General features: G+C 65.6%; 102 protein-coding genes, 5 tRNA genes and 2 pseudogenes (2 of these 109 running past the window's edge). 56 read left to right on the forward strand and 53 right to left on the reverse strand.

The window, feature by feature from the left end:
- On the reverse strand, positions 1-31 hold the 5' portion of the coding sequence (gene kdsB / locus SRAA_RS04765) for a 3-deoxy-manno-octulosonate cytidylyltransferase (protein ID WP_034111657.1). 761 nt of this gene lie to the left of the window's left edge; the window shows 31 of its 792 coding nt (coding positions 1-31); it begins with the start codon at positions 29-31; the stop codon falls past the left edge of the window.
- A gap of 16 nt (positions 32-47) precedes the next feature.
- A complete protein-coding gene (locus SRAA_RS04770) occupies positions 48-266 on the reverse strand; it encodes a Trm112 family protein (protein WP_045531242.1) in 219 nt (72 codons plus the stop codon).
- A 174-nt stretch (positions 267-440) separates the two neighbouring features.
- Between SRAA_RS04770 and dnaX the strand changes: the two genes are divergently transcribed.
- From dnaX to recR, 3 genes are read left to right on the forward strand one after another with little or no spacing between them, the layout of a single operon-like run.
- Positions 441-2204: a DNA polymerase III subunit gamma/tau gene (gene dnaX, locus SRAA_RS04775; protein WP_045531243.1), complete on the forward strand. Its 1764-nt coding sequence runs from the start codon at positions 441-443 to the stop codon at positions 2202-2204.
- Between the two features lie 43 nt (positions 2205-2247).
- Positions 2248-2580: a YbaB/EbfC family nucleoid-associated protein gene (locus SRAA_RS04780; RefSeq protein ID WP_034111652.1), complete on the forward strand. Its 333-nt coding sequence runs from the start codon at positions 2248-2250 to the stop codon at positions 2578-2580.
- A gap of 33 nt (positions 2581-2613) precedes the next feature.
- Complete coding sequence (gene recR, locus SRAA_RS04785) at positions 2614-3207, forward strand: recombination mediator RecR (protein WP_045531244.1); 594 nt, start codon at positions 2614-2616, stop codon at positions 3205-3207.
- A gap of 28 nt (positions 3208-3235) precedes the next feature.
- Here the strand turns inward: recR and pstB are convergent, their stop codons facing one another.
- The 4 genes from pstB to SRAA_RS04805 are packed head-to-tail and all read right to left on the reverse strand — an operon-like array spanning position 3236 to position 6962.
- Positions 3236-4060: a phosphate ABC transporter ATP-binding protein PstB gene (gene pstB / locus SRAA_RS04790; RefSeq protein WP_082039913.1), complete on the reverse strand. Its 825-nt coding sequence runs from the start codon at positions 4058-4060 to the stop codon at positions 3236-3238.
- Between the two features lie 12 nt (positions 4061-4072).
- Entirely contained in the window at positions 4073-5002 is a 930-nt protein-coding gene (gene pstA / locus SRAA_RS04795) for a phosphate ABC transporter permease PstA (protein WP_045531245.1), read from the reverse strand.
- Between the two features lie 2 nt (positions 5003-5004).
- On the reverse strand, positions 5005-5916 hold the full coding sequence (gene pstC / locus SRAA_RS04800) for a phosphate ABC transporter permease subunit PstC (RefSeq protein WP_045531246.1): 912 nt from the start codon (positions 5914-5916) through the stop codon (positions 5005-5007).
- Positions 5917-5951: 35 nt separating this feature from the next.
- Positions 5952-6962, reverse strand: a complete 1011-nt coding sequence (locus SRAA_RS04805) for a PstS family phosphate ABC transporter substrate-binding protein (RefSeq protein WP_045531247.1) — start codon at positions 6960-6962, stop codon at positions 5952-5954.
- 184 nt (positions 6963-7146) lie between these two features.
- Here SRAA_RS04805 and ligA point away from each other — a divergent pair, with 184 nt between their 5' ends.
- Entirely contained in the window at positions 7147-9291 is a 2145-nt protein-coding gene (gene ligA, locus SRAA_RS04810; RefSeq protein ID WP_045531248.1) for an NAD-dependent DNA ligase LigA, read from the forward strand.
- Positions 9292-9474: 183 nt separating this feature from the next.
- On the opposite strand, the gene SRAA_RS04815 is transcribed toward ligA, so the two are convergent.
- The 3 genes from SRAA_RS04815 to SRAA_RS12555 form a co-directional block, all read right to left on the reverse strand.
- Positions 9475-12186: a [protein-PII] uridylyltransferase gene (locus SRAA_RS04815; RefSeq protein ID WP_045531249.1), complete on the reverse strand. Its 2712-nt coding sequence runs from the start codon at positions 12184-12186 to the stop codon at positions 9475-9477.
- Between the two features lie 50 nt (positions 12187-12236).
- Positions 12237-13049 carry a type I methionyl aminopeptidase gene (map, locus tag SRAA_RS04820; RefSeq protein ID WP_045531250.1) on the reverse strand — a complete coding sequence of 271 codons (813 nt, stop codon included), beginning with the start codon at positions 13047-13049 and terminating at the stop codon, positions 12237-12239.
- Positions 13050-13072: 23 nt separating this feature from the next.
- Positions 13073-13150: transfer RNA gene (locus SRAA_RS12555), tRNA-Ser, on the reverse strand.
- A 258-nt stretch (positions 13151-13408) separates the two neighbouring features.
- Between SRAA_RS12555 and SRAA_RS12560 the strand changes: the two genes are divergently transcribed.
- Positions 13409-13753 (forward strand): hypothetical protein, encoded by a 345-nt coding sequence (locus SRAA_RS12560; RefSeq protein ID WP_045531251.1) that lies wholly within the window; start codon positions 13409-13411, stop codon positions 13751-13753.
- A gap of 38 nt (positions 13754-13791) precedes the next feature.
- On the opposite strand, the pseudogene SRAA_RS04830 reads toward SRAA_RS12560, so the two are convergent.
- From SRAA_RS04830 to SRAA_RS04845, 4 genes and pseudogenes are all read right to left on the reverse strand, one after another.
- Positions 13792-14001, reverse strand: a pseudogene (locus SRAA_RS04830) (helix-turn-helix domain-containing protein); the annotation flags it as partial.
- Between the two features lie 70 nt (positions 14002-14071).
- Positions 14072-14148: transfer RNA gene (locus SRAA_RS04835), tRNA-Arg, on the reverse strand.
- Between the two features lie 54 nt (positions 14149-14202).
- Positions 14203-16317 (reverse strand): putative bifunctional diguanylate cyclase/phosphodiesterase, encoded by a 2115-nt coding sequence (locus tag SRAA_RS04840; protein ID WP_052467490.1) that lies wholly within the window; start codon positions 16315-16317, stop codon positions 14203-14205.
- Between the two features lie 65 nt (positions 16318-16382).
- Positions 16383-17114, reverse strand: coding sequence for a GntR family transcriptional regulator (locus tag SRAA_RS04845; protein ID WP_045531252.1), 732 nt, complete (start codon positions 17112-17114; stop codon positions 16383-16385).
- A 143-nt stretch (positions 17115-17257) separates the two neighbouring features.
- Here SRAA_RS04845 and scpA point away from each other — a divergent pair, with 143 nt between their 5' ends.
- The 5 genes from scpA to SRAA_RS04870 all read left to right on the forward strand — a co-directional run bounded on the left by scpA (position 17258) and on the right by SRAA_RS04870 (position 22670).
- The gene (gene scpA / locus SRAA_RS04850) at positions 17258-19405 is read left to right on the forward strand and encodes a methylmalonyl-CoA mutase (protein ID WP_045531253.1); all 2148 of its coding nucleotides are present in this window, start codon (positions 17258-17260) and stop codon (positions 19403-19405) included.
- Between the two features lie 62 nt (positions 19406-19467).
- The gene (locus tag SRAA_RS04855; RefSeq protein ID WP_045533299.1) at positions 19468-19728 is read left to right on the forward strand and encodes an antitoxin; all 261 of its coding nucleotides are present in this window, start codon (positions 19468-19470) and stop codon (positions 19726-19728) included.
- Positions 19728-20135 (forward strand): type II toxin-antitoxin system VapC family toxin, encoded by a 408-nt coding sequence (locus SRAA_RS04860; protein WP_045531255.1) that lies wholly within the window; start codon positions 19728-19730, stop codon positions 20133-20135. Before SRAA_RS04855 ends, SRAA_RS04860 begins: the two co-directional genes overlap by 1 nt.
- Positions 20132-21130 (forward strand): methylmalonyl Co-A mutase-associated GTPase MeaB, encoded by a 999-nt coding sequence (meaB, locus tag SRAA_RS04865; RefSeq protein WP_045531257.1) that lies wholly within the window; start codon positions 20132-20134, stop codon positions 21128-21130. The genes SRAA_RS04860 and meaB overlap by 4 nt, the downstream gene beginning before the upstream one ends.
- Before the next feature lie 7 nt (positions 21131-21137).
- The gene (locus SRAA_RS04870) at positions 21138-22670 is read left to right on the forward strand and encodes an acyl-CoA carboxylase subunit beta (RefSeq protein ID WP_045531260.1); all 1533 of its coding nucleotides are present in this window, start codon (positions 21138-21140) and stop codon (positions 22668-22670) included.
- A gap of 24 nt (positions 22671-22694) precedes the next feature.
- Here the strand turns inward: SRAA_RS04870 and SRAA_RS04875 are convergent, their stop codons facing one another.
- Positions 22695-23039 carry a type II toxin-antitoxin system PemK/MazF family toxin gene (locus SRAA_RS04875; protein WP_045531262.1) on the reverse strand — a complete coding sequence of 115 codons (345 nt, stop codon included), beginning with the start codon at positions 23037-23039 and terminating at the stop codon, positions 22695-22697.
- Positions 23036-23395 (reverse strand): hypothetical protein, encoded by a 360-nt coding sequence (locus SRAA_RS04880; RefSeq protein ID WP_045531264.1) that lies wholly within the window; start codon positions 23393-23395, stop codon positions 23036-23038. Before SRAA_RS04880 ends, SRAA_RS04875 begins: the two co-directional genes overlap by 4 nt.
- 47 nt (positions 23396-23442) lie before the next feature.
- Here SRAA_RS04880 and SRAA_RS04885 point away from each other — a divergent pair, with 47 nt between their 5' ends.
- The 20 genes and pseudogenes from SRAA_RS04885 (at position 23443) to mnhG (ending at position 44082) form a co-directional block, all read left to right on the forward strand.
- On the forward strand, positions 23443-25536 hold the full coding sequence (locus tag SRAA_RS04885; RefSeq protein ID WP_045531266.1) for an acetyl-CoA carboxylase biotin carboxylase subunit: 2094 nt from the start codon (positions 23443-23445) through the stop codon (positions 25534-25536).
- Positions 25537-25778: 242 nt separating this feature from the next.
- Positions 25779-26249: a VOC family protein gene (locus SRAA_RS04890; protein WP_045533301.1), complete on the forward strand. Its 471-nt coding sequence runs from the start codon at positions 25779-25781 to the stop codon at positions 26247-26249.
- A 72-nt stretch (positions 26250-26321) separates the two neighbouring features.
- Positions 26322-26588, forward strand: a complete 267-nt coding sequence (locus tag SRAA_RS12595; protein WP_029461766.1) for a hypothetical protein — start codon at positions 26322-26324, stop codon at positions 26586-26588.
- A gap of 246 nt (positions 26589-26834) precedes the next feature.
- Positions 26835-29714, forward strand: coding sequence for a 2-oxoglutarate dehydrogenase E1 component (locus SRAA_RS04900; protein WP_045531268.1), 2880 nt, complete (start codon positions 26835-26837; stop codon positions 29712-29714).
- A gap of 57 nt (positions 29715-29771) precedes the next feature.
- Positions 29772-31034, forward strand: a complete 1263-nt coding sequence (odhB, locus tag SRAA_RS04905; protein ID WP_045531270.1) for a 2-oxoglutarate dehydrogenase complex dihydrolipoyllysine-residue succinyltransferase — start codon at positions 29772-29774, stop codon at positions 31032-31034.
- A gap of 17 nt (positions 31035-31051) precedes the next feature.
- Positions 31052-32491 carry a dihydrolipoyl dehydrogenase gene (gene lpdA / locus SRAA_RS04910; RefSeq protein ID WP_045531272.1) on the forward strand — a complete coding sequence of 480 codons (1440 nt, stop codon included), beginning with the start codon at positions 31052-31054 and terminating at the stop codon, positions 32489-32491.
- 29 nt (positions 32492-32520) lie between these two features.
- A complete protein-coding gene (zapE, locus tag SRAA_RS04915) occupies positions 32521-33654 on the forward strand; it encodes a cell division protein ZapE (RefSeq protein WP_045531274.1) in 1134 nt (377 codons plus the stop codon).
- Between the two features lie 76 nt (positions 33655-33730).
- Positions 33731-34051 (forward strand): type II toxin-antitoxin system PrlF family antitoxin, encoded by a 321-nt coding sequence (locus SRAA_RS04920; RefSeq protein WP_045531275.1) that lies wholly within the window; start codon positions 33731-33733, stop codon positions 34049-34051.
- A pseudogene (locus SRAA_RS12225) lies at positions 34051-34456 on the forward strand (type II toxin-antitoxin system YhaV family toxin). The gene SRAA_RS04920 and the pseudogene SRAA_RS12225 overlap by 1 nt, the downstream one beginning before the upstream one ends.
- 133 nt (positions 34457-34589) lie before the next feature.
- The gene (gene dnaB / locus SRAA_RS04925; protein ID WP_045531277.1) at positions 34590-36002 is read left to right on the forward strand and encodes a replicative DNA helicase; all 1413 of its coding nucleotides are present in this window, start codon (positions 34590-34592) and stop codon (positions 36000-36002) included.
- On the forward strand, positions 35995-36444 hold the full coding sequence (locus SRAA_RS04930) for an acyl-CoA thioesterase (RefSeq protein ID WP_045531279.1): 450 nt from the start codon (positions 35995-35997) through the stop codon (positions 36442-36444). Before dnaB ends, SRAA_RS04930 begins: the two co-directional genes overlap by 8 nt.
- An 87-nt stretch (positions 36445-36531) precedes the next feature.
- Positions 36532-37275 carry a nitroreductase gene (locus SRAA_RS04935; RefSeq protein WP_082039916.1) on the forward strand — a complete coding sequence of 248 codons (744 nt, stop codon included), beginning with the start codon at positions 36532-36534 and terminating at the stop codon, positions 37273-37275.
- Positions 37272-38261 carry a 2-hydroxyacid dehydrogenase gene (locus SRAA_RS04940; protein ID WP_045531281.1) on the forward strand — a complete coding sequence of 330 codons (990 nt, stop codon included), beginning with the start codon at positions 37272-37274 and terminating at the stop codon, positions 38259-38261. Before SRAA_RS04935 ends, SRAA_RS04940 begins: the two co-directional genes overlap by 4 nt.
- Before the next feature lie 175 nt (positions 38262-38436).
- Positions 38437-40722 carry a hydrogen gas-evolving membrane-bound hydrogenase subunit E gene (mbhE, locus tag SRAA_RS04945; RefSeq protein WP_052467491.1) on the forward strand — a complete coding sequence of 762 codons (2286 nt, stop codon included), beginning with the start codon at positions 38437-38439 and terminating at the stop codon, positions 40720-40722.
- Entirely contained in the window at positions 40719-41195 is a 477-nt protein-coding gene (locus tag SRAA_RS04950; protein ID WP_045475866.1) for an MnhB domain-containing protein, read from the forward strand. Before mbhE ends, SRAA_RS04950 begins: the two co-directional genes overlap by 4 nt.
- Entirely contained in the window at positions 41192-41641 is a 450-nt protein-coding gene (locus tag SRAA_RS04955) for an NADH-quinone oxidoreductase subunit K (protein ID WP_076606964.1), read from the forward strand. Before SRAA_RS04950 ends, SRAA_RS04955 begins: the two co-directional genes overlap by 4 nt.
- Positions 41638-43092, forward strand: coding sequence for a proton-conducting transporter transmembrane domain-containing protein (locus tag SRAA_RS04960; protein ID WP_045475868.1), 1455 nt, complete (start codon positions 41638-41640; stop codon positions 43090-43092). Before SRAA_RS04955 ends, SRAA_RS04960 begins: the two co-directional genes overlap by 4 nt.
- A 2-nt stretch (positions 43093-43094) precedes the next feature.
- Positions 43095-43448 (forward strand): Na+/H+ antiporter subunit E, encoded by a 354-nt coding sequence (locus tag SRAA_RS12025; protein ID WP_029461782.1) that lies wholly within the window; start codon positions 43095-43097, stop codon positions 43446-43448.
- Entirely contained in the window at positions 43445-43729 is a 285-nt protein-coding gene (locus SRAA_RS04970; RefSeq protein WP_045531284.1) for an MrpF/PhaF family protein, read from the forward strand. Before SRAA_RS12025 ends, SRAA_RS04970 begins: the two co-directional genes overlap by 4 nt.
- Complete coding sequence (gene mnhG / locus SRAA_RS04975; RefSeq protein ID WP_045531286.1) at positions 43726-44082, forward strand: monovalent cation/H(+) antiporter subunit G; 357 nt, start codon at positions 43726-43728, stop codon at positions 44080-44082. Before SRAA_RS04970 ends, mnhG begins: the two co-directional genes overlap by 4 nt.
- Before the next feature lie 28 nt (positions 44083-44110).
- Here the strand turns inward: mnhG and SRAA_RS04980 are convergent, their stop codons facing one another.
- The 4 genes from SRAA_RS04980 to SRAA_RS04995 all read right to left on the reverse strand — a co-directional run bounded on the left by SRAA_RS04980 (position 44111) and on the right by SRAA_RS04995 (position 47900).
- Positions 44111-45001: an LOG family protein gene (locus SRAA_RS04980; RefSeq protein WP_045531287.1), complete on the reverse strand. Its 891-nt coding sequence runs from the start codon at positions 44999-45001 to the stop codon at positions 44111-44113.
- 32 nt (positions 45002-45033) lie between these two features.
- Entirely contained in the window at positions 45034-45588 is a 555-nt protein-coding gene (gene efp / locus SRAA_RS04985; protein WP_045531289.1) for an elongation factor P, read from the reverse strand.
- A gap of 135 nt (positions 45589-45723) precedes the next feature.
- Positions 45724-46851, reverse strand: coding sequence for an elongation factor P maturation arginine rhamnosyltransferase EarP (gene earP / locus SRAA_RS04990; protein WP_045531291.1), 1128 nt, complete (start codon positions 46849-46851; stop codon positions 45724-45726).
- Positions 46848-47900 (reverse strand): virulence RhuM family protein, encoded by a 1053-nt coding sequence (locus tag SRAA_RS04995; RefSeq protein ID WP_045531293.1) that lies wholly within the window; start codon positions 47898-47900, stop codon positions 46848-46850. Before SRAA_RS04995 ends, earP begins: the two co-directional genes overlap by 4 nt.
- Positions 47901-48059: 159 nt before the next feature.
- On the opposite strand from SRAA_RS04995, the gene SRAA_RS05000 reads away from it, so the two are divergent.
- From SRAA_RS05000 to SRAA_RS05045, 10 genes are all read left to right on the forward strand, one after another.
- Positions 48060-50075: an excinuclease ABC subunit UvrC gene (locus tag SRAA_RS05000; RefSeq protein WP_045531295.1), complete on the forward strand. Its 2016-nt coding sequence runs from the start codon at positions 48060-48062 to the stop codon at positions 50073-50075.
- Positions 50076-50127: 52 nt separating this feature from the next.
- On the forward strand, positions 50128-50697 hold the full coding sequence (pgsA, locus tag SRAA_RS05005; RefSeq protein ID WP_045531297.1) for a CDP-diacylglycerol--glycerol-3-phosphate 3-phosphatidyltransferase: 570 nt from the start codon (positions 50128-50130) through the stop codon (positions 50695-50697).
- Between the two features lie 21 nt (positions 50698-50718).
- Positions 50719-51666 (forward strand): DMT family transporter, encoded by a 948-nt coding sequence (locus tag SRAA_RS05010; protein ID WP_045531298.1) that lies wholly within the window; start codon positions 50719-50721, stop codon positions 51664-51666.
- Between the two features lie 141 nt (positions 51667-51807).
- The gene (locus SRAA_RS05015) at positions 51808-52419 is read left to right on the forward strand and encodes a hypothetical protein (RefSeq protein ID WP_045531300.1); all 612 of its coding nucleotides are present in this window, start codon (positions 51808-51810) and stop codon (positions 52417-52419) included.
- Positions 52412-53356: a nucleotidyl transferase AbiEii/AbiGii toxin family protein gene (locus SRAA_RS05020; protein ID WP_045531302.1), complete on the forward strand. Its 945-nt coding sequence runs from the start codon at positions 52412-52414 to the stop codon at positions 53354-53356. Before SRAA_RS05015 ends, SRAA_RS05020 begins: the two co-directional genes overlap by 8 nt.
- A gap of 107 nt (positions 53357-53463) precedes the next feature.
- A complete protein-coding gene (locus SRAA_RS05025; RefSeq protein WP_045531304.1) occupies positions 53464-54549 on the forward strand; it encodes a tartrate dehydrogenase in 1086 nt (361 codons plus the stop codon).
- Between the two features lies 1 nt (position 54550).
- Positions 54551-56398, forward strand: a complete 1848-nt coding sequence (locus tag SRAA_RS05030) for a bifunctional anthranilate synthase component I family protein/class IV aminotransferase (protein ID WP_045531306.1) — start codon at positions 54551-54553, stop codon at positions 56396-56398.
- A gap of 105 nt (positions 56399-56503) precedes the next feature.
- Positions 56504-56579: transfer RNA gene (locus SRAA_RS05035), tRNA-Val, on the forward strand.
- Positions 56580-56639: 60 nt separating this feature from the next.
- Positions 56640-58586, forward strand: a complete 1947-nt coding sequence (locus SRAA_RS05040) for a SurA N-terminal domain-containing protein (protein ID WP_045531307.1) — start codon at positions 56640-56642, stop codon at positions 58584-58586.
- A gap of 53 nt (positions 58587-58639) precedes the next feature.
- Positions 58640-58715: transfer RNA gene (locus SRAA_RS05045), tRNA-His, on the forward strand.
- Between the two features lie 71 nt (positions 58716-58786).
- On the opposite strand, the gene SRAA_RS05050 is transcribed toward SRAA_RS05045, so the two are convergent.
- Positions 58787-59452, reverse strand: coding sequence for an NAD(P)H-binding protein (locus SRAA_RS05050; protein WP_045531308.1), 666 nt, complete (start codon positions 59450-59452; stop codon positions 58787-58789).
- A 100-nt stretch (positions 59453-59552) separates the two neighbouring features.
- On the opposite strand from SRAA_RS05050, the gene SRAA_RS05055 reads away from it, so the two are divergent.
- Positions 59553-61706: a cyclic nucleotide-binding domain-containing protein gene (locus tag SRAA_RS05055; RefSeq protein ID WP_045533304.1), complete on the forward strand. Its 2154-nt coding sequence runs from the start codon at positions 59553-59555 to the stop codon at positions 61704-61706.
- Positions 61707-61738: 32 nt separating this feature from the next.
- Here the strand turns inward: SRAA_RS05055 and SRAA_RS05060 are convergent, their stop codons facing one another.
- The 16 genes from SRAA_RS05060 to mltG all read right to left on the reverse strand — a co-directional run bounded on the left by SRAA_RS05060 (position 61739) and on the right by mltG (position 75538).
- Positions 61739-62527: an SAM-dependent methyltransferase gene (locus SRAA_RS05060; RefSeq protein WP_045531309.1), complete on the reverse strand. Its 789-nt coding sequence runs from the start codon at positions 62525-62527 to the stop codon at positions 61739-61741.
- Positions 62524-63105: a Maf family protein gene (locus SRAA_RS05065; protein ID WP_045531310.1), complete on the reverse strand. Its 582-nt coding sequence runs from the start codon at positions 63103-63105 to the stop codon at positions 62524-62526. Before SRAA_RS05065 ends, SRAA_RS05060 begins: the two co-directional genes overlap by 4 nt.
- A gap of 2 nt (positions 63106-63107) precedes the next feature.
- On the reverse strand, positions 63108-64565 hold the full coding sequence (locus tag SRAA_RS05070; protein WP_045531312.1) for a GntP family permease: 1458 nt from the start codon (positions 64563-64565) through the stop codon (positions 63108-63110).
- A gap of 186 nt (positions 64566-64751) precedes the next feature.
- Positions 64752-65531, reverse strand: a complete 780-nt coding sequence (locus SRAA_RS05075) for an ABC transporter ATP-binding protein (RefSeq protein WP_045531313.1) — start codon at positions 65529-65531, stop codon at positions 64752-64754.
- A 20-nt stretch (positions 65532-65551) separates the two neighbouring features.
- Complete coding sequence (locus tag SRAA_RS05080) at positions 65552-66265, reverse strand: ABC transporter permease (RefSeq protein WP_045531314.1); 714 nt, start codon at positions 66263-66265, stop codon at positions 65552-65554.
- Complete coding sequence (locus tag SRAA_RS05085; protein ID WP_045531315.1) at positions 66262-66948, reverse strand: ABC transporter permease; 687 nt, start codon at positions 66946-66948, stop codon at positions 66262-66264. The genes SRAA_RS05080 and SRAA_RS05085 overlap by 4 nt, the downstream gene beginning before the upstream one ends.
- 13 nt (positions 66949-66961) lie before the next feature.
- Complete coding sequence (locus tag SRAA_RS05090) at positions 66962-67789, reverse strand: transporter substrate-binding domain-containing protein (RefSeq protein WP_082039919.1); 828 nt, start codon at positions 67787-67789, stop codon at positions 66962-66964.
- Positions 67790-67845: 56 nt separating this feature from the next.
- Positions 67846-68511: an exopolysaccharide biosynthesis protein gene (locus SRAA_RS05095; RefSeq protein ID WP_052467493.1), complete on the reverse strand. Its 666-nt coding sequence runs from the start codon at positions 68509-68511 to the stop codon at positions 67846-67848.
- 142 nt (positions 68512-68653) lie between these two features.
- Positions 68654-70174 carry a tripartite tricarboxylate transporter permease gene (locus tag SRAA_RS05100; protein ID WP_045531316.1) on the reverse strand — a complete coding sequence of 507 codons (1521 nt, stop codon included), beginning with the start codon at positions 70172-70174 and terminating at the stop codon, positions 68654-68656.
- A gap of 26 nt (positions 70175-70200) precedes the next feature.
- Positions 70201-70659 carry a tripartite tricarboxylate transporter TctB family protein gene (locus SRAA_RS05105; RefSeq protein WP_045531318.1) on the reverse strand — a complete coding sequence of 153 codons (459 nt, stop codon included), beginning with the start codon at positions 70657-70659 and terminating at the stop codon, positions 70201-70203.
- Positions 70660-70792: 133 nt separating this feature from the next.
- The gene (locus tag SRAA_RS05110) at positions 70793-71374 is read right to left on the reverse strand and encodes an ankyrin repeat domain-containing protein (RefSeq protein ID WP_231849338.1); all 582 of its coding nucleotides are present in this window, start codon (positions 71372-71374) and stop codon (positions 70793-70795) included.
- Positions 71375-71520: 146 nt separating this feature from the next.
- A complete protein-coding gene (locus SRAA_RS05115) occupies positions 71521-72360 on the reverse strand; it encodes a TatD family hydrolase (protein ID WP_045531322.1) in 840 nt (279 codons plus the stop codon).
- A 16-nt stretch (positions 72361-72376) separates the two neighbouring features.
- On the reverse strand, positions 72377-72742 hold the full coding sequence (locus SRAA_RS05120; RefSeq protein ID WP_045531323.1) for a PilZ domain-containing protein: 366 nt from the start codon (positions 72740-72742) through the stop codon (positions 72377-72379).
- A complete protein-coding gene (locus SRAA_RS05125; RefSeq protein ID WP_082039920.1) occupies positions 72739-73851 on the reverse strand; it encodes a DNA polymerase III subunit delta' in 1113 nt (370 codons plus the stop codon). Before SRAA_RS05125 ends, SRAA_RS05120 begins: the two co-directional genes overlap by 4 nt.
- Entirely contained in the window at positions 73848-74534 is a 687-nt protein-coding gene (gene tmk, locus SRAA_RS05130; protein ID WP_045531326.1) for a dTMP kinase, read from the reverse strand. The genes SRAA_RS05125 and tmk overlap by 4 nt, the downstream gene beginning before the upstream one ends.
- Positions 74531-75538, reverse strand: a complete 1008-nt coding sequence (gene mltG / locus SRAA_RS05135) for an endolytic transglycosylase MltG (RefSeq protein ID WP_082039921.1) — start codon at positions 75536-75538, stop codon at positions 74531-74533. Before mltG ends, tmk begins: the two co-directional genes overlap by 4 nt.
- A 56-nt stretch (positions 75539-75594) precedes the next feature.
- Between mltG and ygfZ the strand changes: the two genes are divergently transcribed.
- Positions 75595-76623 carry a CAF17-like 4Fe-4S cluster assembly/insertion protein YgfZ gene (gene ygfZ, locus SRAA_RS05140; RefSeq protein WP_231849339.1) on the forward strand — a complete coding sequence of 343 codons (1029 nt, stop codon included), beginning with the start codon at positions 75595-75597 and terminating at the stop codon, positions 76621-76623.
- Positions 76624-76645: 22 nt separating this feature from the next.
- Entirely contained in the window at positions 76646-77572 is a 927-nt protein-coding gene (locus SRAA_RS12030; protein WP_052467494.1) for an NRDE family protein, read from the forward strand.
- On the opposite strand, the gene SRAA_RS05150 is transcribed toward SRAA_RS12030, so the two are convergent.
- The 8 genes from SRAA_RS05150 to SRAA_RS05185 form a co-directional block, all read right to left on the reverse strand.
- Positions 77524-78381 carry a YbgC/FadM family acyl-CoA thioesterase gene (locus tag SRAA_RS05150; RefSeq protein WP_045531328.1) on the reverse strand — a complete coding sequence of 286 codons (858 nt, stop codon included), beginning with the start codon at positions 78379-78381 and terminating at the stop codon, positions 77524-77526. The genes SRAA_RS12030 and SRAA_RS05150 overlap by 49 nt on opposite strands.
- Before the next feature lie 99 nt (positions 78382-78480).
- Complete coding sequence (locus tag SRAA_RS05155; RefSeq protein ID WP_045531329.1) at positions 78481-79038, reverse strand: hemerythrin domain-containing protein; 558 nt, start codon at positions 79036-79038, stop codon at positions 78481-78483.
- 68 nt (positions 79039-79106) lie between these two features.
- Positions 79107-81602, reverse strand: coding sequence for a putative bifunctional diguanylate cyclase/phosphodiesterase (locus SRAA_RS05160; protein WP_045531330.1), 2496 nt, complete (start codon positions 81600-81602; stop codon positions 79107-79109).
- 8 nt (positions 81603-81610) lie between these two features.
- Entirely contained in the window at positions 81611-82048 is a 438-nt protein-coding gene (locus SRAA_RS05165) for a response regulator (protein WP_144318709.1), read from the reverse strand.
- A complete protein-coding gene (locus tag SRAA_RS05170) occupies positions 82045-83364 on the reverse strand; it encodes an ATP-binding protein (protein WP_045531331.1) in 1320 nt (439 codons plus the stop codon). Before SRAA_RS05170 ends, SRAA_RS05165 begins: the two co-directional genes overlap by 4 nt.
- On the reverse strand, positions 83361-85544 hold the full coding sequence (locus SRAA_RS05175; RefSeq protein WP_045533317.1) for a PhnD/SsuA/transferrin family substrate-binding protein: 2184 nt from the start codon (positions 85542-85544) through the stop codon (positions 83361-83363). The genes SRAA_RS05170 and SRAA_RS05175 overlap by 4 nt, the downstream gene beginning before the upstream one ends.
- Positions 85545-85585: 41 nt before the next feature.
- Entirely contained in the window at positions 85586-89722 is a 4137-nt protein-coding gene (gene purL, locus SRAA_RS05180) for a phosphoribosylformylglycinamidine synthase (RefSeq protein ID WP_045533319.1), read from the reverse strand.
- 65 nt (positions 89723-89787) lie between these two features.
- A complete protein-coding gene (locus SRAA_RS05185; RefSeq protein WP_045531332.1) occupies positions 89788-90402 on the reverse strand; it encodes an isochorismatase family protein in 615 nt (204 codons plus the stop codon).
- Positions 90403-90486: 84 nt separating this feature from the next.
- Here SRAA_RS05185 and SRAA_RS05190 point away from each other — a divergent pair, with 84 nt between their 5' ends.
- Complete coding sequence (locus SRAA_RS05190) at positions 90487-91182, forward strand: C40 family peptidase (RefSeq protein ID WP_082039923.1); 696 nt, start codon at positions 90487-90489, stop codon at positions 91180-91182.
- A 135-nt stretch (positions 91183-91317) separates the two neighbouring features.
- On the opposite strand, the gene SRAA_RS05195 is transcribed toward SRAA_RS05190, so the two are convergent.
- Both SRAA_RS05195 and SRAA_RS05200 read right to left on the reverse strand, forming a co-directional pair.
- On the reverse strand, positions 91318-91545 hold the full coding sequence (locus SRAA_RS05195; RefSeq protein ID WP_045531333.1) for an HP1242/YdcH family protein: 228 nt from the start codon (positions 91543-91545) through the stop codon (positions 91318-91320).
- 74 nt (positions 91546-91619) lie between these two features.
- Positions 91620-93914: an arginine/lysine/ornithine decarboxylase gene (locus tag SRAA_RS05200; RefSeq protein ID WP_045531334.1), complete on the reverse strand. Its 2295-nt coding sequence runs from the start codon at positions 93912-93914 to the stop codon at positions 91620-91622.
- Positions 93915-94054: 140 nt separating this feature from the next.
- Here SRAA_RS05200 and SRAA_RS05205 point away from each other — a divergent pair, with 140 nt between their 5' ends.
- From SRAA_RS05205 to SRAA_RS05215, 3 genes are all read left to right on the forward strand, one after another.
- A complete protein-coding gene (locus tag SRAA_RS05205) occupies positions 94055-94510 on the forward strand; it encodes an NfeD family protein (protein WP_045531335.1) in 456 nt (151 codons plus the stop codon).
- Between the two features lie 82 nt (positions 94511-94592).
- Positions 94593-95513 (forward strand): SPFH domain-containing protein, encoded by a 921-nt coding sequence (locus tag SRAA_RS05210; RefSeq protein ID WP_045531336.1) that lies wholly within the window; start codon positions 94593-94595, stop codon positions 95511-95513.
- Positions 95514-95592: 79 nt separating this feature from the next.
- Positions 95593-95682, forward strand: a tRNA-Ser gene (locus tag SRAA_RS05215).
- Between the two features lie 80 nt (positions 95683-95762).
- Here SRAA_RS05215 and SRAA_RS05220 read toward each other — a convergent pair.
- Positions 95763-96119, reverse strand: a complete 357-nt coding sequence (locus SRAA_RS05220) for a helix-turn-helix domain-containing protein (protein WP_231849340.1) — start codon at positions 96117-96119, stop codon at positions 95763-95765.
- Positions 96109-96444 (reverse strand): type II toxin-antitoxin system RelE/ParE family toxin, encoded by a 336-nt coding sequence (locus SRAA_RS05225; RefSeq protein ID WP_045533322.1) that lies wholly within the window; start codon positions 96442-96444, stop codon positions 96109-96111. The genes SRAA_RS05220 and SRAA_RS05225 overlap by 11 nt, the downstream gene beginning before the upstream one ends.
- A gap of 194 nt (positions 96445-96638) precedes the next feature.
- On the opposite strand from SRAA_RS05225, the gene SRAA_RS05230 reads away from it, so the two are divergent.
- The 6 genes from SRAA_RS05230 (at position 96639) to SRAA_RS05255 (ending at position 100938) form a co-directional block, all read left to right on the forward strand.
- Positions 96639-96890 (forward strand): AbrB/MazE/SpoVT family DNA-binding domain-containing protein, encoded by a 252-nt coding sequence (locus SRAA_RS05230; protein WP_045531338.1) that lies wholly within the window; start codon positions 96639-96641, stop codon positions 96888-96890.
- Positions 96887-97282 (forward strand): type II toxin-antitoxin system VapC family toxin, encoded by a 396-nt coding sequence (locus SRAA_RS05235; protein WP_045531339.1) that lies wholly within the window; start codon positions 96887-96889, stop codon positions 97280-97282. The genes SRAA_RS05230 and SRAA_RS05235 overlap by 4 nt, the downstream gene beginning before the upstream one ends.
- A 154-nt stretch (positions 97283-97436) precedes the next feature.
- Positions 97437-98066, forward strand: coding sequence for a hypothetical protein (locus SRAA_RS05240; RefSeq protein WP_231849341.1), 630 nt, complete (start codon positions 97437-97439; stop codon positions 98064-98066).
- Between the two features lie 6 nt (positions 98067-98072).
- Positions 98073-99677, forward strand: a complete 1605-nt coding sequence (locus tag SRAA_RS05245; RefSeq protein WP_045531341.1) for a sensor histidine kinase — start codon at positions 98073-98075, stop codon at positions 99675-99677.
- Between the two features lie 97 nt (positions 99678-99774).
- Positions 99775-100476, forward strand: coding sequence for a response regulator transcription factor (locus SRAA_RS05250; RefSeq protein ID WP_045531343.1), 702 nt, complete (start codon positions 99775-99777; stop codon positions 100474-100476).
- 66 nt (positions 100477-100542) lie between these two features.
- Positions 100543-100938 carry a hypothetical protein gene (locus SRAA_RS05255; RefSeq protein WP_045531344.1) on the forward strand — a complete coding sequence of 132 codons (396 nt, stop codon included), beginning with the start codon at positions 100543-100545 and terminating at the stop codon, positions 100936-100938.
- 24 nt (positions 100939-100962) lie between these two features.
- Here SRAA_RS05255 and SRAA_RS05260 read toward each other — a convergent pair whose 3' ends face one another.
- The 4 genes from SRAA_RS05260 to SRAA_RS12465 form a co-directional block, all read right to left on the reverse strand.
- Positions 100963-101880: a diguanylate cyclase gene (locus tag SRAA_RS05260; RefSeq protein ID WP_231849342.1), complete on the reverse strand. Its 918-nt coding sequence runs from the start codon at positions 101878-101880 to the stop codon at positions 100963-100965.
- A gap of 35 nt (positions 101881-101915) precedes the next feature.
- Complete coding sequence (locus SRAA_RS12035) at positions 101916-106241, reverse strand: PAS domain-containing hybrid sensor histidine kinase/response regulator (RefSeq protein WP_171820221.1); 4326 nt, start codon at positions 106239-106241, stop codon at positions 101916-101918.
- A gap of 125 nt (positions 106242-106366) precedes the next feature.
- Positions 106367-106993, reverse strand: a complete 627-nt coding sequence (locus SRAA_RS05270) for a YitT family protein (protein WP_171820222.1) — start codon at positions 106991-106993, stop codon at positions 106367-106369.
- Positions 106990-108141, reverse strand: a complete 1152-nt coding sequence (locus tag SRAA_RS12465; protein ID WP_045531347.1) for a sensor domain-containing diguanylate cyclase — start codon at positions 108139-108141, stop codon at positions 106990-106992. Before SRAA_RS12465 ends, SRAA_RS05270 begins: the two co-directional genes overlap by 4 nt.
- A 126-nt stretch (positions 108142-108267) precedes the next feature.
- Between SRAA_RS12465 and hemH the strand changes: the two genes are divergently transcribed.
- On the forward strand, positions 108268-109359 hold the full coding sequence (hemH, locus tag SRAA_RS05280) for a ferrochelatase (protein ID WP_045531348.1): 1092 nt from the start codon (positions 108268-108270) through the stop codon (positions 109357-109359).
- Positions 109360-109554: 195 nt separating this feature from the next.
- Positions 109555-110109 (forward strand): phasin family protein, encoded by a 555-nt coding sequence (locus SRAA_RS05285; protein ID WP_029461933.1) that lies wholly within the window; start codon positions 109555-109557, stop codon positions 110107-110109.
- A gap of 20 nt (positions 110110-110129) precedes the next feature.
- Here SRAA_RS05285 and SRAA_RS05290 read toward each other — a convergent pair whose 3' ends face one another.
- Positions 110130-111077 (reverse strand): patatin-like phospholipase family protein, encoded by a 948-nt coding sequence (locus tag SRAA_RS05290; protein WP_082039925.1) that lies wholly within the window; start codon positions 111075-111077, stop codon positions 110130-110132.
- A 116-nt stretch (positions 111078-111193) separates the two neighbouring features.
- On the opposite strand from SRAA_RS05290, the gene SRAA_RS05295 reads away from it, so the two are divergent.
- A protein-coding gene (locus SRAA_RS05295; RefSeq protein WP_045533327.1) for a Fe(3+) ABC transporter substrate-binding protein crosses the window boundary here: on the forward strand, positions 111194-112029 show its 5' portion. It continues 217 nt past the right edge of the window; 836 of the gene's 1053 nt are visible here — the first part of the coding sequence; its start codon is at positions 111194-111196; its stop codon lies beyond the right edge, outside the window.

A 112029-nucleotide genomic window follows, 5' to 3' on the forward strand; every position in this document is an offset into this window, starting at 1 on the left:
GTATCAGGATGTGAAAGGCGGCAGGGCTCAAGGCGCTCGAGGGGGCTTCAAAGTGCGTTGCCCAGCGCGTTGACCGGGGGGTCAGGCCGCGCCGCTTCTTCGGCGCTGATGGGGCGCGCCTCGTTTTCCAGCATGATCGGAATGCCGTCACGGATCGGGTAGGCCAGCCGGGCGCTGCGCGAAATCAGCTCTTGCTGCTCGCGCTTGTAGACCAGCGGCCCTTTGGTGACGGGGCAGACCAACAGGGAGAGGAGTTTGGCATCCATGGCCGGGATGATACCCGCTTGCTGCGCTCAATGCCTGCTTGGCGGCGCAGTCCTGCGCTGTGCGGCGCCATGCAAAAGGCGCATTGGCCGGGGGTGCTGCTTTTTTCATGTGCCGTTCACGGTGAGGGCGCACACACGGTGCGGGTTCAACATGAGGGCCGATAGAATGGCCGCATGTCCTACCTCGTTTTGGCCCGCAAGTACCGGCCGCAGAACTTTGCCCAGATGGTCGGCCAGGAGCACGTGGTGCAGGCCTTGGGCAACGCCTTGCGCAGCCAGCGGCTGCACCACGCCTACCTGTTCACCGGCACGCGCGGGGTGGGCAAGACCACGGTGTCGCGCATTCTGGCCAAGTCGCTCAACTGCACCGGGCCCGATGGGGCGGGTGGCATCACGGCCGAGCCTTGTGGCGTCTGCGCGGCCTGCCGCGAGATCGACGCCGGGCGCTTCGTCGATTACACCGAGCTCGACGCCGCCTCCAACCGCGGGGTGGATGAGGTGCAGGCGCTGCTGGAGCAGGCGGTCTACAAGCCGGTGCAGGGGCGCTTCAAGGTGTTCATGATCGACGAGGTGCACATGCTCACCGGGCACGCCTTCAACGCCATGCTCAAAACGCTGGAGGAGCCGCCCGCCTATCTCAAGTTTGTGCTCGCCACCACCGACCCGCAAAAAGTGCCGGTGACGGTGCTCAGCCGCTGCCTGCAGTTCAACCTGCGCCCCATGCCGCCGCAGACGGTGCAGCAGCACTTGGAGCAGGTGTTGCAGGCCGAGCAGGTGCCGTTCGAGGCCGGGGCGCTGCGGCTGCTGGCGCGTGGCGCGCGCGGCTCCATGCGCGATGCGCTCAGCCTGACCGACCAAGCCATTGCTTTTGGGGCCGGCCAGGTGTTTGAGGCCCCCGTGCGCCAGATGCTGGGCGCAGTCGAGCGCGGCCACGTGCTGCACCTGCTGGAGGCGCTGGCGGCAGGCGACGGCGCGGGCGTGGTGCAGACGGTGCAGCAATTGCGCCTGCAAGGCTACGCTGCCGCATCGGCGCTGGAAGAGATGGTGGGCCTGCTGCAGCGCATGGCGGTGCTGCAGGCGGTGCCGGCGCAGTTGCAGCCGCACGACCCAGAAGACGCCGACTGCGCCCGCTTGGCGGGCTTGCTGCCACCGGACCTGATGCAACTGCTTTACAGCCTGTGCCTGCACGGGCGTGCCGAACTCGGGTTGGCCCCGGATGAGTATGCGGCGCTCAATATGGTGCTGCTGCGGCTGCTGGCTTTTTGGCCCGAAGGGGTGGAAAAAAAAAGCCTGAAAACGGCTGAGTCGGTGCGGCTTGGGGTGGCGGTGGCGGTGGCGGAGTCTGCACCGGCACCTGCACCCAGGCCGCTGCCAATGGCAGTGGCCGAGCCGTCACCGCCGTTTCAGGCATCCAATCGCGTGCCTGCGCCCAGCAAGGCCGTGAGCGACGAGCCGATTTTTCAGCCTACCCCTGAGCACGCGGCCCCTGAGCCCGCATCCTCAGAGCCCGCTCCCGAACCTATTCCCAAGCCAGCGCCGCAAGCCAGCACCGATCAGACGCTGCCCGATTTCTGGCAAACCGTGGTAAATGACTTGCTGCAACGCGAGGCCGTGACGGCACTCACGCGCGAGCTGGCCTTGCAGTCGGTGCTGGTGCGGCGCGAGGCCGATTGCTGGACGCTGCGCGTGGGCCAGTCCGCCCTGGCCCAAGGCAGCGCGCGCGAGCGCTTGCAAGCTGCGCTGGCACAGGCTGGTTACGCGGTGCGGCTGGAGCTGGAAATCGCCGCCGCCCAAGACACCCCAGCCCAGCGCGCCGCCGCCGCCGCGCAGGCGCGTTTGCAAGCTGCGCACGCGTACTTGCAGCAAGACCCCTTCGTGCAAGCCATGCAGCGCGATTTTGGCGGCAAAATCCTGCCCGGCAGCGTGCAGGCGCTGTGAGCCACAATCCACCCCATTACACACAACCCCCACAAGGAAACCCATGTTCAACAAAGGACAACTGGCCGGCCTGATGAAGCAGGCGCAGGCAATGCAGGACAACATGAAAAAGGCGCAGGACGAACTGGCCACGCTCGAAGTCACGGGCGAATCCGGTGCCGGGCTGGTCAAGGTGGTGATGAATGGCAAGCACGCGGTGCGCCGCGTCAGCATCGACCCCAGCCTGCTGGCCGAAGACAAAGACATGCTGGAAGACCTAGTCGCCGCCGCCTTCAACGCCGCCGTGCGCCGGGTGGAGGAAAACTCGCAGGAAAAGCTGGGCAAACTCAGCGCCGGAATGCCGAGCTTGCCCGGCGGCCTCAAGCTGCCCTTCTAAACCCACCCATCCGCCCAGCAGGAGCAGCAGAGCATGGCGAAACCGCTGGAAGCGCTGCTGCGTGCGCTGCAAAGCCTGCCCGGGGTGGGGGCCAAATCGGCCTCGCGCATGGCTTTTCATTTGCTGCAGCACGACCGCGCCGGCGCGCTGGAACTGGCGCGCGCACTCACGCGCGGGCTGGCCGAGCTGCGCCATTGCTCGCGCTGTTTCACTTTTACCGACGCTGAGTTGTGCGCCACTTGCGCCGACCCGCAGCGCGACGACAGCCTGCTGTGCGTGCTCGAAACCCCGGCCGACCAGGCCGCGCTGGAGCGCACCGGCGTGTACCGGGGGCGCTACTTCGTGCTGATGGGCAAGCTCGGTCCCCTGGCCGCGCCGGGGCCACAAGACAATGGCCTGCAGCGCCTGATGGAGCGGCTGCACAGCCCCGAAGCCTCTGCTGTGCGCGAGCTGGTGCTGGCCACCAGCTTCACCGCCGAGGGCGAAGCCACCGCGCACCTGATTGCCCAGGCGCTCAAGGGCCGCGAGATCAAAGTGACCCGGCTGGCGCGTGGTGTGCCGCTGGGCAGCGAGCTGGAATACGTGGATTTGGGCACCATCGCCCATGCCTTGGCAGACCGGCGCTGATGCCTTGAGCCCAAGCCGCGCCCGGCGCTCAGCCGTAGCGCCCGGTGATGTAATCCTCGGTGCGCTTCACCTTGGGGTTGGTGAAGATCATATCGGTGGGGCCGAACTCGACCAGCTCGCCCATGTGCATGAAGGCGGTGTGGTTCGACACCCGCGCCGCCTGGTGCATGTTGTGGGTCACGATCAGGATCGTTACCTTGTTTTTGAGTTGGCCGATCAAGTCCTCGATCGAGTCGGTAGCGATCGGGTCCAGCGCCGAGGTGGGCTCATCGAAAAGCAGGATTTCGGGGTCGGTGGCCAAGGCGCGTGCGATGCACAGCCGCTGCTGCTGGCCGCCCGAGAGGTTAAAAGCCAACTGCTGCAGCCGGTCTTTCACTTCCTCCCACAGCGCCGCACCGCGCAGAGCTTCTTCAACCTTTTCATCGATCAGCGCGCGCTGGCGCACCCCGCGCACGCGCAGGCCGTAGGCCACATTTTCGTAAATGGTTTTGGGGAAGGGGTTGGGCTTTTGGAACACCATCGAGATGCGCATGCGCACCTCGATCGGGTCGATGTCGGCACCCAAGATGTTGATGCCGCCTGGGTTGACGACGATCTCGCCCTCGTAGCGGTTACCCGGGTAGAGGTCGTGCATGCGGTTGAAGCAGCGCAAAAACGTGCTCTTGCCGCAACCCGAGGGGCCGATCAAGGCCGTGACGCTGTTGGCCGCTAAGCCGAGGTTGATCGACTTCAGGGCCTGCACCCCGCCCGCATAAAAGAAGTTCAGGTTGCGCGCTTGGGCTTTGATTTCGGTGTGTTCGAGGATTTCCGAGCCATGGGCCGCGTTCGGGGCAGTAGAAGCAGGATAGAGCATGATTGAGTGGTTTTACCAACGAATGCGTTTGCGGTAGCGGTAGCGCAGCCAGATCGCCAGCGCATTCATGGCCAGCGTGATGCACATCAGCACCACACCGGCGGCGGCGGCCAGTTCGTGAAACGCCGGTTGCGGGCGCGAAACCCAGTTGAACATCTGGATCGGCATCACGGTGAAGGGGTCGAACAGCCACGCGAACGAGACGAAGGGGAAAACGTCGGTGATGGGCGCGGGCGGCAAAAAGGCGATGAAGGTCAAAGCGCCGATGACGATCAGGGGCGCGGTCTCGCCCACGGCGGTGGCGGTGCCGATGATCACGCCGGTGAGGATGCCGCCCTTGGAGTAGGGCAGCAGGTGGTCGCGCGTGGCTTGGCCCTTAGTGGCGCCGAGCGCGTAGGCGGCTTCGTGGATGGATTGCGGAATCGAGCGGATGGCCTCGCGTGTGTTCATGATCACCACCGGCAGGATCATCAGCGCCATGGTCAGTCCGGCGGTGAGCACGCTCTCCCCCAGGCCCCAGGTGTGCACGAACAGGCTCAGCGCCAGCAGCCCGTAGATGATGGGCGGCACACCGGCCAGGTTGGTGATGTTGATTTCGATCAAATCCATCAGCCAGTTGCGCTTGGCATAGATTTCCAAGTAGATGCCGGCCGCCACGCCCACCGGAACTGCTGCCAAGATGGTGACCGAAATCACCAACAGCGAGCCCACCCATGCCGACAAGATGCCCGAGCGCTCCGCCATGCGCGAGGGAAAAGAGGTGAAAAAATCTGGGGTGATGCGGTGGTAGCCGTCCACCACCATGGAAAGAATCAAAGCCAGCAGCACCAGCACGCAAAACAGCATGGCCGCGAGCGCGGTTAAGGCAAAGATGTGATCCCAGCGCTTGTGCGCCACGATCATGGCGCGCACGGCTTGGATTTGTGGATCGGGTCGGCTCATGATCAATAGCTCTCGCGGTAGCGGCGCCGCATGAAGTGGCCCAGTATATTGAGCACCAGCGTCATGAGCAGCAGCACCAGCCCGACGGCAAAAATGCTTTGGTAGGCAATGGTGCCATGCGCCACGTCACCGATCGCGACCTGGGCGATGTAGGCGGTGAGGGTGGCGGCGGGCTGGGTCGGGTCCAGCGTCAGGTTGGCTTGTTGGCCCGCGGCAATGGCCACGATCATGGTTTGCCCAAGCGCCACCGACATGGCCAGAATATAGGCCGCCACGATGCCCGAGAGCGCCGCCGGAAACACCACGTACCGAGCGGTTTGCAGCCGCGTGGCCCCCATGGCGTAAGAGCCCTCGCGGATGTCCATGGGCACGGCGCGCATGGCGTCTTCGCTCATTGAGCTCACAAAGGGGACGATGCTGACGCCGATCACCAGACCGGCCGACAACATATTGAAACCGGGCAGACCGGGGATGATCTGTTGCAGCAGTGGCGTAACCAGCAGCAGCGCAAAGTAGCCATAGACCACCGAGGGCACGCTGCTGAGCATTTCGAGTGTCGGTTTAAAAAACTCGCGCACCCGACTCGGGGCAAATTCACCCAAGTAGAGGGCGGCCAAGGTGCCCAAAGGCACCGCCACCAACAAGCCGATCGAGGTCACCACCAAGGTGGCACCCACCAAGGGCATGACGCCGTAGCGCGGGTCGGCAAACAGCGGCGTCCACTGCGTGTCGGTGAGGAATTCGCGCAGCGAAACCTCGCGAAAAAAGCTCATGGATTCGAGCACCAGTATCGAGACCACCGCCAGCGTAATTGCGATGGCCGACATGGCAGACAAAAAAAGCAGGGAATGAACCACGCGCTCCTTGACGTGGCGGGCCGGTTGCGGGCTAAATCGGGAGCGCGTGGGATTCATCGACTATTAAAGTGTGTCAGTGGGATCAAGCCGACTCAAAGCCGGGGCTCACGCCGCATCACGTCTTGGATGCGCACGCCCACCACGGGCTCGCCGGTGGCAAAACGGGTGCCCAAGCGGTTGTCGCGCAGGTGCCCGGCCGCCACGGTGTAGGCCTCGGCAGGCAGCGGCACGAAGCCGACTTCGCGTGACAAACGCGCCCCTTGGGTGAGGAAGAACTCGGCGAACTGGCGCACTTCGGGGCGCTGAAGCGAGCGCTCGGATACGTAGATGAACAGCGGGCGCGCCAGCGGCTGGTAGATGCCGGCGATCACGTTCTCCATGGTCGGGGCCACGGCGGCACCGCCGGTTGCCGGGACGATGCTGACCGAGCGCAGCCGCTCCCGGTTGGCTTCGTAGTAGGCCATGCCGAAGTAGCCCAGCGCACCGCGGTCGCGCGCAATGCCCATGACGGTCACGTTGTCGTCTTCGGTCGCCATGTAGTCGGTGCGGCTCTGGCCGCTGCGGCCCATGATGGCTTCGGTGAAGTAGTCGAAGGTGCCGGAAGCCGAGCCGGGGCCGAACAGCGTCAGGGCCTGGTCGGGGAAGGCGGGGTCAACCTGGCGCCAGTTGGTGATGCGGCCAGTGGCGGTCGGCTCCCAGATGGTGCGCAGTTGCGCCACCGTGAGCTGGCGCGCCCAGGTGTTGTCGCGGTGCACGGCCACGGTGAGGGCGTCAAAGGCCACGGGCAGTTCGATGAAGCGGATGCCGGCGGCGCGGCAGGCCTCGATTTCGGCGGCGCGGGCCGGGCGCGAAGCGCCGGTCACGTCGATTTCGCCACGGCAAAAGCGGGCGAAGCCGCCGCCGGTGCCCGACACGCCGACCGTGACGCGCACGTTGCGGTTGGCTTGTTGAAACTCTTCGGCTACGGCCTCGGAGATCGGGAACACGGTGCTGGAGCCATCGACCCGCACCGTGGCGGTTTGGGCCCAAGCGGGTGTCAGGGCTGTGACGCCGCCCAACAGAGCTGCCGTGGACAGCGCCAAAAAGGCACGTTTGCTTTGCATGTGAATCTCCAAAATGAAAAAATCGATTGAGCCGCATTCAGCCCGCCGACGGCTTGCAAGGGACTGACCCGCGTATCATGGCTGGGGATTGTGAAAATTCGGTGACATTTCCGAGTGTGGCAAGCAATCGCTAGGGGGTATCTGGCTTGCTGTTGGGGTGGTCTGTGGTGGGACAATCCAGCCCATGTCCGATACGCCCGATCCAATCGATGCGCCCCGCGCGCGCCTGCAAACCCTGCGCGCTTTGTTGCAGCGGCACGCGCACCTCTACCATGTGCTGGATGCGCCCGAGGTGCCCGATGCCCAGTACGACGCCTGGTGGCAAGAGCTGTTGCAACTCGAGGCCTTGCACCCCGAATGGGTGGCGCCCGATTCGCCCAGCCAGCGCGTGGGGGCGCCGCTGCGTGAGGGTTTTGCGCCGGTTGCGCACCGGGTGCCGATGCTCAGCATCCGCACCGAAACCGATACCCAGCCCAGCGGGGCCTTGGCTTTTGATGCGCGCCTGCGCAAAGAACTCGGCCTGTCGCCCACCGACCCCGAGCTGGCCTACCTGGCCGAGCCCAAGTTTGACGGGCTGGCCATCAACCTGCGCTACGCGGCGGGCCTGTTGGTGCAGGCCGCCACCCGCGGCGATGGCGCTACGGGCGAGGACGTGACGCACAGCGTGCGCACCATCGGCGCGATTCCCTTGCGGCTCGATGAGCGCGTGCGCCCAGCCCCGGCGCTGCTGGAGGTGCGCGGCGAGGTGTTCATGCGCCGCGACGACTTTGAGGCGCTTAACGAGCGCCAGCGCCAGCGCATCGCCGCCGGAGCCAAGGGCGAAAAAACCTTTGTCAACCCGCGCAATGCGGCGGCCGGGGCGGTGCGCCAGCTCGATCCCGCCATCACGGCCGAGCGGCGCCTGAGTTTTTTTGCCTACGGTTGGGGTGAAATTCGCATGCTTGCCGATGCCGCTGCGCCCAGCGCTGCAACGGCGGACGGCGTGCCCATGGCGCCCCCTTTTGCCAGCCAGCACGAGGGCTTGCTGGCCCTGCGCGACTGGGGGGTGCCGGTTTGCGATCTGGTGCAGCGCTGCTATGGGGCGCTCGAACTGGTGCAGTACCACCAACGCATCGGGGCCTTGCGCGACAGCCTGCCGTTTGACATCGACGGCGTGGTCTACAAGCTCGATCGCCTTGAGTGGCAGCAGCGGCTGGGCTTTGTGACGCGCGAGCCGCGCTGGGCCTTGGCGCACAAATACCCGGCGCAAGAGCAGAGCACGCAGGTGCTGGCGATCGAGGTGCAGGTGGGGCGCACCGGCAAGCTCACGCCAGTGGCCCGGCTGGCGCCGGTGTTCGTGGGCGGCGTGACCGTCACCAACGCCACCTTGCACAATGCCGAGGAGGTGCTGCGCAAAGACGTGCGCGTGGGCGACACTGTGGTCGTGCGCCGCGCCGGCGACGTGATTCCCGAAGTGGTGGGGGTGGTGCCAGATTTGGGTTCGAGCGGCGCCGCGCGCGGCCCGGCGTGGCAGATGCCGCTGGCCTGCCCGGTGTGCGGCTCCGCCTTGCTGCGCGAGCCCGACTCGCCTGAGCAGCGCTGCGGCGCCGGCTTGAGTTGCCCGGCCCAGCGCAAGCAGGCGCTGTGGCACGCCGTCAGCCGGCGCGCGCTGAACATCGAAGGCTTGGGCGACAGGCTGATCGAGCAACTGGTGGATTCGGGCAAGGTGCGCAGCCTGCCCGATCTGTACCGCCTAAACGCGCACGAGCTGGCCGGGCTCGAGCGCATGGCCGACAAATCGGCGCTCAATTTGATGCAGGCCATCGAGGCCTCCAAGCGCACCACCTTGGCCCGCTTGCTGTATGCGCTGGGCATGCGCCACGTAGGCGAGCGCACCGCCAAAGACCTGGCGCAGCACTTTGGCAGCTTGCAGCGCTTGCAGCAGGCCAGCGAGGAAGAGTTGCTGCAAGTGCCCGATGTGGGGCCGGTGGTGGCGCAAAGCGTGCACGATTTTTTTCGCCAACCCGCGCACCTCGAGCTGCTGGCGCAACTGCGCCAAGGCGGCGTGCACTGGAGCGAAGGCGAAGGCGAAGGCGAGGGCGCGCCTGCGCTACCCCTAGCCGGCAAAACGCTGGTGCTCACCGGCACCCTGCCCACGCTCTCGCGCGAGGCGGCGCAGGCGCTGATCGAGGCCGCCGGCGGCAAGGTGAGCGGCTCGGTGAGCAAGAAAACGGCCTACGTGGTGGCGGGCAGCGAGGCCGGCTCCAAGCTGGAGCGGGCGCGCGAACTCGGGCTGCCGGTGCTAGACGAAGCGGGACTGCGCGCGCTGCTTAAAGCGGAGGCGGATTAAAGCTGGGCCACCGAGCCAGCGCCGGGCCGCCCCAAGCTGGCGAGAGCCCCCTCGGGGGGCAGCGCAGGCGCGCAGCGCCAAGCGTGGGGGCCACCGAGCCAGCGCCGGGCCGCCCCAAGCTGGCGAGAGCCCCCTCGGGGGGCAGCGCAGGCGCGCAAGCGCCAAGCGTGGGGGGCATCCGCTCTAGTCTGACTCGAGAGCATGCAGCAGGTCGTGGTTTAGCTGCGCCTGCGCCCGCACCAGATGCAGGTGTGGGCCGCGAATCAGAAAGGTGTCCTCGACGCGCTCGCCCAGCGTGCTGATCTTGGCCAGTTGCACATCCACCTGGTGCTGCGCCAGCACGCGCGCCATGGCGTACAGCAGCCCGATGCGGTCGCTGGCCGACACGGTGAGCAGCCAGCGCTGGCCCTTTTCGTCGGGTTGCAGGCCCACGCGCGGCAGAATCGGAAAGCTTTTCACGCGGCGCGACAAGCGTCCCTTGCTGGGCGCGGGCAAAGGGCCGCCTTGTTGCAGCGTCAGCGGCAGGTCGTTCTCCACCTGCGCGATCCACTCGCGATGCTGCTCCGGCATGCTGGCCGGCAACACCTGAAAGGTATCGAGCGCAAAACCATCGAGGGTGGTGTGGATTTTGGCGTCTTGGATGCTAAAACCACCGCGATCAAAATACGCGCAGGCGCGCACGAACAATTCGGCGTGGTCGGCGGTGTGGATCAAGACCTGCAACCCTTCCCCCACGGGCGATTGGCGGGCGCGCACCAAGGGGCTGGGCGGTGCCTCGCGCAGAAACGCAGCCCCCGGGGCCGATTCGCGCTCATGCAGCGCTTTGCTGATCTGGCGCGTGTGCCAGGCGATTTCGTCGGCCGAGTGGCGCATGAAGTAGCCCACGTCGAGCTGCTGCCACAGGCGCTGGTGCGCCTGCTGCGGCAGCGCGTGCAGCGCCAGCCGGGCCAGCGCCTCGCGTTTGCGGGCTTCGATCTCGGCCGCCGGGTCGGGGGCGGCGCCACCGAGCACGCGCACGGTGGCGTGGTACAGGTCTTCGAGCAGCTTGCCCTTCCAGGCGTTCCAGACCTTGGGGCTGGTGCCGCGGATGTCGGCCACCGTGAGCAGGTACAGGCCGGTCAGGCGGCGTTCGTTGCCGACCCGGCGCGCAAAGGCGGCGATCACGTCGGGGTCGGACAAGTCCTCTTTTTGCGCCACCCGGCTCATGCTCAGGTGCTCGGTCACCAAGAAGTGGATCAGATCGGCGTCGGCGCGCTCGATGCCGTGCTGGCGCGCAAAGCTGGCCACCTCGCGCGCACCGACCTCGGAGTGGTCGCCCCCCCGGCCCTTGCCGATGTCATGAAACAGCGCCGCCACATAAAGCAGCCACGGTTTGTCCCAGCCTGCGGCCAGGCGCGCGCAAAAGGGGTATTCGTGCGCATGCTCGGGGATGAAAAACCGGCGCATATTGCGCAGCACCATCAGAATGTGCTGATCGACCGTGTAGACGTGGAACAAGTCGTGCTGCATCTGCCCGACGGTGCTGCGAAAGGCCCACAGGTAGCGCCCCAGCACCGAGGTCTGGTTCATGAGCCTGAAGGCGTGCGTGATGCCGCTGGGCTGCTGCAAAATGCGCATGAAGGTGGCGCGGTTGCGCGGGTCGCGTCGGAAGGCGGCGTTCATCAGCCCGCGCGCGTTGTAGAGCGCACGCAGGGTGCGCGCCGACAGCCCGGTGATGCCGGGCGCGGTCTGGTGCAGCAAGAAGGTTTCCAGTATGGCTTGCGGGTGCTGCCAGTACAGGTCGTCGCTGGCGATTTCGAGCATGCCGTCTTTGTCGAAAAAATGCTCGGTGAGGGCGCGCAGGGGCGGCGCGTTGCCGCGCTGGTCGGTGTCGATGCGCTCTTGGATGTTGAGCAACAGCACCTCGTTGAGCTGCGTCACGGCCTTGGCGGCCCAGTAGTAGCGCCGCATCAGGGCTTCGCTGGCGCGGCGTGCGCCACGGGCGTGCAGGGCTTTGGGGCTTTGTGCCTCATCGCCCTCGAGCTGGGCGCGGTAGCCAAAGGCCTGCGCCAGCGCCGATTGCAAATCGAACACCAGCCGGTCTTCGCGCCGCCCGGCCAGCACGTGCAGCCGGGCCCGAATCAGGCTCAGCAGCGCCTCGTTGGCCTTGAGCTGGCGCCCCTCCAGCGCCGTGGCCAAGCCGCGTTGCACCAGTTCGTCCCACGAGTGGCCCAAACCGGCGGCCTTGGCCAGCCAAAGGATGGTGTGCAGGTCGCGCAAGCCCCCGGGCGACTCCTTGCAGTTGGGCTCCAGCGCGTAGGGCGTGTTTTCGTATTTCTGATGGCGCTGGCGCTGCTCCAGCAGCTTGGCCTGCATGAAGGCGCGCGCATCGAGTGCGTCGAGCAGCGCGCAGACCAGCGACTCGAAGGGCTTGCGGGCCCCGGCCAGCCAGCGGCTTTCCAGCAAGGCGGTCTGCACCGTGACGTCGGCCGCGGCCTCGTGCAGGCACTGCGCCTGCGTGCGCACGCTCGAGCCAATGGTGAGCCCCACGTCCCAGCAGGCGCCGATAAAGCCCTCCAGCGCCACCTTGACGGCCGGTTGGGCCTCCAGATCCAGCGCCTCGGGCAGCAGCAGCAGCACGTCGATATCGGAATGCGGAAACAGCTCGACCCGTCCGTAGCCCCCCACCGCCACCAGCGTGCAGCCCGGCGGCAGCGCGGCCTGGCGCCAGAGCTGGCGCAACACCTCGTCGGCCAAACGCGCCAGCCGCCGCAGGGGGGCGTGGATGCCGCGCGCCGTGCCTTCCCAGTGGCCGATGCTCGCCAATAGGGCTGCCCGGTCGTCTTGGTAGCGCTGGCGCAGAGCGGAAAGCGGGGCTGCTGGGGCGGGTATGGCCTGCATGGAGGGGGTGTGCATGCAAAAAAGGGGCTGCAGCAGCTTGTGGGCGCCAGCCGCTCGGCCCGGGATCAGGCCTGCCGGCCTGCGTTGGCGCTTGGCGGTGGCGGCGAACCGGCCGAGAGCGTCAGAATTTCGAAACCGCTTTCGGTGCACAGCACGGTGTGCTCCCATTGCGCCGAGAGCGAGCGATCTTTGGTGGCGATGGTCCAGCCGTCGCCCATTTCGCGGATCTCGCGCCGCCCTTGGTTGATCATGGGCTCGATGGTGAAGGTCATGCCGGCTTGCAGCGCCATGCCGGTGCCGGGGCGGCCATAGTGCAGCACCTGCGGCTCCTCGTGAAACTGCTGCCCGATGCCGTGGCCGCAGAACTCGCGCACCACCGAATAGCCGGCGGCCTCGGCGTGCTGCTGGATGGCGTGCCCGATGTCGCCCAAGCGCGCCCCCGGGCGCACGCGCTCGATGCCTTTGTACATCGCTTCGTAGGTGATGGTGCACAGGCGCAGCGCCGCCGGGGCTGTGGCGCCGACCACGAACATGCGGCTGGTGTCGCCGTGCCAGCCGTCTTTGATCACGGTGACGTCGATGTTGACGATATCGCCGCGCTTGAGCGGCTTGTCGTTGGGGATGCCGTGGCAGATCACCTGGTTGACCGAGGTGCAGATGCTCTTGGGGTAGGGCGCATAACCGCCGGGCGCGTAGTTGAGCGGGGCCGGAATGGCCTGCTGCACCCCGACGATGTAGTCGTGCGCCAGCCGGTCGAGCTCGTTGGTGCTGACGCCGGCCTGCACGAACGGGCCCAGATAGTCCAGCACTTCGCTGGCTAGGCGCCCGGCGCGGCGCATGCCTTCGATGCCTGCTGCGTCCTTGATGGTGACGGTCATGTGAAAAATGAAATCCGCAAAGATGGCCTGCCCGACAGGGGGTCGAACCTGTGACCTACGGCTTAGAAGGCCGCTTCGGGCATGTACAGAAAAAAGGGCAGTGGAAAAACGCGATGATACATGGTGGGTGCGGGTGCGCCGCCGGGGGGCACGCCGATGTGTCGGCGACCTTCGATCGCAAAAGCGACGCCGAGGCCTACGAGCGCCGAAGGCCTCGCCGCGCTGTGGGCATAAAACGCTGCGCTGGACGCGCAAGCGGCGCGGCTGGCGGGGCAAATGTCCGATGCGGCCACACCGATGCGGCGATAGAGCGATGCAGGTACACTGGCAACTTCTTCTCTACGCACGAGCCCTTCCTGATGCCTAAGACCACACTGGTATTCGCCGTCCTGCTGATCGCCCTTGGGGTGGTTGCCTTCGGGATCTCCTCGAACCGCACCGCCCTGCTGCCAGCCTACCTAGGCGCTGCGCTTGCAGTGTTGGGTGGTCTCTCGCTGGCCTTCGCAGGCGCCCGCAAGCACCTGATGCACGTGGCCACGGTGGTGGCGTTGCTCGGGGCACTCGCACCGGCAGCGGTGCTGCTGATCCGCGCCGCGCAGATGAGCCCGCTCGCGCTGTGGGTCAACATCGGCATGCTGGCACTGTCTGGGGGGCTGCTCGTGCTGATGCTGCGCTCCTTCATCGCCGCCCGTCGAAGGGCATAGGAAATTCAACCGGTTCCCTACGTGCTGGCTTGGCCTGATCAGGCTGCTGCGCGTCCCCGCATCTCGATATGAAATCCCGCTGCCGCTGCCCTATTCACCAGCGCATCTAGGCCGAACAAGTTGATCTTGCCGCGCATCAGGTCGGGGATGCGCGGCTGAGTTACGCCGAAGAGCTGGGCGGCTTGCATTTGGCTCATTTGGGTGTGGATGAGGTGGTTGTTCAGCTCCATCATCAGGGCGGATCGCAGAAGGGGCTAATAATTGCCCCAAAATTGCCGATCAGCGACATTGGAAAAATGCGCTAACCTGTTAATTTTATGGCCTGCCCGACAGGGGTCGAACCTGTGACCTACGGCTTAGAAGGCCGTTGCTCTATCCAGCTGAGCTACGGGCAGAGAAGGGTACCGCAATGGTAAAGAGAATGCCGCAAGCCGTGAGGCCGCAGGATCTCAGGACGAATTGGGCCTGATTTTAGCAGTGCGCTGCAAGAAATCGGTGAACGCAGCCGCTGGCATGGGGCGCGCGTAGTGATAGCCTTGGGCTTCGTCGCAGCCCAAAGCGGCAATGCGCTCGGCCACCGCCGCCGTTTCCACCCCTTCGGCGACCGTGCGCAGCCCCAGACTGGCGGCCATTTGAATGATGGCACGCACGATGGCGGCGTCGTCTGGGTCGGTGAGCAGGTCGCGCACAAAAGTCTGATCGATCTTGAGTTTATCCACCTCGAAGCGCTTCAGGTACGAGAGGCTCGAGTAGCCGGTGCCAAAATCGTCGATCGCCAGCTTGACCCCCATGCGTTTGAGCCGGCGCACCAGGTCGAGCATGGCATGGGTGTTGTGCAGCAGCAGCGATTCGGTGAGTTCCAGCTCCAGCTGGTGCGCGGGCAAGCCGCTGTGTTGCAGCGCCCGGCGCAGCGTGTCCTCGAGGTCGCCGCGCTTGAACTGCACCGCCGACAAATTGACGGCCAGCAGCAGCGGCGGGTGGCCGGCGTCGAGCCAGGTGCGGCCCTGGCGGCAGACTTCTTCGATCACCCACGCGCCGATGGGAACGATCAGCCCGCTTTCTTCGGCCACCGGGATGAAGCGCGCTGGCGCGATCAGCCCTTGCTCAGGGTGCTGCCAGCGCAGCAGCGCCTCGGCCCCGACCAAGGCGCCGCTGCGCAGATCGAACTGGGGCTGGTAGTGCAGTTGCAATTCGCCTTGTTCGAGCGCCCGGCGCAGGCCGCTGCGCAACCGCAAGTGCTCGCCCGCCTGCTGGCCCATGTCTTCGTTGAAGAAGTGGTGGCTGTTGCGGCCCGACTCTTTGGCCCGGTACATGGCCATATCGGCCTTGCGCAGCAGGGTGTCGAAGTCGCGCCCGTCGTTGGGAAAGAGCGCCACCCCGATCGAAAAACTCAGCACCAATTCGTGCGGGTCGAGCACAAAGGGGGCTTGCATGCAGGCCGTGATTTTGCCCAGCACTGCCAAGGTGGCGTGCTGATCGCCTAGGTGGGTCAAAAGGACGATGAACTCGTCGCCCCCTTGGCGGCTCAGGGTGTCGGTGTCGCGCAGGCAGCCGAGCAAGCGCTGGGTGACTTGCTGCAGCAGCACATCGCCCGTGGCGTGGCCGAGGGTGTCGTTGATGTGCTTGAAATTGTCTAGGTCGAGGCAGAGCAGGGCGAGGTGCTGGTGTTCACGCTCGGCATGCGCCAGCGCCAGTTGCAGCCGGTCTTGCAGCAGCAAGCGGTTGGGCAGCCCGGTGAGGGCGTCGTGGTAGGCCAAAAAGTGGGCGCGCCGCTCCAGTTCGGCGTGGGCGTTGGCCAACTCGTGCTCCACCGCCTTGCGCTGGCTGATGTCGTCGCTGATCCAGATCGTGATTTTTTCTTCACCGGCCTGCGGCAGCGCGCGCGCCAGGTGCCGAAACCACACCAAGGAGCCATCGCGGCGGCGGTTGCGCCATTCGATGTCGATGCGCTCGCCGGCGGCCAAGCGGGATCCGATGGCCAGCCCGAAATGCTGGTAGTCGTCGGGGGAGCTGAAAAAAACCTCGGCGCTGTTGCCGAGCAATTCACCCGGGGCATAGCCCAGCAGGTCCTCGAAGCGCGGGTTGCAGTGCTGGATCAGGCCGTCGCAGGTAAACAAAATGCCGACGCTGGCGTTTTCCAGTATGGCTTGTTGCTGCAGCAGCAGGCGGCGCAACTGCGATTCAGAGCGCTTGCGCTCCCCGATGTCCTCAAGGATCCAGATCGTGCCGTCGGCGCTGTTGGCTGGGTTGATGGGTTTGGCGCGCAGGTGGCAATGCACGGCGCTGCCATCGCGCTTGCGCATCAGGCGCTCTTGCTCGAACAATTGCCCAGCGCCCAGCAGATGCGAGGCCTGCTGCCCCATGTCGGCGTAATCGGATTCGGAAAAATACAGCACCGAGGCCGGTTGGCCGATCAGTTCACCCTGCGGCCAGCCAAAAAGCTCGGCCGCGCGCGGGTTGCAATGCTCCACCACGCGCCGGCGTGTGAGCAGGATGCCGACCCAGGCATTTTGTAAGATGGCTTGGTATTCAAGCTCGAGTTGGCTGGGGGCAGAGGCGTTCAAGATAGAGTTCGCTGCGTAGACATCGCTGTCTTTGTTTGGATAACGAACCGATTTTATTATAGAAATCAAATGGCTGCACGAAGGCCACGGGCAAAGTGGTCTGCCATGCGTTGCCGCGCTTGCTCGGCGTCGCGCGCCAGCAACGCTGCCATGAGCGCGCGGTGCTCGTGCAGCGATTGCTGCAAGCGCCCCTGGCGCAGCAGCGAACCGTGGCGGTTGAGCTTCATGACCTTGCGCAAGTCGGCCACCACCTGCATGCGCCAGCGGTTGCCCGCCAGTTGCAGCAATTGCAGGTGGAAGGCTTCGTTGGCGGCCAGAAAGCGCTCTGGGCGGGCATCGGAGCTGGCCTCGGTGGTGGGAACGGCGCTGGGGTTGGCAGCTGGGCCGGTGCTGGCCGGGGTGGCGGATTCGGGTTCGGCCGCTCCCTGGGCCGCTGCTTCGAGCTGCTGGTGCAGGTGTTGCAACTGCTGCATCTGCTCGGGGCTGGCGTGGCGGCAGGCGGCGGCAGCGGCGTCGGACTCCAGCAGCGCCAGCAGCTCATAGACTTCGCGCAAGTCTTGCTCCGAGACTTCGGTCACGTAGGCGCCACGGCGCAGCTTCATGGTCACCAGCCCCTCTGCCGCCAGCACCTTGAGCGCTTCGCGCAGGGGGGTGCGGCTGATGCCGAGTTCGGCGGCGATTTTGAGTTCGTCGATCCAACTGCCCGGCACCAGCTCGCGCTTGAAAATGCGTTGGCGCAGGCGCTCGGCAACCTCCTGGTAGAGGGCGCGCGGGCTCAAGGGGGTGGTAGGTGGCATGGGTAAATTGTAGCCCCGCACGCAAAATTTTGAATCAATAATTACGAATGCGGTAAAATCCGGCCACATGTTGCACGCCCTCCTGGGCGTTGAGAGAGGTTCCCATGTCGAGTCCCGAGCCCAGTTCCGCGTCTGGTACGCAGATGCAACCCGAATTCAAAACCGCCACGCTGGCCGACTGGCGCGCGGCGGCCACCCAGTCGCTCAAAGGCGCGGCGCCCGAGTCGCTCAATTGGCGCACGCCCGAGGGCATCGTGATCAAGCCGCTCTACACCGCGGCCGATTTGCAGGGCCTGCCCCACACCGACACGCTGCCCGGCTTCGAGCCCTTCATCCGCGGCCCGCAGGCGACCATGTACGCGGTGCGGCCCTGGACCATCCGCCAGTACGCCGGTTTTTCGACCGCCGAAGAATCCAACGCCTTTTACCGCCAGGCGCTGGCGGCGGGCGGGCAGGGCGTCTCGGTGGCTTTCGATCTGGCCACGCACCGCGGCTACGACTCCGACCATCCGCGCGTGTTTGGCGACGTCGGCAAGGCCGGGGTGGCGATCGACAGCGTGGAGGACATGAAAATCCTTTTCGACGGCATCGACCTCGGGCGCGTGAGCGTGAGCATGACCATGAACGGTGCCGTGCTGCCGGTGCTGGCCGGCTACGTGGTGGCGGCCGAGGAGCAGGGGGTGGCGCAGGCGGCCTTGAGCGGCACCATCCAGAACGACATCCTCAAAGAATTCATGGTGCGCAACACCTACATCTACCCGCCCGAGCCCTCGATGCGCATCATCGGCGACATCATCGAGTACACGGCGCAGCAGATGCCCAAGTTCAACTCGATCAGCATCAGCGGCTACCACTTGCAAGAGGCCGGTGCCAACCAGGCGCTGGAATTGGCCTTCACCTTGGCCGATGGCCGCGAGTACGTGAAAACCGCCCTGGCCAAGGGCATGGATGTGGACGAGTTTGCGGGCCGCCTGAGCTTTTTTTGGGCGGTGGGGATGAATTTTTATCTCGAAATCGCCAAAATGCGCGCCGCGCGCCTGCTCTGGTGCCGCATCATGAAGGGCTTTGGGGCCAAGAAAGACAAGAGCCTGATGCTGCGCACGCACAGCCAGACCAGCGGCTGGAGCCTGACCGAGCAAGACCCCTACAACAACGTGGTGCGCACCACAATCGAGGCCATGGCGGCGGTGTTTGGCGGCACGCAGAGTTTGCACACCAACTCGTTCGACGAAGCGATTGCGCTGCCGACCGAGTTTTCCTCGCGCATTGCGCGCAACACCCAGCTCATCATCCAGGAAGAAACCCACATCACCAATGTGGTGGACCCGTGGGCCGGCAGCTACCTGATGGAGCGCCTGACGCAGGACATGGCGGACCAGGCCTGGGCCCTGATCGAGGAAGTCGATGCCCTGGGGGGCATGACGCGCGCCGTCGATTCGGGCTGGGCCAAGCTCAAGATCGAAGCCAGCGCAGCCGAAAAGCAGGCGCGCATCGACAGCGGGCGCGATGTGATCGTGGGCGTGAACAAATACAAGCTGGCGCAAGAAGACGCGATCGACACGCTGGAGGTGGACAACCACAAGGTGCGCGAGCAGCAGGTGGCGCGCTTGCGCTCGCTGCGCGCCAACCGCGACAGCGCAGCGGTGCAGGCCGCGCTGGCCGACCTCACGGCGGCGGCACAATCCGGGCAGGGCAATTTGCTGGCGCTCTCGATTCGCGCCATGCGCCTGCGCGCCACGGTGGGCGAGGTGTCGGACGCGCTGGAGCAGGTTTTTGGGCGCCATCGCGCCGACACACAAAAGGTGACCGGGGTGTATGCCGCCGCTTACGACAGTGCCCAGGGCTGGGCCGCCTTGCAGCAGGAAATCGCCGACTTTGCCCAGGCGCAGGGGCGCCAGCCGCGCGTGCTGATCGCCAAGCTCGGCCAAGACGGGCACGACCGCGGCGCCAAGGTGGTGGCCACGGCCTTTGCCGACCTCGGCTTCGACGTCGATATCGGGCCGCTGTTCCAGACCCCCGAAGAATGCGCCCGCCAGGCGATCGAAAACGATGTGCACGCGGTGGGCATCAGCACGCTGGCGGCCGGCCACAAGACGCTGGTGCCGGCCATCATCGAAGCATTGAAGCGCCAGGGGGCGGATGACATCATCGTCTTCGTCGGCGGCGTGATCCCGCGCCAGGATTACGAATTTCTCTACCAGGCCGGCGTCAAAGGCATCTACGGCCCCGGCACCCCAATCCCGGCCAGCGCCAAAGATGTGCTGGAGCAGATCAAGAAGGCGCTGGGGTGAAGCTGGGCTTGCAGGAAGCTAAAATGGTAGCTATCATCGATAGATACCCAGAAGGAGCCGCCATGAACACGCCCGCACACACCGCCAAGGTTTTCACCACGGGGCGCAGCCAAGCGGTGCGTCTGCCCAAGGCGTTCCGCTTTGACACCGACGAGGTGACGATCGAGAAAGTGGGCTCTGCCGTGATCCTTCGCCCCAAGCACGAGGACGACGCCGTGTGGGCGGCGCGGGTGCAGTCGCTCCTAGCGGGGTTCGAGGGCATGCCTGACGAGATCGAGCGCGACCGCCAGCCCGCTGTCGATGACATCGAGAGCCTGGATTGATGGACGCCTTGTACCTGCTCGACACCAACATGGTGATCTACTTGCAGCGCGGTGTGCCCGGTGTGCAGGAGCGGCTGGCGGCGGCCGGCCGACAGCGGGTGGCCTTGCCCGCGCTGGTGGTGGCCGAGCTGGCCTATGGTGTAGAAAAAAGCACACAGCAGGCCCGCAACCGCGCCCGGCTGGAGCAACTGCTGCTGGAAATGACCGTGTTGCCTTGGACGCACAGCGCCATGTGGCACTACGCAAGGCATTTTCATGCCCTGCGCCAGAGTGGTCAGCCCATAGGGCATATGGATTTGCTGATTGCCGCCCAAGCGCTGGCCGAAAACGCCACGCTGGTCACCCACAACACGCGCGAGTTCGAGCGCATCGAGGGCTTGAAACTGGAGAACTGGGTCAGCGCATGATTGACGCCCTCTTGCACGGAACCGCCATGGCCCAGCGCCGCGCCCTGGCCAAGGCCATCACCTTGCTGGAATCGACCCGCCCCGATCACCGCGCCCAGGCCGATGAGTTGCTCACGGCCCTGCTGCCGCACACGGGCAAGGCGTTCAGGCTGGGCATCAGCGGCGTGCCGGGCGTGGGCAAGAGCACCTTCATCGAGGCGCTGGGGCTGCACCTGATTGGCCTAGGGCAGCGCGTGGCGGTGCTGGCGGTGGACCCGTCGAGCAGCGTCTCTGGCGGCTCGATCCTGGGCGACAAGACCCGCATGGAGCGCCTGAGCAACCACGAGCGCGCCTACATCCGCCCCAGCCCCAGCAGCGGCAGCTTGGGTGGGGTGGCCGAGAAAACGCGCGAGACCATTTTGCTGTGCGAAGCGGCGGGCTTTGACGTGGTGATCGTCGAAACCGTGGGCGTGGGCCAGAGCGAGATCGCCGTGGCCAATATGACCGACCTGTTTTGCCTGCTGCAACTGCCCAATGCCGGCGACGAGCTGCAAGCCATCAAGCGCGGCGTGATGGAGCGCGCCGACCTGGTGCTGATCAACAAAGCCGACCTCGACCCCGCCGCCGCAACCCGTGCCCGGGCGCAAATCTCGGCTGCGCTGCGGCTGCTGGGCTGGAATGAGCGCGCGGGGGCGCAGGAAGCCCCGCACTGGCACCCGCAGGTGCTGGAGCTGAGCGCCCTGCGCGCCCAAGGGCTGGAGGCGTTCTGGGCCGCCGTGAGCGAATTTCGGCGCCTGCAAAGCGCCGACGGGCGCTTGGCGGCGCGGCGCCAGCAGCAAGCGCTGGCCTGGATGTGGGAGCGGGTGCAGGCCGGCTTGCAACAGGCCTTGCGCCACAATCCCGCGGTGCAGCGCATCCTCGAACCCACCACCCGCGCCGTGGCCGACGGCAGCTTGGCCGCCTCGGTGGCGGCGCGTCGGCTGTTGGCGGCGCATCTGGGCAACCTTAGCAACTGAGAGACCTATGCAAGACATCCTCGATCAATTGGAACAAAAGCGCGCCGCCGCCCGGCTGGGTGGGGGGCAAAAGCGCATCGACGCGCAACACGCCAAAGGCAAGTTGACGGCGCGCGAACGCCTCGAGATCCTGCTCGACGAAGGCACTTTCGAAGAGTGGGACCTGTTCGTCGAACACCGCTGCACCGACTTTGGCATGGCCGAACAGCGCGTACCGGGCGACGGCGTGGTCACCGGCTACGGCATGATCAATGGCCGCTTGGTGTTCGTTTTCAGCCAGGATTTCACCGTTTTTGGCGGGGCCTTGAGCGAGGCGCACGCCGAGAAAATCTGCAAGGTGATGGACCAAGCCATGAAGGTGGGGGCGCCGGTGATCGGCCTCAACGATTCGGGCGGGGCGCGCATACAAGAGGGTGTGGCCTCATTGGGAGGCTACGCCGAGGTGTTTCAGCGCAACGTGCTGGCCAGCGGCGTGATTCCGCAGATCAGCCTGATCATGGGGCCTTGCGCGGGTGGCGCGGTCTATTCCCCGGCCATGACCGACTTCATTGTGATGGTCAAGGATTCGAGCTATATGTTCGTCACCGGCCCCGAGGTGGTGAAAACCGTGACGCACGAGGAAGTGACGGCCGAAGAATTGGGCGGCGCCGTGACCCACACCTCGCGCAGCGGGGTGGCCGATCTGGCTTGCAACGACGACGTGCAGGCGCTGCTGCTGCTGCGCCGCCTCTACAACTACCTGCCGCTCAACAACCGCGAAAAAGCGCCCCGGCGCCCCAGCGGCGACCCGATCGGGCGCGTCGAGCGCAGCCTCGACACGCTGGTGCCCGACAACCCGAACAAAGCCTACGACATGAAGGAGCTGATCGTCAAAACGGTGGATGACGGCGACTTTTTCGAGCTGCAGCCCGACTACGCCAAAAACATTCTGGTGGGCTTTGCCCGCCTCGATGGCCAGACGGTGGGCATCGTGGCCAACCAGCCGCTGGTGCTGGCGGGCTGCCTGGACATCAAGAGCAGCATCAAGGCGGCGCGCTTCGTGCGCTTTTGCGACGCCTTCAACATCCCAGTCATCACCTTCGTCGATGTGCCCGGCTTCATGCCCGGCACCAGCCAAGAATACGGCGGCATCATCAAGCACGGGGCCAAGCTGCTCTACGCCTACGCCGAGGCCACGGTGCCCAAGATCACCGTGATCACGCGCAAGGCCTACGGCGGCGCCTACGACGTGATGGCCTCCAAGCACCTGCGCGGCGACGTGAACCTGGCCTGGCCCAACGCCGAGATCGCCGTCATGGGCGCCAAGGGCGCGGTGGAGATCATCTTTCGCGAAGAGAAGAAAGACCCCGCCAAGCTGGCCGAGCGCGAGGCCGAATACAAACGCCGCTTCGCCAACCCCTTCGTGGCGGCCGAGCGCGGCTACATCGACGACGTGATCTTGCCGCACGAAACGCGCCAGCGCCTGTGCCGCTCGCTGGTCATGCTCAAAGACAAAAAAATCGAAAACCCGTGGCGCAAGCACGGCAATATTCCGCTCTGAGGCGCGGCGGCGATGTTTTTTGAGCTAGCCCATTCCCAGCACGCGCAGCAGCGCGCGCCCGATGGCGTCCAGATCGTTGGGGCTCAAGCGCCCGATGCGGCGCTGCAGGCGGGTTTTGTCCACACAGCGGATGTGTTCGATGCGCGCCTTGGAGCTGCTGCCCGCCGAGGGCACGGCAACCAGCAGGGGAAAGCGCGGCGCCTCGGGGGTGGAAGTCAGGGGTACGACGGCGACGGTGCGGCGGCTGCGGTTGATGACGCTGGCCGAGAGCAGCACGCAGGGCCGGGTTTTGGCGATTTCGCTGCCGCGCACCGGATCGAGCTCGACCCAGCACACCGCGCCGCGTTCGAGCGCGTCGTCGCTCGTCACCGGCGGCCTTCGGGCTGGACCGCTGGGGTGTCGAGTTCGGCCTGGGCGGCGCCAAACTCGCGCTCGAAGCTGGCCCGATCAAAGTCGGGGTCTGCCAGTTCGACCGCTGGCGTGAGCCCACTGCGCACCCATTCCTCGCCCTCACGCGCCAAAACGGGGTGCGTGGCTTCGATGCGATTCATGTATTCGCAGGCCGCCAGCAGTTGCGCCTCCTCACGGTCCAGCGCCTGGCGCACCAGATCGACCAAAAACTGGTTGCGCTGCCGTGGCGCAACCGCCTGCGCCAGCCGGGCGGCGAGTTCATCGGGCAGGCGCAGCAGCACCTGCTTGGGGTGGTGGCTTGGAGTGCTTAGCATAAGCCAATGTTATCAAGATAACAATTTGTACGCAAGAGGTGTCAACCGTGTTTAAAAAAATCCTGATCGCCAATCGAGGCGAGATCGCCTGCCGCGTCATTGCGACTGCGCGCAAAATGGGCATCGCCACGGTGGCGGTGTATTCCGAGGCCGACCGCGAGGCGCGCCACGTCAAGCTGGCCGACGAGGCCGTGCTGCTGGGCCCGGCGCCGAGCCGCGAGTCGTATCTGGTGGCCGACAAGCTCATCGCCGCGGCCAAGGCCACGGGGGCGCAGGCGATACACCCCGGCTATGGCTTTTTGAGCGAAAACGAAAACTTTGCGCGCCGCTGCGAGGCCGAGGGCATCGTTTTCATCGGCCCCAAGGCGCACAGCATCGCCGCCATGGGCGACAAGATCGCCTCCAAAAAGCTGGCGCAGGCGGCCGGCGTGAGCACCATCCCCGGTTACAACGACGTCATCGAGAGCGCGGCGCAGGCGGTGCAGATCGCGCGCGGCATTGGCTATCCGGTCATGATCAAGGCCAGCGCCGGCGGCGGCGGCAAGGGGCTGCGCGTGGCCTACTCCGACCAGGAGGCGCAAGAAGGCTTTGTGGCCTGCCAGAACGAGGCGCGCAACAGCTTTGGCGACGACCGCGTCTTCATCGAAAAATTCGTGCAAGAGCCGCGCCACATCGAAATCCAGGTGCTGGGCGACGCGCACGGCCACGTGATCTACCTCGGCGAGCGCGAATGTTCGATCCAGCGCCGGCACCAGAAAGTGATCGAGGAGGCGCCTTCGCCCTTCATCAGCGAGGCCACGCGCCGCGCCATGGGCGAGCAGGCGGTGGCGCTGGCGCAGGCGGTGCAGTACCAGAGCGCGGGCACGGTGGAGTTCGTGGTGGGCAAGGAGCAGGATTTTTATTTCCTCGAAATGAACACCCGCTTGCAGGTGGAGCACCCGGTGACGGAGTGCATCACCGGGCTCGATCTGGTGGAGCTGATGATCCGCGTCGCCGCCGGCGAGCCGCTGCCCCTGACGCAAGCGCAGGTGCAGCGCCAGGGCTGGGCGATCGAGTGCCGCATCAACGCCGAAGACCCGTTTCGCAACTTCTTGCCCTCGACCGGGCGGCTGGTGCGCTTCACCCCGCCCGAGCAGACGCTGTTTGCGGCGGGGCCCGCACAAACCGCTGGCTCCGAGCCCACAGCCGGGCAAGAGCCAGCGGCCTTTGGCGGCGTGCGCGTCGATACCGGGGTGTTCGAGGGCGGCGAAATCCCCATGCACTACGACTCGATGATCGCCAAGCTGATCGTGCACGGCCGCGACCGCGCCGACGCGATTGCGCGCATGCGCGAGGCGCTCAACGGCTTCGTGATACGCGGCATCAGCAGCAACATCCCGTTTCAGTCGGCCTTGCTGGCGCACCCGGATTTCGTCTCGGGGCAGTTCAACACCGGCTTCATCGCGCAGCATTACGCGCACGGCTTTCGCGCCGAAGACGTGCCGCACCCGGACCCGGATTTTCTGGTGGCGCTGGCCGCCTTCGTGCGCCGCAAGAGCCGCGAGCGCGCGACCGGGATTTCGGGCCAGTTGCCCGGCTATGGCGTAAAGGTGGGGCAAGATTACGTGGTCATCAGCCTGGCGGCCGATGGCGCGCACCGCTACACCCCAGTGCACGTGGACGAGTGCGTGGGCGAAACCGGCTACGCCTCGGTGCATGTGGGGCCGCAGCACTACCAGATCCACTCGCCCTCGCGCCTGAACGACATCGTCGTCAGTGGCCAGTGCAACCGCCAGCCCTTCACGGCGCAGATCGAGCGCGGCGCCCCGAACAACCCGCTGGCGCTGGTGCTGCAGCACAACGGCACGCGCTTGCAGGCGATGGTGGTGTCGCCGCGCATGGCCGAGCTGCACCGGCTCATGCCCTTCAAGCAGCCGCCCGACATGAGCCGCTTCGTGCTCTCGCCCATGCCGGGGCTGCTGGTGGACGTGGCGGTGCAGCCGGGCCAGAAGGTGCAGGCGGGCGAGCGGGTGGCAGTGATCGAGGCCATGAAAATGGAAAACGTACTGTTTGCCGCCGCCGACGGCGTGGTGGCCAAGGTGCTGGCGGCCAAGGGCGAGAGCCTGGTGGTGGATCAGCCGATCGTGGAGTTCGAGAAATGAGCCCCCACGCTACACCGCTGCGCGGTTCGCTGCCCCCCGAGGGGGCTGATCCGGCTTGGGGCGGCCCGGCGCCGGAGTCGAGCCCCCACGCTTCACCGCTGCGCGGCTCGCTGCCCCCCGAGGGGGCTGTTCCGGCTTGGGGCGGCCCGGCGCCGGAACTGAGCCCCCACGCTACGCTGCCCCCCGAGGGGGCTGTTCCGGCTTGGGGCGGCCCGGCGCCGGAACCGAGCCCCCACGCTTCGCTGCCCACCGAGGGCCGCCCCTTCAAGGTGCTGGGCGTGCAGCAGATCGCCATCGGCGCGCCCGACAAGCAGCGCCTGCACACCCTGTGGGTGCAACTGCTGGGCCTGCCGGTTACGGGCCACTTTCGCAGCGAGCGCGAGAACGTAGAGGAAGACATCTGCACCATCGGCCACGGGGCGCACGCGGTGGAAGTCGATCTGATGCAGCCCATCGACGCGCAGGCCAAACCGGCGGTGCACAGCACGCCGCTGAACCACATCGGGCTGTGGGTGGACGATTTGCCGCGCGCCGTCGAGTGGCTCACGGCGCAGGGCGTGCGTTTTGCCCCCGGTGGCATACGCAAAGGCGCGGCCGGCTTCGACATCTGCTTTATGCACCCCAAGGCCAGTGCCGAGTTCCCATTTTCCGGCGAAGGCGTGCTGATCGAGCTGGTGCAGGCGCCGCCGGAGGTGATTGCGGCGCTGGCTTGAGGTAAAACCCGGCCTAGTCAAAAACCGCTGCGGCTGCCAAACTATGCCCATTTCGCATTCCACGGGATTTACATGAACGGCTTTACGGTTTCGCGCTTTCCCGCTGCGCTGCGGGCCTTGACCTTGCTTGTGAGCGCGCTGCTGTTGACGGCTTGCGCCAGCGTCAACCTCGGGGTGTCGGTGCCCCTGGGGCGCGGCGCCTCGGTGGGGGTGGGTGTGGGCAGCGACGGGCGGGTGGGCGTCGGAGTAGGGGTTTCCGTGGGGGTGGGCAGTGTCAACGTGGGCACCAGCGGTCAGCTTCCTGTCAAGCAATCGTCCGACACTGCACCCCAAAATTAGGTTGACTGGCTGTTATTGCGCTCATTCAGGGTGACACCAAGCCCCCTGAGGGACGGTGTCCGGCAGCACCCCAAGATCCAGGAGACAAGCACAAATTTTTCCCTAAAGCCCGCTAACGGTGGCACAATAGTAGGCTGCACAGGTCAAATTTGGCCTGTGTCGCATCCGCCAACCGGTGCAGCCGTGTCGCGGAAGGTTTTCAACCCACTTGTGTTTCCTGCAGGGAAACCGAAGGCGAGCGATCTCATGAATCAGACCTCTGGCGTCTACCAAGCCTACCAAGGCAATTCGTACCTGTTCGGCGGCAACGCGCCCTATGTCGAGGAGATGTACGAAAACTACCTCGCCGACCCGACCTCGGTGCCCGACTCGTGGCGCGGCTACTTCGACGCCCTCCAGCACGTCCCCGCCCTTGATGGCACCGATGCACGCGACGTGCCGCACCTGCCGGTCATCAACGCCTTTGCCGAGCGTGCCAAGCAGGGTGTGACGCAGGTGGTGGTGGCCTCGGCGGCCAACCCCGAGCTGGCGCGCAAGCAGGTGTTTTCGCAGCAGCTCATCGCCGCCTACCGCAACGTCGGGCAGCGCTGGGCCGACCTCGATCCGCTCAAGCGCGCCGAGCGCGAAGCCATCCCCGACCTCGACCCGGCCTTTTACGGCTTCACCGACGCCGACCAGGAAACGGTTTTTAGCACCAACAACACCTTTTTCCGGCGCGAGACCATGCCGCTGCGCGAGCTGCTCAACGCGCTGCGCGAAACCTACTGCGGCTCCATCGGGGCCGAGTTCATGTACCTCACCGACCAGACGCAAAAGCGCTGGTGGCAAGAGCGGCTCGAAGGCATCCGCAGCAAGCCCAATTTCAGCGTGGCCGAGAAAAAACACATCCTAGATCGGCTCACCGCCGCCGAAGGCCTTGAGCGCTTTCTGCACACCAAATACGTGGGCCAAAAGCGCTTCTCGCTCGAAGGCGGCGAGAGCTTCATCGTGGCCATCGACCGGGTGATCCAGCAGGCCGGCGCCAAGGGCGTACAAGAGATCGTGATCGGCATGGCGCACCGCGGCCGCCTGAATGTGCTGGTCAACACCCTGGGCAAAATGCCCAAGGATTTGTTTGCCGAATTCGACCACACCGCCCCCGAAGACCTGCCCGCGGGCGACGTGAAGTACCACCAGGGCTTCAGCTCCGACGTCTCCACCCCCGGCGGCCCGGTGCACCTGAGCCTGGCTTTCAATCCCTCGCACCTAGAAATCGTCAACCCAGTGGTGGAGGGTTCGGTGCGCGCGCGCATGGACCGCCGCGGCGACACCAAGGGCCAGCAAGTGTTGCCCATCCTGGTGCATGGCGACGCCGCCATCGCCGGCCAGGGCGTGGTGCAAGAGACGCTGGCGCTGGCGCAAACGCGCGGCTACTCCACCGGCGGCACGGTGCACATCGTCATCAACAACCAGATCGGCTTTACCACCTCCGACCCGCGCGACGCCCGCTCGACCCTGTACTGCACCGACATCGTCAAAATGATCGAAGCGCCGGTGCTGCACGTCAACGGCGACGACCCGGAAGCGGTGGCGCTGGCGGCGCAACTAGCGATCGAATACCGCATGACCTTCTCCAAGGATGTGGTGATCGACATCGTTTGCTTTCGCAAGCTTGGCCACAACGAGCAAGACACCCCGTCGCTCACGCAGCCGCTGATGTACAAAAAGATTGCGCAGCACCCCGGCACGCGCAAGCTCTACGCCGACAAGCTTGCGACGCAAGGGCTGGGCGAGACGCTGGGCGACGACATGTTCAAAGCCTATCGGGCCGCGCTCGACGAAGGCCGGCACACGGTGGACCCGGTGCTGACCAACTTCAAGAGCAAGTTCGCGGTGGATTGGGCCCCCTTCTTGGGCAAAAAGTGGAGCGATGCAGCCGACACCGCCATTCCGCTGTCCGAGTGGAAGCGCTTGGCCGAGCGCATCACCACCCTGCCCGCCAGCGTGACGCCACACCAGCTGGTGAAAAAAGTCTATGCCGACCGCGCCGACATGGGGCGCGGCGAGCTCAACGTCGATTGGGGCATGGGCGAGCACATGGCTTTTGCGTCGCTGGTGGCCAGCGGCTACGCCGTGCGCCTGTCGGGCGAAGACTGCGGCCGCGGCACCTTCACGCACCGCCATGCCGTGATCCACGACCAGAACCGCGAAAAGTGGGATGTGGGCACCTACATTCCGCTCCAAAACGTGGCCGACAACCAGGCTCCGTTCGTGGTCATCGACTCCATCTTGTCCGAAGAGGCGGTGCTGGGCTTCGAGTACGGCTACGCCTCCAACGACCCCAACACGCTGGTGATCTGGGAGGCGCAGTTTGGCGATTTCGTCAACGGCGCCCAAGTGGTGATCGACCAGTTCATTGCCTCGGGCGAAGTGAAGTGGGGTCGCGTCAACGGCATCACCCTGATGCTGCCGCACGGCTACGAAGGCCAGGGGCCCGAGCACAGCTCGGCGCGCGTGGAGCGCTTTTTGCAACTGGCGGCCGACACCAATATGCAACTGGTGCAGCCCACCACGGCGAGCCAGATTTTCCACGTGCTGCGGCGCCAAATGGTGCGCCCGCTGCGCAAGCCGCTGGTGATCTTCACCCCCAAGAGCCTGCTGCGCAACAAAGACGCCACCTCGCCCCTGAGCGAGTTCACCAAGGGCGGCTTCCAGACCGTGATTCCGGAGCACAGCACCGAGGTGCACAAGCATGCCAGCGCCGTCAAGCGCGTGGTGGCCTGCTCGGGCAAGGTCTATTACGACCTAGTAAAAAAGCGCGAAGAAAAGGGCGCGCACGACGTGGCCATCATCCGCGTCGAGCAGCTCTACCCCTTCCCGCACAAGGCGTTTGCAACCGAACTCAAGCGCTATCCGAACGCAACCGAGATCGTTTGGTGCCAAGATGAACCGCAAAACCAAGGGGCTTGGTTCTTCGTGCAGCACAACATCCACGACAACATGCTCGAAGGCCAGCGCCTGGGCTATGCCGGCCGCGCCGCTTCCGCCTCGCCGGCGGTGGGTTATGCGCACCTGCACCAAGATCAGCAAAAAACCCTGATCGAAGCCGCTTTTGGCAAGCTCAAAGGTTTCATCCTAAGCAAATAAACCCTGAAATTACGCAATTCAGGTCCAGCCCTTACGCATTCAAGGATAGCAATCATCATGGCACTCGTAGAAGTCAAAGTCCCGCAGTTGTCGGAATCCGTGGCCGAAGCCACCCTGTTGCAGTGGAAGAAGAAGGTGGGCGAGGCGGTGACCGCCGACCAGATCCTGATCGAAGTCGAGACCGACAAGGTGGTGCTCGAAGTCCCGGCACCGGTTTCCGGGGTGTTGGCCGAGATCGTCGTCGCCGATGGCGCCACGGTGCTGGCCGAGCAGCTCATCGCGCGCATCGACACCGATGGCAAAGTGGGCACTGCCGTGGCCCCCATCACCGCCACCAGCCTGGCCAGCGTCGCAGCCGCAGCGGCCCCTGCAGCCACCAGTGCCTCCAAGGCCCAAGTGGCCATGCCCGCCGCCGCCAAGCTGCTGGCCGAGCACCAGCTGACCGCCGCCAGCGTGAGCGGCAGCGGCAAAGACGGCCGCGTGCTCAAGGGCGATGTGCTGGCGGCCGTGGCCGCTGCTGCCGCCGCACCCAAGGCAGCCGTCCCGGCCGCAACCATCCCCACCGGCGTGCCCACCCAGGCCCTGCCGCAGGTGGCCGCGCCCAGCCTTGATCTGGGCCAGCGCCCCGAGCAGCGCGTGCCCATGAGCCGGCTGCGCGCCCGTGTGGCCGAGCGGCTGCTGCAATCGCAAGCCAGCAACGCCATCCTGACCACCTTCAACGAGGTCAATATGGCGCCGGTGATGGAAATGCGCAAGCGCTTCCAGGAGCGTTTCGAGAAAGAGCACGGCGTCAAGCTCGGTTTCATGAGCTTCTTCGTCAAGGCGGCGGTGCATGCGCTGAAAAAATTCCCGGTCGTCAACGCCTCGGTCGATGGCAATGACATCGTCTATCACGGCTATTTCGACATCGGCATCGCAGTCGGCTCGCCGCGCGGGCTGGTGGTGCCCATCATCCGCAACGCCGACCAGCTCGGCTTTGCCGAGATCGAGAAAAAGATCGCCGAATTTGGCCAAAAAGCCCAGGCCGGCAAGCTCGGCATCGAGGAAATGAGCGGCGGCACCTTCTCCATCTCCAACGGTGGCACCTTCGGCTCCATGCTCTCGACCCCGATCATCAACCCACCGCAGTCGGCCATTCTGGGCGTGCACGCCACCAAAGACCGCGCCGTGGTGGAAAACGGCCAGATCGTGATCCGCCCGATCAACTACCTCGCGCTGAGCTACGACCACCGCATCATCGACGGCCGCGAAGCCGTGTTGAGCCTGGTGGCGATGAAAGAGGCGCTCGAAGACCCGTCGCGCCTGCTGTTCAACCTCTGAGACCAAAGCGCCCTACCATGACACAGCAAACATTTGACGTGATCGTCATCGGTGCCGGCCCCGGCGGCTATGTGGCGGCCATCCGCGCCGCCCAGCTCGGCTTCAAGGTGGCCTGCATCGACGAATGGCGCAACGCCGAGGGCGGCCCGGCCCCGGGCGGCACCTGCACCAACATCGGCTGCATCCCCTCCAAGGCGCTGCTGCAATCGTCCGAGCATTTCGAGCACGCGCGGCTGCACTTTGGCGAGCACGGCATCAGCACCGGCGCGGTCAAGATCGACGTGGGCCAGATGCTGGGCCGCAAAAACACGGTGGTCAAGCAAAACAACGACGGCATTTTGTACCTGTTCAAAAAGAACAAGGTGGCGTTTTTCCACGGCCGTGGCAGTTTCGTGCGCGCCTTTGAGGGCGGCTACGAGATCGCGGTGGCGGCAGGAGTGGGCGCTGACCCACAGACCTTGGCCGCCAAGCAAGTGATCGTGGCCACGGGCTCCAGCGCGCGCGCCCTGCCTGGGGTGCCTTTCGATGAAGTCAACGTGCTCTCCAACGACGGCGGCTTGCGTCTGGGCGCAGTGCCCAAGCGCTTGGCAGTGATCGGCTCGGGCGTGATCGGGCTCGAACTCGGCTCGGTTTGGCGCCGCCTCGGGGCCGATGTCACCGTGCTCGAAGGGCTGCCGGTGTTCCTGGGTGCGGTCGATGAGCAGATTGCGCGCGAAGCCAAAAAAGCTTTCGACAAGCAGGGCCTGAAAATCGAGCTCGGGGTGCAAGTGGGCGAGATCAAGGCGCTCAAAAAAGGCGTCTCGATTGCCTACAGCAACGCCAAAGGCGAGCCGCAGACGCTGGAAGCCGACAAGCTCATCGTCTCGATTGGCCGGGTGCCCAATACCACCGGGCTGAACGCGCAGGCGGTCGGGCTGCAGCTCGATGAGCGCGGCGCCATCGTGGTCGATGCCGACTGCCGCAGCAACCTGCCCGGCGTGTGGGCCGTGGGCGACGTGGTGCGCGGCCCCATGCTGGCGCACAAGGCCGAGGAAGAGGGCGTGGCGGTGGCCGAGCGCATTGCCGGCCAGCACGGGCACGTGAATTTCGACACCATCCCTTGGGTGATCTACACCAGCCCCGAAATCGCCTGGGTCGGGCGCACCGAGCAGCAGCTCAAAGCCGAGGGCGTGGCCTACCGCGTGGGCACCTTCCCTTTCTTGGCCAACGGCCGGGCGCGCGCGCTGGGCGACACCACCGGCATGGTCAAAATGCTGGCCGACGCCGCCACCGATCAAATCCTGGGCGTGCACATCGTCGGGCCCATGGCCAGCGAGCTGATCGCCGAGGCCGTGCTGGCAATGGAATTCAAGGCCAGCGCCGAAGACATCGCGCGCATCTGCCACGCCCACCCCAGCCTGAGCGAAGCCACCAAAGAAGCGGCGCTGGCGGTCGATAAGCGCGCGCTCAACTTCTAAGCCCGGCGCAGCGGCCCTCTATTCCCGCCATGCCCGATTCGCCCCCTTTGCCCGAGCTGGGCTACGGGCCGGTGCGCGCCCTCTACGAAGCCGAGCTGCGCGCACGCGGCTACCAGAGCGACCCGGCGCAACTGCGCGCCGTCGAAGCGCTGGAGCGCTGCGCCGCCGAGTGGACGCACTTCAAGCAGCGCCGCTCCAACGCCCTCAAAAAGTTCATCAACCGGCTGCCGATCCCGCGCGGGGTGTATCTGTACGGCGGCGTGGGGCGCGGCAAGAGCTTTTTGATGGACTGCTTCTACAACGCGGTGCCCTTGCGGCGCAAGACGCGGCTGCACTTTCACGAATTCATGCGCGAGGTGCACCGCCAGTTGGCCGAGCTGCAAGGCACCGTGAATCCGCTCGATGAAATGGGTCGGCGCATGGCCGTGCGCTACCGGCTGGTGTGTTTCGACGAGTTTCATGTGGCCGACGTGACCGACGCCATGATCCTGCACCGCGTGCTCGACGCCATGCGCAAATACGGCATTGGCATCGTCACCACCAGCAACTTCCACCCCGACGGCCTCTACCCCGACGGCCTGCACCGCGACCGCATCCTGCCCGCCATCGAGGGGCTCAAGCAAAGCATGGACGTGCTCAACGTCGATCACGGCATTGACTACCGGCAACTCACCCTAGAGCAGTTGCCGCTCTACCTGTGCCCGCTCGGGCCCGAGGCCGAGGCGCAGATGGAGGCCGCCTTCGAGCGCCTGGCCGAAGCGCGCGACGAAGCCCCGCTGCTGCAGATCGAGGCCCGCGAAATCCGCGCCATCCGCCGCGCCGGTGGCGTGGTGTGGTTTGATTTTCGCACCCTATGCGGCGGCCCGCGCTCGCAAAACGACTACCTCGAACTGGCCAACCAGTTCCACACCGTGCTGCTGAGCCACGTGCCGCACCTGCCGGTGAACATGGCCGCGCAGGCGCGCCGCTTCACCTGGCTGGTCGATGTGTTGTACGACCGGCGCGTCAAGCTCATCGTCTCGGCCGCCGTGCCGCCCGAGCAGCTCTACACCGAAGGCCCGCTGGCGCACGAGTTCCCGCGCACCGTCTCGCGCCTGAACGAAATGCAGAGCAAAGCCTACCTAGCGCTGGCGCGGCGCGAGGTGGATACGGGCTTGACTTAAGGGGTCTGGATGCACCTTGACAGAGTAAGGATTATTCCTTACCATCACAGCCAGTTCAGATTCACAGGAGGCCGCCATGCCCGCCATTCACGAAGTCGCCACCCTCACATCGAAGGGGCAGATCACCCTGCCCAAGCCCATCCGCCAGGCGCTGGGCGTGGATGCGGGTGGCAAGGTGGCCTTTGATTTGAAGGGTGGCCGCGTCATCGTCACCCGCGTGACCGACGAACCCCACCAAGACCCGGCCATCGGCAGCTTTCTCGCCTTGCTGGAAAAAGACATTCAGTCCGGGCGGCACATCACAGCGATGCCCGACGAGCTGGCGCGCTCCATGCTCGCCAGGCTAGGCAAGCAGGTCGATCTGAACGAAGACATCCAAGGCGACGTGGCGCTGTGATTGAGCGCCATGGATGGAATCTGCTCTTTCACGATTGCCTGATCGAGCAGCTACAGAAACTGGATGCAGCCGCATCGCGTGCCAAGGCGCAAGACCCAGAGGGTTTCGAGTCCAACGCCAACGTCAAACTGTTTGACGCTTTGGCGACTTTGATCTTGGAGGCCGTCCCAAGCGATCCGAGCCGAGACGAGTACCGGCAAGGCAACACCATAGGGCCTGCGTTTCGCCACTGGCGACGAGCCAAGATCGGCCGCCGCTTTCGTTTGTTCTTCCGCTTTGACTCCAAGGCCCGGATTATCATCTTCGCTGCCTTACGTGGTGTTCCAGAAAATGCTCAAGTCTGGCCATCCTCCCGATGACTGGGGTGCATTGCTCGCCGCCAGCAAGACCGACTGGAATCGATAGTGCTTCGACGGGTTGCACGCGGGCGACGCAAGCGACGCCATGCGGGCGCATGGCCGCGGGCCCACCGAGGCGGCACATCCAGAGCGCATCCAAGCGGCGCAATGGTTAAGATCGCCGGCCTGAAAGGAAATCCATGTCAGCCGTGTTTGCTCTTGATGATCTGCCGCCGGGGGCTTTCCCGGACCACCAAGTGGCGCAACTTCGCGTGCCGCCGCACTCGATCGAGGCCGAGTCCAGCGTGCTCGGGAGCTTGTTGCTGGACAACGGCGCCTGGGACCGGGTGTCCGGCCTAGTCAGTGAATCCGACTGCTACCGGCGCGAGCACCAGCTCATCTATGCGGCCATCTCCACCTTGGTCAACGCCGGCAAGCCGGCCGATGTGATCACGGTGTTCGAGCACCTGAGCAGCCAAGGGCGCGCCGATGAGGTGGGGGGCTTGGCCTATCTCAACTCGCTGGCGCAGTACGTGCCCAGTGCCGGCAACATCCGCCGCTACGCCGAGATCGTGCGCGAGCGCGCGATTTTGCGCAAACTCATCGGCGCCAGCGACGAAATCGCCGGCAGCGCCTTCAACCCCAGAGGGCGGCCGGTGGCCACCATTCTGGATGAGGCCGAGCAAAAGATCTTTCATATCGGGGAAGAGGGTTCGCGCCTCAAGCAGGGTTTCCAATCACTCGATACGCTGGTGGTCAACCTGCTGGACCGGGTGCAGGAGATGGCCGACAACCCGAACGACATCACCGGCGTGCCGACCGGTTTCATCGACCTCGACCGCATGACCTCGGGCTTGCAGGCGGGCGATCTGGTGGTGCTGGCGGCGCGGCCCTCGATGGGTAAAACCGCCTTGGCCATCAACATCGCCGAACACGTGGCGCTGCACGAGGGGCTGCCGGTGGCGGTGTTTTCGATGGAGATGGGGGCGGCGCAGTTGGCGGTGCGCATCGTGGGCTCGATCGGGCGCATCCACCAGGGGCGGCTGCGCACCGGCAAGCTCACCGACGAGGAGTGGCCGCGCCTGACCGAAGCGATCGAGAAGCTGCGCCAGGTGTCCTTGCACATCGATGAGAGCGCGGGTCTGACGCCCTCCGAACTGCGCGCCAACGCACGCCGGCTGGCGCGCCAGTGTGGCAAACTGGGGCTGATCGTGGTGGATTACTTGCAACTCATGAGCGGCAGCTCCTCGAGCGACGAAAACCGCGCCACCGAGCTGGGCGAAATCTCGCGCGGCCTCAAAATGCTGGCCAAAGAGCTGCAATGCCCGGTGATTGCGCTCTCGCAGCTTAACCGCTCGGTCGAGACGCGCACCGACAAGCGCCCCATGATGAGCGACTTGCGCGAGTCCGGCGCCATCGAGCAAGACGCCGACATCATCATGTTCATCTACCGCGACGAGTACTACACCAAGGACGCCTGCAAGGAGCCGGGCGTGGCCGAAATCATCATCGGCAAACAGCGCAACGGCCCCACCGGCACCGTCAAGCTCACCTTCCTGAATGTGCTGACGCGCTTTGAGAGCATGGCGCAAGAGGGCGGCTACCATGGCTGACGCCGCCACCCCAGCCCGGCCCAGCCCCTTGGCGCGCTCCGAATTCCGGCACTTCGTGCCGATCCAGACGCGCTGGATGGACAACGATGTCTATGGCCATGCCAACAACGTGGTTTATTACAGTTGGTTCGACACGGCCGTCAACGGCTACCTGATCGAGCGCGGGGTGCTCGACATCCACGCCGGGGCCGTGATCGGGCTGGTGATCGAAACCCAGTGCAACTACTTTGCCCCGCTGGCCTTTCCCGAGCCGGTCGAAGCTGGCCTTCGTGTGGCGCACCTGGGGCGCTCCAGCGTGCGCTACCAGGTCGGCCTGTTTGCGCGCGGGGCGGATCGGTGCGCAGCGGCGGGGCACTTCGTGCACGTTTATGTGGACCGGGTCACGCGCCGGCCGGTGCCGCTGCCGGCCGATTTGCAGGCGGTGCTGACCGGGCTGCTATGAGGGGTTGCTTTTGAGGGCGGCCCAAGGAACCGCCATAATTGACGCACCCGTCAATTCAACCCAGCAGCCCAACGGAGAGCCCACCGCATGACCCAAATGCCCGCATCCACCACCGCCACCGTGCGCCCCATCGTGAACGACCCCGCCAGCGTCGAGGCAGCGATCGAGGGCCGCCAGTCGGTGCGCGCCTTTTTGCCCACGCCGGTGCCGCGCCCGCTGCTCGAGCGCCTGCTGGCGCTGGCCAGCCGCGCCCCCTCGGGCACCAACACCCAGCCGTGGAAGGTCTATGTGTTGCAAGGGGCCAGCCGCGACGCGCTGGTGCAAAAAGTCTGCGCCGCCCACGACGCCGTGCGCGCCAACCCGGCGCTGGCCGAGCAGTACCGCGAGGTCTATGATTACTACCCCAAGCAGTGGATCAGCCCTTACATCGAACGGCGGCGCGAAAACGGCCTCAGCCTGTACAGCCTGCTGGGCATCGGCAAGGCCGACAAAGACCGCATGCACGCCCAGTGGCAGCGCAACTACCGCTTCTTTGATGCGCCCGTGGGCCTGTTCGTCACCATCGACAAGGCGATGGGCGGCGGCTCCTTGCTCGACACCGGCATGTTCCTGCAAAACCTCACGCTGGCGGCGCGTGCGCACGGGCTCGACGCCTGCGCACAAGCGGCTTGGAACGGCTACGCCAGCATCGTGCTGCCGCATGTGGGAGCGGGCGAGAACGAGATGCTGGTGTGCGGCGTGGCGCTCGGCTACGCCGACCCGGCCGACATCATCAACACCTTCCGCACCCCGCGCGTGCCGGTGTCCGAATTCAGCACCTGGCTCGAATGAACGCGCTCCGGCCTGGCGTGCTGATCACGCGCCGCCTGTTCCCCGAGGTGTTGCAGCGCCTAGGCGAGCACTTCGAGCTGCGCGACAACCCGCAGGATGCGGTTTGGAGCCCCGCCGAGCTGATCGAGCGCCTGCAAGGCCAGTGGGGCGTGCTGGCCACCCAGGGCGATCGCATCGACGCCAGCGTGCTGGCCGCTTGCCCGCAATTGCGCGTGGTCGCCAACATGGCGGTCGGCTACAACAACCTCGACCTCGGGGCGCTGACGCGCCACGGCGTGCAAGCCAGCAACACCCCCGACGTGCTGACCGAGAGCACCGCCGACTTCGGCCTCGCGCTGCTGCTGGCCACGGCGCGGCGCATCACCGAGGGCGAACGCTACCTGCGTGCCGGGCGCTGGAACAAATGGGCCGCCGACATGCTGCTGGGGGCCGAGGTGCACCACAGCACGCTGGGTATTTTGGGCATGGGGCGCATCGGGCAAGCCATTGCGCGCCGCGCCGCGCACGGTTTTTCCATGCAGGTGATCTACCACAACCGCAGCCCGCTCGACGCCGCCACCGAGCGCGCCTGCGCCGCCCGCTGCGTCAGCAAAGCCGAGCTGCTGCGCCAGGCCGACCACCTGCTGCTGGTGCTGCCCTACACCCCGGCCAACCACCACGCCATCGGCGCGGCCGAGCTGGCTCAGATGAAACCCAGCGCCACCCTGGTCAACCTCGCGCGTGGCGGCATCGTCGATGAGCTGGCGCTGGCGCAGGCGCTGCAAAGCGGCCAGCTCGCCGCCGCTGGGCTGGATGTGTTCGAGGGCGAGCCGCAGGTGCGGCCCGAGCTGCTGGCGCTCAGCAACGTGGTGCTGACACCGCACATCGCCAGCGCCACCCGGGGCACCCGCCTAGGGATGGCGCTGCTGGCGGCGGATAACCTGGTCGCTTGCCACCAGCGGGGACAACTCTTGACGCCGATCAACGCACCTTTGCCGCGCAAATGACCCGACCCCGGACAGGCGCGGCTAGGACAGATTGAGTTGGCAATGACCGGATAGCAACGGCATTGCCTGATATTCATGGCGGATGTGGGGCAACCGTCAGGAAATCTGAGACAAAAAATTATTACACTCAGCCCCCATGGCGCAACTTTCCTCTCACGACCCCTCGGCCTCTGCCATGAGCCTGGGCGCACGCGCGGCCTACGTGCTGATCCCGCTGCTGGCTTTCGCCTGTGTGCTGTGGATTGCAGTCACGCAGCCGCTGCCGCTGGACATCACCCTGCCCTGGATTCCGGCGCTGGGGGTGGAGCTCGACTTCCACATCGACGGCCTGACGCTGCTGATGCTGCTGCTGATCACCGGCATCGGCACCGCGGTGTTCATCTATGCCGGCGGCTACCTGGCCGGGCACCCGCAGCAAAACCGGCTCTTCATCCTGCTGACGCTGTTCATGTTCGCCATGATCGGCACCGTCATGGCCGACAACCTGATCGTGCTGTTCCTATTCTGGGAGGCGACCAGCCTGCTCTCGTTCCTGCTGGTGGGCTTCAATCACGAAGACCCCAAGAGCCGCAAATCGGCGCAGCAGGCGCTGGTGGTGACGGGCGGCGGCGGTCTGGCGCTGCTGGCCGGGGCGATTTTGCTCGGCCAGATCATGGGCACCTACTCGATCCAAGAGATCATCACCGCGCTGCCCAACACCGAGATCACCCCGGCCCTGACGACCGCGCTGGTGCTGATTTTGTTGGGTGCCTTCACCAAGAGCGCGCAGTTTCCATTTCACTTCTGGCTGCCCAACGCCATGTCGGCCCCGACGCCGGTGTCGGCCTACCTGCACTCGGCCACCATGGTCAAGCTCGGTGTGTACCTGCTGGCGCGGCTCGACCCGGGTTTTGGCGACTGGATGATGTGGCAGTGGACGCTGCAACTCGTCGGTTCGCTCACCGCCGCCTGGGGCATGCTGCTGGCGCTGCGCGAGCGCGATTTGAAACGCATCCTGGCCTGGTCCACCGTGGCTACGCTGGGCACGCTGGTGATGCTGGTGGGCAAGACCGGACACGGGGCCACGGTGGCGGTCAGTGCGCTGCTGCTGGCGCACGCGCTCTACAAGGCGCCGCTGTTTTTCGTCGCTGGCAACGTGGACCACGGCACCGGCACCCGCATCATCGACCGCCTAGGCAACCTGCGCCACGCCATGCCCTGGACGGCGGCTGCGGCCTTGCTGGCCGGTTTGTCGATGGCCGGCATTCCGCTCTCCTTTGGCTACGTGGTCAAAGACGTGGTGGGGCAGGCCGGGGCGCTGGGCGCCATATCGGAATTGGTCAAGTTTGCCAACACCATTTTCGCCGCGGTGGCGGTGGCGGTGGCGGCGGTGGCGGCGGTGCGGGTGTTCTGGCGCCACCCGGGCCACAACCTGACCCCGCCCGACGCCCACGAGGGTGGTCTGGCGCTGTACGGGCCGCCGCTGGTGCTGGCGGGCATCGGCATCGTGCTCGGGGTCTTTCCCTTCTTGGCCGACGGGCTGATGAGCCTGGCCGCGCACGCCATGACACCGCGCGCCGAGGCGATGGCGGTGCATTTTGCGCTCGAATTCGGCCCGGCGGCTTTGCTCTCGCTGGCCACCACCTTGGCCATCGGGGCGTTGGTGTTCATTTACTGGGACCCGCTGCACCGGCGCTTCGACCGCATCTTGGCCAAGTTCGATCGCTCCGGTTCGCTGGCGCAGTACGAGCGCTTCATCAACGGCATTCCGGTGTTGGCGGCGCATTCCACCCGCTGGTTGCAGGGCGGCGATCTGAGCCAGTACAGCTTGGTGTTGGTGTCCTTTGTGGGTGTTTTCATGGGGGCTGCCTTGGTGGCGGGCTGGAGCCAGTGGTTGTGGCCGGCTTGGGTCATGCCTTCAGCCGGCTTCATCGGCGCCTGTGTGCTGATTGCATCTGGGGCACTGCTGGCGCTGTTTCAGCGCGATCGGCTGGTGCTGTTGCTGTCCACTGGGCTGGTGGGTTTTGGCAGCGGCGTGTTCTACCTCTACGCGGGCGCGCCGGATGTGGCTTACACCCAGTTCGCGGTCGAGTCGGTGTTTGTGATCGTGGTGGCTTCGGTGCTGCTCAAGCTGCGCCAGCGCGGCCGTGGCCAAGGGCTGGAGCAGACGCACTCGATGCGCGGGGCGCTGCCGGTGGCGCTGGTGTTTGGCGGCGTGATCGCGGTGTGGCTGCTGGTGGTTTCGGGGGTGGAGTTCAATCCGCAACTGCACCAATTCTTTGGCCAGGTGAGCGTGCCCGAAGCGCATGGGCGCAACGTGGTGAACGTGGTGCTGGTCGATTTCCGCGCCCTCGACACCCTAGGTGAAATCGTGGTGGTCACGCTCTCGTTCTTGGCCGCCATCGCGCTGCTGCAGGCGGTGCGTGGGCACGCTAAGCGCCAACGCGCACTAGACAAAACCAAAGCCGGAGGTGCCGCATGAACCGGCGCGTGGTGATTCTGGAGTCGATTGCCGGCCCCTTGTATGTGACGATCCTGCTGGCCTCGCTCTGGGTGCTGCTGCGCGGGCACAACGAGCCCGGCGGCGGCTTCATCGGCGGCTTGCTGGCCGTGACCGCATCGGTGCTGTGGGCGGTGGCGCACGGGCGTGTGGCGGCCACTGCGCGCCTGCCCTACGGCAGTGCGATGCGCCTGACCGTGATCGGCATTGGCATCGGCGTGCTCTCGGGCATTCCGGCGCTGCTGCTGGGCTTGCCCTACCTAACGCACCTGTGGGGCCATATCCCACTCGGTTTTACCGAGCTCAAGGTTTCGACCGTGATCATTTTCGACCTCGGCGTCTATCTGGCGGTCTGGGGCGGTTTGGCCGGTTACGCCATCGAGCTGCTCGGCATGGACGAGCCCGACGCCCACGACGACACAGCGGCCGATGCGGCCCAGGAGCTGCGCGCATGATCTGGTTGCTGGCCCTCACCATCTGGATCACCGTCACCGCAGGTATTTATTTGGCGCTGTCGCGTGATGTGTTTCGCTGCGTGTTTGGCTTGGGCATATTGGGTAGCGCAGCCATTTTGGTTTTGTTTGCCTCCGGTCGTTTGGGCAGTGTGCAACCGGCCGTGATCCCCTTGGGCGAAACCGTGCTGCGCGACGCCGCCAACCCGTTGAGCCAAGCGTTGGCTCTGACCGCGATCGTGATCGGCTTTGCCCTGATCTGTTTTTCTGTCGTTGTGGCGCTGCGCCTGATTCAGCGTGCCGACACCGACGACACACTGGCCCTGCGCATGTCTGAACCCATCCCGACCGATCCCATCAAGCCGCCCTACAACGGGGCCGAGCACGAGCCTGCACAGCCTGCTGCAACCCCTGCCGCCAGCGCGACCAAGCTGGAGGGGGTGGCATGACTTGGCTTGCTGCGACGCCGGTGCTGGTGCCCATGGTCACCATGGTGGCCACGGCGCTGGCGTACAAAAACCCGCGCCTGCAAGCCGCAATTAGCTTGCTGGGTGCTCTGGCTTTTCTGGTTTGCGCGCTCGCCTTGGTGGCGGTGGCGCATCAAGACCAGGCAGCGCAGACCGTGTTTGGCGACTGGGGAGCGCCCTACGGCATCGAGTTTGCCATCGACCGGCTCAGTGCCGCCATGGTCTTGATGGCGGCCTTCATGGGCACGGTTTGCCTGATCTTTATGCTCAGCGACGCCGACACCGGTTCGCGCCACCCCATGGTGTTGCCGCTCCTGCATGGGGTGCTGTGCGGTGCGGGTGGGGCTTTCGCCACGGCCGACTTGTTCAACCTGTACGTCTGGTTCGAGGTCATGCTGGTGGCGGCCATGGGCCTGTTTGCACTGGGGGGCCGAGTTGACCAGCTCGACGCCACTTTCAAGTACTACGTGCTAAACATTTTTGGCACCCTGTTTTTCCTGATCGCCGTCGCCATGGTTTATGCCGCGACCGGGCATCTAAACTATACGGCGGTGGCCCAAGCCATCCCCTACCTGTCAACGGGCATGATGACCTTGCTGGCAGTGGGTTTGCTGCTGTCTTTTCTCATCAAATCGGCGGCTTTCCCGGTCTTTGCTTGGTTGCCGGCCTCCTACCATACCTTGCCGGCCCCGGTGCTGGCGCTGTTTGCTGCCGTCTTGACCAAGGTGGGCGTCTATGCGGTGCTGCGCACCTTGGGCGACATTTTTGTGGGCGCACCCGATTTCATCTACGTGGTGCTGGGCTGGATCGCCGTGGGCTCGATGGTGTTTGGCGTGATTGGTGCCGCTTACCACTGGGACATGCGGCGCATTCTGGCTTTTCACAGCGTGAGCCAGATAGGCTACATTTTGCTGGCCGTGGCGCTTGCCAGCCAAGCGGGCCATGCAGCAGCATTGTTCTACATTTTGCACCACAGCATCGTCAAAGCCAATCTGTTCTTGATCGCTGCCATCATCTGGCGCTTGAGCGGCGACTACGATCTGCGCCGCATCGGTGGTTTGTACAAAACCCAGCCCTTGCTGGCTGTGCTGTTCTTCATCATGGCCATGTCGCTGGTTGGGATTCCGCCCTTTACCGGTTTTTGGGCCAAGGTGATGGTGGTGCAAGAAACCATTGCCCAAGGTCAGATTGCTTGGACTTTCTTTGCGCTGTTGGTCGGCATGTTGACGCTTTACTCAATGGCCAAGATCTGGATGGAGGCTTTTTGGAAGCCGCACCCGAATCCGGCGTGGCGCCCACCGAAAGTCACCCAACTTGGGCCAGCTTGGATTGCCAGCTTGGGTTTGGCTGTGCTGATGCTGGTTATTTCCTTGTATCCGCAGCCGCTGATCGAATACGCCCAAGCGGCCGCCAAAACCCTGGGGGCCCCCTGACCATGATGCGGTTCAAACCCATTGCCGCCGTCGTGCTGCTGGCGCGTTTCCTCAAGGCCGTGGTGCTCTCGGGCATCCAGACCGTGCAGGTGATTTTGCGCGCCAGTTTCGGCCAGCGCACGCCACCGCCAGCGGCCTTTTTGCGCGTCCACTTCGCTCCCATGAGCCCCATGGGCGCTTCGCTGCTGGGCTGCATGATCACCCTCACGCCCGGCACCACCACGCTGGATATCGACATGGAAAACCGCATAATTTTGATGCACGTGCTCGACGCCTCTGACACCGACGCCATCGTGCAAGGCATCCGCGACGATTTTGAGTCTGGCCTGGTGCCGCTGTTTGGGGTGCGCGCATGATGCTCTGGTTGGCCACCACTTTGCTGGTCTTGCTCGCGCTGGCATCCTGCGGCCTGGCCACTTGGCGCATCATCCAAGGCCCCACCCACGCCGACCGGGTGGTGGCACTCGACATCATGCTGGCGGCCGCCGTGGGCTTGTGCGTGGCGGCCTCGATCTATACCGCGCGCACCGTGTTTCTGGATGTGGCGATCGGGCTGGCGCTGGTCGGTTTCGTGGCCACCGTGGGCTGGGCCCGGGTGGTGGACAAAGGGGCGGATCAACAAGGGGCCGATCAATGATGCTCGACGCGCTGGTTTCGGTTTTTCTGCTCGCCGGCGGGGTGCTGCTGCTGATTGCTGCCTGGGGCGTGGTGGCGCTGCCCGATGCGTTGTCGCGCCAGCACGCCGCCACCAAGGCCGGCACCTTTGCGCTGGCAATGGTCTGCATCGGGGCCATGCTGTTTGCGCTCGACTGGGCCTGGAGCTGGCGCATCCTGCTCATTTTGGGCTTTTTGCTGGCCACGCTGCCGGTGGCCTCGCACCTGCTGGCGCGCGCCGCGGTGCGCGAATCCAACTTGGTGCCGGATGCCAGCCAGGTGCGCCTGATTGGCGACGACCCGGCGCAAGCCAGTAAGCCGGGCAGCCGCACTTGACCCCTCAGCCGACCCCTAAACCGACCCCTCAGTCTGGCGCCGCGCAGCCGCTGTCGGGCAGGTTGTAAAAGCGCCGGATGCCGTCCCAGACGGCTTCGGGCGTGTCCACGGTCTGAAACAAATCCAGATCGGCGGCGCTGATCGCCCCTTCTTCGACCAGCACCTCGAGCCGGATCAGGCGCTGCCAGTAGTCGCTGCCAAAGAGGAAGATCGGCAGCGGTTTGGCCTTGTGGCATTGCACCAGGGTGAGCACTTCAAACAGCTCGTCTAGGGTGCCAAAACCGCCCGGAAACGCCACCAGCGCCTTGGCGCGCATCAAAAAATGCATTTTGCGCAGCGCAAAATAGTGGAACTTGAAGTTCAGTTCGGGGCTGACGTAGGGGTTGGATTGCTGCTCGTGCGGCAGCGTGATATTGAGCCCGAGGTTGAGCGCCCCCGCCTCGTGCGCACCGCGGTTAGCCGCCTCCATGATGCCGGGGCCCCCGCCGGTGGCGATGTAGAGCCGGTCTGGCGCCGGGCAGTGCAGGCTGTATTCGGCCACTAGGCGGGCAAAGCGGCGCGCTTGTTCGTAGTAGTGGGCGTTGCGTTGCAGCACCCGGGCTTGCGCCAGCGCCTGCGCATCGCCGCTGGCCTGTGCCTGGGCCAGCAATTCGGCCGCCTCTGCGGGCGAGCGAAAGCGCGCGCTGCCAAACACCACCACCGTGTGCTCGATGCCCAGCTCCTGCATCTGCAACTCGGGCTTGAGCAGTTCGAGCTGCATGCGGATGCCGCGCGACTCGCGGCGCAGCAAAAACTCCGGATCGGCAAAAGCCAGCCGGTGCGCGACGGGCTCCAGTTCCACGCCGTCGGCGGCTTGGGCCTGCAGCTCGGCCCAGGCATGCGCCAAGCGGTTGACGCGCAGGTCTTGGGGGTTGCCCATCGGGATGGCTGGACCAGCCGCAGCTTGGCCGATCAGACGCGGCGGCGGTATTCGCCCGTGCGGGTGTCGATCTCGATGCGGTCGCCTTGCTCGACGAACAGCGGCACCGAAACCTCGAAGCCGGTGGCGATTTTGGCTGGCTTCAAGACCTTGCCCGAGGTGTCGCCCTTGACGGCCGGTTCGGTCCAGGTGATTTCGCGCTCGACGCTGGTGGGCACTTCGACCGAAATGGCCTTGCCGTCGTAGAACACCACTTCAACCGCCATGCCGTCGGCCAGGTAGTTGAGCGCATCGCCCATGTTGCCGGCTTCGACTTCGTACTGGTTGTAGTCGGCGTCCATGCAGACGTACATGGGGTCGGCAAAGTAGGAGTAGGTGCAGTCTTTTTTGTCGAGGATGACGTTGTCGATCTTGTCGTCGGCCTTGAACACCACTTCGGTGCCCATATTGCTCAGCAGCGCTTTGAGCTTCATGCGCACCGTGGCGGCACCGCGGCCGCCGCGGGCGTATTCGGTTTTGAGGACGATCATCGGGTCTTTGCCGTGCATGATGACGTTGCCGGCGCGGATTTCTTGGGCGATTTTCATGGTGGGGTGCGCAAATGCGGATTCAGGGTGCGGATTTGGAGTGCGATTCAGGCAAAGTTGGGGGAGTGCCTGATCACAAGGCAGCAAGACGCGAACGCCAACCTAGCCGCCAAGCCCAAAAGCAAACCGCAGATTCTACCTTTTTTCGCCGACGAAGCCCAGCAGTTGGCTCACCAGATCGGCTTGCTGCAACAAGCGCTGGCGCGCGGCCTGGATGCACTGCCGCCAGGCTTGCAGGCGCTGCGCCGTCAAAGGGGGCAGGGCGGCTTCGGATGGTGCCCCGTTCCAAGCCCGGTGCCACTGGCGCAAGCAGGGCGGAGCGGCTAGCCAGTGCAGAAAGGCTTCGAGCTTGGCGTGCTGCGCGCCATCTTGCTGCGGGTAGAGCTGCCACAGCAGCGGCTGGCCAGCCCAGAGCGCGCTCACCAGCGAGTCTTCGCCACGCACCAAGTTGAGGTGGCAGGTGCGCAGCAGGGCGTCGAATTCGGTTTGTGCCAGCAGGGGCAGCAGGGTGGTTTTTGGGGGGGGCTGGCCTGACCATACAGCCTGCCAAGTGGCTTGGGTGCGACCTGCCGCGACCAGCCAATGCGCCTGCGCCAGCGCCGGGTCGACCTGCAGGGCGGGCAGGGCGGTGGCATGGTAGCAAAACAAGAGCATCTTTAAATCACTGGCGGCCGGCTCGGAGGGCTCGCAGGACTTGGCGCCGGGCAGCGGCGCGGGGGTGGCGCTGCTGGCCATTTCGCGCAGCAGCCCGCCGCTCCCCGGCGTGAAGCCGGGGTAGTAAAACCACTTGCAGCGCCCGGCCAGCGGCCCGCTCAGTACCGGGGAGGGCAGGCCGTGGCAGCGCTCGACCCAGGGCTCGGCGCTCAGGTATTCGAGGTTGAGCCAGACTTGTCCGGCGCGGCCTTCGGGTTGCAGTGCCTGCACCCAGTGCGGCTCGATGTGGCAGCCAAAGGCTTCGATCAGTACATCGCCCGGTTCGATGGCGGGCGCTGGCGCATCGGGCTGCTGGCGCGGCCACGGGTACACGCGCAGGCCCGCCAGCTCGCCTTGGCTTTGCAGCGCACCGGGGGCCATCCAAGCCAAGGCTGAGGCATCGTCAACCCACAGCCGCACGCGCTGGCCGCGCTGCGCCAACTGGTGCGCCAGCCGCCAGCACACGCCCAAATCGCCCCAGTTGTCGATCACGTGGCAAAAAATGTCCCAGAGCAGGGGGGGTGCGGGGGGCTCTGGTGCGGCTATAGATAAAGGTTCAGCAGGGCTCATTGGCTGCCGGGCGCACTCTGTTGCAGCAGCCGGTCGAAATCGCTCTCAAACAGCCGGTCCTGCACGATGCGGTATTTTTCGAACTCGCTCAGCGCGTGCGCCTTGGCGATTTCCGCCGTGACCTTGCCCGCGTCCTGCAACACCTCGCGGTCGGTGGCCTCGATGAAGCGGTTCAGGCGGGTTTCCCAGTCCTGCATGGTCATGGGGATTTTGCGCTGCACCATGTCCTCGGCCACATCCAGATAGGCGTTGACCAAGCGGGAGAGTTGCGCCATCTCGTGCTCGGTCAGGTAGTTTTTGGCCACTACCACATCGAATTTCTGAATCTTGCCCGCAGGCGCGTCTTTCCATGAGCTCAGCCCCATGTGGGGCTGGTCGGCATCGGCGCGGTGATAAATGACTTCGGCCGCCGTCTGACCATGGATGGCCCAGTGCAGCTTGTTTTGCACCGTGGCGAAAAAACGCTGGGTGGCCTGAGCCGTTACGTCGTAATCTATTGCCGTGGCGTAGATGTCGGTGATCTTCTGGTAAAACTTGCGCTCCGAAATGCGAATTTCGCGGATGCGCTGCAACTGCTCTTCGAAATAACTATCGGTGAGGATGGACCCCCCCGCCTTGATGCGCTCGTCGTCCATCACGTAGGCCTTGATGGTGAACTGCTCGATGACGCCTGTGGCCCACTTGCGGAACTGCACCGCCCGCTCGGAATTGACCTTGTAGCCCACGGCGATGATGGCGGGCAGCTTGTAGTGCAGGGTGTCGTAGTGCTTGCTGTCGGAGGCAGTTATCCGGAATTTCCGGATAACTGAATCTTCCTGCAACTCGCTGTCGGAAAAGATTTTTTTCAGATGCTCATTGACCGTGCGCACGTTCACGTCGTACAGCAGGCCCATCATCTTCTGGGTCAGCCAGATGTTTTCATCGGCATACAACGCCTCCACGCCACCTTGGCCGCTGGCGGCGACAAAGGTCAGGTACTCGGCCGCCGAGGAGCGGACGAGGGAAACCTCGGTTTTTTTGGCTGTCTCTGTCGGTTTGTGTGGCTTCATGTTCGGATGGCATCAAGTCGGTTTTAGTCGTAAAACCTGCAATTTATCAGGATGAAGGGCGCCAGACGAGTGCTCAATGCCTTGGAAATGCTCTTTTTTCTTGAGCACAGAGCCCCACCATGACCACCTTGGCCCAAACCTTCGCCACAATCCCGAATCATGAGCGAAGCCGATCCCGCACCCGCCCCAGCCGCCCCCTTCCCCGACGCGCTGCTGCACGCCGTGGCCGCCTTGCCGGGGCTGCCGGGGGTGTATCGGTTTTTCGATGCCGCCGGGCAGTTGCTCTACGTGGGCAAGGCGCGGCACCTGAAAAAGCGCGTGGGCAGCTACTTCAGCCGCCGCCACGACGGCACCCGCATCGGCCACATGGTGGGCCAGATCGAGCGCCTAGAGAGCACCGTGGTGCGCTCCGAGGCCGAGGCGCTGCTGCTGGAAAACAACCTCATCAAATCCAGCCAGCCGCGCTACAACATCTTGTTTCGCGACGACAAAAGCTACCCCTACCTGCGCCTGGGCAGCAGCGCGGCACGCTCGGGCACACCGGCTGCCGGACCCGCCCAGCCGCAAGCCTTCCCGCGCCTGTCGTACTACCGCGGCGCGGTGGATGCGCGCAGCCAGTACTTTGGCCCCTACCCCAACGGCTGGGCGGTCAAGCAAAGCATCGAGTTGCTGCAAAAGGTGTTTAGGCTGCGCACCTGCGAAGACACGGTGTTCCAGCACCGCAGCCGCCCCTGTCTGCTGTACCAGATCAAGCGCTGCAGCGGCCCCTGCGTGGGGCTGGTGAGCACGGCCGATTACGCACGCGATGTGCAAGACGCCAGCGCCTTTTTGCGCGGCCAGACCCAAGACCTGCAAGCCGCGCTGGAGCGGCGCATGCTCGATTTTGCCGAGCAACTGGCTTTTGAGCAGGCGGCTGAGGTGCGCAACCAGATCGGCAGCCTCGCGCAAGTGCTGCAGCAGCAGGCGATGGAGAACGTGCGCGACCAAGAGGCCGACATTCTGGCGGTTCAAGTGCAGGGCGGGCGCGCCTGCGTGAATTTGGCGATGGTGCGCGGTGGCCGCCACCTAGGCGACCGGCCATTTTTCCCGGCCCAAGTGGCCGACGGCGCGCTGCTGGCCAGCGTCGAAGATGGCGGCGAGGAGGAGGACGGCGCAGCGCACGACCCGCCCATGAGCTTGGAGACGCGGGTGCTGGAGGCCTTCATCGCGCAGCACTACAGCGTCCACAGCCCGCCGCCGCTGCTGGTGCTGGGGGCGCCGGTGAGCGCGCACCTGATCGATTTGTTGATTCAGGCCAGCTCGCACAAGATCCATGCGGTCTGGCAGCCGCGCGAGCAGCGGCGTGCTTGGCTGGAAATGGCGCAGCAAAACGCCGACTTGCAACTGGCGCGTCTGTTGTCGGAAGAGGGTTCGCAGCAGGCGCGCACGCGCGCGCTGGCGCAGGCGCTGGACCTGCCCGAAGAGGGGCTGGAGCGGCTGCGCATCGAGTGCTTCGACGTGTCGCACAGCGCCGGCGAGGCGACCATGGCCTCGTGCGTGGTGTTCGAGGGCCACAAAATGCAGAGCGCCCAGTACCGGCGCTACCGCATCGAGGGCATCACACCCGGCGACGACTACGCCGCCATGCGCCAGGTGCTGCTGCGCCGCTACGGCAAGCTGGGGCCAGCCCAAGACCTAGGCGTGGCCGAACCCGGCCCCAGCCCCAGCCCCGAACCAGGCCGCGCGCGCTGGCCCGATCTGGTGCTGATCGACGGTGGCGCGGGCCAGGTGGGCGTGGCGCGCCAGGTGTTCGAGCAGCTCGGGGCCGAGGTGGGCCGCCTCGTCGGGGTGGAAAAGGGCATTGGGCGCAAAGTGGGCCTAGAGGAGCTGGTGTTTGCCGACGGCCGCGACAAAATCAGTCTCGGGGCCGATTCGGCCGCGCTGATGCTGGTGGCGCAGATCCGCGACGAGGCGCACCGCTTCGCCCTCACCGGCATGCGCGCCCAGCGCGCGCGCACCCGCACCGGCAGCAGCCAGCTCGAAGACATTCCGGGCGTCGGCCCCAAGCGGCGCGCCCGCCTGCTGCAACGCTTTGGTGGTTTGCGCGGGGTGGTGGCGGCCAGCGTGGCCGATCTGGCCAGCGTGGAGGGCATTTCGACCGAGCTGGCGCAACAAATCTACCGCGCCTTGCGCTGACAGCCTGCTGCGCCGCAACCACATCCGGGCAAACCCTCGCATAATCAGGCCCATGTTTTTTAACCTGCCAACTTCGCTCACTTGGGCGCGCATCGTCTCCATTCCGCTCATCGTGGCGGTGTTTTACTGGCCCGGGCTGGAACAAAGCACGCAAAACCTGGTGGGCACGGTGCTGTTCGTGCTGTTTGCGCTCACCGACTGGGCCGACGGCTGGCTGGCGCGCCGCCTCAACCAGACCTCGGCCTTTGGTGCTTTCCTAGACCCGGTGGCCGACAAGTTCTTGGTCTGCGCCTGCCTGCTGGTGCTGGTGCAGCTCGAACGCGCCGATGTGTTCGTGGCGCTGATCATCATCGGGCGCGAGATCGCCATTTCGGCGCTGCGCGAGTGGATGGCGACCATCGGCGCGGTGCGCAGTGTGGCGGTGCACGTGGTGGGCAAGCTCAAAACCGCGGTGCAGATGGTGGCGATTGCCTTTTTGCTCTACGACGCCACGCTGCTGGGCCTGATCGACACCCGGCTCTGGGGCACGGTGCTGATCTGGATTTCGGCCGTCCTCACGGTCTGGTCGATGGTCTATTACCTGCAAAAAGCGCTGCCCGAAATCCGCGCCAAATCGCGCTAAGGCCACCCCCCGGCTTCCCGCATGCCCACCCACGCCCACCACGACGCTTGGCTGCGCGCCATGCCGTGGGTGTTTGTGCTGATCTGGAGCACCGGCTTCATCGTGGCGCGCTACGGCATGCCGCACGCCCCGCCGTTCACCTTTCTGGCCTGGCGCTATGCCTTGTCGATCGCGCTGTTTCTGCTCTGGGTCTGGTGGGCCCGGGTGGCGTGGCCGCGCAGCGGCGCGCAGTGGGGGCACTTGGCGGTGCTGGGGCTGCTGATGCACGCCGGCTACCTGGGCGGGGTCTGGGCGGCGGTGAAGGCCGGCATGGGCGCGGGCCTGGTGGCGCTGCTGGTGGGGCTGCAACCGCTGCTGACCGCCATTTGGCTCTCGGCCGTGGCCTCGTCCCAAGGTGCGGCGGGTTTGGCGGTGTCGCGGCGCCAGTGGCTCGGCTTGCTGTTGGGGCTGGCCGGGCTGGTGCTGGTGCTGTGGCACCAGTTCGTTCCTGCTGAAGGGGGCGCTGCCGTGGGGGCCACCACGGGCCAGATCGGGGCCACCTGGTTCAACGTCTCGCTGGCTGTGGTGGCGCTGCTGAGCATCACCGCCGGTACCCTGTACCAAAAGCGCTACGTGCAGCCCTGCGACGTGCGCAGCGCCAACACGGTGCAGTTGCTGGCGGCGCTGGCGGTCACGCTGCCGCTGGCGCTGCTGGAGCCGGGCGGCATGAACTGGAACGCCGAACTGGCCGGGGCGCTGGCCTGGTCGGTGCTGGCGCTCACGCTCGGGGCCAGTTCGCTGCTGTATCTGCTGATCCAGCGCGGCGCCGCCGCCTCGGTGGTCAGCCTGATGTACCTGGTGCCGCCGTGCACCGCCGTGCTGGCCTGGCTGCTGTTCGACGAACCCATCACCGCCCTGACCGTGGCCGGCGTGGCCCTGACCGCACTCGGCGTCAGCCTGGTGGTGCGCAGCCCCCAAGCCAAAGCCTGATGCGCGCCCATGCGCGCCCAAACGCCCCAATCCCCTCTAGGGTGGCGCTGCTTGCCAGCCCAGCATGACAAGTGTGCATAGGGTTTGGAAATGGGCTGCTTTCAGCGCTAGAATGCATGAAACGTCAATGAATTATCAGTCATGTTTGCTGCCCTCTCATCATCGTCCACCGGGTTGCGGGGTGCTGCCGCGCAGCTTGCCAATGTTCTCGAGGCCGGGCGCGTTTACCGGCGTGAAGACCTCTCGCGCCTGTCCACCGCCGTGGATCGGCATCTGCGTGAGTTGGTGGCAGCCGGAAAGCTGAAAAAACTCGCCCAAGGTTTGTACCATGTGCCAAAGCAGTCCAGCTTGGGTGCGCTGCCGCCTGCCGATGAGCAGGTGGTTGGAGTGTTCCTAAAAGACAAGGACTTCCTGGTCTTTTCACCCTCGGCCTACAACGCCTTGGGCTTGGGCACGACCCAGCTTTACAACCGCACGCTGGTCTATAACCACAAGCGCCATGGTGTTTTCAAGCTGGGCAACCGGCAATTCGATTTCCGGGTGAAACCGCGCTTCCCCAAGAAGCTCACGCCCGAGTTCCTTTACGTCGACCTGTTGAACAATCTGGATGAATTGGCAGAAGATCGGGATGCGGTGTTGCGCCAGGCGCGCAGCAAGCTGTCTGTGTTTGACTCTGCCGATCTGCAGCGTGCCATTGATCGTTTTGGCAGCCTGGCCACGCGCAAACGCGTGCGGGAGTGGACGGGTGGCTGACTTTCTGCACGATCGACCGGACTTCGATCAATTGCTCTTGGTCGTAGCCGATGACCAGGGGCTCGATCCCATGCTGGTCGAGAAAGACTACTGGATCATGCACGCTCTCTGGGGTCTGCAGGCGCAGGGCTTGCAGTTCGAGTTGAAAGGCGGCACGTCGCTGTCTAAAGGGTTTGGCGTCATCCATCGATTTTCGGAAGACATCGATATCCGCATCGAGCCGCCCCATGGCATAGACGTGAAGACCGGTCGCAACCAAGACAAGCCGGCGCATATCGAGTCGCGGCGCGCGTACTACGAAGCCTTGGCCGCGCGCATCTCCATTGCGGGCATTGACCGAGTGGCGCGCGACACGCAGTTTGACGACGACAAGATGCGCAGCGCGGGCATACGCCTGTTCTACACGTCTCGCACTGCGGCGCTTGCAGGAGTCAAGGATGGCATCTTGCTGGAGTTGGGGTTCGATGACACAGCACCGAATCGTTTGGTCAGGATCTCATCTTGGGCACTGGATGCGGCCATGGCCCGTGGGGTGAGGGTGATCGACAACCGGGCAACGGCCGTGCCTTGCTACGCACCGACGCACACCTTCGTGGAAAAACTGCAAACCATCTCCACCAAGTACCGCCGCTTGGGTCAGGCGCAGGCCTTCCCAGCGAACTTCCTGCGCCACTACTACGATGTGTACTGCCTGTTGGGGCTGCAAGAGGTGCAGGGCTTCATGCGCGAGTCCGCCTACCGGGAGCGCAAAGCGCAGCGGTTTCGTACCGGAGACGAACAGGTCATTGCCCAGAATCAGGCGTTTGTCCTCGGGAACCCTGCCCAGCGCCAGCTATTCGCTAAAGAGTACCGCAAGACCGCTGCGCTGTACTATCGGGGGCAGCCGGACTTTGATGCGGTGTTGGCCCGGATTCATCAGCACATCGAAGTCATGTGAGTTCAGCGCCGCAGCGCCAGTGCGGTGTCGAAGCGCGCCAAAATGCGCCCAAAATACCGCCAAAAACACCCAAGTCCTTCTAACCTCACCCAAGGATCTGCCCCGCCATGAAAACGCATCGCATCGCCGTCATCGCTGGCGACGGCATCGGCCAGGAAGTCATGCCCGAGGGGCTGCGCGTGCTGGAAGCGGCCGCGAGCCGCTTTGGCATCGGTTTGCAGTTCGACCACTTCGATTTCGCCTGCTGGCCCTACTACGAGCGCCACGGCCAGATGCTGCCCGACGACTGGAAAGCGCAGATCGGCGGCCACGATGCGATCTATTTTGGTGCCGTCGGCTGGCCCGAGAAAATCCCCGACCACATTTCGCTCTGGGGCTCGCTGCTGCGCTTTAGGCGCGAGTTTGACCAATACGTGAACCTGCGCCCGGCGCGCCTGATGCCCGGCATCACCGCGCCGGTGGTGCGCCGCGACGGCTCAGCGCGCCAGCCGGGCGAGATCGATATGTGGATCGTGCGCGAAAACACCGAGGGCGAGTACTCCAGCGTCGGCGGGCGCATGTTCGAGGGCAGCGAGCGCGAAATCGTGCTGCAAGAAACCGTGATGAGCCGCCACGGCGTCGATCGGGTGCTGCGCTTTGCCTTCGAGCTGGCGCAAAGCCGCCCCAAGCAACACCTCACCAGCGCGACCAAGAGCAACGGCATCGCCATCACCATGCCCTACTGGGACGAGCGCGTCGCCGCCATGGCGCGCCACTACCCCGAGGTGCGGGTAGACCAGTTCCACATCGACATTCTGTGCGCCCACTTCGTGCAGCGGCCCGACCATTTCGACGTGGTGGTGGCCAGCAACCTGTTTGGCGACATTTTGAGCGACCTCGGGCCGGCCTGCACCGGCACCATCGGCATCGCACCCAGCGCCAACCTCGACCCCGAGCGGCGCTTCCCCTCTTTGTTCGAGCCGGTGCACGGCTCGGCCCCCGACATCGCCGGGCGCGGCATCGCCAACCCGATCGGCCAGATCTGGTGCGGGGCCATGATGCTCGACTTTTTGGGCCACCGCGCCGCGCACGATGCGGTGCTGCAAGCCATAGAAGCCGTGCTGGCCGCAGGCAGCGCCGCCCCGCGCACGCCCGACCTCGGCGGCCACGCTGGCACGGCGGATCTGGGACGGGCCATCGCTGCGGCGCTGTAACATGGTTTTTGCCCTGCTCGACGACTGCGACGCCAGCGCCGCGCAGCCCAGCAGCCGGCTCTACACCGGGTTCGTGCGCCAGCACACCTGCACCGATGCAGCCGGGCTGCCCGCCCTCTGGGATGCGGTGCAAGCCGATCAGCGCGCCGGCCTGCACGCGCTGCTGCTGGCCGACTACGAATGGGGCGAAGCGCTGGTGCTCGGGCGCCCATCGGTGGCCGACCCCGGGGCGGCGCTGCGCCTGCTGATGTTCAGCCATGTGCAGCAGATGGTGCGCACCGAGGTGGACGCCTGGTTGCAAACCCTGCCGGGGGCGGGCGCGGGTGCGGGCACGCTCGCGCTCGAGGAAGACATCAGCGCGGCGGATTTTCATGCCGCAGTCGAGCGCATCCACGCCGCCATAAGCGCCGGCGAAACCTACCAGGTCAACTTCAGCTACCGCCTGCAAGGCCACGCCTGGGGCGAGCCGGTGGCGCTGTACTCGGCCTTGCGCGCGCGCCAGCCGGTGCCCTTTGGGGCGCTGCTGCGGCTGCCAGACGAGGGCTGGCTGCTGTCTTGCTCGCCCGAGCTGTTCTTGCGCCAGCAAGACGGGCTGCTGAGCGCACGGCCCATGAAAGGCACCGCCGCACGCAGCCAGCCGGCCGACAGCGGGGACGGCGACGACATCGACCAGGCCGGCAGCCTGCAGGCAGACCGCAAGAGCCGGGCCGAAAACGTGATGATAGTGGACCTGCTGCGCAACGACATCGGGCGCATCGCGCGCACCGGCAGCGTGCAGGTGCCGGCCCTGTTCGAAATCGAATCCTACGCCACCGTGCACCAGATGACTTCCACCGTGCAGGCCCGGCTGCGGCCCGAGGTGGACTGGCCCGAGCTGCTGCGCGCCACCTTTCCCTGTGGTTCGGTCACGGGGGCACCCAAGCACCGCACCATGCAGCTCATCCGCGCCCTCGAAAACACGCCGCGCGGGCCCTATTGCGGCGCCATCGGCTGGCTCGATGCCGCACCAGCGGGCCAGCGCGTGGGCGATTTCTGTCTCTCGGTGGCCATCCGCACGCTCACGCTCGGGGCGCCGCAGCAGGGCAAGCGGCCGCTGCGCCTAGGGATTGGCGCCGGTATCGTGCACGACAGCGTGGCCGCCGACGAACTGGCCGAGTGCCGCCTCAAGGCCCGCTTCCTGACCGACCTCGACCCGGGTTTTGATTTGTTCGAGACCCTGCTGCACCTGCCCGGCCACGGTTTGCAGCACCTCGGGCTGCACCTGGCGCGGCTGGCGGCGAGCGCGCGCACGCTGGGTTTTGCTTTCGACCCCGACGCGGCGCGGGCGCTTTTGCACCAACGTGCAAGCGAACTGCCCACCAATTGCCCGGCCAGGGTGCGGCTGGCGCTGTCGCACAATGGCCGGCTCAGCCTGGTGCACGCCCCCTTGGCGGCGCTGCCGCCCGGCGTCGTCACGCTGTTGCTGCAACCCGAGCCGCTGCCGCTGCACGACCCGCTGGCTGCGCACAAGACCACGCGGCGCAGCCATTACGACGCCGGCATCCGCGCCGCCGAGCGCGCAGGCGCCTTCGACAGCCTGTTTTTCAACAGCGCCGACGAGCTGGTCGAGGGCGGGCGCAGCAACGTCTTCTTGCGTCTGGGCGGGCGCTGGCTCACCCCGCCCGTATCCTGCGGCGCGCTGCCCGGCATTCAGCGCAGTGTGCTGCTGGCAGACCCGGCTTGGGCCGCCAGCGAGGCGCGCCTGACCCGGGCCGACCTGCAGCGGGCCGAGGCCATCGTGGTCTGCAACGCCCTGCGCGGCGCGCTGCCGGCCCGCTTGCACGGTGCCGCCAGCGCCCCAAGCGCCTGAGGCATCCCATCCAACAACCTCCGCCCCCAACCACCGTTACAATTCGCAACCAAAGCCGCCCAGCGCACCTCGGTGCGTTCGGCTAACATCAGGGGTTTCCCGGTGGGGTGCTTAGCTCAGTTGGTAGAGCGGCGCCCTTACAAGGCGTAGGTCGGCGGTTCGAACCCGTCAGCACCCACCACCACCACAGCCCCACGCCGCAGAGCCCGGCGGTCAATCCCACGTTGCAGGCAGCGCCCACATGTTTGATTTTTTCCGCAACAACATCAAGTTTCTGATGGCGGTCCTGATGTTGCTGATCATCCCGGCCTTTGTGCTGGTGGGCGTCGAAGGCTATGGCACTTTGGGCGACGACCCCAACGCCGTGGCGCGCGTCGGCGGCACCGACATCACCCGCAACCAGTGGGAAGAACGGCACCGCAACCAGATCGATCAACTGCTGGCGCGAACGCCGGGCTTGCAGCGCGCCCAGCTCGACACCGAAGCCAGCCGTTTTGCCACGCTCGAGCGCATGATCGATGAACAACTGATTCTGCTGGCGGCCCAAGAAGGCCGTTTCCTCGTCACCGACCAGCAACTGGCCGCCACGCTGGCGCAAGACCCCACCATCGCCCAACTGCGCCTGCCAGACGGCACGCTTGATCTGGAGCGCTACCGCCAATTGTTGGCTGGGCAGGGTTTGACCCCCGAGCAGTTCGAGGAATCGGTGCGCGCCGACCTGATTCGCCGCCAGTTGATCGAGGGCTTGGCCGTCACCGCTTTGGCCCCGCCGAAGCTGGCCGAGCAGGCTTTGCAGCCCTTCTTGCAGCGCCGGGAAATTCAGTTCACCGTGTTCCGGCCCGATGCGTTCCGTGCCGGAATCGCCATTTCCGAGGCCGACCTGAAGGCCTTCTACGAGCAAAATCCGAACCTGTTCCAGTCGGCCGAACAAGTCGATGTCGAATACCTGGTGCTCGACCTGCAGGCGGTGGCGCAGCGCATCACCGTCAGCGAGGCCGACTTGCGCGCCCACTATGAGAAAACCCGCGTCCAGCTGGCGGCCAAAGAAGAGCGCCGCGCCAGCCACATCCTGCTCACGCTGGAGCCGGGTGCCAGCCCCGAACAACAAGCTCAGGTGCGCGCGCGAGCCGAAGAACTGCTGGCCCAGCTGCGCCAAAACCCGGCCCGTTTCGCCGAACTGGCGCAGGCGCACTCACAAGACCCCGGTTCTGCGGCCCGCGGGGGCGATCTGGGCTTTTTTGCCCGTGGTGCCATGGTGCCCCCGTTTGAGCAGGCGGTGTTTGCGCTGCAACGCGGCGCCATCTCTGACTTGGTCCAATCGGATTTCGGCTTTCACATCATCCAGTTGGTCGAGGTGCGCCAGCCGCCAGCCGAGCCCTTCGAGGCGGTGCGCGAGCGTTTGGCAGCCGAACTGCGCCAGCAACAGGCGCAACTGCGCTTTGCCGAAGCGGCCGAGTCCTTCTCCAACCTCGTCTATGAGCAGGCCGACTCGTTGGCGCCTGCCGCGCAGGCGCTGGGCCTGACGGTCCGGCGCGCCCAAGCCGTGGTGCGCAGCGGCGGCACCCAGCCCGCCGGCCTGGCGCCCGCCTTGAGCAATGAGCGGCTGCTGGAGGCCCTGTTTGCCAGCGATTCGCTCGCGCTCAAGCGCAACACCGAAGCCATCGAGGTCAGTGCCGGTCAACAACTGGTGTCGGCGCGGGTGCTCGCGCACCGGCCGGCGCAACTGCAACCGCTGGATGCCGTGCGGCCCCAAGCGCGCGAGCAGCTGCTGCAGCGCCGCTCGCTGGAGGCGTCGCGCACCGAAGGCCAAGCCCGCTTGGCCGACTGGCGCCAAAACCCGGACGCAGCCCAAGGCCGGCTGTCTCCCGCCGTGGCCTTGTCACGCACCGAGCCGCAAGGGGCGCCCCAAGAGGTGCTGCGCGCCGTCTTGAGCGCGGCCGCGCCGGCCGCCGATGCCCCATCGTGGGTGGGGGTTGACATGGGCCCCGATGGCTACGCCGTGATCCGAATCAACCGCGTGCTCGAGCGCGAGGCACCCGATGCGGTGCGCGCCGGGCTGGAGCGCAATCAGCTCGCGCAGTTGTGGGCGCAGGCCGAAACCCAAGCCTACCTGCGGCTGTTGCGGGCACGCTTCGAGGTCGAGATCTTGCAGCCGCGCCCGGCGGCCGATGCCGCAGCCGCGTCCTAAGCCCTCTTTTTGTATTTTTCGCTCGCAAACCCGGCTATAATCAAAAGCTAGCGGTGGCTGTAGCTCAGCTGGTAGAGTCCAGGATTGTGATTCCTGTCGTCGTGGGTTCGAGTCCCATCAGCCACCCCAAAAAATTGCAGTAAAACAAGGGCCTTCCGGCCCTTGTTGCGTTTTAGGGGCGTGCTGGGGGATGAATTGAATCATCCCGACCTTGCCAGATCGGCTGAAGGCAATACCAGCAGTCCTGTGGCCACGGGCACGTACCGGAGCAGGGCAGTGGCCACCGATTGGGCATAAACCGGGCGGTAAGCGCCGGGTACCAAGGGCGCGATCAGCCTGCCGATGGGGATGCTCAGCTGCTCGGCCAGCCGCGGGGCCTGCCCCAGATGGGCGCGGCTGTCCAGCAGCAAGGAGGGGCGCGCGATCACCAGCGCATCCAGCTCTAGGGCCATCAGCGCATCCTCGAGCTCGCCCTTGACCCGGTTGTAGAAAACGGCCGAATTCGAGCTGGCGCCCGCAGCACTGACCAAGCCTAAGCGGCGCGCCCCGGCCTTCACGGCCGCTTCTGCCACGGCCAGATTGGCGTGCAGATCAACGGCTCTAAAGGCCGCTTGGCTACCCGCCAGCCTGATGGTGGTTCCCAGCGCCAGATAGACCTCATCCACATCGGGCAGGGCAGGCAGCGCGGTGAAATCCACCCCATGTAGGTGCAACTTGGCGTGCCTTGCGTCTAGGGGGCGGCGCACCAAGGCATGCACTTGCGTGACGGCGGGGTGGGCGAGCAGACCTTGCAGCAACAAGCCGCCAATCAGGCCGGTGGCGCCAGCCAGCAGCACGGTTCTGGGGTGAGCGGGTATGTGGTTCATGGTGCTGGAGCAGACCTCTGCTTGGGTGCGGCCTATTATCGGCTGCCGCCCGCAGGGCGCAGGCGCTGTTTCTGTCATTTTCCCAAGCGATAATGTTTTGGTGAACCAAGCACCAGAACCTACAGAATTCGATCTTTCTTCGGGAGTAGGCAGTCGCCCCCAGCAACGCACCAACCAGCCCATCGTCGGGGCAACGGCGGCGCTGTCGGTCTCGATTCCCCACGCGATTGGCCTTGGACTGCTGGCTTTTGCCCCGCTGGCTTATCTGGGTTCGGCCAGTGCGCTGGCGCTGTGGTCGGCGGCACTGCCGGGGGCCTTGCTCACCCTGTTGGCGCGCAGCAAGGGGGTGATTTATGGCCCCTCGACGGCGGTGGCGCTGCTCTTTGGCGGCATGCTGTCGCTGGTGGTCGGGGCCGGCGCCGCGGTTTCCATATCCGCGGCACAGGCGCTGGCCATTACCGGCGTTTTTGCGGCGCTGGGTTTTGTGTTGCAAGCCGTGATCGCCTGGAGCGGCTTGGCCCGGCTGGCGCGCTTCATTCCGGTTGCCGTGACGCAGGGCTTTGCGGCCGGGGTGGGTTTGTCGCTCATTGTGGCGCAGATCAAGGGGCTGCATTACATCAGTGGCGGGCAGTGGGGCGCCTTGCTGGGCTGGCACGCGGCCATCGCGCTCGCCGTGGTGGCCCTGAGCCTGGTGTTGCAGCGCCTATGGCCGCGTTTTCCTACGCTGTTGCTGGCGGTCATCTTGGTCGCCTTGCCGTGGCTGCTCTGGGCCCCCGGGGTGGAATTGAGCATGGCAGCCGAGGAGGCGGTTTTTTTGCTGCCCATCGTGCCCGACTGGTGGGCCGCGCCGTGGTGGCTGGTGCTGGATCGGGTCGGTTTTCAACTGGCTTCGCTGGCCTTGCTGATGGCGGTGGTGAACTCGCTCGAGGTGCTGGTCTACCATCAGCAGCTGGAGCATGAACACGGGCAACACAGCCCGCCCGGCTTGGTGTTGGGGCGCGAGGGCTGGGTGGGCGCGGGCTGCGCCCTGCTGGGCCTGATACCGGCCTCGACCAGCCTGTCGCGCTCGCGCATCGCGCTTTTTTACACCGGCACACCGAGCCGAAGGGCCGGGCAGTGGCACGCGCTGGGCCTGATCGGCGTGGCCGTGAGCGGCTTTTTGTGGCTGCCCTGGGTGCCGATGGCGGTTTTGATGGGGGCGCTGCTGATCGCTGGGGTGCGCATGATCCCGCCCTCGTTGTGGGAGTTGTTCAGCGTCCGCGAGGGACGCAGCTCGCGCGTGCAGGCTTGGGTGGTGGCCCTGGTGTTCGTGGGCTCCAGCGGTGCCTTGGCGTTGCTGGCCGGTCTGTTGGTGGCTACGTTGGATTTGCTGCGGGCTTCGGGCGCGCACGCCATCCGGCGCGTTCATCTGGAGGGCAAGCTGCGCTCGCGCCATGTGCGAGGGCCGCAGGACGAAAGCTGGCTGGCCCCGCGCATGGCCACGGTGGCGGTGTTTGAGCTGCAAGGCATCGTCTCTTTTGGGGTGGCGGCTCAGGTGGTGGAGCAGGTGCACTCGCAGCTGAACGGGCACCGCTGCGTGATACTGGACGCCTCGCGCGTGCCCTCTTGGGATGAAACCGGCTGCTTGCGCCTGATCGCCTTGGCGCACGAGTTGCATGAGAAAGGCGTGGCGCTGCTGCTGTGCGGTGTGCGCGGTTTGGCGGCGCAGCGCATGGCCGGGCTGCACACCCGCACCGACCTCGATCGTGCCCTCGAATGGGCCGAGGAGCAGATTTTGGCCAACCGTCCGCCAGAGTTGCAAGCGCAACCGGAGCAGGCGTCGATGCTGGGGGAGTTGGGCGCTGAACTGACGGCGGCCCAGTGTGCGGCGCTGCAAGCGCTGATGCGCAGCCTGCGCTTCGCCCCCGGTGAGGTCATCATCCGCCAAGGTGACCTAGACCGCACCTTGCTGTGGGTCCAAGCCGGCACGGTGACGCTCTCCACCTCCGAAGTGCCGGATCAAGGGGTGCGCTTGTCGGTGATCGGTGCCGGGGCGGTGTTTGGCGAAATGGCCTTCCTGAATGGCATGGCCCGCACCGCCTTCGCGCACGCTGGCAGCGCCGGCGCACTGCTCAACACCCTGAGCTGGGAGCAGTTTCAGGCGTGGCGCCAGAGCGACCCCGAGGGCGCGTTGCTGTTCGTCACCGCGCTGGCGCGCATGGGCATCCGGCGCCTGGGGGCGACCTCGCGCGAGCTGCGCGCCGCGATGGAGTGAGGGCGCAAGGCAGAGCCGCCCAGAAAGCCGCCCTAGCGTCCCAGCAAAAAAACCGTGGGCAGCTCCAGCGGCAGGGCGGGGCGCTGTTGCTTCCAGACGCTGACCTGGGCGCTGTGGATGGCCTGTTGCGGCAGGTTCAAGCCGACGCCTAGGGCCAAGCGCGTGTGGGGCTGTAAGCACTCCAGCAGGCTTTGCAGCAGCGCCTGGTTGCGGTACGGGGTTTCGATGAAAATCTGCGTCTGACCGCTGCGCAGGGCCAGGGCTTCGAGCTCGCGGATGCGCTGCGCCCGGGCGCTGCTTTCTTGCGGCAGATAGCCCACAAAGGCAAACTGCTGCCCGTTGAGCCCGCTGGCGGCCAGCGCCAGCATCAGCGACACCGGCCCCACCAAGGGCGCCACGGTCAGGCCCAACTGGTGCGCGGCACGCAACACCGATGCCCCAGGGTCGGCAATGCCGGGCATGCCGGCCTCGCTCACCAGCCCGATGTCGTGCCCCTGCAAGGCCGGGGCGAGCAGGGCGGTGGCGTCGTGGCCGTCATGGGGGTCGTGATCGCCCTTTTTGTGCACCTGACGCGGCAGTTCGACGATCTGCTGGGCCTGCAGCGGCTGCGCCAGCGGCACCACGAGCCCGACCCGTTTCAGAAAGGCGCGCGTGCTTTTGGCGTTTTCGCACACCCAGTGCGCCAAGCGGGCAGCGGTCTGAATGGTGTGCAAGGGCAGGCTGTGCTCTAGGGATGGGGTGGCGGCAGCCGCGTCCAAGCACCCGAAATCGAGCGGCGTCGGCACCAGGTACAAGGTGCCCAGCAGGGCGCTGCGGGTCATGGCAGAAGCACCCCGGCGCCGCGCAGCAGGCGGGCGGTGTGGATCAGGGGCAGGCCGATCAGGGCGGTGGGGTCGTCGCTTTCGATGCGCTCCAGCAAGGCGATGCCCAAGCCCTCGCTCTTGGCACTCCCGGCACAATCATAGGGTTGCTCGGCCAGCAAATAGCGTTCGATTTCATCGTCTTGAAGCATGCGAAACTGCACCCGCACCTGTGCCAAGGCGCTGGCGCTGTAGCCGCTGTCGAGGCAGCAAAGCGCCACGGCGGTGTGAAAGCACACGCTTTGGTCGCTCATGGCCTGCAACTGCGCGCGGGCGCGTTCGTGGCTGCCGGGTTTGCCCAAGGCCTGCCCGTTGAGCTCAGCCACTTGATCGGAGCCGATCACCAGCGCCTGCGGGTGCTGCAGCGCCACCGCCTGCGCCTTGGCCAGCGCCAGCCGCTGCGCCAATTGGGCTGGTGGCTCGCCGGGCTGGGCGCTTTCATCGACGTCCGGCACCACCACGCTGAAAGGCAGTTGCAAGCGCCCGAGCAGCTCGCGCCGGTAGGGCGAGCTGGAGCCGAGGATCAGGGGGCGGCTCATTTTTAGAAGGCCCCAAACAGAGTCGCCGCCACGATCGCCACCACCAGCGCACCGATCGGGAACACCACCGCAACCATGGCCAGATCGCCGTAGGACTGGCGGTGCGTCAGGCCGCAGATCGCCAGCAGCGTGACCACCGCGCCGTTGTGTGGCAGCGAGTCGAGGCCACCGGTGGCAATGGCGGTGATGCGGTGCAGCACCTCCGGCGCGATGCCGGCCGCCGTGGCCATTTCCAGGTAGGTGCTGCCCAAGGTCGAGAGCGCGATGCTCATGCCGCCCGAGGCCGAGCCGGTGATGCCGGCCAAGATGTTAACCGCAATCGCCAGCGAGACCAGCGGGTTCTCGCCGCCCAGGCCCAGCACCCCCACGCGCACGATCTCGAAGGCGGGCAGGGCGGCGACCACTGCGCCAAAGCCCACCAGCGAGGCGGTGTTGAAGATCGGCAGCACCGAGGCGTTGGCGCCGTCGTCGAGTGAGCGCGTCAGCGACACCAGCCGCGCCCAGTTGGTGGCGATCAACACCAAAATGGCGAGCGTGAGCGCCAGGATGATCGACCACACGCCCAGCACCGAGGGCAAGCCGACGGCACCAAACTGCGGCTCGGCCAAGAAGGCCACGTCCCACGACGGAATGACGAAGGTGGAAAACAGCAGGTTGGCCACGATCACCACCACGATTGGCAACACCGCCAGCCAAAAAGGCGGCAGCGGGCGACTGGGCGTGGCTGCTTTTTCGCAGACCAAGTCGGTCACGTCGTAGCCCTGACCGGCGGCACATTCGCGCATCGCTTTGTCGGCCGTGGGCAAGGCGTCGGGGTGCACACCGTAGCCCTCGCCGAGCGCACGCGCCGCCGCCGCGCGGCGCATCAGCCACCACTGCCCGGCGCCAAACATGATCAAGGCCGCCAGGATGCCGATGCCGGGTGCGGCAAAGGGCGAGGTGCCAAAAAACGGCATGGGAATCGCGTTTTGGATGGCTGGCGTACCCGGCAGCGCCGTCATGGTGAAGGTGAAGGCCCCCAAGGCAATGGTCGCCGGGATCAGCCGCTTGGGGATGTTTTGATCCCTAAACAGGCTGGCCGCAATCGGGTAGATGGCAAAGGCCACCACGAACAGCGACACGCCGCCGTAGGTGAGGATGGCGCAGGCCAATACCACCGCCAAGATGGCTTGCCCGCCGCCCAATTGCGCCACCAAGCCCTGGGCGATCGCCTTGGCCGAGCCGCTGTCGTCCATCAGACGGCCAAAGATAGCGCCCAGCAGGAACAAGGGGAAGAACGAGATGATGAAGCTGCCCGCCGAACCCATGAATACTTGGGTGTAGAGCCCGAGCAGCGGCGCGCCAGCAAACAGCGCCGCCAGCAGCGCACACAGCGGCGCCAGCAACAGCACCGACACACCCCGGTAGGCCAAAAAGATCAGCAACCCGAGCGCGAGCACAACGCCCAGCAGCCCGATCATGCCTCAGCCCCTAGGCCGCCTGGGTGGCGCATGCGTTGGGTTTGCTGCTGAACTGCCATGATTTGAACTTTCTGCAAAGGGTGCTGCGCGGCATCCTAACACGTGAATGTTGCGCTGCATCAAAATGCTGCCCCCATGGGCGCCAAAGCGCTGCACAGGGCGGGCGTTGCAGCGGCGTATGGCTTTCTACTTCAAACTCCCCGCCAAAAACTGCGCCAGGCGCTCGCTTTTGGGGCTGGCCAGCACCTCGCGCGGCGCGCCTTGTTCCTCGATGCGCCCCTGGTGCAGAAAAATCAGGTGGTTCGAGACTTCGCGCGCAAAGCCCATCTCGTGCGTTACCACCACCATGGTGCGGTGCTCCAGCGCCAGTTGCTGCATCACGCGCAGCACCTCGCTCACCAGCTCCGGGTCCAGCGCGCTGGTGGGTTCGTCGAACAGCATCACCTCGGGCTCGACCGCCAGCGCGCGCGCAATCGCCACCCGCTGCTGCTGGCCGCCGCTCAGGTGCGCCGGGTAGCGGTCTTCCACCCCGTGCAGCCCGACGCGCTCCAGGTACAGGCGCGCCGTTTGCACCGCTTGCTCTTTGGGCACTTTGAGCAGGTGCAGCGGCGCTTCGATGATGTTTTGCAGCACCGTCATGTGGGCCCAGAGGTTGAAGCTCTGAAACACCATCGCCAGCCGGGTGCGCAGGCGCTGCAACTGCTGCGCATTGGCGGCTTCGAGTTCGCCGCTGCGCGTGGGCCGCAGGTGCAGTTCCTCACCGGCCACGATGATGCGCCCCTGGTGCGGTTTTTCGAGCAGATTGATGCAGCGCAGCAGCGTGCTCTTGCCCGAACCCGAGCTGCCGATGATGCTGATCACATCGCCAGCGCGCGCCGACAGCGAGACGCCCTTGAGCACCTCATGGCTACCGTAGCGCTTGTGCAAGTCGATGACTTCGAGCTTGGTGGGGGTGGCGAGCGACATGGGAAATGGTAAAAATGGCTTCAGTGGCGGCGCGGCCGCAGATGCCCGAGGTAGCGCCATTCCAGGCCCTTGAACACCCCCACCAGCAAGAAGGTGATGCACAGGTAAATCGCGGCAGCGAACAGGAAGGCCTCGAAGGGCAGGAAAAAATCGGCGTAGATGCGGCTGGCGGCGGCCGTGAGGTCGATCAGCGCGGGCACCGTGCTGGCCAGGCTGGTGCTGTGCAGCATCATCACCACCTCGTTGCCGTAGGCGGGCAGGGTGCGGCGCAGGGCGCTGGGCAGCACGATGCGGCGCTGAATCTGCCAGCGGCTCATGCCCATGGCCTGCGCGGCTTCGAGCTCGCCCGGGTTGGTTTCGCGCATGGCACCGGCCAGCATTTCGGCGGTGTAGGCGGCGTTGTTGAGCGCCAGCGCCAGCAGGGCGCAGAAAAAAGCGTCTTTGAACAGGGTCCAGGGCCAGACCGTGTCCCAGCGCGCCTGTATCCATTCCAGCTGTGCGATGCCGTAGTAGATCAAAAAAATCTGGATCAGCAGCGGGGTGCCCCGGATGCAATAGGTGTAGGCACCGGCCAGCCCGCGCAGCGCCGCCACCCGGCTGGTGAGCGCTAGGGCCAGCAAAAGCGCCAGCACCCCGCCAAACAGCAGCGAGCCCGCCAGCAGCCACAGCGTGGTGACCAGCCCCTCGGCGTACAGCGCCAGGGTTTCGGGCAGCAGCAGCACGTCCCAGTTCACAGGCTCACCTGGGTGCTGCCTAGGGCATAACGCCGGCTCAGGGCACGCAGTGCCCACAGCGAAACGCTGGTGTAAGCCAAGAACACCGCCGCCGCCAGCAGCAAAAAGTAAAAGGGCTCGCGCGTGGCGGCGCCGGCTTGCATGGCGTGGAAAGTCACGTCATGCAGCCCGATCAGGCTCACCAGCGCCGTGGCCTTGATCAGCACCAGCCAGTTGTTGGTGAAGCCGGGCAGGGCGTAGCGCACCATCTGCGGCAGCGTGATGCGAAAAAACGTGCGCGACGGGCTCATGCCAAAGGCCCAGGCGGCCTCGGCCTGGCCCTTGGGGATGGCCAACATGGCACCGCGAAAGGTCTCGGTCATGAAGGCACCGTAGATAAAGCCGATGGTGAGCACGCCGGCCATGAACGGGTTGATGTTGACCTCAGCCTCTAGCCCCAAGCGCTCCAGCAGGGTGATGAGCCCGATGGTGCCGCCGTAATAGACCAGCAGCAGCAAGATCAGCTCGGGCACACCGCGCACCAACGTGGTGTAGGCCCCAGCCAGCGCCACCAGCGGCCGACGCTGCGAGAGTTTGGCCGCCGCCCCGAGCAAACCCAGCGCAATCGCCACCCCCAGCGATGCCAGCGAGACCGTGAGCGTCAGTTGCGCGCCGGACAAAACCGATAAAACGTGACCGTCCACTGCCACAGCAGGGTTAGTCGCCGTAGATGTCGAAATCGAAGTACAGGCGTGCAATCCGGTCGTACACGCCATTGGCGCGAATGGCCCGGATGGCGTTGTTCAGTTCGGTGCGCAGTTCGTCGCGTCCCTTGCGCAGGGCAATGCCCATGCCGTCGCCAAAGTAGCGCCGGTCGCGCAGTTCGGGGCCCACAAAGCCAAAGGCTCGACCTTCGGGGCGGTTCAAAAAGCCGGCCGTGACCTCGACCCGATCGGCCACCGTGCCATCCAAGCGCCCGGCCTGAATGTCGAGATAGACTTGGTTTTGCGCATCGTAGGGCACGATGATGGCACCAGCCGGGCGCAGCTGACTCATGGCGAAGCGCTCTTGGGTGCTGCCCTTGAGCACGCCGATGCGCATGCCGCGCAGCGAAGCGGGCCCAGTGAACGGGGTGCCGGTGCGCACCACGATGCCGCTGGGGGTGCTGTAGTATTTGTCGGTGAAATCGACCACGCGGCGGCGCTCGTCGGTGATCGACATCGAGCTGATGATGACGTCGTACTTGCGCGCCAGCAGGCCCGGGATCATGCCGTCCCACACCTGTTCCACGAACACACAGCGCCGGCGCATTTCGTTGCACAGCGCTTGCGCGATGTGCACGTCAAAGCCGGTGAGCTGGCCGGCAGACGTTTTGTAAGTGAAGGGCTTGTAGGTGGCATCGACCGCCACGCGCAACACCGGCCAATTGGCGGCTTGCGCGGGCTGTGCGGCTGGCGGTGGGGGCGAGGCGCTTGCGGCCGGGGACTGGGCCACGGCATAACTGGAAACGAGCGCCAGCAAGAGCGCAAAGAGTTTGAGCTTCATGGGAATGTGCTGTCAAAAAATTGTAAGAAACGCGTATTATGCCGTGGCGGCCATGCTCAGCCAATCCAGTTCCACAGCTCCAGCAGCGTGGCCCCACCCGCCGTGAGCAAGAGGGCGAAGTAGAGCAGCGTCAGGCACACCGCCAAGTAGCCCAGCAGCAGCGCCAGCCCATCGCGCTGCATCATGCCGGCCGACAGAAAGATCACCGCCAGCGCCGGCAAGGTGTTGCTGAAGGGGATGAGCCCAAAGGGCATCATCAGCAGCAGGCCGGCGAACACCAGCGCCAAGTTGTTGCACAGAGTGGCCGGGCCATGGCTGCTCAGCCACGGCCAGCGGTGCGGGCGGCTCAGGCGGTCGATGCGGTGCAGCCAGACCGTGGCGCGCTGCAGGCCGGCGCGCAGCGGTGCCGCCGCCAGACGGCGCCTAGCGATGCGCTGCGGCAGCCACGGTTTCCGCTGGAAGGTGCGCGTCAGGCCAATGAGCACGATCGCCAGCCCAAAGGCGGTGCTCACGCCCGGGATCGAGACCGGCACCAGAAAGATCAGCGACAAAAAGATCGTCAAAAGCATCAGGCTGTCGGGGCCCACGGCTTCGACGATGTCGTGCAGGGTCAGGTCTTGTTCGGGCAGGGTCGTGAGCACGCGCTCGATGTGCTCGACCAAGGTGTCGGGCGCATCAAGCGCATCGGCATCAGCAGCGGCGGGCATGCGTTCGTTCGTCATTTAACATAATACACATTGTGGAACTAGATCTGGACGGCGATGGTGGCGGTTCAGCCTCTGGTCAAGCCTGAACAGCAAGGCCTTTTACCACGGCAGTCTTGCGACCCTTTTGCTGTAAGCCACTTGTGCGCCCAGTCGGTCCTCACTCAGGAATGCGGTCCTGCTCCTGCTCGCGCCGTTTCATGCCGCGCTTGAGGGCCGTGTAAAGCGTCCACAGCAGCAAAGCGGCGCACAGGGCCAGCACCACGGCGCTGATCGGGCGTTCGATGAAAGTGCCCGGGTCGCCGCGCGAGAGCAACAGGGCGCGGCGCAGGTTTTCTTCCATCATCGGGCCGAGCACGAAGCCCAGCAACAAGGGCGCGGCCTCGAAGCGCAGCTTGAGCAGCAGATAACCCATCACACCCAGTCCGGCGGTCATGTAGATGTCGAACACGTTGTTGTTCACACTATAGACGCCTAGGCAGATGAACACCAGAATCGCCGGGTACAGCACGTGGTACGGGATGCGCAGGATCGAGACCCAGATCCCCACCAGCGGCAGATTCAGGATCACCAGCATGATGTTGCCGATCGCAAAGCTTACGATCAGGCCCCAGAACAGCTCGGGCTGCTCGGTCATGAGCATCGGGCCGGGCTGGATACCGTGGATGATGAGCGCGCCCAGCATCAGCGCCATCACGGCGTCGCCCGGTATGCCCAGCGACAACGTGGGCACGAAGGCGGTCTGCGCGGCGGCGTTGTTGGACGCCTCGGGAGCGGTCACGCCCTCGATGGCGCCTTTGCCAAAGCGGCTCGGGTCTTTGGCGACGCGCTTTTCCACCGCATACGACATGAAGGAAGCGATGGTCGGGCCGGTACCCGGCAAGGCCCCCAAAAAGCTGCCGATGCCGGTGCCGCGCAACATCGGCAGCGCAGACTGTTTCAAGTCTTGCCGCGTCGGCACCATGGAGCGCAGGGTGATGATGGACTTGGCCGTGCCGTCGCGCTTGAAGTTGATGGAGGCGATCAGCTCGGCCACGCCAAAGATGGCCATGGCCACGGCCACCAGGCTGATGGCGTCCATCAGCTCGGGGATGTCGAAGTCGAAGCGCGGCACGCCGGAATTGATGTCGGTGCCCACGGTGCCCAGCAACAGGCCCAACATGACCATCGCCAACCCCTTGATGGGCGAGCCGACGGACAGCGTGGAAGCGGCCACCAACCCCAGCAGCATGAGCGAGAAGTATTCGGCAGCCCCGAAACGCAAACCGATTTCGGCAATGCCCGGCGCAAAAGCCACCAGCACCGCGATGCCCAGCATCGAGCCGACGAAAGAGGCAATGGTGACCATGAACAGCGCCACCCCGGCCCTGCCCTGCTTGGCCATGGGGTAGCCGTCGAGGCAGGTCACCGCCGAGGAAGGCGTGCCGGGCAGGTTGAGCAAAATGGCGGCGGTCGAGCCGCCGTACTGGGCTCCGTAATAGACGCCGGCCAGCATCACGATCGCGGCCGTGGGCTCTAGGTTAAACGTGATGGGCAGCAGCAGCGAAATGGCGGCCAAGGCGCCGATTCCGGGCAGCACCCCGATCAGGGTGCCCAGAAACACGCCGATGAAGCAGTAAAGCAGGATTTCGGGTTGCAGCGCCGTCTGCAAGCCCAACATCAGTCCAGATGCGATATCCATGTGTCAATCTCCTTATCGTTGTGTTTTTAGTGGCTCCACGGCCAAGTGGGCAGATTCATGCCCAGCCCCAGAATGAACACCACCCACGTCACTGCGGCCACGCCGAGCCCGGTCAGGACGCGGGTTTTCCAGCCCACGGTCGCGAGCGACAGCGGCAGGGTCGAGACCAGCACCATCAACACGCTGGTGATCAAAATGCCCAGTGGGCGCAGCAAAAACGCAAACAGCAGCAGCGACAGGGTGACGAAAAACAGCGCCTTGAAGTCGATCCCGAGCGGGCCGGCATTGGGGCGGAAAAACGCCGGCAGCGCGATCAGCAGGCCCAGCACGGCCAGCGCCGCACCCAGCACGAGCGGGAAAAAGCCCGGCCCCATGCGGCTCAACTCGCCGATTTCGAGGTTTTGGTAGGCGTAGATGGCGGCAAAAGCGCCGATGGCCAGCATGGCCAAGCCGCCAATGAGGTCTTGCAGGTCTTTGTTGAGCATGGGACGGCCTTGAAATTGTCTCGGGTTTCGATGCTGCCCCGATTGGAACCGCAAACGGGTGACAGCGGATTAAGTAATTGCACGTATCGCCTACGCGGCGCCGTGGTGCCGGCGCAAACAGGGCGCTACCGCCTTACCAGGTGCCGCTGCCCTGCTGCGCGCGCACGCTGGCGGCAATCGCCTCGGCCACATCGGGGCGGTGCGCCAACAGGGCAAAGTCGATCGCGTTGAGCCCCTGCTGGTTGCGCGCCAGCGGCTCGGCGCCTTCGCGCAGCAACAGTTCGACCACTTCGCGCCGGCCGTAGTGCGCGGCCAGCATCAGCGGGGTGCTGGCGTTGGGTGAGCGCGCATCGATGAAGGCGTGGTGCGCGAGCAGCAACTGCGCAATCGGCAGCGCCTGCGCGCCGTCGTGGCTGGCGGCGTAGTGCAGCGGCGTCCAACCGGGGCGGTTGACTTGGGCGCCGCGCGCAATCAGCGCCTGCACCAGGTCGAGGTGGCCGCGGATGGCAGCCAGCATGAGCGCGGTTTCTCCGGCCGGGTTGCTGGCTTCTAGGTTGAGCGTGGGCTGCTGGATCAAGTGCCGCGCCACGCGCAGCGAGTCGACCTGGATCGCCAGCGGCAGCGGCGGCACCAGATCGGGGTTGGGTGCGTTGATGTCGAAGCCGCGCAATTGCAGCTCGATGATCGGGCCGACGTCGTCGCGGCTGATGGCCATGAAAAAGCGCTCGAATGAGCCGGCTTGAGCTTGGACGAAGCCAGATCCTGATGCAAAAAGCAGTACGAAAACAATGCAATGAAAGTATTTTTTCATGTGTTTTCGAGTTTTATTGGGTGGTTTCTGGTGGGCGGCTTGGGGGGCGCTCAAGCGGCATGCAGCAACTCGGCGGGCAGACCGGCTTGGCTGAACAGGCGCCAAAAATTGGCTGTGGTGGCTTGCGCCACCTGCTCGGGTGTCAGCCCCTTGACCGCCGCCAGTTGCTGCGCCACGAACGGCACGTAGGCGGGGGTGTTGAGCTTGCCGCGGTGCGGTGCCGGGGCCAGATAGGGGCTGTCGGTCTCGATCAGGCAGCGCTCCAGCGGCACCTGGCGCACCACTTCGCGCAGCTCGGCGGCGTTGCGAAAGGTGATGATGCCGGAGAAGGAAATGTAAAAACCCAGCTCCAGCACGGCCTGCGCCAGCTCGGCGCTTTCGGTGAAGCAGTGAAACACCCCCCGCGCCACGGGCAGGTGGGGCGTGGGGTCGGCACCGGGCACAAAGCCGCCCTCCTCTTGCAGGATGGCCAGCGTGTCGGCGGCGGCGGCGCGGGTGTGGATGATCAGTGGCAAATCGGCTCTGCGCGCGGCGCGAATGTGCACCCGAAAGCGTTCGCGCTGCCATTCCATGTCGGCCACGCTGCGCTCACCCAGGCGGTAGTAGTCGAGCCCGGTTTCGCCGATGCCGACCACGCGCGGGTGCTGGGCGGCAGCCAGCAGATCGGCCACGCTGGGTTCGCGCACGCCTTCGTTGTCGGGGTGCACGCCCACCGTGGCCCAGAGCTGCGGGTGCTGCTGCGCCAGCTCCAACACGGCCGGAAAGGTTTCTAGGGTGGTGCTGATGCACAGCGCGCCGCCCACTTGGGCTTGGCGCATGGCGCTCAGGAGCGCCGGCAGTTGGGAGCGCAGCTCGTCAAAATCGAGGTGACAATGGGAATCAATATACATCCGCAAACCTATGTTTTCAAATGGTTTGTGTGGAACGATCAGAGGCCAGATGGGTGCCGAGGATGGCTTCGATGCGGGCCTTGAGTTGTTTGGATTTTTCATCGGCCGGAAAGCGCACGCCGATGCCCTGGCTGCGGGCGTGGGCGGCCCCGGCAGGCGTAATCCACGCCACTTTTCCGGCCACCGGGTAGCGCTGGGCTTCGTCGGGTAACGTCAGCAGGACGTACACATCCTGGCCCAAGCGGTACTCGCGCGCCGAGGGCACGAAAATGCCGCCCTCGGCAAACAGCGGAATGTAGGCCGCGTAGAGGGCGGCTTTTTCCTTGATCGACAATTGGATGACGGTGGGGCGGCTGCCGCCCGGGGTTTCGGCCGTGCTCATGGGCGCGAGTGTAGCGCGCTGGGGGCGCCGGGGGCCGGGCTGGGCCGGGGTGAGGAATCGGAACGTGTGACTGACGAACCCCGGCCCAGCCCGGCCCCCGGCGCCCCCAGCGCCCCCGCTGCCAACGCCTGGCGCGCCCGCAGCGCCCAGGCTTCTTGCAGCAAAGCGGCTTGGAAGGGGTGTTCGAGCGTGCGCGCCGCTTGTTGCAGGTCGCGCTGCCAGGCGCTGAGCGCGGTCAAGGGCGGGGTGGGCGGCAAATCGCCGGCGGCAAAAAAGCGCGGCTCGGCCGCCACGGCGGCGGCCATGAGATCGTGGCAGAGCTGTTGCAGCAGCTCCATTTGCAGCGCCAGCGGCCACTCGCGCAGAGGGGCAAAGTCGCCCGCCGCAATCCGTTTGGGCAGGCTGGCCCAGAGGGTGGCATCGAGCCCGCGTGCCAGCCACTGGCGCGCGGCTTCGGGGCGGCCGCCGCTGGCGCGCCAGGCGGCCTGCAACTGCGGCAACGGGGTGCCGGGGGCCGCCGTTTGCGCCAGCCATGCAAGGGCTTCGGCTTCGCCGGGCCAGGCCATTTGCTGCGTCAGGCAGCGGCTGCGGATGGTGGCGGGCAAGGTATGCGCGGCTTCGGTGCTGAGGATGAAGCGCAGCGCCGGCGGCGGCTCTTCCAGCGTTTTGAGCAGCGCGTTGGCCGATTCGGCGTTGAGCCGGTTGGCGGGGTGGATCAGCACCACTTTGGCGGCGGCGCGCGAGGCCGTGATCTGGCTGAAGGCCAGTGCGGCGCGCACCGGATCGACGCGGATGAACTGGCTCGGCTTGGCTTCCTTTTTGTCGATCTTGTCTTGGGTTTTGGGGTCCAGCGGCCAGCCAAGTTCGAGCGCCAGCAGCTCGGGCATGAGCACGAACAAATCCGGGTGCGTGCGCACACCGATGGCGTGGCAACTGCTGCATACCCCGCAAGCCCCTTGCACGCCGGGGCGTTCGCACAGCCACACTTGGGCCAGCGCCAGCGCCAGCTCGTACTGGCCCAAGCCGGGCGGGCCGGCCAGCAGCAGGGCGTGGCTGCGCTGCTGGCGCAGGCTGGCCAACTGGCGCTGCAACCAGGGTGCCAGACTCATGCCGGCCCCAGCAGGCCGCGCCGCTGGCACACCGAGCGCACCTGCTGCCACACCTGCTCCAGCGGCAGGCTGGCGTCGATGCGCTCGAAGCGCTGCGGAAACTGGGCGCAGCGCGCCGCATAGCCGGCTGCCACGCGCTCAAAAAACGCCTGCGGCTCGGCCTCGAACTTGTCGGGTGCGCGCACCCCGGCCAAGCGGGAGGCGGCGGTGGCGGCGGGCAGGTCGAACCAGAGCGTGAGGTCGGGCTGGCGCAGACCGGGGGCGGAGGCACCAACGCCCGCGCCGGGGCAGGCCTGCACCCACTGCTCCAGCGTCTGCAAAACCTGCAAATCGAAGCCGCGCCCATGGCCCTGGTAGGCAAAGGTGGCGTCGGTAAAGCGGTCGCACAGCAGCACCTGGCCTTGGGCCAGCGCCGGTTCGATCACCGTGAGCAGGTGCTCGCGCCGGGCCGCAAACAGCAGCAGCGCCTCGGTCAGCGCGTCCATGGCTTGGGCCAGCAGCAAGCTGCGTAACTGCTCGGCCAGCGGCGTGCCGCCGGGCTCGCGCGTGAGCGTCACCGCCCGGCCGTGGGCGCGCAGGGCTTGGGCCAAGGGTTCGATGTGGGAGGATTTTCCGGCCCCGTCGATGCCTTCGAAGGTGATGAAAAATCCTGCTGCGGGCGGCGCGGCTGAAGTGGGCTTCATTGGTTGAGAATGTAGCGCCGAATCGCCACATTGTGCTCGGCGTAGGTGCGGCTGAAGGCGCTGGAGCCGTCGCTCCGGGCCACAAAGAACATGGCTTGGGTGTCGGCCGGTTGCACCGCGGCCAGCAGGGAAGCCATGCCGGGCATGGCGATCGGCGTTGGCGGCAAACCGGCGCGGGTGTAGGTGTTCCAAGGCGTGTCGGTCTCGAGGTGGATGCGGCGCAAGCGCCCTTCGAAGGCCGGACCCAAGCCATAGACCACGGTTGGATCCGCCTGCAGCCGCATGCCGATGCGCAGCCGGTTGTTGAACACGCCCGAGACCAGCGGGCGGTCGCTGGCCAGCCCGGTTTCGCGCTCGATGATGCTGGCCAGGATCAGCGCTTCATCGGGGTTGCGCAGCGGCAGATTGGGGTGGCGCTGTGCCCAGGCTTGGGCCAGTTGCCGCTCCATGGCCTGCGCGGCTTGGCGCAGCAGCGCCGAGGCATAGCCGTTTTTGGGGTAGATGTAGGTGTCGGGGAAAAACCGCCCTTCGGGGTGCGCGTGTGGCAGGCCCAAGGCCCGCATCAGAGCAGCCGGATCGTCTCCAGCAGGCAGGTCGAAACGCAAATACTCGGCCTGGCGCAGCGCTTGCAGCACCTGGTGGTAGGTCCAGCCTTCGAGCAAGGTGAGGCGGCGCAGCGCCTGCTCGCCCTCGACCAGCTTGCGCAGCAGCTCGCGCGGGCTGGTCTGGGCGTCGATCTCGTAGGTGCCGGCCTGCAGGCGGTGCGCCTGCCCGGAGGCACGAAACCACAAAAAGAGCAGATCGGGCGAGGTTTGCACCCCGCTTTGCACCAACTCGCGCGCCACCCCGCGCGCCGAGGTACCGGGCTCGATCACTACATCGACCACGCCCTGCGCTTGCGGGTCCAAGGGCAGCGGGCGCTGCAACCACCAAGCCGCCAGCGCCGCCAGCAACACGGCACTGGCCAGCGCCGCCAGCAGCAACCATTTCAGGGTTCGGAACACGGATTTGCACCTCTGTGACAATCAGGGCCCGATCATAAGTGAGGCACGAGCGCCCAATGAACCCCGATCCCATGTCCCAGCCGCCCCATGCCCTTGCAGACGCGCCCCCCGCCCATGGCACCGATTACGACCCCAGTGGCTGGAGCGGCATAGCCCCCCTGCCCGGCTGGGGTTTGATCGCCGCCGAGGGGCCGGATGCGGCAAGCTTTTTGCACAACCAGCTGAGCAACGATTTTGCCCTGCTGGGTCAAGCCGAAGCGCGGCTGGCGGCGCTGTGCAACGCCAAGGGGCGCATGCTGGCCTCGTTCATCGGTTTCAAGCGCGGCTCGGAGCAGGTGCTGCTGCTGTGCGCGCGCGACCTGTTGCCGCAAACCCTGCAACACCTGCAGCGCTTCGTGCTGCGCGCCAAGGTGCGCCTGAGCGATGCCTCGGAGCGTTTCACCCTTTGGGGCGCGGTCGGGGCGGCGCTGGTGGCAGATCTGCCCACGCCCCCTTGGAGCAAGCTCGACGCTGGGGCGCAGACTTGGGTGCGGCTGCCGTCTGCAGTGGGCTTGGGCCGGGCCGTGCTTTGCGAGGAAGCGGCCACCGCTGCGCCGGTCGATGCGGCCTCAGCCGCTGATCAGGCCCAAGCCGCCCCGCTGCCGCTTGCGCACTGGGACTGGCTGCAGGTGCGCAGCGCCGTTGCCTTGCTGAGCCAGCCGCTGGTCGAGCAACTGGTGCCGCAGATGCTGAATTACGAATCGGTGGGGGGTGTCAACTTCAAAAAAGGTTGTTACCCGGGGCAAGAAGTGGTGGCGCGCAGCCAGTTTCGTGGCACCTTGAAGCGGCGCACCTATTTGGCGCATGGCGGCGCTGCCGCTCCCGGCTCCGCGCCGCAGGCCGGGCAGGCCGTGTTTCACCCCAGCGACGCCGAACAACCCTGCGGCGTGGTGGTGCAGGCCGCCGCGCACCCAGCCGGTGGGTTCGACGCCCTGCTCAGCCTGCAGACCAGCGCCGCCGACGGCCAAACGCTGCACCTGGGCGCACCCGATGGCGCCGCCTTGGCGCTGTTGCCCTTGCCCTATGAGCTGCTGGCCGATGTGTAACTGCGCCTGAAAAGTGCCTGAAATGTGCCTGATCGCCTTCGCCATCGGCCAGCGCACCGATTGCCCGCTGCTGCTGGCGGCGAACCGGGACGAGTTCTGGCAGCGCCCCACCCTGCCACTGGGCGCTTGGGCGCTGGAGCATGGCCAGACCGTCTACGCCGGGCGCGATCTGCTGGCGGGCGGCACTTGGCTGGGTTTTTCGGCCGCTGGCCGGGTGGCCCTGCTCACCAACGTGCGCGACGGCCAGCCCGAGCGCATGGCGCGCAGCCGCGGCGAGCTGGTGACGCGCTGGCTGGCCGGCCCCGCTGCGATGCCCGATGTGCCGGCCTTGCTGCAGCAGACCGACCCGAGCGCCTATGGCGGCTTCAACCTGGTGCTGGGCGACTGCCTCAGCGGCCACTGGTGCTGGCTCTCGAACCGAACGCGCAGCCCAGAGCGCGATGGGCCCAGCGTTGCGGCATCCGGTTCGAGCCAGACGGGTCCTCAGTCCAGCGCAATCCCGCTGCCGCTGGCCTTGCCGCCGGGCTGGTGCGGCGCGGCGCTGCCCCCCGGCATCTATGGCCTGTCCAACGCCGCCCTCGACAGCCCGTGGCCCAAGTTGCTGCGCCTGAAGGCGTCGCTGGCCGCCGCGCTGCAAGAGCCGCTGTGCGGTGAACGCTGGCAGAACCCGTTGCTCCAGGCCCTGCTGGATCGCCGCCCGGCCTCCGAGGAGCAGCTGCCCGCCACCGGGGTGCCACTGGCACAAGAAAAACTGCTCTCCAGCCCCTTTGTTGAAATGCCACAACACGGCTACGGCACCCGCAGCAGCCTGATTGCACGCTGGCTGCGCCCTTCGGCGGACAGCAGCCAGCTCGAACTGCAGGAGTGGACGCACCCCCCCGGGCCGCTGACCCAAAGCGGTTACAGCAGCCTTTGCATATCGATGTGGGGAATGCCCACATCGTCGTAGGGCTGGCCCACGGTCTCAAAACCCAGGCGCTGGTAAAAACCTTGGGCGCTGCGCTGCGCACTCAGGCGCAGGCAGTGGTCGCCACGGGCTTGCGCCGCTTGCGTGAGCGCGCTCACTAGGCTGCGACCCACGCCGGTGCCGCGCAACACCCGGTGCACCGCCATGCGCCCGAGCTTGGCCACCCCGGCTTGGGCGGGCAGCAGCCGCGCCGTGGCCACCGGCTGGCCGAGGCGGTTGTAGGCCACCACGTGCAAGCAGTCGGCGTCGGCGGCGTCCCATTCGTCCTCGCGCGCAATGCCCTGTTCTTCGACGAACACCGCCGTGCGCACGCGCTGCGCGTCTGGGCCCAGTTCGGCCCAGCCCCCCGTGCGCAGCTCCAGCACGGCTTGGCCGGCCTCAAAGCCTTCGATCAGTTCGCGCAACACGGCAGGCAAGGGGCGTGGGCGTTGCGTGGCTGGGTCGGCAAACACATACACCAGTTCGCCCACGGCCAAGGGCTGCTCGGCGCGCAAGACGGCAGCGCGCAGCGTCATCGAGCTGTTGCCCAGCCGCTTACAGGCCAGCGCCACGTCGAGCTGGTCGTCCATGCGTGCCGAGGCATTGAATTCGAGCGTGGTTTTTTTCAGGTAGAGCTCGCCACCGAGCTGCGCCATGGCGTCCTCGTAGGGCAGGCCGAGGGTGCGCCAGTACTCCGACACGCCCAAGTCGAAATACGCCAGATAGTGCGCGTTGAAGACGATTTTTTGCATATCGACTTCGGACCAGCGCACCCGCAGCCGGTGCGAAAAACGGAAATCTTGTGGGTTCATGGGCAATTGCGGCCTTGGATGGTGAAGCTGCCCATTATGTGGGCTGCACCCAGGCCAATTTGTGTCGCCTGCGCGCAATGCTGCGCCGGCCGTGTGCCGTCAAACGTACCAGTTTTGTTCGGCCTGTGGCTGGTGCCGCATATGCAAGGACAGGCCAAGGGCGGCCATGTGGTTGGGGTTGCGGCTCAAAATGGCTTGCGAGAGCGGCAGGAACTCTTGTTCCTCAAAGCCGGCGTGAGCGCGGTACTGCACCACCAAGCGGTTTATCAGTGCCCCATCGAGCTCCGCTACTTGGCCCTTGGCCAGTTGCTTCAAGCCCACTTCGAGCGTTTTCCAGAGGGTTTCAAGCTCGCGGTGTTCATCGGTCAGGCGCCGGATCATGGCCTTGACGCGCTGCAGTTCCTCCCCCTCTTGCGCGCTCTCGAGCACGGCTGGGAACAGTTCGCGTTCTTCGTCGAGGTGGTGCTCAAAAATCACGGCACGAAAAAACTCATAGGCTTGCTCGGCGATCTGGCGCACTCGCGCCGCCGGTTCCAGCAAGGCGGGCAATTCGCTCAGCAGATCGAGCTTTTTGAGAATGCCACTGTGGCACTCAGTAAAATCCAGCAAGGGCAGTTCTTCGTCGGCCTCGCTGGCGTGGTGTGGTGCAGCGCTCATGAATGTCTCCACAGGGCCACAGAGCCCCCAGTCATTCTAGGGCATCTGGGGCACTGCCCGGTGCGCACTCATGCCGCAGCAGAGCTGTGCAGCGCGTCGCGGGGTAAAAAACCTTGCAGCGCCAGCAACAGTTGTTCGCGCAGCACCCATAGGCGTGGCAAGCGTTCCAGTGCGGCGCTGCGGCCCTGCGCTCGGCAAAGCTGCAGCAACTCGACTATGCTGGCGTGCAACTGCGCATGCAGCCCCAGTATGGCGATCCAGCGTGGACCCTGAACCTCGATGCCCATGGCCTGCAACTGCGGTGGCGTCAGGTCGCGCAACCAGCGCATAAAACCACAAGATTGGGCATCTTCCAAGGGTTCGTGGCTGCTCAAGCCTTGCAAATAATGCTCCAGCGCCAGCACACAGGCCCGACACTCCACCATGCCATAGAGCAGGGGCAAGCACTGGGGCTCCAGCGTGGTGGTGTTTTGCCAGAAGGCGGGCGCGCTCCAGCGCTGCAACCAGGGCGGAAAATCGGCCGCCGGCATGGGCCGGGCAATGCCGTAACCTTGTGCGCTCTCACAGCCCAGTTGCAGCAGCAGCCGGCCGTGCTCGTGCGTCTCCACCCCTTCGGCCACTAGGTCGCGGCGGAACACCTTGGCTAGGCCAATCACGCCTTCCAGAATGGCCAAGTCGTCGGGGTCGCAGAGCATGTCGCGCACAAAGCTCTGGTCGATCTTGAGCGTTTGCACCGGCAGGCGCTTGAGGTAGGTGAGCGAAGAATAGCCCGTGCCAAAATCGTCCAGCGCCAGGCGCAGCCCGAGCTTTTGGCAGCCTTTGACCACGGCCAAGGCACTATCCAAGTCGGTCAGGGCGCTGGTCTCGACGATTTCAATCTCCAGCAGCGCCGGATCGACCTCGGGGTGCTGCGCCAGCAAGGCGGCAAGCTGTGCCAGAAAATTTGGGTGTTGCAAATGATACGGGGCTACGTTGACCCCCACCGGCAGGTGCAGCCCGGCACGCTGCCAGTGCCCAATTTGCTGGAGCGCGGCGTCGATCACCCAGCAGCCCAGCTCGCAGATTAGGGGATCGTTTTCGATCAGCGGCAAAAAAACCCCTGGGGCCAGCAAGCCGCGTTCGGGGTGCTGCCAGCGGATCAGGGCCTCGACCCCGACCACGGCACCGCTGCGCATTTGCACCCGCGGTTGGTAGTGCAACACAAACTCCGACTGCGCCAACGCGAAGCGGATGCGCTGCATTTCCACATGGTGCCCACGCAAACCGATGTCGCGCTCGAGATCAAAAAAATGAAAGCGATTTTTACCCGCCAGCTTGGCTTGGTACATGGCCTGGTCGGCCTGGCGCAGCAGTTGATCGGCCTCGACTTCATCGGGTTGCGGGTACAGCGCCACCCCGATGCTGGCCGAGACCTTGAGCCGCCGCACATCGCCCTGCATGCACTGGCTGGCCGCTTTGAGCAGGCGTTCGATGCAGGGCAGGCTGTCGTCGGCGTGATGCAGGCTCTCAAAAATGGCCACGAATTCGTCCCCGCCCAGGCGCGCCAGTGTGTCGCCTTCGCGCAGCGTGGCACGCATCTGCAGCGCCACCGCCTGCAGCACCTCATCGCCCACATCGTGCCCATGCGCATCGTTGATGGCCTTGAAACCGTCCAAATCCAAGTAGGCCACTGCCAACTGCAGGCCGTTGCGGTGGCTGCGTGCCATGGCCTGTTGCAGCCGGTCGCTCAGCAGCAGCCGGTTGGGCAAACCGGTGAGGCGGTCGTAATGCGCCATGTATTCGAGCTGGCTCTGGTGCTCTTTCTGGCGCGTGATGTCGAGCATGAAACCCACCAGGTGCCGGATGCGGCCGCGCCCGTCGCGCACCGCGCTCAGGGTGAGGTGTTCCACAAAAAGCTCGCCGTTTTTGTGCCGGTTCCAGACTTCGCCGCTCCATTGGCCGCTGGCCAGCAGGGTGGCCCACATCTCTTGATAAAAGGCCGGCGCATGGCGGCCGGATCTGAGCAAGCCGGGTTTGCGCCCAAGCACCTCTACACGCGAATAGCCAGTGATGTGGCTAAAAGCCTGGTTCACGTCGCAAATGAGGCCCTGCGCGTCGGTGATGATCACGCCTTCGTGGGCGTGGCTAAAGACCGAGACCGCCAGCCGCGCATCGGCCTCGCGCTGGTGGCGCAGCATGGCGTAGCGCACGGCGCGGCGCAGGGTGCTGCCGTCGGCCCCTTTGGTCAAAAAATCTTCGGCGCCGCTTTGAATCGCGGCTTGCTGAGCTGCCACGTCGTCGTGGCCGGTGAGGACGACGATCGGTGCGTCGGTGAGTGCGCGGCAGCGCAACACGGTCTGCACCCCGAAGGAGTCGGGCAGATTCAAATCGAGCAGCACCACGTCGGGGGCCACTGTGCCGGCATCGAGCACCCGCTGTGCCGCCGCCAACGAGTCCACCGTGTGCAAAACAAAGGCGCGAACGTCTTGCTCCAGCAACTGGTATTTGATCAGTACCGCATCACTGGGCTCGTCTTCGATCAGCAAAACAAGGGGCGATGGCGGGAGCGCAGGGGGGCTGGACATGGCGCCTGCTAGTGATCGGGCAGGCTGACGATCGAAACCCAATAATGGTTCAGACCGCGCACCAGGCGCACAAATTCGTCGATGTCAATGGGCTTGACGATGTAGCCGGCGACGCTGCGCTCGTAGCTGGAGAGGAGGTCGCTCTCGGCGTCGGAGGTGGTGAGCACCACCACGGGGATGCTGACCAAATCTGGGTCTTGCTTGATGGAGGCCAAAAACTGGCGCCCATCCATGCGCGGCATGTTGAGGTCGAGCAAGATCAGGTCGGGCCGGGGTGCATCCGCAAAGCCAGCTTCACGGCGCAAAAAGGCGAAGGCCTCCACCCCATCGCGCACGTGGTGCAATTGGGCCAGCACCTTGCCCTCTTTGAAGGCGGTGCGCACCAAGTAGGCGTCGGCCGGTTCGTCTTCGACCAATAAAATCGAAATGGGGTGCGAAGCTGTCATGGTTGCAATTTTAATGGAAGCTCAATGACGAAACACGCACCGCCGTCCAATCCGTTTTCGATGCGCACACGGCCTTTGGCCGATTGCAGCATTTTGCTCGCCAAGGCCAAACCCATGCCGCTGCCCGGTATTTCGCTGCCGACCAGGCGCGAGAACAGATCAAAGACCTGCTGGCGGTACGGGGCGGGAATGCCGCTGCCGTTGTCGCTTAAGCTCAGGCGCGCCCAGCCGTTGGGCTGGCGCTCAAAGCGCACCTCGATCAGCAAAGACCGCTCGGGGTGGCGGTAGCGCAAGGCGTTGTCGAGCAAAATCTGGAATACCTCGCGCAGGCGCTGGCTGTCCATCGCCACCTGCAGGGTCTGCTCGGGCAGGCGCAGGGTGCAGCCGGCCAGCTCATCTTGCAAGGGCTCGAGCGCTGCGCGCAGCGCCGCCAGCGCGTCGGCGCCGGCTGCGTGCTCTGGGGGGGATTGATCCAGCAGCAGGTAGCGCTGCACATCGCGCACCAGGTTCGACAGGCGGCTCGATTGCTCGTCGATGAAGCGCAGCGCCTGGCGGCTGTCTTCGTCGAGCGCCAGCGCGGGCTTGTTCTGCAGGCGCTGCGCGAAACTGCGCAGCCGCCGCGTGGGCTCTAGGAAGTGGTGCGACAGCGCCTGGCCTAGGTGGGCAAGATCCTGGTTGTGCGCCTGCAGCGTTTGGCGTTCAGCCGCCAGCCCCTTGCGCTGGCGCAACACCAGCAGCAGCCAGACGATGGCCACGGCCTGCGCCAACACGGCCAGCAGCAGGGTGAGCACCTGCCAGCGCCGCGCGGCTTCGATTGTGGCGGTTTGTATGACCACCATCTCTTCCAACCGCTGCTTGTAGTGCCAAAGATCGACCGCTTGGTGGCGCCCGGGCGTGATGTCGTTGATGACCGAGACCAGCAAGGTGAGGTCGTTGAAGGCGTAGGGGTGCGTATAGACTTCGACCGTGCGCAGCTCGCCGCTGGCCAAGCGGTGCCTGAAGATGAAGAAGTTGCGCCCCTCAATGCTCGCCAGTTCGCGCTCGGCCGCAACCTGCTCGGGGGTAAAGGCGTTGATCTGCTGTATCGTCATCTGACGCAGCTGCTCCCTTGGATGGCCGTAAAAGCGCGCGGCTGCCGGGTTGGCATCCACGATTTTCCCACTGGCTGGGTTGATGATCAGCATCGGGTTGGCGTGGGTATTAAAGAAGTGCGCGAAGGTGGGGCCGCCCGGTAGAGCCCAAGCCGCGTTGGTGAATTGCCACAGCGCCCAGGCCAACAGCGGCCAAGCGAGGTATTTTTGCCATTTCGACTTCATGATTGAGGCTCCGCGTGCGCCGAATCAGGGCTTTGTGTAGGCAGGAAGAACACAAAGCGGCTGCCCTGCCCCAGTCCAGCCGACTCGACCCAGATGCGCCCGCCGTGGCGCTCGACGATTTTGCGCGCCAGCGCCAGCCCGATGCCGGTTCCCTCAAATTCGCTGCGGGTGTGCAGGCGTTGAAAGACGCGAAACAGGCGCTCGAACTGCCCTGGGTCGATTCCAATGCCGTTGTCGGCCACTTCGAAGCGCCAGCCCTGCTCATCGGGTGCGGCGCTGATTTCGATTTGCGGTGCGCGGTCTGGTGCGCGAAATTTGAGGGAATTGCCCACCAGGTTTTGCCAAAGGCGCGTGATTTCGTTGCGGCTGATAAGCAGTTCGGGCCAATGCCCCCGTACGCGAATTTGGGCCTGCGTCTCGGCGCTGAGTGGGGCGAGGAAGCGCAAGGCTTCATCAAGCACTTCGCGCATGGAGAGCGCTTCCATGGGCTCGCCTAAGCGCCCCACGCGCGAGTATTCGAGCAGCGCGACCAGCATCTGGTCCATGCGCTGTGCCGCCTGCGTGACAAAGCCCATCATCTGGCGCGTTTCCTCGTCGAGCCGATCGGCCAAGCGGCGCTCGAGCAACTGCACATAGCTGTTGATCATGCGCAGCGGCTGGCGCAGATCGTGCGAGGCCACGTAGGCGAACTGCTCCAATTCGGCGTTGGAGCGCGCCAAGTTGTCGGCGTGCTGCTGCAGCAAGCGCTCGGTTTGCTTGCGCAATGTCAGGTCGGTCCAGCCACACAAAATGCGCTGGTTGCTGCGCTGAGCGGCGTGCGGCTCCAGCGCCAGCAGCGTGAATTCCACCGCCACCAGGGCGCCGTCGCGCTGGCTCAAGTCCCAGTCCAGCCGCGTCACTTGGCCGTGCTGCACCGCATCGAGCACCGCTTGCACGCGCTGGCGCGAATCAAGGCCATCGCTTTGCTGCGGCGGCGAAATATCCCACGGCGTGCGGCCCAGCAATTCGTGCTCGTGCTCTAGGCCAAGCAGCGCCAGCGCAGCCCGGTTGGACTGCACGAAGCGCTGCTGATGGATGAGCAGCATGGGTTGCGGCCACAACTGTATCAACCGGTCCAGTGCGTCGCGCTGGCGCTGCAGCTCGCGCCGGTGCCACAAGCTAAAGCCCAGCAACGCGACGATGGCCAGAAAGCTCACCGCCAGCGCCAGCAGCGGATTTTTGTGGCGCTCCCACACATCGGCCCAAGTGAACTCGGGCGCGGCATCAAAGGGTGGCAGGCGCAGCGCGCGCGTCACGTCTTCGACTTCAATATAGACCTGCGGCGGTGCAAAGCCGGCGATTTGCGTGCCTTGCGTGACCGGGTGCCCGGGCGGCAGCAGCATCAAAGCCGCCGCCGCTCGCCGCGCCACGAGGGGATCGACCCGCTCCATGGCGGCAAAAGCCCACTCGGGGTAGAGCCGGGTCGAAACCAAAAAGGGAAAACCCGGGTGCTGCTGCGCGTGGATGACGTGCAGTTGCTGCGCCCGCAGCCGCCCTTCAAGCTTGAGCGCTTCGAGGATGCCGGTGCGCACAAAGCCGGCATCGGCCTGCCCGGTCAGCACCGCCTGCACCACCGCGTCGTGGTGCTCGAAGTGGGTGAAGGCAAAGTCGCGCTGCACATCAAAACCGGCTTGCAGCAGCTCGTAGGCCTGAATTTGGTAGCCCGCCAGCGTGCGCGGGGGCAGCGCCGCGATGCGTTGGCCTTCGAGGTCGGCCAGGGTGCGCAGATCGGTGCGTGCGGCGAGGGCGATGATCACGCCGCCCAGTTGCGTGGTTTGCTGCCCGTTGTCTTGGCGAATCAGCGTGGCCAGCAAGCCCGCCAGGGGGAACTGGCGGCGCACGATCATGTAGTGGCCGGGGCTGGTGAGCAAAAAGTCGATCTGCCCGCGTTCCAACGCCCGATTCAGGGCTGCGTCATCGAGCACGTGCAGCTGCACCTCGGCATTCAGTTGCTGCGCCAGGTAGTCTGCCAGGGGCTGGTGCTCTTGCTCCACCAGCGGCAGCGGCCGGGTGGCCAGCACCCCGAGCACAAAACGCTCGGTGGCCGAGGCCGCACCGGGGGCTGGGGCTGTGCCAGTCGCCGAAGCCCCAGCCAACAGCGGCAACAAGCACAACAAGCAGAGGTACAGCAGGCGGCGCATGGTCGGTGGGTGTTGCTGACTGCTGTTGGCTTGTGGTGCGTCTAGCCCACCCAGCGCCGCGCATTGCGCCAGATGCGCAGCCACGGGCTGGGGCCTTCGAGCGCGCCGCTGTGGCGTGGGTCGGTCCAGCTCAGTTGCAGGTTGCGAAACACGCGCTCGGGGTGGGGCATGAGCGCGGTGAAGCGCCCGCAGGCGGTGGTGACGCCAGTCAAGCCACCGGGGCTGCCATTGGGGTTGTAGGGGTAGGCCTCGGTGGCGGCGCCGTGGTGATTCACAAAGCGCAGCGCTGCAATGGCCTGCTCGGCGCTGCCGCGCTGGGCAAAGTTGGCATGGCCCTCGCCGTGCGCCACCGCAATGGGCAAGCGGCTGCCGGCCATGCCCTGGAAGAACAGGCTCGGGCTGGCTTGCACCTCGACCATCGAGAGCCGCGCCTCGAAGCGCTCCGACTGGTTGCTGGTGAAGCGCGGCCAGTCTTGCGCGCCGGGGATGAGGTCGGCCAGTTCGGCAAACATCTGGCAGCCGTTGCACACGCCCAGCCCGAAGGTGTCGGGGCGGCCAAAGAAGGCGCGGAACTGCTCGGCCAGCGCCGGGTTGAAGGTGATCGAGCGCGCCCAGCCGATGCCCGCGCCCAGCGTGTCGCCGTAGCTGAAGCCGCCGCAGGCCACCAGGCCTTTGAAATCTTGCAGGTGCGCGCGGCCGCTTTGCAAATCGCTCATGTGTACGTCGTGCGCCTCGAAGCCGGCCAGGTGGAAGGCGTAAGCCATTTCGAGCTGTGAGTTCACGCCCTGCTCGCGCAGAATCGCCACCTTGGGGCGCGCCAGGTTCAGGTAGGGAGCGGCCACGTCGTCGGCCGGGTCGAAGCTGAGCGCCAGGTGTAGGCCGGGATCGCCCGGCTGGCCAAGGGCGGCGTGTTCGGCGTCGGCGCACACCGGGTTGTCGCGCAAGCGGCAGATTTTCCAGCTCACGCTGTCCCAGACCTGCTGCAAGTCTTGCAGGCTGGAGTCGAAGACCTTGCGCGCGTCGCGCCAGATTTGCAGGCGCTGCTCGGGCGCTGCTTCGGCGGTGGTGGCTGCGGTGGTGGTGGCTGCGGTGGTGGCTGCGGTGGTGGCTGCGGTGGTGGCTGCGGTGGCGCTGGGCCAGGCCGGGCTTTGCACCTTGCCCACGAAGTGGCTGTGCGCGCCCAAGCCATGCGCGCGCAGCACCTGCATCACCTGGGTGCGCTCGGCGCTGCGCACTTGCAGCAGCACGCCGAGTTCTTCGTTGAACAGTGCCCGCAGGCTGCGCTCTTCGCGCCGCGCCGCCACCTGGGAGGCCCAGTTTTTGCTATCGCCCGCGTCCATGCGGCTGTCGCTCACGCCGTCGCCCTCAACCAGCAGGGCGTCGAGGTTGAGGGCCACGCCCACCTGGCCGGCAAAAGCCATTTCGGCCACCGCCGCCAGCAAGCCGCCGTCGCTGCGATCGTGGTAGGCCAGCAGCAGGCCTTGGGCGCGCAGGGCGTTGACGGCCTGCACCAGGCTGATCAGGTCTTGCGCCTGGTCGAGGTCGGGCACGGGGTCGCCGCTTTGCTCCAGGCACTGCGCCAAAATCGAGCCGCCCAGGCGCATTTGTCCCTTGCCAAGGTCGATCAGCAGCAAGGCGGTGTCGGGCTCGTGGGTTTGCAGTTGCGGTGTCAGGGTGCCGCGCACATCGGCCAAGGTGGCAAAGGCGCTCACCACCAGGCTCACGGGCGAGGTGACCTTGAGGGTTTGGCCCTCGGCGCGCCACTGGGTGCGCATGGAAAGGCTGTCTTTGCCCACCGGGATGCTTATGCCCAACGCCGGGCACAGCTCCAGCCCCACGGCGCGCACGCTGGCGTAGAGGTCGGCGTCTTCGCCCGGCTCGCCGCAGGCGGCCATCCAGTTGGCCGAGAGCTTGACGCGCCCGAGTTCGATCGGGGCCGCCAGCAGGTTGGTAATGGCTTCGGCCACCGCCATGCGCGCCGCCGCCGGGGCGTCGAGCGCGGCCAGTGGGCTGCGCTCGCCCATGCTCATGGCCTCACCGGCCACGCCGGCAAAGTCGGCCAGGGTGACGGCGCAATCGGCCACCGGCACCTGCCACGGGCCGACCATCTGGTCGCGGTGCGTCAGGCCGCCCACGCTGCGGTCGCCGATGGTGATGAGAAAGCGCTTGGAGGCCACGCTGGGGTGGCTGAGCACGCCGATCGCGCTGGCTTGCAGTTGCACCTCGCTCAGGTCGAGCTCGGTGCGCGGGCGCGGCAGCGTGTGCACCTCGCGCCGCATTTTGGGCGGCTTGCCGAGCAGCACGTCCAGGGGCATCTGGACTGGTGAAGGACTGGCCCTCACGCTTGCGCCTAGCGGCGCTGTGCTGCCCCCCTCCCCACCATCGCTGACGACCAGCTCGCGCGCCTCGGTTGCTACGCCCACCACGGCGAAGGGGCAGCGCTCGCGTTCGCAAAAGGCCTGGAACTGCGCCAGCGACTCGGGGGCGATGGCCAGCACGTAGCGCTCTTGGCTCTCGTTGCACCAGATTTCTTTGGGCGACAAGCCGCTTTCTTCCAGCGGCACGGCGCGCAAGTCGAAGTGGGCGCCGCGCCCGGCGTCGTTGACCAGTTCGGGGAAGGCGTTCGAGAGCCCGCCCGCGCCCACGTCGTGAATGAACAGGATCGGGTTGTGCGCGCCCAGCGCGGTGCAGTGGTTGATCACCTCCTGCGCCCGCCGCTCCAGTTCCGGGTTGCCGCGCTGCACCGAGTCGAAGTCGAGCTCGGCGGCGTTGGTTCCGCTGGCCAGGGAACTGGCGGCGCCGCCGCCCATGCCGATGCGCATCCCGGGGCCGCCCAGCTGGATCAACAGCGAGCCGGGCGCAAACTGCACCTTGTGCGTGAGCGCGGCGTCGATCTGGCCAATGCCGCCGGCAATCATGATCGGCTTGTGGTAGCCGCGCCGCACCCCGCCCACCACCTGCTCGTATTCGCGAAAGTAACCGAGCAGATTGGGGCGGCCGAACTCGTTGTTGAAAGCGGCCCCGCCCAGCGGCCCTTCGATCATGATCTGCAAGGGGCTGGCGATGTGCTCAGGCTTGCCCTCGGGCAGGTCGGCCCAGCCGCCCCAGAGCTTGGAGACGCTAAAGCCCGTGAGGCCCGCTTTGGGCTTGGCCCCGCGCCCGGTGGCGCCCTCGTCGCGGATTTCACCGCCGGCGCCGGTGGCGGCCCCGGCAAAGGGCGAGATTGCGGTGGGGTGGTTGTGCGTTTCCACCTTCATCAGAATGTGCTGTTCGGCGGTCTCGGTGGTGTAAACCGGCACCGCATCGGGCTGCGCCATGCGCGCCACGAAGCGCTCCAACTGGTGCCCCTGCATCACGGCGGCGTTGTCGGAATAGGCCACCACGGTGTGCTGCGGATTGCTTTGGTGCGTGTGGCGGATCATGCCAAACAGGCTGTGCGGCTGCGCCACGCCGTCGATCACGAATTCGGCGTTGAAAATTTTGTGGCGGCAGTGCTCGCTGTTGGCCTGCGCAAACATCATCAGCTCGACGTCGCTCGGGTTGCGCCCCAGCGCCTTGAAGGCCGCCAGCAGGTAGTCGATTTCGTCTTCGGCCAGCGCCAAGCCCCAGGCGCGGTTGGCCTGTTCCAGCGCGGCGCGGCCCGCGCCAAGCAGATCGACGTGCTCCAGCGGGGCCGGGGCCAGTTCGCTGAACAACTGCTGCGCCGCCTCGCGGGTGGCCAGCGCGCTTTCGGTCATGCGGTCGTGCAGCAGCGCCGCCGCCTGCTGCCACTGCGCGGGGTTCAGGCCGGCGCTGGAGCGGCCAAACAGGCCGGCGCGCAGTTGCAAATGGTATTCGGTGCAGCGCTCGACGCGGCGCACAGCAAAACCGCAGTTGCGCGCAATGTCGGTGGCCTTGGAGGCCCAAGGAGACACGGTGCCCAAGCGCGGCGTGACCACGACCAACACGCTGTCGCCCTTGCTGGGCTGGGGTTCGCAGGCCGGGCCATAGCGCAGCAGCGCCTGCCAGTCTTGCAGTTGCGCCGCGGTCAAGGGGGCGTCCGTGGCCACCCAATGCAGGTAGCGCGCCGACACGCCGACTATGGCCCCTGAGACGGCTTGCAGGCGGGGCAGGATTTGTTGGGCGCGAAAACGGCTGAGGGCGTCGCCGCCCTCGATTGGGGTCAGGTGTGGGGTCACGGTGTGGGCCAGGTGGGATGGGGTATTGGGGCTGATTTTACCGACCCACCGCGCCACCACCGGGCTTACTTGATGAGCGCCAGCAGCTCGCGAAATTGCGGGTGCTCGCAGTGTTGCAGCCACTCGAAGAGCACCATTTCGCTCGTCACCAGTTCCACGCCGTTGTTGGCCAAGCGGTCGAAGGCGGCGTCGCGGTCGCGCTCGCGCCGCGAACCGCAGGCGTCGGTGACGACCCAGACCTCAAACTCCTGCTCCAGCAGGCCGAGCGCGCTTTGCAACAGGCACACATGGGTTTCGCAGCCAGCGATGAGCACGGTTTGGCGCTCGGGCTCGGGCGCGGCGGCGGGTTTTTGCAGGTGCTTGGGCAGGCTGCGCGCGTTGCCCGCCAGTTTGGGCGCGGGCCGCTCGGGCGGGCGCAGGGCATCGAGCAGGTCCGACTCGCAGGCGCTGAAATGCATTTTGCTGAAGGTTTGCTGGCACAATGCGCGCAGCTCGGGTGCGTTGGGCCCTAGGCGGTTCGGATTTTGCTCCGTGCCCCAGACCGGAACACCCAGCAAGCGGGCGGCGCGCGCCAGCAGCACGGCACGCGCCAGCACCTCGTCGGCGTGGCCGATCACCGGCATCAGCTTGGCCTGGTAGTCCACCAGCACCAGTTGGCAATCATCAAGGTCGAGCAGCATGGTAACGGTCTCCGTCAGCGGATTACTTCAAATTTGAACCACAAACCATTGACAGCACAAAGCTTTGCTTATATTCTGCAAGCCATGAGCCAAATCAACGCATGCAATACCCTCCGTGCCAAGGCGGTGCATCGTCTGGCCGCCGTGGCGGTGTGGGCTGCCCTGATTGTGCCCGCACCCGCTCACGCCACCGATGCGCTGGCGGATTTTTTGCAGCAACAGGGTTTGGCGGCCCCGGCCAGCGCCCTCGTCTATCCCACAGCGCCAGCCCTCCCCATCGCACCCCATGCCGAACCTGCCGAGGCAGCCCCTGCTGCAAACGCAGACCGCCCCCAACGGCCCTTGCATTCCAGCCTGGTGGTGCATGCGCTGGGTTTTCTGGGGGTGCCGTACCGGCTGGGTGGCAACAGCGCCGAAGAAGGCTTTGATTGCAGCGGCTTTGTGCAGGCGGCGTTTCGCCAAGTCATGGGCTTGCAACTGCCACGGATTGCGCGCGAGCAGGCCCGCGCCACCGCCCCGATCGAGCGCAGCGAACTGGCACCCGGTGATCTGGTTTTTTTCAACACCCTAGGGCGGCGCTACAGCCATGTGGGCATCTACATTGGCGATTACCGCTTCGTGCATTCGCCGCGCAGCGGCGCGCGCATTCGCATCGAGCGCATGGACGTGCGCTTTTGGGCCACGCGCTTCAACGGCGCGCGGCGGGTGCCCGCCGAGGCGGCCACGGCCCGCGCGCCCGCCGCGCCGCCCGTGTCGATCGAACTGCTGGCGCTGCGCTAGGCACCCAGCGCGTCCCGCACATAAAAAAGCCGCCCGCAGGCGGCTTTTTAGGCATCCGTCCAAGCAGAACCCAACCCCCAAACAGGCCCCGTTCCGCTTAGGGATGGGCCCCGCCGATGGGGATGGGGGCTGCGCTCAGGCCGTCCGGGCGGCGTCGGCCTTCTTTAGCACCACGTACAACTCGTCCTTGAGGCGCAGTTTTTCCTTCTTCAGTGTCTCGATCTGATCGTGGCTGCCGGTTGCGATACCGGCCTCCATATTCTTGATGGTGTGGTCCAGATCGTTGTGCTTCTCGAACAGGCGGCTGAAGTGGTGGTCGCTCACCTTGAGCTCGGAAATCAGGTCGCGGTACTCTGGAAACATGCTTACTCCTTATCGTTGAAAAATAGCTGCTCAGGCCACATGGCCGCAGCTCCAGTGGCTACTGTAACCCAGTGTCAGGGCGCCTTGACGCAGTCGGCAAAGTAGGTCTTGCGCCCGTCTGCGCCCTCCTCGACCACCAGGCCGTGGATGTCGGTCTCGAAGCCGGGGCACTGCAAGGCAAAGTCGCGCGCAAACTTGAGGTAATCGACGATGCGGCGGTTGAACACCTCACCCGGTATCAGCAGCGGGATGCCGGGCGGGTACGGGGTGATGAGCGCGGTGGTGATGCGCCCCTCCAGCGCGTCGATCGGCACCCGCTCGGTGCGGCGGCGGGCGATCTGAGCGAAGGCGTCGCTGGGCTTCATGGCCGGGGTCAGGTCGCTCAGGTACATCTCGGTGGTCAGGCGCGCGATGTCGGACTTGGCGTACAGCTCGTGCACCATTTGGCACAGGTCGCGCAAGCCCATTTTTTCGTAGCGGCGCTGCTTGCGGCAGAACTCGGGCATGGTGCGCCAGAGCGGATGGTTGCGGTCGTAATCGTCCTTGAACTGCTGCAGAGCGGTGAGTAGGGTGTTCCAGCGGCCCTTGGTGATGCCGATGGTGAACATGATGAAAAAGCTGTAGAGGCCGGTTTTTTCCACCACCACGCCGTGCTCGGCTAGGTACTTGGTGACGATGCTGGCCGGAATGCCGCTGGTGGCAAAGTCGCCTTTCATGTTCAGCCCCGGCGTGAGCAAGGTGGCCTTGATCGGGTCCAGCATATTGAAGCCCGGCGCCATGTCGCCAAAGCCGTGCCAGGCGTCGCCACCGCGCAGCAGCGGCTGGCCGTCGGGGGTGGTGCGCTGCAAAATCCAGTCGTGGGCGCGGCCCACGCCCTCCTCGGCCAGCGCCTCGGGGCCCCAGACTTGGAACCACCAGTCGTCGTCGCCAAACTCGGCATCGACCTTGCGCATGGCGCGCCGGAAGTCCAGCGCTTCGGCAATGCTTTCTTCCACCAGCGCGGTGCCGCCGGGTGGCTCCATCATGGCGGCGGCCACGTCGCAACTGGCGATGATGCTGTACTGCGGGCTGGTGCTGGTGTGCATCAGATAGGCTTCGTTGAACAGGTGCCGGTCCAGCGGCGTGGTCTGCGAGTCTTGCACCAGCACGTGGCTGGCTTGGCTGATGCCGGCCAGCAGCTTGTGGATGCTCTGCGTGGAATAGACCACCGAATGCCGCGGCCGCCCGCGCTTGCGCCCCATGGCGTGGAAGGTGCCGTAAAAGGGGTGAAAGGACGCGTGCGGCAGCCAGGCTTCGTCGAAGTGCAGGTTGTCCACGTAGCCGTCGAGCATTTGCTTGATGGCTTCGGTGTTGTAGAGCACGCCGTCGTAGGTGGACTGCGTCAGCGTGAGGATGCGCGGCTTGACCGTCTGCGCATCGACCCCGGCCAGCAGCGGGTGCGCTTCGATTTTGGCGCGGATCGCGTCGGGCTCGAACTCGCTTTGCGGAATCGGGCCGATGATGCCCCAGTGGTTGCGCGTGGGCTTGAGGAACACCGGAATCGATCCGGTCATGATGATGCTGTGCAGCACCGACTTGTGGCAGTTGCGGTCCACCAGCACCACGTCGCCCGGTGCCACCGTGTGGTGCCAGACCATTTTGTTGCTGGTGCTGGTGCCGTTGGTGACGAAAAAGCAGTGGTCGGCGTTGAAAATGCGCGCCGCGTTGCGCTCGCTCTCACCGATGGCACCGTTGTGGTCCAGCAACTGCCCGAGCTCTTCGACCGAGTTGCAGACGTCGGCGCGCAGCATGTTTTCGCCAAAGAACTGGTGAAACATCTGCCCCACGGGCGACTTGAGAAAGGCCACCCCGCCCGAGTGGCCGGGGCAGTGCCAGCTGTAGGAGCCGTTTTCGGCGTAGTCGAGCAGCGCCTTGAAAAAGGGCGGCTGGATGCCCTCTAGGTAGCTCTTGGCTTCGCGGATGAGGTGGCGCGCCACGAACTCGGGCGTGTCCTCGAACATGTGAATGAAGCCGTGCAGCTCGCGCAAAATGGCGTTGGGCAGGTGCCGGCTGGTCTTGGTTTCGCCGTAGATGTAGATCGGCACGTCGGCATTTTTGCGCCGCACCTCGTCGATGAAGTGGCGCAGATTGAGCACCGCCGGGTCCAGGTCTGGCCCTGGGGTGAATTCCTCGTCGTCGATCGACAAAATAAAGGCGCTGGCGCGGCTTTGCTGCTGCGCAAACTGCGACAGATCGCCGTAGCTGGTGACGCCGACGACCTCGAAGCCCTCGCTCTCGATGGCTTGCGCCAGCGCACGAATGCCCAGACCCGAGGTGTTTTCGGAGCGGAAGTCTTCGTCGATGATGACGATGGGGAAGCGAAATTTCATAGCCCGCTAGTGTAGTGAGGGATTGTGTCGATTCAGCCGATCGAGGGGCGGTTGATGCCTGCCGACAGCAGATTTATTGGCACCAAAGCCAGTGATGGGTTATGCTGCAAGCCACACATCCCCTGCAACCAAGGACGTAAATGGCCGATTGGACCATCTGGTGGCTGCTCGCGGGCGCTGCCGTGGTGCTGGAACTCCTGACCGGCACCTTCTTTTTGCTCATGCTGGCCGTGGGGCTGGCAGCCGGTGCGCTGGCCGCGCACGCGGGGCTGGACTTCACCGGCCAATTGCTCAGCGCCGCGGCGGTGGGCGGCGGCGCGGTGGCGATCTGGCAGCGCTGGCGCGCGCGCCATCCGGCGCAGCCGCAAGCGGGGCACAACCCAAACATCAACCTCGACATCGGCCAGTCGCTCACGGTCGAGCACTGGCGCGCAGACGGCACGGCGCAGGTGCGCTACCGCGGTGCCGACTGGGCGGTGCAACTGCAAGGCGACCCGGCCAGCGCCCAGCCCGGGCGTCACACCATCGTCGCTTTGCAGGGCAATACTTTGCTGGTCAGCCCCAGCGCGGCTGCGCCGTCTGTGGCCAGCGAGTAGCACACACATCCAGCCCGGTGCCGCCATCCGTGGCTGCGCTTGGCGGGGCTTGAAACCGCATTTTTTTTGAGAGGAAATCTCCATGGAATTCATCGCCCTTGCCATCGTCATCGTCGCCATCGTGTTCGTCATCCGCTCCATCCAGGTGGTGCCGCAACAAAACGCCTGGGTCAAGGAGCGCTTGGGCAAATACGCCGGCACGCTCGGGCCGGGGCTGAACTTTCTGGTGCCCTTTGTTGACCGAGTGGCCTACAAGCACAGCCTGAAGGAAATCCCGATGGATGTGCCGGAGCAAATTTGCATCACCCGAGACAACACCCAGCTCAAGGTCGATGGGATTTTGTACTTCCAAGTCACCGACGCCATGCGCGCCAGCTACGGCTCCTCCAACTTCATGATGGGCATCACGCAACTGGCGCAAACCACGCTGCGCAGCATCATCGGCCGCATGGAGCTCGACAAAACCTTCGAAGAGCGCGACATGATCAACGCCCAGGTGGTCACCGCCGTCGATGAGGCGGCGCTGAACTGGGGCGTGAAGGTGCTGCGCTACGAGATCAAGGACCTCACCCCGCCGGCCGAAATTCTGCGCTCGATGCAGGCCCAGATCACCGCCGAACGCGAAAAACGCGCCCTCATCGCCGCCTCCGAAGGGCGCAAACAAGAGCAGATCAACATCGCCAACGGCGAGCGCGAAGCCTCCATCGCCCGCTCCGAGGGCGAACGCCAGGCCGCCATCAACCTGGCCCAAGGCCAGGCCTCCGCCATCCTGGCCGTGGCCGAAGCCTCGGCGCAAGCCATCGAGCGCATCGCGCGCGCCATCCGCACCGAAGGGGGCGAGGCCGCGGTGCAGCTCAAGGTGGCCGAAAAAGCCGTCGAAGCCTACGCCAAGGTGGCCACCGAGTCCAACACCACCCTGATCGTCCCCTCCAACATGAGCGAAGTGAGCAATCTGATTGGCTCGGCGATGCAGATGGTGCGCACGCTCAAGCCGGGGGCCTGAAAGCCGGGCCGGCGGCCCGTGCGTCGGCTGTGCGTCTGCTGTGCGTCTGCGGCTGCCAGTGTAGAATCCTAGGCTACCCGGAGAGATGGATGAGCGGTTTAAGTCGCACGCCTGGAAAGCGTGTGTGGGCTAACCCCCACCGCGGGTTCGAATCCCGCTCTCTCCGCCAGACCAGAAAATCCCATGGAAGTCAATCGGTTACATGGGATTTTTTAGCAAAAACGAGCCGCAACCCAGATCGCAGGTCGGTCAAGCCGCCGGGTTTGTGTTCTCCGCGCCGCTTGCTGCTGCCCTGTACGGAATCGTGCTGCCCAACATGCGCAGCACCCCGGCCGGATCGCGGTCAATCAGGTTCAGCAGCACCAATGCAGGGCCGTGCGGGCTGCGATCGCCGCGCTCCCAGTGGCGCAGCGTCGCGACAGATACGCCAAAGCGCGCCGCAAACTGGGTCTGAGTGAGACCAATCCGACCGCGCACAGCCGCCACATCAACTGCGACCGGGTGCCATATCTGCACCCCAGCCTGTTCGCCCTTGGCGTGACCGATGGCCTCGGTCAAACCTTGCCGAATGCTTTCGAATCCCTTGCCCATCACATTACCTTTCAAGCCAGATTTTTACCAAAACGCGCACCAGCCCGGCCAGCGTGTTGCGCTCGGCTTGGCTCAGATTCGCGCGCTCATTCTTTGCGAACATCGACAGCAGGTACAGCGGCATTGCTCCGCTGTGAAAGTAGTAGATGACGCCCACGCCGCCACTCTTGCCCCGGCCAGCCCGTGCCCAGCGCAGCTTGCGCACGCCACCCGTGCCTTCGAGCAGGTCTCCGGCCGCAGGGTGCTCGGCAAGGTAGTCCACGATGGCCCGGCGCTCGGCGTCCGCCAGCAGCCTGCTGGCCGTGCGCAGGTACTCGGGCAGTTCAGCAACAGTGAGCATGGGTGCAGTGTACTCCATTGGATTACCTTGTGGGGAATCGCACTGCTTCACCCCGCAGCACGGCTCTGATAGCTGGCACGAGCGCCACATGATCGCCCGGGAAATGACAACCATGCTGGGGGAAGCGTAAATTTACGAGGTAAGGCGTTTTTGCATTACCATACACGTCTTCAATCAGCGCATGTGAGGACACCGTGACCACACTGACCGTTACCGCACGCGGGCAAGTGACCTTCAGAAAAGACGTGCTGCATCACCTCGGCATCCGTCCCGGGGACAAGATCGAGCTGGATTTGCTGCCCGATGGCCGCGGTATGCTCAAGGCGGCCCGGCGCACCGCCACCATCGATGGCTTCGTTGGGCTGCTGGCGAACCGGACCACGAAGGTTGCCAGTCTGGAGGAAATCAACGAGGCCGCCGCGCAGGGCTGGGCTGGCAAACAATGAAGGTGGCCGTCGATACCAACGTGCTGGTGCGTGCGGTGGTGTGTGACGATCCCGCGCAAGCGCGCCGTGCCGCCCAGACCTTGGCCGATGCCGAATCGATTGCGGTCGCGCTCCCTTGCCTGTGCGAGTTCGTGTGGGTGCTGCTCAGGGTTTACGGCTTTCAACCCGCCGACGCTGCTGCCGCTATCCGCGCACTATTGGCCGCCGCCAATGTGCAGGTGAATCGGCCGGCCGTTGAGGCATGTCTGTCGGTGCTCGACGCAGGCGGGGATTTTGCCGATGGCGTGATCGCCTACGAGGGCCGTTGGCTAGGCGGAGAAACCTTTGTTTCCTTTGACCAACAAGCGGTGGCCCTGCTGACGGCTCTGGGGCACCGAGCACGGCTTTTGTAAATCGCAGCACCCCTGTTCATCTGCCGTTCATCCCAACTTCAGCGCCCGTTCATGCGTTTGTCATGCCCTGCCAAGCGGGCTGGGGTGAAATAGGTTTTGGGGCTGGGCGATTGGGTCGTGCCCCTTGTTGTCACTCCATACAAAGGACTTTCGCATGTTGAACCGCAACCTTCTGGTCGCCGCCCTTCTGGGCACCGGCTTGGCCTTTTCCTCGCTCGCCCATTCTCACGCAGCCGGGGCCGCTGCCGCCGCCACTGCGGCCACGCCTGCGGCTCAGGCTGCCACGGCGGCGCGCGCTACCCCAGCCCGCACCATCACCGAAGCCCAAGTGCTCGCAGCACAGCAGGCTTGGGGCCGGGCATTGGTGCAAATCAGCACCGATTTCGCCAGCGGCGGCCTTGCGCGCGCCACCGCCACCGCCTCGGCCGTGCTCGATGCCGCTTATGGCTACCAGATGGGCCCGGTGCTGTTCAAGCCCACCCTGACCACCGCCCCGCACACCTTTCGCACCACCCGCGAAGGCGCGCTGGCCTACTTCGTGGGCAACAACCCAGCCTTCCCGAACGACCGCGGCTTTGCCCTCAAAGGCTGGACCAACGTGGAAGTGCGCAACGCCGCCATGCTGATCCACGGCGACATCGCCAAGACCATGGGCAACGTGACGCTCACCAACCGCGACGGCACCCGCACCACGGTTGACAAAACCTGGGGCTACCGCCTTGACCCGCAAGGCAATCTGCGCATCGTGCTGCACCACTCCTCGCTGCCCTTCACCGGCTCCTGATCGGCCGTGTTGCTCAGCCGCCTGACCCTGGCTTTTGCGGTGCTGATACTGCTCAGCGCGGTGCAGGCGGCTTTTTCGGTGTGGGCGGTGCGCAGCGCCAGCGTGCAGTCGGCCCTGACCCGCGACGCACAGCAGATGCTGACCGAATACCAGGCGCTGGCGGCCAACAAGCAGCGTTTGCTGGTCTGGCTGGCGGGCACGGCCCTGACCGGCCAAGGCAGTGTGGAGCAGCGCGCTCTGCTGCTGCGCGAGATGGACCGGTCTTTGGGCGAGCTCGAGCGCTTGCAAACGCAACCCGGGGTGCAACCCATCCCGCTGCTGCGCGCCAATTTTGCGGCCATGCAAGCCTACGTGCTCCAAGCCAGCGCTGCCCCCGCACGCAGCCCGGCTTCGGATCACGCCCTGATGTGGTTACAAGCGGCCACGGTGTTTGACCACCACGGCGGGCGCGACATGCGCCAGGTGCTGGCCGCCGCCATCGCGCAACAGCGCCACGCCACCGAACAGGCCATGGCGCAACAAAAGCAGACCCTGACCACCCTGCAACGCTCCAGCATCGGGCTGTTGCTGCTGTCGGTGCTGTGGGGCTCGCTGGCAGCTGCCTACTTCGTGCGTCGGCTGCATCGACCGTTTCGGCAGCTGCTGCTTTCGACCGAAGCGCTGGCCGAGGGCGACTACCGGCAGCGCCGGCTCAGCCCGCATGCCGACGAATTTGGCCAGATCGGGCAGCAGTTGAACGCGCTGGCCTTGCAACTCGATGCCAACCGGCGCCAGAGCGAGGCCCTGCGCGCCGGGCTCGATGCCGCCGTGGCCGAGCGCACCCAGGCCCTGATGCGCAGCCACGAGGCGCTGCTCAAAGCCGATGCGCGGCGGCAGCAGTTTTTTGCCGAAATCAGCCACGAGTTGCGCACCCCGGTCACGGTGATCCGGGGCGAGGCCGAAATCGCACTGCGCAGCGGTGGGCGCGGGCAAGGGCCCGATGCCGAAGCACACATCGAGGCGCAACAGGCCGTTTACCGCAGCGCCCTCGAGCGCATCGTCCAGGCGGCGGGTGCGCTGGGCCAGCGGGTGCAGGAGCTGGTGCGGCTGGCCCGCTCGACTGCCAGCGCGCAAAGTTATGCCTTTGCACCCGTGCCCGTGCGCGCCGTGGTGCACGGGGCGCTGCTCCAAATGCAGGCCATCGCCTCGCATCGGGGCATCGAACTGCGCGATGCGGCCACTGTTGCTGCCAGCGATTGCCTGCTCGACGCCGACCTCGACAAATTGCAGCAGGCGCTGGTGATCGTGCTCGATAATGCGGTGCGCTACAGCGCCGCCGGCAGCCAGGTGCAGATCGAGGCCGAGCCCGATGTGGCGGCGCAGTGCCTGCGCATCGGCATCAGCGACAGCGGCATGGGCATAGACCCCGAACAAGCCGAACAGGTGTTCGAGCCCTATTTTCGCAGCGACGCGGCGCGCCAGCGCAGCCCCGAGGGTCTGGGGCTGGGCTTGTCGATCGCGCGCGCCATCGTGCTGGCGCACCGGGGCAGCATAGTCATCGAAGCCTTGGCCGCCGGTGGCAGCCGCGTCACCATCGAGTTGCCGCTGGCCGTTGCCTCTGCAGTCGTTTAGGACGCTCCAAAACTGCTGCCCAACCTAGGCAATCCCGCCGCGACACCTCCCCCAGCCACTGAAACCCAGCCACCCCACCTTTCCAACCGCCACCACCATGTACTTGCTGATCGTGGAAGACGACGACCGGGTAGCCGATTTTCTGCGCCGGGGCCTGGCCGCCGAGGGCTACCAAACCCAGCGCGTGGCCAATGCCGAAGAGGCGCTGCTGCGCCTGCGCCAGCACCCCTGCGACCTGCTGCTGCTCGACCTGATGCTGCCGGGCATGAGTGGCATCGAGCTGTGCCAGCGGCTGCGCGCCGAGCGCCTGCAAATGCCGGTGCTCATGCTCACCGCGCTGGACGGGGTGGAGGACCGGGTCACGGGCTTGCGCTGCGGGGCCGACGACTATCTGGGCAAGCCCTTTGCCTTCGATGAACTGCTGGCGCGCATCGAGGCGCTGCTGCGCCGCCCATCGGTGCTGGCTCAGAGCGCGCGCACGCTGCAGGTGGCCGACTTGCTGTTCGACCGCGACCAGATGCAGTGCTGGCGCGCCGGCCGAACCCTGAACCTGACGGCCAAGGAGCTGGCGCTGCTGGAGCTGCTCATGAGCGCGCCCGGGCGCCTGTTCAGCCGCGAGCGCATATTGGCCAACGTCTGGGGCAGCTACGAAGACCCACTCACCAACGTGGTCGAGGTCTATATCCGGCGCCTGCGCGCCAAGATCGATGAGGGGCACGCACTGGCCCTGATCAAGACCGTGCGCGGTCTGGGCTACCGGCTCGACGCCGTTGCGGCGACAACAGCGCCTAACTCATAAGCAAAACCGGCGTTGTACACTGCCCGCACTGCGCCCGCACCGGGTGCCCTCCTCCTAACCCCCAGCATGCTCACCGACGCCACACCGCACCGATCTTCCATTGCACCCTATGAAGCGCCCTTGGCCCACGTGCCGGGCAGTGTGTATTTCTGGTGGGCGTTTTTCGCCTTGGGCGTGGTGGCCTTGGGCTCGGGTTTGTGGGGGTTGGTGTGGCGCCGCGTGCGCCGGCGCCGTTTGCGCGCCGATCTGGCGCAATGGCCCAGCCAAGCCGATCGGGCCGTTCAAGCGCGTTTTTTGATCGAACTGGTGCGCCACCACCGGCTCAAACCCGCAGCGCAATGGGTCGAGGCGGTGGATCAGGCCGGCCAAAGCGAGGTCTGCACAGACCACGGAGATGATTCCGATCTCAACCCGCTGCTGGCCCTGCGCGACGCCGTCCATGAGATGGAGTACGTGGACTAGGTCCCCACACAAACCAGCCTAGGTCTAAGCCACGCCCGCCCGCACGCTGTTGCGGCCGGCTTTTTTGGCGCGGTACAGGTTGTGGTCGGCTTCGCGCAGCAAATCGTCGGCGCCGTGCATCAGGTCGAGTCGGGCGCAGCCCACGCCGATGCTGACCGTCACCGCCGGCCAGGCGGCCCCAGTAACACCGGGCTGGGTTTCTTGGTGCACGCGCTGGCGCAATAGCTCGGCCAGGTGCAGGGCGCCGTACTCGTCGGTATCGGTCAGCAGGCAGACAAACTCCTCGCCCCCGTAACGGGCTACGAGGTCGGTCGGGCGCTGCAGGCCGCTGGCCAAGGCAGCCGCCACCCGGCGCACACAATCGTCGCCGTTTTGGTGGCCGTGCGTGTCGTTGAAGCGCTTGAAGTGGTCGACGTCGATCAGCAGGGCGCTCAGGGGCGCACCGCTGCGCTGGCTGCGCGCCCACTCGATCGCCAGCCGTTCGTCAAAATGGCGCCGGTTGGCGATGCCGGTCAGACCGTCGAGAAACACCCAGCGGCGCAGCAAATCGCCCTGGCGCTTGAGCGTGAGGTGGGTTTTGACACGCGCGCGCACCACTTTGGTGTTGAACGGTTTGCCGATGAAATCGACCGCCCCCACGTCGAGGCCGTGGGCTTCGGAATCGGGGTCGGAGTTGGCGGTCAGGAAGATCACCGGGATGTCGTGCGTAAGCTCGTCGGCTTGCAGGCGCTGGCAGACCTCGAAGCCGTCCAAGCCCGGCATGACCACGTCGAGCAAGATCAGGTCGGGCTGCTGCTGGCGCGCGATTTCAAGCGCCTTGAGGCCATCGGTGGCGGCAAACACCTGGTGATCCGAAGCGAAGACGCGATAGAGCAGTTGCACGTTGACGGGCTGATCATCGACCACCAGCAGGCGCGGCCGGCGTTCGAGTGCATCCCCCAACGGGGTTCCAGGTGGCAAGGTTTGAGCAAGATCCATTAGGCAGGATTTTCATCCAAGTAAGCGTCGCATATGGCCAAGGCAGCAGAAAAATCAAGGTTCTGTACGGCTTGCAGCAACAGGGGCAGGCGTTCGCCCAAGGCGCCGGCATGTGGTGGGGCCAATTGCTGGGCCAAATCCAGCGCCTGCATATCGAACGCGAGCAAGCAAGCGCGCAGCCGCTGCAAGGCTTGGTGCAGCGCTGGGTCGGGTTGCGCGTTGGCCACGGGGGGCTGCAGCGGCGTTTGCTGCGGCGCAGCCGCGAAGGCGGGCTGTGTCAGGGCCTGCTGCAGCGCGGCAGCGGCGCCATCCAGGGCATCGAGCAAGGCCGCCAAGCTGGGCTCGGCCGCGCCCGGGCGCTGGCCAGCACCGGGCTGGGCCTCGGCAAAGGCCGCTTCGGCACGCGCCGCAGCCTGCGCCAGCGCTTGCGCCCCGACCGTGGCCGCCAAGCCCTTGAGGGTGTGGAGCTCGCGCACCGCCTCTGCTTGCGCGGGCGGCTGCCCTGAGGCCAGCCAGCCGCGCACCGCGTGGGCGTAGCGAGGCAAATCCGCAACCACTTTTTGCGCCACCTGGCTATACAAATCGTGCTGGCGCCCCATGCGCGACAGCGCCGCATCGAGGTCCAGCACCGGGGCGGTGGCGTTGGGTGCTGCTGCAGGTGCCAGCCCCTTGGGCCGCAGACGGGCCTCTGGCACGGCCAGCGCCTCGCCCCCCACCCAGTGGCGCAGCAGGGCCACCAACTGGTCGAGCTCAAACGGCTTGCCGATGTGATCCACCATGCCGGCCTCTAGGCAGGCTTGGCGGTCGCTCTCCATGGCGTTGGCGGTCATGGCGATCAGCGGCGGGCAGTGCGGGCCCAGCCCGGCGCGCAGCAGGCGGCTGGCCGTCAGGCCATCCATTTCGGGCATCTGCAAATCCATCAGCACCGCATCAAAATCGACTGGTGCGGGGTGGGCGGGCGCGCAGTCGTGCTCGTCGAAACCGAGTTGACGCAAGGCGGCGCGGCCGTGATCGGCCAGCGTCACGAGGGCGCCTTCGCCTTGCAAGAGCTCGAGCGCGATCTGCTGATTGATGCGGTTGTCTTCGACCACCAGCAGGCGCAGGCCCGGCAGGCGCTGCGCAGGGTCCGGGCTGGCCACGCTGCTGGGCAGGGGAGCGTGCGCCGCTTGCAGCTGCACCTGCTCCAGTGCCAGGCGCAGCATCGGGGACGTCACGGGTTTGACCAGTTGCACCGCGTGGCCCATATGGTCTGGTGCGCCTGCGGCCCCCCCTGCCCCCAGCAGGTCGCGGCCGTGCGCAGTGAGCCAAATCAGTTTGGGGCATAGCGGGGCCGGCACGGTCTGGCGCAGGCGCTCGATCGGGGCAAGATCGGTGGGTTCAAAAAACGAGCCATCGACCACTGCCACATCAAAGCCCGCAGGGTGGGGGGCGCCTTCTGGAGCGTTTGGATCCAAGGGTTGCAGCAGCAACTGCAAGGCTTGCATGGATTCGGCATCGGCCCCAAAAGCCAAGCAGTCGCAACCCAAATCGGTCAGCATGCGCTGCAGCAAAGCGCGCGCGGGTTGGTAGCTGTGCAGCAGCAGCACGCGCCAGCGGGGCAAGGGTCCCGTGGTAGGCATGGCCTCGGGCGCTTCGGTGGGCAGCGGAAAATGCAGCGTAAAGCTAAAAATGCTGCCGCGCCCGGGCACACTCAAAAGCTGAATATCGCTGCCCATCAGGCGCAGCAAGTGGCGGCTGATGGGCAGCCCCAGTCCGGTGCCGCCAAAGCGGCGCGTGGTCGAGCCTTCGGCTTGGGTAAAGCCGCTGAATATTTTTTCTTGGTGCTCGGTGGCAATGCCGATGCCGGTGTCACGCACCGTGACCTCGAGCGCGACTTGCTGTGCCGTCTGGTGCAACAGCTCGATTTTGAGCCGCACCTCGCCCTGCGGGGTGAACTTGATGGCGTTGCTGATCAGGTTGAGCAGCACTTGGTGCAGGCGCAGGTCGTCGCCCACCAACCGGTCAGGAATTCGCGGATCGACATCGAACAACAGCTCCAGCGGCTTGCTGCCCAGATTGACCGACAGCAGGGTCGAGAGGTTTTGCAGCAACTCGTCCAAAGCAAAAGGACGCGGGTCGAGCGCCATGCGTCCGGCCTCGATTTTGGAGAAGTCCAAAATGTCGTTGATCAAGCCCAACAGCGCCCGGCTGGCCCCTTCGGCCTTGAGGGCGTAATCGGCCTGGCGCGGATTGAGCCCGGTTTTTTTGAGCAAAGCCAGCATGCCCAGAATGGCGTTCATGGGGGTGCGGATTTCATGGCTCATATTGGCCAGAAACTGGCTCTTGGCGGCGCTGTTGGCCTCGGCCATTTCCTTGGCGTGGGTGAGCGCCGCCCGTTGCGCCTGGCGCTGCGCCTCGCGTTCGGTGATGTCTTGGATGGCCCCGATCACCTGCACCACCTGCTCGGCCTGCATCTGCGCCTCGCCCACCACATGCACGCGGCGCGCCTGCCCGCTGGCTGTCAGCAGATCGAGCTCCATGTCGATCGGCTGTGCGGCCTCGAAGGCCTGCTGCAAACCGGCCTCGAACTGCGCCCGTGCAGGCTGCGGACAGTGCGCCAGCGCTTGTTCCAGCGACGGTTGCTGCCCCTCGGGCAGTTCGTGAATGCGAAAGGTCTGCGCCGTCCATTCCAGCCGCATGCCCTCGCGGTGCACCATCCACCCCCCCACGCCAGCAATGCGCCCCGCGTTGTCCAAGAAGGCGCGGCTGGCCAGCAGCTGCGCCTCTTTGCGGCGCAAGTCGGTCACGTCCTGCATGATGCCGACCATGCGGCCGCGCTCGTTGCCCTCGCTCTCGGTCACCAGCCCAACCGATTTGAGGTGACGAATTTCACCCGAGGGCCAGCAGACCCGGAACTCGGCCTCGTAGTGCTTACCCCACTGCATCACATCCACCAGCAGCGCGTGCGTGTGCAACAAGTCGGCCGGGTGTACGCGCTGGCGCCACAGGCGGCGCAGCTCGCTCGAGGGCAGATCCTCCTCGATGGCAAAGTGCTCGCGCATCTGCCGGTTCCAGACCACATCGCCGCTGACCACGTCGATTTCCCAAACCCCGAGCTGCGCGCTGCGCGCCGCCAGCCGAAAGCGCTCGTTGGCGCGTTGCAACTCGACCTCGACCAGCTTGCCCGGCGTCACGTCGGTGTGTGTGCCAGCCATCCAGATCGGGCGCCCGTCTGGGCTGGTGCTGATGACCTTGCCGCGCGAATGCACCCAGACCCAATGCCCAAGGCGGTGGCGCAGGCGAAACTCGGACTCGAAAAACGGGCTGTCGCCGTTGAGGTGGGTTTCGATCAACTGCATGGTGCGCGTGAGGTCGCCTGGCTCCACGCGTTCGCTCCACCAGACCACCGTCAGGTGCTCGCTTTCTTGCCCCTCGTGGCCGATCATGGCCATCCAGTTGCGGTTGACCTGCAACTCCCCCGTTTCCACATTCCAGCGCCAGGTTCCGACTTGGGTGCCTTCGATCACCCCCACCAGTTCTTCGCGCTCGAGCATCAGTTGCTGCTCGATGCCTTTGCGCTGGCTGATGTCGAGCAAAATGCCAGCAATCAGCGCGGCCCGGCCATCGGAGTGGCGGCGCTGAATGCTGCTGCGGCTCAAAACCCAAACCCAGTGCCCTTGGGCGTGGCGCAAGCGAAACTCGACTTCATTGAGCGGCTGCTGCGCCGTCAGTTGCAGTTGCTGTACCTGCTGCACCCGCTGGCGGTCGTCGGGGTGCATGCGCGCCAACAGGTGCTCGGCCGAGCCCTGTAAGCTGCTCGGCCCTTCGCCCAGCATGGCGGCATACTGTTCGTCCACGGCCAGCAAGTCTTGATCGACCTGATAAGTCCAGGTGCCGGCGCCGGTGCCGCTCAAAATCAGGTGCAGCCGCTCGCTTTGTTCGCGCAAGCGCGCCTCGGCCAGTTTGCGCTCGGTAATGTCTTGTTGCAGTGAAATGTAGCCGGTCAAACGGCCCGCGGCATCGCGCACGGGCTGTATTTCCAGCGCCACCCAGTAGCCGCGGCCATCTTTGCGGCGGTTGAGCAGTTCGCCCTTGAACGGCGCCTCGTCGCGCAAGGCCTGCTTGAGTTGCGCCAGCACGGCGGGGTCGGTTTGCCCAAACTGCAACAAGCGGCCCGGGCTCTGGCCCAGGATTTCGGACAGGCTATAGCCCGAAATGCACTCAAAGCCGTGGTTGACCCATTCGATGCGCCCGCGCACATCGGTCACCACCACCGCGGTGTCGGCGTGCGTGGCCAGCATCGACAGGGCGCTGGCGGGATGGGTGGGATCGAGATTCGAAGCCAAATCTAAAAGATCCAAAATGGGGTGGGCGACCCGTTGCAACGGGCACTGGTGCAACGCATTATCGGGCATCGGACGCACGGCCCTAAGCCGTGTGAGCCCAGAACCGCTGCGGCCCCATCGGACCTTCAAACCCCCATGTAGCGGCCAGTTCGGTGGTTGACTGCAATGACCATATTCAGGGCCAGCGCCCCCAGCAGCGACAACAGCACCTGCTTGGGCGGCAGCAGCGTGAAGGCGAGCAGCAGGAGCAACGCATCGAAACCCATCTGCACCACCCCGGCGCGCCAGCCTAGGCGCTTTTGCAGATAGACCGCCAAAATCCCAATGCCGCCCAAACTGGCGTGGTGACGCAACAGCATCAAGATACCGGTTCCGGCCAGCAGCCCCGCCAGCACGGCAGCCAGCACCGGGTGCAGCCGCTCAAAACCCAGCCACAAAGGCAGCCACTGCACCCACAGCGCCAGCAAGGCCACGGCGGCAAAGGTTTTGAGGGTGAACACGGGCCCCAGAGTCAACCAAGCAAAGACATAAAACGGCAGATTGAGCACAAACAACAGCCAGCCCAGCGGCCAAGCGAATGCGTAATGCAGCAAAAATGCCAACCCGGTGGTGCCCCCTGTGAGCAGCAGCGCCTGCTGAAACATGAGCACGGCCAAGGCCACGAACAAACTGGCCACCAGCAGGCCCTGCGCGTCTTCAAAGTGGCTGTGTGGGGCTGCTGCGGCAACCCCGGCCAGTGGCGGCTGGCTCATGGCCCCCCCGCCCAGCCGACTTCAGCCAGCAGCACCCGGTTGCGCCCTTGCGCCTTGGCCGCATAGAGCGCCAGATCGGCCTGATGGATGAGCGCATCGGGTTCACTGGCATGCAAGGGTGCCACCGCCACCCCAACCGAAAGGCTCAGACTCAAACGGGCCCCGTTGACCCAGATCTCCAGCGCCGCAAAAGCCTGTCGCAACACTTGGGCGCGCTCATAGGCCACATCGGCCCCCATGCCGGGCAGCAGCAACAAAAACTCCTCGCCGCCGTAGCGGCAGGCAAGGTCTTCGCGGCGAATCGCATCATTTAGCAACTGCGCCAATCGAATCAGCACCTGATCGCCCGCGCCATGACCGTATCGGTCGTTGATTTGCTTGAAATGATCGATGTCAAGCAGCGCCACGCACAGCGGCAATTTCTCGCGCTGGCAACGCGCCCACTCTCTTTCTAGCGTTGATTGCAGGTAGCGCCGGTTGAACATGCCGGTGAGGGGGTCGCGAATGGCTTGTTCGCGCAGCTCCACCTGCAGCCGCTCGATTTCATGCAAGCGCTCGGACAGCGCGCCGTTGAGCGCTTGCAATTCAGACTCGCGCGCCCGCAGCGACTCCCGGGTTTTACGCAGCGCCAGCGTGCGCCGGTGTGCCAGCACACCGATACTGAGCAAATAAACCGACAAACCCAGCATAAAAATCAGCATCACCACGGTGCTCTCTTGGGGCTGAAATTGCCAGCCACCCAAGGTGCCGCCGAGCAGAGCCCCTGCAGCAAACAGACCGATCGCCCAGAAAATGCCGGAAACACCGCGAAAAATGGCATTATTGACCGCGCTGCTGATAAACAAGGCAAAAGCAATAAAGAATGGAAACCCCAGCCACGCCGCCCACGCACCAAACAAGAAGCTGTCAAGCCACAGATGCTGCAGCTCGGCCTGCCTAGGGTTGCCGGCCCGGCGAGCGCGCAGGTAAATCAGATGCGGGTACAGCAAAAACTGAACACCGAGCAAGACCCAAGCCCAAAGCGGCGGCTCTTGCCCCCACAAGTGAATGGCCAGCAATAGCAGCACGATCGGAAAACCCACGCTGCGAATCACCCAGTGGGTCGTGACGATCCAGTGCAAACGGGGTGCAGGCGTGGTGACAGACATGCCGAAAAATGTGATTTTTATAGTTTGGGTAGCATCTTGTTCAACTGCAAGCGGTTGTGCGTAGCAAGCAAGCGACCCGCATGGGCTGGCAAAAGAACAAGTGCTCGATTTGTATGAGAATAGCATATGCCCATGCAAACCGAACCCCCCTATTCCCATGATCAAAGCCCAAAAACCGGGCTTTTGTTGTGCAACCTCGGCACCCCCACCGCCCCCACCGCCGCGGCGCTGCGCCCTTATCTGGCGCAGTTTTTGAGCGACCCGCGGGTGGTCGAACTGCCGCGCTTGCTCTGGTGGCCGATTTTGCACGGCGTGGTGCTGCGGCTGCGGCCGCGCAAGTCAGCCGCCAAGTACGCCAGCATCTGGCTGCCCGATGGCTCGCCGCTCAAGGTCTGGACCGAACGCCAGGCCAAGCTGCTGCAGGGCTACTTGGGTGAGCGCGGGCACCACGTGCAGGTGCGCTGGGCCATGCGCTACGGCCAGCCGTCGGTGGCCAGCGGGCTCGATGCGCTCAAGGCCGCCGGTTGCACGCGCATTCTGGTGCTGTCCGCCTACCCCCAGTACAGCGCCGCCACCACCGCCAGCGTGGCCGACGCCGTATTTGCTTGGGGGCGCACGGTGCGCAACCTGCCTGAGCTGCGGCTGGTGCGCAACTACCACGACCAGCCCGAATACATAGCCGCGTTGGCGGCCTCGGTGCGCAGGCACTGGCAGGCACACGGACGCCCCAACGTGCTGCTGCTGAGCTTTCACGGCATGCCGGCGCGCACGCTCGAAAAAGGCGACCCCTACCACTGCGAATGCCACAAAACCGCGCGCCTGCTGGCCGAGGCGCTGGGCCTGAGCGCCGACCAGTACCGGGTCACCTTTCAGTCGCGTTTCGGCCGCGCCAAGTGGCTACAACCCTACACCGAACCCACGCTGATCGAACTGGCGCGCAGCGGTGTGGATCGGGTGGACGCGATCTGCCCCGGCTTCTCCTGCGACTGCATCGAGACACTGGAGGAAATCAACCTCGAAGCCCGCAGCGCTTTCCTTCAAGCCGGCGGCAAGGCGTTTCATTACATCCCCTGCCTCAACGACAGCCACGAGGGCATGCAAGCCTTGACCGCATTGTGCGAACAGCATCTGTTGGGCTGGCCCACTCGGCTGCCGCCCGACCCCAGCGCCTGCGCGCACAGCCGCCAGCGCGCTTTGAGCATGGGCGCCAAAAGCTGAGCAGGGCACTCCAATCTTTAACCCAAGGGCTCGCGAAAAGCCTACAATGGTAGAAGTGCTGCGGCGCAGCATGTGCAACCTGTCTGGCGTCCTTGATAGTTTAAGGCCCTCCCTGACCTGCGGTCGGGCTTAGCCGCCGCTGCGGACGCTGCCTTTGTTTTTTGACCCGATCCATTTTTTCCAAGGAGCCTGACCATGTTGACCGCCGAGCAAATGATTGCTGCCCACAAAGCCCAGATCGAAACCCTCTTTGGCCTTACCCAGACCGCCTTTGAGGGCGTCGAGCGCTTGCTGGAGCTCAACCTGCAAGCCACCCGGGCGGCGCTGTCCGAATCGTCCAACAACGCGCAAGCCTTGCTCAGCGTCAAGGACGCCCAGGAGCTGATGGCCTTGCAAGCCGCGCTGATGCAGCCCTTGGCCGAAAAAACCGCTGCCTACAGCCGCCAGTTGGTTGAAATCGCGGCCGGTACCGGCTCGGGCTTGGCGCGCTTGGCGCAAGCCCAAGGTGCCGAGGCCCAACAAAAATTCATGGCCGTGGTGGACAACGTGGCGCGCAACGCGCCGGCTGGCTCTGAAACGGCTGTGGTGGTGATGAAAAATGCCGTGGCCTCGGCCAACACCGCCATGGAAACGGTGCAGCGTGCCGTCAAGCAGGCCACCGAGGTGGCGCAATCCAATTTCCAAAACATGAGCGATTCGGCCTTGGCGACCGCCAAGGCCACCCCGACCCCGGGTGGCACAAAACGCTGATTGCGTCCGTTTAACCAGGGTTACGCCGCCGCAATGGGGCGCAGGTGTTGCCTGAGCTGGGGCAGCATGTGTTCCATGGCGGCGCGCCCGGCGGCAATGGCTTGTTGCCGCACGCCAAAGTCGGCGCTGCCCATGCCCGCCAAATCGGGCCGCACCACGGTATCGGCCCCGGCCAGCGCCAGCCGGTTGATGCTCTGGCCCATGATGGTGAAGGTGCGCAGCAGCACGCGCAGGGCATCGGTGGCATACCCTTCGCTGAGGGCGCTGGAAATGTCCACCGCCAGAACCCGCTCGGCGCCCATGGCGCGCGCCTGCTCCACCGGCACCGGCGCCACCAGCCCGCCATCCACGTAGTCGCGCCCGGCAATTGATACCGGCGTGAACACCCCCGGCACGGCGCTGGAGGCGCGCACCGCCAGCCCGCTGTCGCCACGCCTAAACAGCACCCCGGCGCCGCTGCCCAGGTCGGTGGCCAGCACACCCACCGGCAGCGCCAGCTCCTGCAAGGGCCGGTTTTGCACCATGCGGTTGACCATGCGCGCCAGCGCCTCGCCGCGCAGCAGGCCGCGGTTGAACAGCGGCAGCGACCAGTCGGTGATGGTCACCTCCTCCATCTCCAGTGCGGCCTGTTCCAACTGTTGCCCGTTCATGCCGCTGGCGTAGAGCACCGCCACCAGGCTGCCGGCCGAGGTGCCGGCCACCAGCGCCGGCCGTATGCCCTCGCGCTCCAACACCTGAATCACGCCAATGTGGGCAAAACCGCGTGCCGCGCCACCTCCGAGCGCCAAGCCCAGTCGCGGCGGGCGCAACGGGGCCGGGGTGGGTGGCGCAGGCACGGGCGCCGGGCCCACGCCCAAGGTCCCGCAACCGGCCAGCGCGAGCAGCATCCCGGCAGCCGCAGCGCGCCGGCTCAGGCCACCCAACCGAGTCGCGTCCGCACCCGTCGCGTCATCTGTGAAATTTTCCATCAACCGCCCGTAATTCAAACAGGAATCATTTTCGTTTGTGCTAAGATAGCGCCGCGTCTCTCCCACGCAACAGCAATCCGCCCGATCAACCCACCCACCGCAAACTCACCATGACACTGCGCAAAACCCTGACCTTAGCCTTGAGCGCGCTCACGATCTCAGCCCTTGCCGGCACGGCCATCGCCCAAGATCGGGTGCTCAACCTGTATTCTGCCCGCCACTACCAGTCGGATGAGCTGATCTTCGCCGAGTTCACGCGCACCACCGGCATACGCATCAACCAGGTGCAGGCCGACGACGCCGGCATCATGGCCCGCCTGCGTGCCGAAGGCGCGGCCTCTCCGGCTGACGTGGTGCTGCTGGTCGATGCCGCCCGGCTGGCGCTGGCCGACAGCCAAGGCATGTTCCGCCCGATCCAATCCGCCGCGCTCAACGCCGCCATCCCGCCCAACCTGCGCGCCGCCGCCACCCCGCAAGGCGTGACATGGTACGGCTTTTCGACCCGGGCGCGCGTGATCGCCTTTGACCCGGCGCGTGTGCGCCCCGAGCAAATCGCCACCTATGAGCAACTGAGCGACCCGGCCCTGCGCGGCATGATCTGCTCGCGCTCGGGCTCGCACCCCTACAACCTGACGCTGTTTGCTGCGATGATCGAGCGCCACGGCGAAGCACGCACCGAAACGTGGCTGCGCGGCGTGGTGGCCAACTTGGGCCGTGCACCGGTGGGCGGCGACACGGATCAGATTCGCGCCGTGGCTTCCGGCGAATGCGCCATCGGCATCACCAACAGCTACTACGCAGCGCGCCTGATGCGCTCGGCCCGCCCCGAAGACCGTGCCGTGATGGAGCGCGTGCGCCTGCTGCATCCCAACCAAGCCACCAGCGGCACGCACATGAACGTGGCCGGCGGTGCCGTGGCACGCCACACCCGCCAGCCTGAAATGGCGCAGCA

Source organism: Serpentinimonas raichei (assembly GCF_000828895.1).
Lineage (GTDB): Bacteria > Pseudomonadota > Gammaproteobacteria > Burkholderiales > Burkholderiaceae_C > Serpentinimonas > Serpentinimonas raichei.

Excerpts from the sequence above, each read along its gene's own strand:
- SRAA_RS05155 (WP_045531329.1), bottom strand. The coding sequence starts at position 79,038 with ATGAGCGCTGCACCACACCACGCCAGCGAGGCCGACGAAGAACTGCCC.
- ligA (WP_045531248.1), top strand. The coding sequence starts at position 7,147 with ATGTCCGATACGCCCGATCCAATCGATGCGCCCCGCGCGCGCCTGCAA.
- hemH (WP_045531348.1), top strand. The coding sequence starts at position 108,268 with ATGCCCATGCAAACCGAACCCCCCTATTCCCATGATCAAAGCCCAAAA.
- SRAA_RS05150 (WP_045531328.1), bottom strand. The coding sequence starts at position 78,381 with ATGAACCCACAAGATTTCCGTTTTTCGCACCGGCTGCGGGTGCGCTGG.
- SRAA_RS12465 (WP_045531347.1), bottom strand. The coding sequence starts at position 108,141 with ATGTCTGTCACCACGCCTGCACCCCGTTTGCACTGGATCGTCACGACC.
- zapE (WP_045531274.1), top strand. The coding sequence starts at position 32,521 with ATGCCCGATTCGCCCCCTTTGCCCGAGCTGGGCTACGGGCCGGTGCGC.
- SRAA_RS04980 (WP_045531287.1), bottom strand. The coding sequence starts at position 45,001 with ATGGGCAACCCCCAAGACCTGCGCGTCAACCGCTTGGCGCATGCCTGG.
- mnhG (WP_045531286.1), top strand. The coding sequence starts at position 43,726 with ATGATGCTCGACGCGCTGGTTTCGGTTTTTCTGCTCGCCGGCGGGGTG.
- pstC (WP_045531246.1), bottom strand. The coding sequence starts at position 5,916 with ATGAATCCCACGCGCTCCCGATTTAGCCCGCAACCGGCCCGCCACGTC.
- SRAA_RS12595 (WP_029461766.1), top strand. The coding sequence starts at position 26,322 with ATGAACGGCTTTACGGTTTCGCGCTTTCCCGCTGCGCTGCGGGCCTTG.
- SRAA_RS04880 (WP_045531264.1), bottom strand. The coding sequence starts at position 23,395 with ATGCTAAGCACTCCAAGCCACCACCCCAAGCAGGTGCTGCTGCGCCTG.
- SRAA_RS04950 (WP_045475866.1), top strand. The coding sequence starts at position 40,719 with ATGAACCGGCGCGTGGTGATTCTGGAGTCGATTGCCGGCCCCTTGTAT.
- SRAA_RS04935 (WP_082039916.1), top strand. The coding sequence starts at position 36,532 with ATGACCCAAATGCCCGCATCCACCACCGCCACCGTGCGCCCCATCGTG.
- SRAA_RS05115 (WP_045531322.1), bottom strand. The coding sequence starts at position 72,360 with ATGTATATTGATTCCCATTGTCACCTCGATTTTGACGAGCTGCGCTCC.
- SRAA_RS05175 (WP_045533317.1), bottom strand. The coding sequence starts at position 85,544 with ATGCGCCGCCTGCTGTACCTCTGCTTGTTGTGCTTGTTGCCGCTGTTG.
- SRAA_RS05100 (WP_045531316.1), bottom strand. The coding sequence starts at position 70,174 with ATGGATATCGCATCTGGACTGATGTTGGGCTTGCAGACGGCGCTGCAA.
- SRAA_RS05040 (WP_045531307.1), top strand. The coding sequence starts at position 56,640 with ATGTTTGATTTTTTCCGCAACAACATCAAGTTTCTGATGGCGGTCCTG.
- SRAA_RS04860 (WP_045531255.1), top strand. The coding sequence starts at position 19,728 with ATGGACGCCTTGTACCTGCTCGACACCAACATGGTGATCTACTTGCAG.
- SRAA_RS05170 (WP_045531331.1), bottom strand. The coding sequence starts at position 83,364 with ATGAAGTCGAAATGGCAAAAATACCTCGCTTGGCCGCTGTTGGCCTGG.
- mbhE (WP_052467491.1), top strand. The coding sequence starts at position 38,437 with ATGAGCCTGGGCGCACGCGCGGCCTACGTGCTGATCCCGCTGCTGGCT.
- SRAA_RS05250 (WP_045531343.1), top strand. The coding sequence starts at position 99,775 with ATGTACTTGCTGATCGTGGAAGACGACGACCGGGTAGCCGATTTTCTG.
- tmk (WP_045531326.1), bottom strand. The coding sequence starts at position 74,534 with ATGAAGCCCACTTCAGCCGCGCCGCCCGCAGCAGGATTTTTCATCACC.
- SRAA_RS05255 (WP_045531344.1), top strand. The coding sequence starts at position 100,543 with ATGCTCACCGACGCCACACCGCACCGATCTTCCATTGCACCCTATGAA.
- SRAA_RS05235 (WP_045531339.1), top strand. The coding sequence starts at position 96,887 with ATGAAGGTGGCCGTCGATACCAACGTGCTGGTGCGTGCGGTGGTGTGT.
- SRAA_RS04870 (WP_045531260.1), top strand. The coding sequence starts at position 21,138 with ATGCAAGACATCCTCGATCAATTGGAACAAAAGCGCGCCGCCGCCCGG.
- SRAA_RS04855 (WP_045533299.1), top strand. The coding sequence starts at position 19,468 with ATGAACACGCCCGCACACACCGCCAAGGTTTTCACCACGGGGCGCAGC.
- pstB (WP_082039913.1), bottom strand. The coding sequence starts at position 4,060 with ATGCTCTATCCTGCTTCTACTGCCCCGAACGCGGCCCATGGCTCGGAA.
- SRAA_RS04900 (WP_045531268.1), top strand. The coding sequence starts at position 26,835 with ATGAATCAGACCTCTGGCGTCTACCAAGCCTACCAAGGCAATTCGTAC.
- SRAA_RS04970 (WP_045531284.1), top strand. The coding sequence starts at position 43,445 with ATGATGCTCTGGTTGGCCACCACTTTGCTGGTCTTGCTCGCGCTGGCA.
- SRAA_RS04770 (WP_045531242.1), bottom strand. The coding sequence starts at position 266 with ATGGATGCCAAACTCCTCTCCCTGTTGGTCTGCCCCGTCACCAAAGGG.
- ygfZ (WP_231849339.1), top strand. The coding sequence starts at position 75,595 with ATGAACCCCGATCCCATGTCCCAGCCGCCCCATGCCCTTGCAGACGCG.
- pgsA (WP_045531297.1), top strand. The coding sequence starts at position 50,128 with ATGTTTTTTAACCTGCCAACTTCGCTCACTTGGGCGCGCATCGTCTCC.
- SRAA_RS05095 (WP_052467493.1), bottom strand. The coding sequence starts at position 68,511 with ATGACGAACGAACGCATGCCCGCCGCTGCTGATGCCGATGCGCTTGAT.
- recR (WP_045531244.1), top strand. The coding sequence starts at position 2,614 with ATGGCGAAACCGCTGGAAGCGCTGCTGCGTGCGCTGCAAAGCCTGCCC.
- SRAA_RS05110 (WP_231849338.1), bottom strand. The coding sequence starts at position 71,374 with ATGGCCATCAGCCGCGACGACGTCGGCCCGATCATCGAGCTGCAATTG.
- SRAA_RS05165 (WP_144318709.1), bottom strand. The coding sequence starts at position 82,048 with ATGACAGCTTCGCACCCCATTTCGATTTTATTGGTCGAAGACGAACCG.
- earP (WP_045531291.1), bottom strand. The coding sequence starts at position 46,851 with ATGAGCCCTGCTGAACCTTTATCTATAGCCGCACCAGAGCCCCCCGCA.
- SRAA_RS05125 (WP_082039920.1), bottom strand. The coding sequence starts at position 73,851 with ATGAGTCTGGCACCCTGGTTGCAGCGCCAGTTGGCCAGCCTGCGCCAG.
- SRAA_RS05190 (WP_082039923.1), top strand. The coding sequence starts at position 90,487 with ATGAGCCAAATCAACGCATGCAATACCCTCCGTGCCAAGGCGGTGCAT.
- SRAA_RS12030 (WP_052467494.1), top strand. The coding sequence starts at position 76,646 with ATGTGCCTGATCGCCTTCGCCATCGGCCAGCGCACCGATTGCCCGCTG.
- SRAA_RS04805 (WP_045531247.1), bottom strand. The coding sequence starts at position 6,962 with ATGCAAAGCAAACGTGCCTTTTTGGCGCTGTCCACGGCAGCTCTGTTG.
- SRAA_RS05000 (WP_045531295.1), top strand. The coding sequence starts at position 48,060 with ATGAGCGAAGCCGATCCCGCACCCGCCCCAGCCGCCCCCTTCCCCGAC.
- SRAA_RS05200 (WP_045531334.1), bottom strand. The coding sequence starts at position 93,914 with ATGAAATTTCGCTTCCCCATCGTCATCATCGACGAAGACTTCCGCTCC.
- SRAA_RS04955 (WP_076606964.1), top strand. The coding sequence starts at position 41,192 with ATGATCTGGTTGCTGGCCCTCACCATCTGGATCACCGTCACCGCAGGT.
- SRAA_RS04930 (WP_045531279.1), top strand. The coding sequence starts at position 35,995 with ATGGCTGACGCCGCCACCCCAGCCCGGCCCAGCCCCTTGGCGCGCTCC.
- pstA (WP_045531245.1), bottom strand. The coding sequence starts at position 5,002 with ATGAGCCGACCCGATCCACAAATCCAAGCCGTGCGCGCCATGATCGTG.
- SRAA_RS04940 (WP_045531281.1), top strand. The coding sequence starts at position 37,272 with ATGAACGCGCTCCGGCCTGGCGTGCTGATCACGCGCCGCCTGTTCCCC.
- SRAA_RS05240 (WP_231849341.1), top strand. The coding sequence starts at position 97,437 with ATGTTGAACCGCAACCTTCTGGTCGCCGCCCTTCTGGGCACCGGCTTG.
- SRAA_RS04920 (WP_045531275.1), top strand. The coding sequence starts at position 33,731 with ATGCCCGCCATTCACGAAGTCGCCACCCTCACATCGAAGGGGCAGATC.
- SRAA_RS05070 (WP_045531312.1), bottom strand. The coding sequence starts at position 64,565 with ATGATCGGGCTGCTGGGCGTTGTGCTCGCGCTCGGGTTGCTGATCTTT.
- SRAA_RS04995 (WP_045531293.1), bottom strand. The coding sequence starts at position 47,900 with ATGAAGCCACACAAACCGACAGAGACAGCCAAAAAAACCGAGGTTTCC.
- scpA (WP_045531253.1), top strand. The coding sequence starts at position 17,258 with ATGCAACCCGAATTCAAAACCGCCACGCTGGCCGACTGGCGCGCGGCG.
- SRAA_RS05065 (WP_045531310.1), bottom strand. The coding sequence starts at position 63,105 with ATGAGCCGCCCCCTGATCCTCGGCTCCAGCTCGCCCTACCGGCGCGAG.
- SRAA_RS05015 (WP_045531300.1), top strand. The coding sequence starts at position 51,808 with ATGTTTGCTGCCCTCTCATCATCGTCCACCGGGTTGCGGGGTGCTGCC.
- dnaB (WP_045531277.1), top strand. The coding sequence starts at position 34,590 with ATGTCAGCCGTGTTTGCTCTTGATGATCTGCCGCCGGGGGCTTTCCCG.
- SRAA_RS05290 (WP_082039925.1), bottom strand. The coding sequence starts at position 111,077 with ATGGAAAATTTCACAGATGACGCGACGGGTGCGGACGCGACTCGGTTG.
- SRAA_RS04845 (WP_045531252.1), bottom strand. The coding sequence starts at position 17,114 with ATGCCACCTACCACCCCCTTGAGCCCGCGCGCCCTCTACCAGGAGGTT.
- efp (WP_045531289.1), bottom strand. The coding sequence starts at position 45,588 with ATGAAAATCGCCCAAGAAATCCGCGCCGGCAACGTCATCATGCACGGC.
- SRAA_RS05120 (WP_045531323.1), bottom strand. The coding sequence starts at position 72,742 with ATGAGCACGGCCGAAACCCCGGGCGGCAGCCGCCCCACCGTCATCCAA.
- SRAA_RS05030 (WP_045531306.1), top strand. The coding sequence starts at position 54,551 with ATGGTTTTTGCCCTGCTCGACGACTGCGACGCCAGCGCCGCGCAGCCC.
- SRAA_RS05010 (WP_045531298.1), top strand. The coding sequence starts at position 50,719 with ATGCCCACCCACGCCCACCACGACGCTTGGCTGCGCGCCATGCCGTGG.
- SRAA_RS05025 (WP_045531304.1), top strand. The coding sequence starts at position 53,464 with ATGAAAACGCATCGCATCGCCGTCATCGCTGGCGACGGCATCGGCCAG.
- SRAA_RS05050 (WP_045531308.1), bottom strand. The coding sequence starts at position 59,452 with ATGAACCACATACCCGCTCACCCCAGAACCGTGCTGCTGGCTGGCGCC.
- SRAA_RS05160 (WP_045531330.1), bottom strand. The coding sequence starts at position 81,602 with ATGTCCAGCCCCCCTGCGCTCCCGCCATCGCCCCTTGTTTTGCTGATC.
- SRAA_RS05195 (WP_045531333.1), bottom strand. The coding sequence starts at position 91,545 with ATGTTTCCAGAGTACCGCGACCTGATTTCCGAGCTCAAGGTGAGCGAC.
- SRAA_RS05285 (WP_029461933.1), top strand. The coding sequence starts at position 109,555 with ATGTTGACCGCCGAGCAAATGATTGCTGCCCACAAAGCCCAGATCGAA.
- SRAA_RS12560 (WP_045531251.1), top strand. The coding sequence starts at position 13,409 with ATGCCTAAGACCACACTGGTATTCGCCGTCCTGCTGATCGCCCTTGGG.
- SRAA_RS05205 (WP_045531335.1), top strand. The coding sequence starts at position 94,055 with ATGGCCGATTGGACCATCTGGTGGCTGCTCGCGGGCGCTGCCGTGGTG.
- SRAA_RS05075 (WP_045531313.1), bottom strand. The coding sequence starts at position 65,531 with ATGTCGCTCGCCACCCCCACCAAGCTCGAAGTCATCGACTTGCACAAG.
- meaB (WP_045531257.1), top strand. The coding sequence starts at position 20,132 with ATGATTGACGCCCTCTTGCACGGAACCGCCATGGCCCAGCGCCGCGCC.
- SRAA_RS04960 (WP_045475868.1), top strand. The coding sequence starts at position 41,638 with ATGACTTGGCTTGCTGCGACGCCGGTGCTGGTGCCCATGGTCACCATG.
- SRAA_RS05090 (WP_082039919.1), bottom strand. The coding sequence starts at position 67,789 with ATGAAGCTCAAACTCTTTGCGCTCTTGCTGGCGCTCGTTTCCAGTTAT.
- SRAA_RS05185 (WP_045531332.1), bottom strand. The coding sequence starts at position 90,402 with ATGCTGCTCGACCTTGATGATTGCCAACTGGTGCTGGTGGACTACCAG.
- map (WP_045531250.1), bottom strand. The coding sequence starts at position 13,049 with ATGACCGTCACCATCAAGGACGCAGCAGGCATCGAAGGCATGCGCCGC.
- SRAA_RS05225 (WP_045533322.1), bottom strand. The coding sequence starts at position 96,444 with ATGCTCACTGTTGCTGAACTGCCCGAGTACCTGCGCACGGCCAGCAGG.
- odhB (WP_045531270.1), top strand. The coding sequence starts at position 29,772 with ATGGCACTCGTAGAAGTCAAAGTCCCGCAGTTGTCGGAATCCGTGGCC.
- SRAA_RS05270 (WP_171820222.1), bottom strand. The coding sequence starts at position 106,993 with ATGAGCCAGCCGCCACTGGCCGGGGTTGCCGCAGCAGCCCCACACAGC.
- dnaX (WP_045531243.1), top strand. The coding sequence starts at position 441 with ATGTCCTACCTCGTTTTGGCCCGCAAGTACCGGCCGCAGAACTTTGCC.
- SRAA_RS05105 (WP_045531318.1), bottom strand. The coding sequence starts at position 70,659 with ATGCTCAACAAAGACCTGCAAGACCTCATTGGCGGCTTGGCCATGCTG.
- SRAA_RS12025 (WP_029461782.1), top strand. The coding sequence starts at position 43,095 with ATGATGCGGTTCAAACCCATTGCCGCCGTCGTGCTGCTGGCGCGTTTC.
- SRAA_RS05060 (WP_045531309.1), bottom strand. The coding sequence starts at position 62,527 with ATGACCCGCAGCGCCCTGCTGGGCACCTTGTACCTGGTGCCGACGCCG.
- lpdA (WP_045531272.1), top strand. The coding sequence starts at position 31,052 with ATGACACAGCAAACATTTGACGTGATCGTCATCGGTGCCGGCCCCGGC.
- SRAA_RS04780 (WP_034111652.1), top strand. The coding sequence starts at position 2,248 with ATGTTCAACAAAGGACAACTGGCCGGCCTGATGAAGCAGGCGCAGGCA.
- SRAA_RS05210 (WP_045531336.1), top strand. The coding sequence starts at position 94,593 with ATGGAATTCATCGCCCTTGCCATCGTCATCGTCGCCATCGTGTTCGTC.
- SRAA_RS04815 (WP_045531249.1), bottom strand. The coding sequence starts at position 12,186 with ATGCACACCCCCTCCATGCAGGCCATACCCGCCCCAGCAGCCCCGCTT.